The sequence below is a fragment of the Allocatenococcus thiocycli genome, from assembly GCF_921292965.1.
In the GTDB taxonomy this organism is placed as follows: Bacteria; Pseudomonadota; Gammaproteobacteria; order Enterobacterales; family Vibrionaceae; genus Vibrio; species Vibrio natriegens.
The window spans coordinates 1-115,343 of sequence record NZ_CAKLCK010000019.1 but is presented as its reverse complement, the minus strand read 5'-3'; the positions used below and the strand labels follow the sequence as shown (position 1 = coordinate 115,343).

Below are 115,343 nucleotides of genomic sequence, written 5' to 3'. Positions count from 1 at the left end.
CTAAAAGAGCGTGATGGCTTGCCATAATTTGTTCACATTTGCCTCAGAGTCGCTAAACCGACTAACTAAAACATTCCGGCAATTAAGACTAACGCAAAAATAACAGCCAACATAACCAGAAAAAATTTCATCATTAATCCAAGATCATTACTACCACCACGTGGTGGTTTATTGCAGCAGCTCATGGTTGGTCCTTTGTTACTGAGAAATGTCGATCTGATGATAATGGTTACCCTTGGGGGAAGGTAAAGGGGAGCTCTCAGGTAAGTCTACCTTTACAGAAATACTAGAGACTAATGAAGATCGACACTGATATCGCTCAGTAGACATTCCTGATGATGTGGCCCGCCGATAAACTCGGCTTGTCCCCGAATTTGGCTGCCGACCGTTAGCTCGTCGACGTTGTCAAAGGTGAAACAGTCTAAATGGGAGCCTAGCTCGGTAAAGCAAGGGCCAAACTGACGATCGACCTGCTCGATGAGTAAACGTACCCGATGCTTACCATTATCACTCTGGCTAATTGCCAGCACCTGGCCGGTTAGGGTGGATTGATTGGGGGCTGCCGAAACTCCGCTCATAGTTGGCTCCGTAAAAAATAACAAGATGCACACCAGCAGTGTAGAAGGTGTGCATCGGCTTGTTAAGTACCCGTTCAATTCTACTTCTTAGCTCGGGTGGATTTTTTCTTCTCAGCGACCGGTTGTTCTTTCGGTTCGGGGATGGCGTCACTGGTCAACTCCGCATCCATGAACTCGTCTGGCATGGGTACATGCTCACCAAGCTCATCGGAAAATGCCATTTCAACCATATCCGGTTGCGGAGCCACACTTAGGTCGCTTACTTCTTCGTGAAAGAAGTCTTCAGGACCTGGTGCGGGCACGTCGTCAAACGCAGCCGCTTCGTTGAACTCAGCAGAACCGTTGGGTGCCGGTGCACTCAGCTCATCGTGACTCTCTGCAACTTCTTCAACGCCTGTAGGGGGAGGACCGTCGTCTGTGACGAATGCCTGAGCCGATGTCTGAACATCAGGTTGTGACTCAGTAATATTGATATTAATAGTCTGTGCCATAGCAGCCCCCTAGAAATAAAGGATGGTGATTTGACTGGTACTGTCTTCAATGGTGCCGGATACAGTTTTACCGCTGCCTTTTGCGGCATTGAGCATCATAAACATATTAGTTGAGCTGTCGGTATTGCTAGGCTTAATTTTCCGCCAGCCGATGGTATCGATATACCCCCAGACATTTTTTGAGTGTGGAGTCGAATAGGTACGAAGAATTTTTTTGTTAGAAAAGTTCATGAGTATTTCTCCTAATTCATGTATGCGGCATAAATTTTACTACCGTCGATTTGTACCGAGACGGGTCTATCGAAGGCTCGCGCGTTTACCAATAGATTGAATACATTACTGACGCCATCATTGCTGATACCATCTATTTTCCGCCAGCCGATTCCTGCGAGGTAGGCCCAGCAATTGTTCGTATGAACGGTGGCATACGTGCGTGAAACCGCGACGTTGTGCTTCCATTCTTTCGCCGCTGCACCACCGACATTGACGTTAGCCGTGATATTGTTGCTCACGCGAGTAATATCGCTGACGGTTACCTTGGAGTCGGCACCGCTGTAGCTTTTGCTGTTGGGTGTCGAGGTATTGGAGAAGCGATTATTGCTGCCCGATGGATACGGGTCGTTACTGTCGCCTGAGTTAGCGTTGGTATTGAGATGGCGTTGCCCATCAGCTTGCTCAATATCGACCAGATAATGGCTTTCATCGGTGTTGTTGGTTTTGTTTTCATCGACATGCTCGATGATCATCCCCTCGCCGGGTAAGTATTGATCGTAACCGCTTTTTTGACGGTTGCTGAGCAGGAAGTACTCCTTGCTGTTGACGCTACCAATCGGAAGCTTGTAAACCTGTGCGTTGTCGCTGTAGGGGTTGAGGTTAATAGCCTGGGCACTGTTGAAGATCACCCCAGGTGTGACCCACCCAGCTTGTACCTTACACCAAGCGGTCGGGTGCGCTGGGGTATTACCGCCATTGTTCCAGCTGCCGCCCGCCATTAAATCCCAGCTACCAGTACCGCGACTTGAATAGTCGGTGTCGTATAGATCTGGCCATCCCATTAGCAGATGCCCTAATTCGTGCGACATGACGCCGACCCTGCCATTTTCTGGTGCCATAAAATAACGATCGACCACCACTCCATCTACGTTCTTGGCTGCGGCGCTCTATACCATCCGGCTGTTGGACCGCTGCCGGATACTTGGCCCTGTACATCTAACTTGTTGTAGGACACTTCGCGATAGTATTCACGCATACTGTTGCCACCGAGTGAAAACAGCAGGTTATTAAAGTGACTCTGTGGTTGCGTGGCGGTTTTATCTGAAAAGTCGACGAGCAACACCAGCGCTCGTCGCACTCCGGTTACCGGAGCCGACTCAAGAGTGTGGTTATGAGAGCGGGTTTTTGCCGGGCGTCCGGTGATAAGCGTATAAGTACGCATATCAAGCAAGTCGACCTGATCGACCTGGTCCAGTAGGCTACCGTGTAAGAAAGCATCCTTGGACTTGTCTATCTTGTTATGCAGATCCGGGTCCGGAGGCATAATACATAAGTCTCTACACATAATATAAATTCCTTTTGCCATTATATTACGTTCGATTTCTGGTTATCTTTTAACTGCTTGGCCAGAACGATAGCACGTGCTTACAAGGGCAAGCTCGTTACCAAATGAAGCAGCTGATTCAGTCTTAAATAAGAACATGTCTTGTAAGATTCACGTTACTACTCCACCTGTCCCTGCGTTGGCAGAGATGTCTCAAACTCTTCTTATTTATACTTTACTCAACTGCGCGCATAAAGCTTTGGTCAAGACAATCGGCAAGTCAAATACAGCAAGGGCTACAGCCTAGTTTGGCAAGACAGAAGGGGCTTTGAAAACGAGCTAAAATGAGCGGTTAAGAACGATAATATTGAGTAAGTGTGTAAATACTCACTAACAATGAGGCGACGTAAAAATAAAAGATATTTTTTAAGTAATTGCTAGTTGTTAAAAGGAGAGCTTTTAAATGCGCAAAGTTGCATGTTGGTGAATGTGTAGAGGTTTGTTTAACTTTTTGCGTGATTCCAGACTGCTCGCATCTAATATAAAAATAGTATCACTATCGTGATTAATTTTCTGTTTGCTCAGATTGTTATAATACGAAAAAATTTATCTGATTTTTTTGTTGAAAGCAGGTGATTATTCGAGTGTGTTTGGGGGAATGGATTCCTCAACTATACGCTATTTTCTAGCTAAGTAGAGGCAGTCCTGATTACACTGCCAGCGTCTAAGAATAGCGTTGTAAAAAGGTGGACCGATGCTCCACCTTATTCAAAATAGTCTGAACAGATCGAAACAAACTTAGTCTTGGGAGCTAAGTTTTGCATTGAGCTCAGCATAAGTGTGCAGGAGCTCTGTCAGCGTCTTAACCCACACAAATACATCCGTCGGGGTGTTTTCAAGCAACTTTTCTACTTGCTCACAATGGGTTTCAAGTGTGATGGCTTCTTCCAAACGAAATGAGATCGCATAGAAATGCCAAAGGATCAGGCGTGTCATTCTCTCGCTGTTTTGCTTCGCGTTCTCGGAGTCATCAAAAGCTTGTTGGACTTCACTTAGCGCAATAGCCGTCATACGCAGCATCGCATCGAGGCGGGCAGACAACATACGGTCTTCACTATCCACTTCTTCTTGATCAAAAGTAAACAGCTCATTCATCACGTCTTCTGGCACCATTTTGCTGATCATGCGAGCACTAAACTCTTCCAACTCATGACGAGGCATGGTTACAAGGCAATCGAAGGTGTAATCACGAAGCATAAAATCACTCTAGTTTGGTAATAAGTTTCAGTCCTTGCATTCTAAGTGCTGAGATTTCGATTACCACTGTTTATTCTCGTTTGGGAGTGACTTTTATTGTGAGTAAAAGAACGCAGAAGTGTACGAATTTAGAGCAAAGCGCACCATTAAAGTGCTTTTAGTAGCAATGAATTCGCTCCAGGTAAGTCTTTTCTTTTACTCTGTTTTGATACTCGAGCGGGGTAACATTCACTAGCTTCTTAAACTCTCGAAGGAAGTGGGGTTGGTCGCTGAAACCTAAATCTGTCGCTAGATTAGAAAACGTGAGATTGCTGCTGTGATTGATATCGTAAACGGCTGACTGGCAACGAATAGCGCGGCTAAATCCTTTCGGCGTCAGTCCAATATCATTTTTGAACATACGCTGCAAAGTTCGGCAGGTATATCCTGAAAACCTCTCCAGTTCCTGAACTTGGATATTCCCTTTGTGCTGGCAAATTTTGGCGACGATTTGTCGGGTCACGTTCGTCGAATCTCGTGGGCTTTTCCTAGTGAGAAACTGGCTTACTGCTTCAACTTGATTCGAAAAATCTTTTGCTGCTAAAACGTAGTCAATGAGTTCATTGGAGTGAGGCATAACATCTTGTAAACAATATTCTTTGTTCGTGAGTTCTCCTGCTGAGGCCTGTAAAAAATCGGGCTTAACTCCTGGATTAAAGCGGACACCGAAATAGCGATGGCCCCGTTCAAATAGTACTGACGAAGCCTCTAATCTCGTACCACAGACTAACGCACCGGAAGTGTCTGCATCGCAGTCAAAGACGATATCGATACACCCATCTGGAATAGCAGTCGTTGAGGATTCTGAACTTCCGGCTTTAAAGCTGTAGAAGTGAGACACTTCGGGGTTGCTGGTTGATAGACGCGTAAGAAACTGCTCTGAACTCAAAACAAACCAAGGCTGTTTTGAGTGAATCCCCGAAATATTGAACATCATTGATGAAGCCACCATTCACTTCTCCTCACTGCTCAGCGATAAGCCGCCAAAGTAAGCAAGTAAAGCAAGCAAGGTGCCATATTTTCGCCAGATGCCTCCTGTTCCCCAATGTCGCAAAAATTCAATACGCCAAGAACATTGCTCAATAGTATCGAAAGCAATGGCTCAAGAAGGAAACCGCCAGATTCACATATAACGGATTTCTTGAGCACATTGATGAATGCATGAAGCAGCAAACAAAAAACTATATGGATATAGGTGGCGTTATGTCAGACAGCACAAAAATTGATTTTATCTACCTTTCAGAGCAGGACATGATTAAAGCGGGTGTAACGGATATGCCTGCGTGTGTCGACACCATGGAAGAGATGTTCGCACTGCTCCAAAAAGGTGACTACCGAATGGCAGGTGCGAACAATGATTCGCACGGCGCAATGGTGACATTTCCTGATGAGTCCCCTTTCGCGAACATGCCTAAACCCACCGCTGACCGACGTTTGATGGCGATGCCTGCATACCTTGGCGGTGATTTCCAGACTTGCGGAGTGAAGTGGTATGGCTCGAACATCGCCAACCGAGAGAAAGGTCTGCCGCGTTCAATCCTGATGTTCATCCTCAACGATATTGAAACCAGTGCTCCACTTGCCTATATGTCGGCAAACTTGCTTTCTGCGTATCGCACAGGCGCAGTACCCGGAGTGGGCGCGCGCCACCTTGCGAGAAAAGATGCCAAAGTGATTGGTTTGCTTGGCCCTGGCGTAATGGGCAAAACCACCGTCGCCGCCTTTATCGCAGCCTGCCCGCAGGTCGATACCATCAAAATTAAAGGTCGTGGCAAAAAGAGCCTGGACAGCTTTATGACTTGGCTCGCCGCTTCTTACCCTCAAATCACCAATGTTCAGATTGTCGATACCGTAGAAGAGGCGGTTCGAGATTCCGATCTGGTGACTTATTGCAACTCAGGAGAGACCGGTGATCCGACTACTTATCCGGAAGTGAAGCGCGAGTGGGTAAAACCGGGGGCATTTCTTGCGATGCCAGCCAGCTGTCGTCTCGATGAAGGGATGGAAAAGTCTGATGTTCGCAAAGTAATGGATAACAGAGGGCTGTATGAGGCGTGGTTTGAAGAGGTACCCAAGCCGACTCACAACATCATCCCTCTGGTTGGAATGCGCTTTATGGACATGATCGACGCTGAAAAAATGTCTGCAAGTGAACTGGAAGATCTGGGTGAGATTGTCGCAGGTGTTACTCCGGGGCGCAAAAACGACGAAGAAATCATCGTGATGTCAGTGGGTGGCATGCCAGTCGAAGATGTGGCTTGGGCAACCAAAATTTACCGCAACGCTGTTGAGAAAGGCATTGGTGTTTCGCTGAATTTATGGGATGAGCCAGTACTTAGCTAAATCGAGTGGCATAACAGAACAAAGGAAATGTAGAGATGGCAAAAATAATCAAGGTAAAAACTGGCTCCCGATTCGAAGAGATTGCGAGTTACTCACGTGTCGTGACTGTCGATAACTGGATATTCGTCTCCAACACTGCGGGAAGAAACCCGGAAACCAACGAAATGCCAGACGATGTGTTCGAGCAAACTGATCAGGTGTTTCTCAACATTGAGCGGGCTCTTGCGGCTGTAGACGCGAGCTTGGGCGATGTCGTGACGTCAAAAGTGTTCATTCAAAATCCAGACGACGTCGGCGCTGTGATGGAACACATCGGCAGCAAGTTTAAAGGAATCGATCCTACGACCACAGTCACGTGTCCTCCTCTGGGCTCAAGTATTTACAAAGTTGAGTTGGAAGTGACGGCTTACCGAGGCGCTTCAAAGAGCGATACCGAACATCGGATTATCGGCTAACAAGGCAGATTCTTATCATTTTAACCTGAGCTTGGAACAAGCAAATCGCTGAGTTTTTGATGGCTCGAGTTCAGGTTACTAAAGGGATGTAGACATGATAAAAACACTCGAAATTGTAGAGACACCAAACGAGCTACCAGCATCGACCAGCGTCGTGATTATTGGTGGCGGCATTGTTGGTATTAATGCGGCACTGACATTAGCTGAGAGAAACATTCCAGTTGTTGTGATTGAAAAAGGCTTTGTTGGCGCGGAGCAATCTTCACGCAACCTAGGTTGGATACGTAAAACCAATCGTCATGCGGACGATGTTCCTTTGGCACTCGCTTCTGACCAGCTATGGGCGGGTATGTCAGAAAGAATCAACCGTGATGTGGATTACAAACAAAGCGGCATTATGTTCCTGGCTGATAACGAAAAGCAGATGGGCGCTTATGAGTCGTGGCTTGAATCGGTTAAGTCGCTTTCTCTGGACTCCAAGCTTCTGAGTGCGGAAGAAATCAAAGCGATGGTGCCAGGCGGTGAAGGCAAATGGCTGGGTGGAATCTATACCGCCTCGGACGGCAGAGCTGAACCTTCCATCGCCACCAGTGCGATGGCGAGAGCTGCGATTGAGAAAGGTGCGGTCATTATTCAGAACTGTGCGGTGCGCAATTTGTCTTTGTCAGGAGGGAAAGTCAGCGGGGTGGTTACAGAAAAGGGTGAGATTCGTTGTGAGCAAGTACTGCTGGCTGGCGGGGCGTGGTCTAAAGCTTTCTTGAGTCACCACGGTGTATCTTTGCCTTCGTTGCCTTTGATTTGTTCCGTGATGCGTTCTAAGCCGATGAACGGCCCGACGGACATCGCCGTTGCGGGACCAGATTTTTCATTTCGTAAACACTTGGATGGTGGCTTTGTCATCATGCAGCGCGGCGCGATAGAAGCACGCCTCACACTCGATCACTTCTTGATTGGACACCGTTATTTAGGACAGCTGAAACAGCAACGCGATGCGCTGAGAATTTCGGTCGGGCGACATTTCATCGAAGATCTTAAAGCTTCAAAACGCTGGTCACGCAACAAATCTTCCATGTTCGAACAGATTCGCGTAATGAATCCGGATCATAACTCTGGATTAAACCAAGAAGCACTGAGAAATCTGCGCAAAGCATGGCCTGACTTTGAGCAAGCTGAAATTGCTGAAGAGTGGGGAGGGCTGATTGATATTACACCAGATTCCAAACCCGTTATCGACACACTGGACGCGATACCTGGGTTGACTATTGCTACCGGGTTTTCGGGTCATGGGTTTGGTACAGGGCCAGCCGCAGGGATGCTCGCGGCCGACCTGATAAGTGGCACGACACCACTTATTAACCCTGAGCCATACCGGTTTGACCGATTGTAGTTGGTTATCTTGATTTAACTAATCTAAGGAATAGAAATATGAACGAAGTAGTCAACACTAACAACATTCATATAGCTGAAGGATCAGCGACTAAGAATCAAAAGTTAAAGATTGGACTTGGAACAATGATGGCGATTTGTATCGGCCTGGTTATTGTTCAGGGTGCCATGATCTCGGCGACTCAGGGCATTGGCCTCGGTGGTATGGCGTTTGTTGCCGCTATGTTCGCCGCCTTTATCCTCGCCCAGTTTAATGCGATGAGCTTTGCGGAACTGTCTTTGATGTTTCCGCAGGAGGGGTCGCTTGCGACCTACACACAAAAAGCCATCGGCCACTTTCCTGCTATTGTCGCGGTATTTGCTGGTTATGTCGTGGTGTCCGTGCTGGCACTGCCGGTTGAGTTGTTCTTAGTCGACGCCATGCTAAGTGAGCTATTACCGGGTGTATTACCTGAAAAAGTGGTGCCTTTAGGTATCCTTGTTTTGCTTAGTGCCACAAACATGGTGGGCGCAGATGTTTTTGCTCGAGTTCAAAACCTGCTGGCATTTATTCTGGTCGCAGCGCTTATTCTTGTCGGATTGTGTGCGATCACCGGATTAAGTGAGCCACATCCCGAGTTATCAGGTACGACGGTGGATTGGAGTTTTGGTGGTGTCATAGATGGCAGTTTTGTCGGCTTGATTGCACTCGCAATGTGGCTGATGGTCGGCGTCGAGTTTATTTGCCCGATGATCAAAGAGGTGAAAAATCCTGTTAAGAATATCCCCCGTTCTATGCACCTTTCTTTGTTGTTGATCTTCCTAATATTTCTCGCTTTTGCCTACGGAGCCAGCCTTTATCTCAACGTGGATACACTAGTGGGCTCACCAATCCCATATCTTGATTACATCAATGCTGTCTTCGGGCAAGCTGGTTTAGTGATTGCAACAGTGATGGCGCTGGCCGCAACCTGTAGTACCGTGAATACTATTTTGGCCTCTATCCCAAGAATGCTGCACGGAATGGCGATGCAAGATCAGGCATTCCCGCAGTTTAAAGCGCTTAATCGCTTTGATGTGCCTTGGGTAGGCATCGTGGTGATGGCTGGTTGTACCTCCATTCCGTTCTTGTTCCTCGATATCGATTCACTGATTGTGTTGGTGATTGCGGCAACCACAAGCTGGTTACTGGCTTACATGGTGGCTCATATCAATGTCATCGTATTGCGTAAACGTATGCCGGAACACAAGCGTCCGTACAAAACGCCTTTCTACCCGCTGCCGCAGATCTTAGGGATTATCGGGATGGGTTATGTCGCGCTGAATAACTCACCTTCACCGGAGATGACATCGTTGGTTTACACCATTACTGGAGGCATTTTGGCTTTAGTGATAGCGATAAGTGTTGTTTGGGTGAAGTTTTACATGAAACGTAAACTGTTTGAACCAGACATGAAGTAGCGAAACCTCGCGTTTAAACGTTAAGTGTATAAAAGTGAATTAAGAATAGAAGGACGCAAGTAATGCGTCCTTTTGGTTATATATAGACACTTTTACAAATTACGTAGAAATTTCATCTGAACTATATTTGATGAGACTAAACAACAATGATGATGGTTGACTAACCGACTGAGATTAGCTTTTCATCAACATAATTAAAAACATCAATCTTATTAAAACCATTAATGGATTAATTTCTCAGGAAAAGAAAAGGATTGTGAATTTTTATCAGATCTAACGTATAAAACTCACTGTTAAAATACATACGGATGAATAATAACCTTCGATTTGGCGGTTTTGTAATAACTATCTGAAAAACATGTAGTTACAAGTATGGAATTTATAATTCCAAAAATGAGGCATTCTCTTTCTATAGAGAGGTAATTTGTTAATTTAGTTTGATTTTTGAGCGAAATGGCATGCATTTATGCGTCTTGTGAATTAATGGTGTTGAAATTAATTAGCAAGTGTAATGTGGCTGGATTATATAAATGTCATTTATGACAGAGATAAATTTGAGTTGTTAATTAAAAACCTGCATTCATATAACATGTAATTTCATTCTTATTACTAGTTGTTCCTTGTTTTAATTAAATCACACATTATTGACTCAGTTAATTGATTATTTTATTTCGATAACTATCGATTTTAATTTTATATCGAATAATTGAATAAAGGCAGAAAAATATATGAAACTAAAAGTAGCAACGCTAGCAATTCTTGTGGCTGGTGGTATTTCGGCAGCAAATGCAGCGGACTTAGATCAAAATATCGATAAATCTGGATTTTGGCTGGGTGCAGCAGCTGGTATGGATCTATCTGATACTGATGCTGGAGAAAGCGAAGTACTGAGCCCTAAACTTGAAATGGGTTACGATTTCGGCAAGCATTTTGGTCTTTACGGCAGCTACGATTACATGCATAACCTAAGCGATGCAGAACTACACCTTGGCACATTAGGCGTGAAAGGAAATTTGTACTTCACTGACAACTTGTCGATGTTCGGTAAGCTTGGTGCAACGTACATCTTTGCTGATGGAAGCGAACTAAAAACTGACAGCTTTAGTGGTACTGCAGGTGTGGGTCTTGAATACCAACTGACTAATGCTGTAACGACAAAAATCGGTTACGACTACTACAACAACCTTGAAGCGAAAAATGGCCATGACCTTGACCTAAGCCAAGTGTACTGGGGCATGACGTACAAATTTGGTCAGCCTGAAACGCCTCTAGTCGTTGAAGAAAAAGTTGAAGTGCCAGTAGAAGTCGTAAAAGAAGTGACGCAGACTTCTCGCTCTACTTACACATTGCCTTACCAGGTGGGTCAGGTTGATGTAAATGACTACGGTCGTTACAACCTTGATGAAGTGATCACGACAATGCGCAGCAACCCTGAGTTGACTGCTGAAATCGTAGGCCGTACAGATGCGACTGGTTCTGCTGCTACCAATGAACGTGTTTCAACGCAGCGTGCAGAGCATGTTGCCCAATACATGATCGACCAAGGTATTGAAGCTGAACGCATTCACACTTCTGGTGTTGCAGATCAACAGCCTTTAACGAATGGTAGTAACGCACAACTTGAGCGTTCTGTTCAGATCACGTTGAACTAACACAAATTCCTACAGCTCTACGAGGCGAGTCGTGTACTCGCCTCTTTGTTATACAGGAAAGAGTAATCCGTCTTTTTTTGGGACGGTTTATACGTTCTGGGGCTGGGAGTTTTGTAAATTGATCTACCGTGTCGTCGGAGTCTTCCTGAAATAAAAAACTACCTTCGTCTGAAGGTAGTTTTCTAGAGACTCAAAAGCAGTCTTATTGCTTTACTTGAACTGCAATGATGTCTCGCTTTCTTTACCGTCGTTTTTGGCTGACAACAACGTTGATACAACAATCACGAGTGTGGACATCAGGAATCCTGGCACGACACCAAAGATATCAAAAATACCTCCGTCCAAAATTTCCCAAACTAATGCAATGGCTGCACCTGTTATCATTCCAAAAATAGCGGCCGCTTTGGTCATCGCTGGCCAGAACAAGCTCAGTAAGATGACAGGACCAAAGGCTGCACCAAATCCACCCCAAGCGAAGGCAACCATGCTTAATAGTGTTTGATCCGCTTTGTTGAATGCCAGCGCAAGGCCAATCAGTGCGACGGCAATGACACCAAGGCGTGCAACCAGTAACACTTCTTTGTCAGATGCATTTTTGCGCAAATAGGTTTTGTATAAGTCTTCAGAGATAGTGGTTGAACACACAAGCAGCTGCGAGTCTATGGTGCTCATAATTGCTGCCAGAACACCCGCAATAATCAGTCCAGCAACCAGTGGATGATAAAACGCCTGTGCCAATGCAATAAATACCGTTTCTGCATTATCAAGCTTTGGCTCAAAATAGTATGACCCGAGCACGCCAACAACGACTGCAGACATCATGGTTATGGTTGACCAGACCATGGCAATTCGGCGAGAAACTTTCACGTCTTCTACGCTGCGTACGCTCATAAAACGAACGAGCACGTGAGGTTGCCCTAAGTAACCAATACACCAGCCACTGAGAGATAAAAGACCCAAGAACCAGCCATTAGATGGTTTTAAGCTTTCCAGTGAAATCTCACTCATGATTTGGCTGTAGCTTACGCCTTGCTCTGGTGCACTATACAGGAAGAACAAACTTAAAGCGGTAATGAAGAGCGATAGCGCCATCATTAACCCTTGGAAAAAGTCCGTCCAGCATACTGCAAGGTAACCTCCCATGAAGGTGTAAGAGACGATAACAACTGAGCCAATAATTAGGGCTGATTCGTAACTTAAGCCGAACGTACTTTCAAAGAGTACCGCTCCACCACTGAGTCCCGCTGCTACGTAAAGGGTAAAAAATAGCAAAGTGACGAGCGAGGACGTAAGTTGAAGAACATTGGTATTGTCTTTAAAGCGGTTGTGTAAATATTCTGGAATCGTCTGAGCATCGTTTAGTTTTTCTGTCTCTAAACGCAGCCTAGGTGCGATTAGCTTCCAGTTGAGATAAACACCCATCAGGGTAAATACAATTATCCATACGGATCCGAGGCCGCCAGCATAAAGCGCCCCCGGTAAACCCATCAACGCCCAACCACTCAGATCAGAAGCCCCTGAGCTTAATGCCGCAACACTTGGTGGTAGATTACGAGAACCTAATATGTAATCGGATACCGTATTCGTTTTTCTGTAGAAGTAGTATCCAATGGCCAGCATTCCCAGTAGATAGAGAATGAAGGCTGTATATAGATAACCCATAGACATTCCTCCCTGAATGTAGTTGTTTGTTATTTAAGGGGCGCTGAGATTAGTAGCTTGATGAGCCATCTCCAGAAAGGTTGTGTCTTTCTGTGCCTTTTAGTGGTGGGTTAAACACAGAGACTAGAATCATGTCGTTTGTCTCTGAAGCTCGCAGGTAGTGCTTATCATGCTTATCCAAAACATAAATATCGCCTTGAGAGATTTTGTAGACATTGCCTTCCATGTCTTCAACTTCGCCATCGCCAGCAATGCAGTAACATGCTTCTAGATGGTTTTTGTATTCAAGGATTGACTCTGAACCTTGTGCAACAACGGTGTGGCAAACGGTAAAGCCCATGCCGTCTTGCTCAGTAAGCAGTCGGTGGCTCGTACCGTTACCCCAATCAACAAAGTAATCACTCGTCGCTACGTCTTTTAAACTTCTTACAAACATGTGTTTTCCTTATGAAATTAATTCACCAATCCTGTTGGCTTTGGCTGGTTTTTGTTACGAAAACAATGCTATCACTTGAGTTTTTTGTAAACAAATGATGAAATCTAGATTAAATGATGAGAAAAAGTTGACTATTGATGAGTAAAAATAAAGGGTTTTTGGTACCTCCTCTTAATGCTCTAAAAGCATTTAATTGTGCAGCAAAATATGAGAATTTTTCTAAAGCCGCCGAGGAGTTACACGTAACGAGTACGGCTATCAGCCATCAGATATCAAACCTCGAAGAGTGGTTTGGAGTTGAGTTATTCAAGAAAAAGGGCAGGAGCGTGATGCTGACCCAAACCGGACATGAGCTTAAGCATAGAACTGGGCGTGTTTTTGATGAGCTCGCGGATATAGCGACGGATTTTAAAGTCAGAGGCAGGAAAAGTTCGTTAGTCGTCGGGTGTATTCCTTCGATTGCAACTCGGTGGCTGGTTCCAAACCTGAAAAGTTTTACCAAGCTCTACCCAGACGTTGAAGTGCAGGTTCTATACGTGGATATGCGGGATCAACTGGCGGGAAGTACCTATGATGTACTCATCACCTACATCGAGCAGGAATCGGATGATGTGATTGAAATTCCATTCATCTCAAGGAACACCTATGCAGTCTGCAGCCCGAAGTTTTTGGAAGAATATGGCCCGTTTGATGAACCTAAAGACTTACTCCGTTCCGAGGTTATTCACGATGAAAACAAAGATGGTTGGACAGAGTGGTTCAAATTGGCGGGAGTCGATGTGGAGGGAGGGCTTCCAGGTAACACCTATGCCGATTTTAACTTACTCGTGATTTCCGCTATCGCAGGCCATGGCGTCGCACTTTGCCCTATTGATGCCTTCCGGGAAGAAATCAAAAGAGGCGATTTAGTTACTCTTTTTGATATCGCGAGTAATACCGATAAGTTTTACAACATCTGCAAAAGGAAAGATGCATCCAAAGACGTGATGTCTTTTGTCGAGTGGTTTGTCGATGTGTGTAAGTAAAATGCGCTAGGGTGATATCGGAGCGTTTAGATTTTGCTTGTGGCGAAGGATTAATTTGCTGTTTTCTCAAAGAAAAAAGCTCCCAGTGTTGGGAGCTTTTGTGTTCTATCTCTATTTGCTTTTAATCAACCAAACAGACGTTCGCTGCGCTCATCACGTTCGTTAATCACAATCGTTTGAGCACGTTTGAAGAAGTTAAAATCCGTTGCTGTAGCGCTGGTGTAAGCGCCCATCATACGGCCAATGATCAAGTCGCCGTTTTCTAGTTTTGGTAGCATTACGTTTTCTGCGATCACATCAATGCTGTCGCAAGTTGGGCCAGACAACACACTTGGTAAGTACTCGCCTTCGTGCTTCAACGTTACCAACGGGTATTGTGCGTCATCAAACATCAAACCGCTGAATGAGCCGTAGATACCATCATCCAGATAGTACCACATTTGGCCGTCACGCTCTGCTTGACCCATTACTGATGCCACACTGGTTACTGACTCTGCAACAATAAAGCGACCTGGTTCTGCAATAACCTGTACTGTTTCTGGCAGCTCGTTTAACGCTTCGTTAATCGGTACGCAGAATTCATCAATTGGCATCACTTTTTCTGAGTAAGAAACCGGGAAGCCACCACCAATATCCAGTGTGCTCAATGCAGGTAAACCGCGAGCCACAACTTCGTCCATCACTTGCTTACAAGTACGGATTGCATCAACGTATTTCTGTGGGTTCATCGTTTGTGAACCAACATGGAACGACAGTCCCTTAATACGAATATTCCACTCTTTCGCCGTTTCGATGATGTTGAGTGCCTGTTCTGGCGTACAACCGAATTTTTTCGACAAGTCGGCAAACACGTCTGAGTTACGGAAGCTCAAACGCACAAGTAGCTCTACTTTGTGGCTGTACGCTTTGAACTTTTCTAGCTCGTTTAGGTTATCAACAACAAACACATTGCAGCCATACGCTAACGCATCACGAATATCACGGTCACGTTTAATAGGGTGAGTGTGAATCGTACGATCTGCAGGCACACCTTGCTGTTTTACCAGGTCAACTTCGCCAGATGTTGCCAAATCGAAACTTGCGCCTTCTTCCAATAGGGTTTTAACCACTGTTGGATGAGGCAATGGCTTCAATGCAAAGTGCAGAGTGACATTCGGTAATGCTTGGCTTAGTGCTCTGTAATTTTTACGAATCATATCGCAGTCGAGCATTAACAATGGCGCGCCAAATTGTTCAACAGATGTTTGAATTAGATCGACTGTCTCCGCTGGTAAAGCCGGAGAAGAAAAAGATTGAAAACCGAGTACAGACGCAGAATGAGCCATCGCAAACCTCCAAAGTTAAGTAGACACTTTTCATGTGCATTGTGATGAAAAGTGGAGCGTCAATAAGAGCGGGGTTACCGCCGTCAAAGAAACTCTTGGATAGTTGCTCTATCGCCTTGCCACAAAACTGCTGTGATGTACTCGGATTGGCTATCATCAAGAAGCAGCGCGATATTAAGGTCATAAGTTTTCACGCGCAATAAAAAATACAGCAAATAAAGAACAAGTTTTTTATCGTCAGGATAACATTTATTAATTAATGTTTACTTTATGATTTCTAAGAATTTATCTAGTATTTGGTTGTGTTTTAACCCGCTTCTGGTCACCAAGGATATGTCTGAACTGAAGTGAAACGTATCGGGAAACAACGGTCGCATTTTCCCGGTATTACTCCAATAATCGGCGTAATGCTGCGGTAGAAACCCGATGTAAGTCCCTGTCAATATAAGGAAAGCAATGCCTTCGTGATCGGACGCTGTAGCCGAGCATTTTAGCTTTTGATACAACTCGGTAACGTCTTGAGACATTCGGTGTCTCGTGATGACCGAATTGGTCTGTTTGAGGCGTTCTATGTCCTGATCGCTTGCCATAAACAATGGGTGCTCATTGCTGCAGTAAAGGAAGTAACTTTCGTTATACAAAGTGTGGTAATCAAAGTTGTTACTTTTGTTATTGGCAGGGAATGCGCCGACATGAAACCGTCCGTCGATTAAGCCTTTTTCGATATCTGCTGGGGTCGACATCGTGATGTTGATATTAATTTTTTCACTCATCTTCCGAATATGCTTTAGCGCGCGGGTTATCTTCATGTGTGGCTGAGTGACTAAATTATTGACTAGCGCGATATTGAGCTCGCCGCGCAGTTCATTATTGATTTGGTTTACGTCATTGCGAAACTGCTCAATCGAAGCCAGCAGAATATCGGCGGATTCTAATACTGCTTCGCCTTCGTCAGTCAGGGTAATACCACCTCGTCCTCGATGACAAAGTTTCATATTTAACCGTTTTTCAAGATCACTCATTTGTAATGATATGGCTGATTTTGTAATGCCAAGAACGGGCTCAGCAGCGGTATAACTGCCGCACTCGACAACGGTTTTAAACAGGCGGATCAGTTTGATATCAAAGTCGGTGATCTGATTAATGATGCTTCGGTTTTTATTGTTGAGCTTTTTCATAACTAATGTAAAGTAAATTTATAATCTACTTAACATACTCATGTGCTAAAAATAAGTCTAGTTAACAAGGATGGTATAGCGATGAGTAACTACAAATTTGCACAAGACGGAATCGATACAGAGCTTTCTGCTCATTGGATGGCATTTACTTCCAATCGCAGCTTTCACCAAAATCCCCGCATCATCACTCAAGCTCAAGGCGCCTGGCTCAAAGATGCCAATGGTCGTGATATCTATGACTCGTTGTCTGGCCTCTGGACATGTGGTGCCGGGCATAGTCGCCAAGAGATTCAAAAAGCGGTAGCAGAGCAGTTAGGGACTCTCGATTACTCGCCTGCGTTTCAATTTGGTCACGAGCTCTCCTTTAAACTGGCAGATAAAATCGTCGAGAAGATGCCAGAAGGGCTCGATCATGTGCTGTTTACTGGCTCTGGTTCGGAATGTGCCGACACCTCACTTAAGTTGGCAAGAGCTTACTGGCGTGTTAAAGGCAAAGCGTCGAAAACTAAGCTGATTGGTCGCGCCCGTGGCTACCATGGCGTTAACGTTGGCGGCACAAGCCTGGGTGGCATTGGCGGCAATAGAAAGACATTCGGTCAGCTGTTTGATGCCGACCATATTCCTCACACCCTGCAACCTGATTTAGCCTTTACAAAAGGTTGCGCGGAAACGGGTGGTGTGGAACTTGCGAATGAGTTTTTGAAGCTCATTGAACTTCATGATGCATCCAATATTGCCGCAATTATTATAGAGCCAATGTCGGGCTCTGCGGGCGTGATTGTGCCGCCGAAAGGTTACCTACAGCGTCTGCGCGAAATCTGTGATCAGCATGACATCTTGCTGATCTTCGACGAAGTCATTACGGCATACGGACGTATGGGATGCTGGACTGGTGCTGAGTATTTTGGCGTGACGCCAGATATCATGAACACCGCGAAGCAGCTTACCAATGGTGCAATCCCAATGGGCGCAGTGATTACGTCTCATGGAATCTATCAGGCATTTATGGAGCAGGATTTACCTCCTCATATGATCGAGTTTGCTCACGGCTATACTTATTCCGCTCATCCCGTCGCGTGTGCCGCAGGGTTGGCAACATTAGATCTGTTGGAAAAAGATGCGTTAATCCAACAATCGAGCGAGCTGGCACCGATTTTTGAAAATAAACTGCATGCGATAAAAGGTGCAAACCACGTTCTCGACATCAGAAACTGCGGCTTAGCCGGAGCGATTCAGATCGCACCGAGAGACAATGATCCAACGATTAGGCCGTTCGAATGTACATTAGACCTGTGGGAAAAAGGATTCTATGTGCGCTCTGGTGGCGACACGATTCAATTCGGTCCAAATTTTAATGCCAAAGCTGAAGATCTAGAGCGCTTATTCGACGCGGTTTACGAGACATTGAATCAACTAAATTAAAAAATTAAGGAAGGAAGTCAGATCATGGAAGTTATTTCTCACTTTATTGACGGAGACAAGTTCTCACACTCAGGTTCGACGATTGATGTCTACAACCCGGCGACAGGTGAGCCGATTCGCCAAGTAGAAATGGGTACGTCTGAAACCGTGAATCAGGCAATAGAATCAGCGAAACGTGCCTATCCAGCCTGGAGTAAAACGCCTCCGCTAAAACGAGCGCGTATCATGTTTGCGTTCAAGGATCTTTTGGAAGCGAATCAAGATCAGATTGCGCGTTTGATCAGTGAAGAGCATGGTAAAACGATAGAAGATTCTCTCGGCGAACTGCAGCGTGGTATCGAGAATGTGGAATACGCTTGTGGTGCACCAGAGTTATTAAAAGGCGAATACACCCGAGGAACCGGACCGGGCATTAATGCATGGAGTGATCACAAACCTGTCGGCATCGTCGCTGGTATTACACCATTTAACTTCCCTGCTATGGTGCCGCTTTGGATGTATCCACTTGCGGTTGTTTGCGGTAACTGTTTTATCCTCAAGCCGTCAGAGAAGGTACCGGCTTCAACCTTATTTATTGTTGAGTTATTGCATAAGGCAGGTTTGCCAAATGGCATATTAAACGTGGTCAATGGCGGCAAAGAGGTTGTTGACGCGTTGATCGAAGCGCCAGAAGTGAAAGCGATGAGCTTCGTTGGCTCGACGCCTGTCGCGGAATATATTTATTCGGAAGGCACTAAGCGTGGTAAACGAGTACAGGCACTTGGTGGCGCGAAGAACCACGCGATCATTATGCCGGACGCCGAAGTTTCGAGCACCATCAACTCACTGATGGGTGCGGCATTTGGCTCTTGTGGTGAACGCTGTATGGCAATCTCTGTTGCGGTGTGTGTGGGTGATGAAGTTGCAGATAACTTGGTGAAAGAATTGACCCCGCTTATCCAAGAATTGCGAGTCGGAGCCTTTACTCAGAACTCGGTGGACATGGGACCAGTGATTGCGAAAGAGCATTTAGAGAAGATTTCCGGTTATATTGAAAGCGGTGTTGAGGCCGGTGCTGAATTAGTCGTGGATGGCCGTGGTCTTTCGGTTCCTGATTTCTCTGCGGGCTACTTTATTGGCGGCAGCTTGTTCGACAAAGTGACACCAGACATGAAGATTTACACTGATGAAATCTTTGGCCCTGTGTTGTGTGTGGTGCGAGTTAAGTCCCTTGAAGAGGGCATTCATCTCATTAATGAACATGAGTTTGGTAACGGGACTTGCATCTTTACACGCGATGGTGAAACGGCAGAGATATTCTGTGACGAAGTGGAAGCTGGCATGGTTGGTGTCAATGTACCGCTTCCTGTCCCAGTGGCTTACCATAGCTTTGGTGGCTGGAAACGTTCGTTGTTTGGCGATCTCCATGCGTATGGCCCTGACGGTGTGCGCTTCTACACTCGCCGTAAATCCATTACTCAGAAATGGCCAAAGCCACAAACCAACGAAGCGGCGCAATTTGCATTTCCAAGTAACAAGTAATAACTAGCGCTAATTATCTTCGTTAACTACCTATCCCCTGGCTTTTTAGCTGGGGGATAGGTGATAAGCAGGCTAGATCGGCTCACCCGCTTCATCTTCTTCGACGATGTCCGTTTCAAGGCTGGCTTCCGTTAGCCAACGCTGCATGGTGTCGCTATTCAAGACTTTCTGCTGATATTGGATTGCCTTTTCTGACAGTTTGATGCCGTAAGTAAGCGTGCGCAGTACCACAGGTGCATACATCGCGTCCGCAATTGACCATTCTCCAAATAGCCAACCATCCGGGTATTGTTCCATTTGCAGTGACCAGATTTGGTCAATACGCTCGATGTCTTTAAGTGCGTATTTGCTCAAAGATACCGTTCTCTTAGCACGGCAGTTCATTGGCATCTCGTTACGTAGTGCCATAAATCCTGAATGCATTTCAGCTGATATAGCTCTTGCTTTGGCTCGCTCAGTAAGAGATTGTGGCCACGCCTTACCGTCTAAGAAAGCTTCGTTTACGTACTCGAGAATCGCCAGCGAGTCCCACACGGTAACATCATTACAAACTAAAGTTGGTACCTTGGCGGTCGGTGTAATGTCCTCTAGTGTGTTGTAAAATTCGTCCGTAAACAGTTTGATTTTCTCGATCTCAACGTCGATGTCGTATTGCATGAAGATAAGCCATGCTCTGAGAGACCAGCTCGAGTAGTTTTGATTGCCGATATAAAGTTTCATCCATGCTTCCTTATTTCTGAGTGATGGTTTGGAACATTTACGGTAATAGATTGTTTTATCGAAAACTAACGGATAGTTTTGATGGGACACATTAATAAAACCGATAGATAAGCTTAGTATGGATATTGATGCTTTAAGAAGCCTTCTGGCATTTGCAGAAACAGGCAGTTTTACGCGAGCAGCGAAGCAGATTAATCGAACCCAGTCGGCATTCAGTGCTCAGATGCGTAAATTGGAAGATGAACTGAATATTCGCCTGTTTGAAAAAGAAGGACGTAATCTGGTGCTCAGCGAAGCTGGCCTTGCGTTACGAGCTCATGCTGAGCAACTGGTCGCTTTACACAACAAAGCGGTGACACAGGTACGCCGTTATCACGATAAGCTGCCACTAAGGTTAGGCTGTCCGGAAGACTACAACGATGCCATTTTGCCGAAAGTCATCGCGATTCTAAAAAAGGCGGAACCAACCTGTTCTATTCAAGTGTTTAGTCAACCCAGCGTCACACTGAGAGAATGGCTGGATGAAGGCAAATTAGACGCCGCTATACTCACGCGCTCCGCTGAAAGCGAAGAAGGACATTGGCTTGCTCACGATAAAGGGGTGTGGATTGCCAGTCAGGATTACCAAACGGATAAGACTAAGCCTTTACCATTGGCACTTTTCCAGCCGGATTGTAAATACCACGCTGCTGCAATCGATGGCCTAACCAAAAGAGGTATCTCTTACCAGCTGTTAGCGTGTTGTAATACCGCGTCAGCGCAAAGGGCGATAGTTCGAGAGGGGTTGGCTATTGGTGCAATGGGACGATTAAGTGTCACAAACGATCTACAGATTCTAGATGATATGCCACCGTTGCCTGCGGTCGACATTGTGTTAGTTTCTGGAGTAACGCCGCACCCACTGCTCAGCTCGTTCGACCTGACTATCGCTGACTTTTCTTTGATTGAGTAAAGAACTTTGGTTGAAGAAAGGACGCTATTTGATGTTTAGATAAGCATTAACGCTTGCGATATAAGGCTGCGTTAATGCTTTTTCTCATTAGTGACCAAGCTTCAACATGACCACGCCAGACAAAATCAGCATGATGCCGATGTAGCGAACCATGGAAGTCGGGTCTCCGTAGAAATAAACGCCGACAAGAAATGTTCCGGCTGCGCCAATGCCTGTCCAAACTGCGTATGCGGTACCCATCGGGATCGCTCGCTGCGCTGCAAATAGCAACGCGCCGCTTATCGCCATGAATACCACTGCCATTGTTATCCCTAACACCTTGTGCCCAGACTGAGCAACTTTCAATCCAACCGGCCATCCAATTTCCGTAAGACCAGCTAAAACTAAATATAACCAGCTCATAATTTCCACCTAATTAGATAAAGGAAAAACATTTGCAGGCTATGGTATCGATTATTATGATGGATAAAAGTTAATAACTATCGATTTTTTTCATATGTTGAGTTTGGAACAAGTTAGGATGTTGGTACTCTCTGCGGAGCTAGGGTCATTTTCTGCCTGTGCAAGGAAAATGGGCAAGGTTCAATCTGCGGTTAGCCATGGTATCAGTACCTTAGAGATTGATTTAGGCATCGAATTGTTTGATCGTTCGGCCAGAAGCCCCAAGTTAACCCCCGCTGGTGAACGTTTGATACGCAGTGCGAAAAACTTGTTGGCGCAGGCAGACGAATTCGAAAAAATTGCTCAATCCATTGAACGATCGGAAGAAAGCCAGTTGACGATAGCCATTGACGACGGCGTTTATAATCCAAAGTTCGCCGATTTGTTTAAGCGTTTGGATAATCAATTTCCTACGATTCAAATCGATGTGCTGAGTTTAGCGTCCGGCGATATTTCTGCTGAAGTTGCAAATGGTGATGTTGATATCGGAGTGATGTTCACCGAGTTTGAACAGTTAAAGCAAGTCGACTTCTGTTATGTTGGAAGCATTGATTACCTTCCTGTCTGTCATCCGAATTATCCGCTTGCAGAAATTGATGTCGAGCTGCAATCTGATCTGGCACCGTTTCGACAACTGGCAATCCGAGGAAAATCAAAAGTAGAATCGCAGGCTTTGATCAGCATCGCACCTAAAGTTTGGTGGAGTTCAAGCCATTACAGCGCGTTAGAGCTCGTTAAACAGCAGGTTGGCTGGGCTTATTTGCCATCATTTTTGGTCAACGACTCAATAAGGTCTGGTGAACTACATAAAATTAAAGTGGCATTCGACCACAAGCCCTGGAATGCACCTGTCGATTTAGTCTTTAAAAAGGGAAGAATGCATGGGCCGGTATTTCAGTGGTTATTTGACGAACTCAAACAGATATTCACACCGACTACTTAAGTCCTTCCCAACGACACGTTTTCATACCCCAATGTGCTGGTGGTCTAATTGATTTATGTCAATGATGTTGTTCGGAAAAATTGATGGAGTCAGTTAATCTTTTAAGCTGATAATCGCCTTTCGAGACCTCTATAGTGTTAATTATTAGACATAAAAAGGGCAGTGGTTATGGGTGAACTATTAAATTTTATCGATAGAATCTTGGCGAAACCCGATCTGGGTAAATTGGTGTTACGTGTCAGTTTTGCATTCCTATTTTTATTGCACGGCATCCATAAAGTGATTGGCGGAACCGAGTTTATACAAGGCTTGTTGGTCGACCATGGTCTGCCTGCATTTGTAGCCTACGGGGTTTACTTAGGTGAAGTGGTTGCCCCAATCCTAATGATTATTGGCTTATACACTCGCTTGGCTTCTGTTGTTGTCGCTGGCACTTGTTTAATGATTATCTATCTTTTAAACATGGGAGATTTGTTCGCTTTAAATAAGTTTGGCGCATGGGCGGTTGAAGGCATTGGTGTTTATTTGTTTGCTTTAATTGCAATTATGTTTCTTGGTTCAGGCAAGTACGCATTAAAGCCAGACGCACAGTAATTATTTACTCCTAATACTCTTGATAAAGCTGGGAAATATCCGGCTTTATTTTTATTAATCTGATCTGTTTAGTCTTTGGCATTATCCAATGACGGCGTAATTTGAGTCTGCCTCTTTCTTAGCTTCATACCTTTCACCGCGTATCTTTAGCTCAAAATATTTATCCCCCGTTTTAATCAGGCTACTACACTGTATAAAAGTAAATTCTTGTACTCCCGTTTAATAGTGTTTGAGGCAATATTATGGCGACTAAACGATCGAGAAGATTAAGAAAAAAGCTGTATGTCGACGAGTTTAAAGTGTTGGGGTTTTCATTTTTTTGTCATTTGAACATAACGAAAGAAGAGGAGTGCGATCTTCTTATCAATGATTTCTTGTCGTTTTTAGAGGGGCGAGGTTTAGTCATGGGTGGTGGTGCTGATCTCTCTAGCTTTGATGGTTTTGTGGTTCCTGAGCGTAGGTATGATTCAGCTTCAGAAGATGACCGTGTCGCCGTTGAACAATGGTTAACAGCACACAATGCATGCTCTGAAGTCGAGGTTAGCCTTTTAGTTGATGCCAATCAACCCGAGTAAACGAGCCGTGAGTAAAGCTTCATGAGTAATGACATCGTCTTAATTAGAGGGCTTTTTCGTGGCCAGTACCATTGGGGCGAGTTTTCACTGCTGCTGAGTGAACTCCTTCCAAACCAGAGAGTTATCGCTGTAGATATTCCCGGTACTGGTGCTCTGTCGGATCAGAAATCACCATGCTCAATAGAGGAAATGGTCGAGAGTATACGTTTTCAGCTGGCAACCAATGCTCAGGTTGATATCGTCGCGATTTCAATGGGAGGAATGATTGCGCTGAAGTGGGCAGAGCTGTACCCCAATCAGGTGAGGCGGGTTGTTTGTATTAATACCAGCAGCCGGGGATTTAGTCCTTTTTATCAGCGATTAAAGCCCGTGAACTATCTCAAAATCATGAAAGCGTTATTTTCGCGCCCAGAGCAAAAAGAGTCGATCATTTACTCCATGGTATCGAATAAGCCGATAAGCGAAACGGTAATCGATGATTGGGTTATGCTGAATAGACTCTACCCAACCACGGCGTCGAACTTTTTCCGGCAATTACTCGCGGCCATGACGTTCAGGGCGAATAAACCGGTAAACGAAATTTTATTTATCTCGTCTCTCGAAGATAATCTCGTCAGTCATACCGCGACAGAAGCCCCTGCTAAGGCTTGGAACATGCCTATTATCTACAACCATAGTGACGGGCACGATATTCCTTTGGATAATCCTGAATGGTTGGCTTACAAAGTGATTCGGTATTTAAAACTGGATGAAGAAGGACAAACGCCACCTTAGAATAGGTGGCGTTGAAATGTCTTGCTAAGTACTAACTAAGCATTTACAGACTATTGAGCGGCCGTCACGGACATTTCTACCAGAATAACATCTCTTGCCATGCGAGCTTCAACACATGCGCGCGCAGGTTTTTCTCCGTTCGCAACCCATGCATCCCACACTTTGTTCATCTCGGCGAAGTCTTTCATGTCGCGAAGGTAGATAGTAACGGATAGGAGCTTATCGCGATGGCTGCCTGCTGTTTCAAGTAAGGCATCAATCTTAGCGAGGCAGCGCTCTGTTTGCTCGGTAATACCCCACGCCGCATCACCAGCTGTCTGGCCACAAAGATAAATAGTACCGTTGTGTTTAACAATACGGCTCATACGCTCTGTGGATTCTATTCTTTCAATTGTCATTGTTTTCCTTTTTACTGCTTTTTTTAGGATTTAGTGATAGTTATGATTTACCAACCTAATATCGTGACTTAATAAGCCAATTTAATTAGGTTGGTGTAGTCGTCAGCTTCGACTCAACATGAATATTAACAAAATCAGCCTTTCGTAACAGTGATCGTTTCTTGTTGACCAATCATTTCGTACTTTTCTTATGTTTTAGCTGACTTTCCTGTAAGCATACCGTGATTGTCGAGCCGTAAGTCATGACATCTAGCCAGAATACGTCGGCAATATTCCCATCATGTTCATAAAATGGAAGGCGGCAGTCACGACACCAAAGAAGATGACGCCCATGAGCATTGGTTGCCCACCAGGAGCTCTAAACCCGTCTTTCGTGCCGGATGTTTTGCGCGCTTTTCTCACTAACAGTGCTGGAATGATGCAGGTCCATACGGTTGCAGCGGCTCCGGCATAACCAATGGCGCTAACAAATCCAAATGGAAACAGCACAGATAAAACCAGAGGTGGGACAAAAGTTACGGCCCATGTTTTCGCTCGACCTGTGCGGTTGTCTTCAAATTTAAATAGGTCAGCCAGAAAATCAAAAACGCCTAAACCCACACCAATAAAAGAAGAAAGAATCGCGGCCATTGAAAAGCTGTTAATCGCCTGGCTCACTTTTTCTGATTCAATCACAGAGCCAAGTGAACTTAGCAGCACATCTACGTTACCCCCTTGTTCAATGACCGGGCCAAAATCAACGCGAGGCAAATTACCAAAGATGCTTGTCAGCCATAATAAATACAGAACAGAAGCGATCACTGTACCGCCCAAAATTGCATTTTTAGCTTTGTTTTCTTCACCGTAGTAGGCACGCATAGAAGCCACGGAGTGGTGGTAACCAAATGACGTCAGAGCCACAGGTAAAATTGCCATTGCGTAGGGTGCGTACTGTGATTCCTGACTGATGGTGTCTAGCAAAATAGAGGTGTCTATATTGGCTGCCAGTCCCGAAACACCAAACACGAAGCTAAGTATCATGAACAGAATCAACAGAACTGAGATTCGGTCTACCGCTCTCGTTGAATGCCATACGAAAGCAGAAAAAACGGCCACAAAAATAACAGAAGCGCTTTTGCTATCGATATCGAGCAAGTTCTGAATAATTAACCCAGAAGACGTAATATAGGCGTAAAGTAAAATACCACCGACAAAATAGACGGTCAGGTTATTAATAAAGTTAACTTTTTTACCCAGTAGCTCTTTGGTTACGGTATTAAAAGAAACCTTTAAATCATATTCTTTAAACGCTTCTAACAACATCCAGCCCGATATTGTCATCACGACCATGGTTAATAAAATCGCGAGAATGGACCACACTGTCCAGGCACCTGCACTGGCACTTGGCAAACCAAGCATACCTGCACCAACACAGACACTGGCAATAATGCAGGAGCCACCGACTAAAGATGGGTTTTTATTCATGATGTTATTCCTTTATCAAAATAAATAAAAAGCGCAACCTTCCACGCTGCGCTTAAATTTTTAGTTTTTATACTGTTTCTGCTGTCGTGATGGATGTAGCTTGAGTCTCTGACTCAACCTCTTTTAGACGTGCGGTGAAGTGACGTAAAACTTCCGGCTCATAAGTAAAGTCCAGACCTTTTACATTGGCTGCATTTTCTTTTACCGCCTGGAATGCTTCGACAATGAAATCCATATGCGTTTGTGTGTAGGTAGCTCGAGGAATGGTAAGGCGAAGCAGTTCAGCCGGACACGGGTGTTGTTTACCTGTCGCAGGATCTCGGCCCAATAGGAGGGAGCCTATTTCTACCGCTCGAATACCGGCGACTTTATAAAGCTCACACGCCAGTCCATGTGCCGGGAATTGCTCTGCAGGAATGTGAGGCAGGAGTTTGCTTGCGTCAACGAAGGCAGCATGGCCACCCGCTTGCTGACAAACGATGCCAATCGCTTCAAGCTTATCAACCAGGTACTGAACCTGACCGATTCGGTATGCGAGCCAGTCCTGACGCATACCATCGTAAAGGCCTACGGCAAGACGCTCCATAGCGCCACCTTCTAGGCCACCATAGGTCGGGAAGCCTTCCTGAACAACACACAGCGTGCGGCATTCCGTGTACACGTCCATTAACGAGTCGTCTTTAAAGCAAAGTAAGCCGCCCATTTGAACCATGGCATCTTTCTTGGCCGACATCGCCAAACCATCCGCGTATTTGTAGCTTTCTTTGGTGATTGCTTCGATTGACCAGTCAGCGTAGCCAGGTTCGCGTTGTTGAATGAAGTAAGCATTCTCGGCAAAACGAGCCGAATCCATGATCACTGGAATATCGTATTTCTGGCCAATTTCATAAACCGCTTTTAGGTTAGCAAGCGATACTGGCTGGCCGCCTGCTGAGTTACAAGTGATGGTGCTAACGATATAAGGCACATTGGCAGCGCCGACTTCTAGGATCGCCTGTTCTAGTTTCTCCAGATCAAAGTTACCTTTAAAGTCTGCTTCGATTGAAGTGTCGAATGCTTCTTCGGTATAAACGTTTTTCGCAACACAGCAGTTTAACTGTGTATGGCCTTGTGTGGTGTCAAAAAAGTAATTCGACAACGCCACCATCTTGCTTCTGTCGAGGCCTTTTTCTTTTTCGCGTTTTTTAATCAGTACCGGAATGTAAATTTGCTCTGCACCACGTCCTTGGTGAGTTGGAATGGTGTATTGGTAGCCAAAGATATCCTCAACGGCCTGTTGAAGTGCATGGTAGCTTCGGCTGCCGCTGTATGCTTCATCGCCGCGCAACATGGCTGCTTGCATCTCTTGCGTAATAGCGCCTGTACCACTATCGGTAAGAAGGTCGATAAACACATCTTCGCTATCCAGAAGAAAAGGGTTCATACCCGCTTTTAGAATTGCTTCTTCTCTATATTCACGTGTAGTGCGTTTTACTGGTTCAATAACGCGAATACGAAACGGCTCTGGTAAGTGTTTAAAGTTTTCCATTTTATTTTCCCTAAAAGATCATTTTTTAAATATTTTTAAGGCATACAGATGGATTGAAATAAAACAGTGCCTTCCCAAATCTAAAATTCAGAAATAAACGCACTGCGGCAAATACATGACTTATTGCTTGATCAACACCAGAGGTGAGTTATCGAACAAAATAAGTCTCTGATTTACTGTTCTGTATGCTTGATATTTGGTTTGGGCTAATCGAGTGGTACTGCTTGTTTAAACGAATAGCAGTACAGAGCACATTGCTGTGCGCCCAATAAGAAGTGTTATTGCGCAGGGAAAAAGAAGGCGATTTTAAAATCGAGGGTTATCCAATTAGCGATATGGTTTGTAGACAACATACTAAGTCACCTTGATAGAACTAAGTAAACAAAACAATCTAACTAAGCAACCCAAAACAACGCGAACGTTTTTAAGTTGCTGATGGTTGATGCATCTATATCGAAGCATCGATTCGATATTCGTTTAGCAAAATACAGACCAACTTATATCTTATTGTTTTGTAATGAAATTACCTTTAGTTCCTTCTGGTGATGTAGAGGTGGTGCACCATTGTGAAACGTACTTGTTCTTTTTTGAGGCATTACAAACGAGGCATTACAAACAGTTTGATTGAAAAGAGTTGAGTTGCTGATACGGCCTCCAGTGTTCAAACCGCTTAAACTGGGACAGCCACACATTAATATCTACCCCAATTATCAACAAGCTGCGTGGCGCTCCAAATTTTCCCAGAAGATCGTTCAACTCATCTCCTTAGATCCTCACTTTTCAAAATGATCAAAAGTTACTTTACTAAAACTGTACCGTACAGTACAGTTTGTGCGAATCATTAGTTGAGGTGTTCAGTATGAAAAAGAAAGCCATCGCATTACTGCTTGTTTTTGGATCATTATTCGGCGTTGGTTACAGCTTGTATCAGCCGAACATAGTTAAGACAGACAACGCTTACGTCCACTCTGACGTGACAGCGGTTTCACCAGAAGTCGCAGGACAAGTTAGCCAGCTATTCGTCAAAGACAACCAATGGGTGAGCAAAGGTACGCCTTTGTTCTCAATTGACGACGAGGATTTCATCGCAAATTTGGAGATCGCAGAATCGGCGTTAGACGTCGCCAACGCAGCAATCACAGCGAACCAGACCAAAACGGAAATGCAATTAGTCAAAATTGAACAGGCGAAGCAAAGCATTACGAGCGCAAGAGCTAATTCCGATCATCAGGCTGCGGAGTTAGAGCGCTTGTCACGTCTGGTACAAAAGCAATCAGTCAGTAAGAACCAATTTGAAGCGCAAAGAACACGAGCCATTGAATCGCGTAGTCATTTAGAAACGGTCAAATTGGCGCTAAGTGCAGAGAAAAAGCAATATGAGGCATTAAAAACCGAGAAAAAACAGCTTATTGCACAACAGAAACGGGCTCAGGCAAATCTGAAGCTTGCTAAAATTGCGCTAGAGAGAACGGTGGTAAAAGCGCCATTGGATGGTTTTATTGCAGACAGACAAGTGCAGGTTGGTAAGTTTGTTCAGCCTGGTATGGGGCTCATTGTGATGGTTCCAGACTATGTTTGGGTAGAAGCCAATTTTAAAGAAACTCAGTTAGAAAACGTCATTGAAGGACAGAACGTTGAAGTCGTTTTGGACATGTTCCCTGACAAGCCACTGCATGGCAGAGTTGCCTCGATTACACCTGCAACGGGTGCGCAGTTCAGTTTACTCCCGCCACAAAATGCGACGGGTAACTTTGTCAAAGTCGTTCAGCGCGTGCCTGTGCGAATTGAGTTAGACATTCCCCAAGAGCTGAGACAGCGTATCTATCCAGGCCTTTCTGTCGAGGTAGCGATTAAAACCGAAAAACAAGGTTAAATTGCCATGAAGTTACGTATCCGTTTATTGACTTGGGTGTTATTCGCGCTTGCGGCATTTGGTATTAACTCCGTGATGTTTAGTGAGCTTTCGTATGAAATGGCGGCGACTATAGGTTTGTCTCTTGATGAAACAGAGCTGGTTAAAATCGGATTTATGATTGCCCAAGTGTTGGGCTTTATCTGGGCACCGAAGTTGGTTCGTCACTGGTGTGCTTACCGGATTTTGATCACTGCTCTGCTCATAGAGATAACGGCAAGTATGATCTTATACTGGCAACTGCCGAGCCCATGGTTATTCAAACTGACTTGGCTGTTCGTTGGCTTTTTCATGAGTGTATTGCTGGTGGTGGTTAATCTCTTTTTGCTCGATGTGTTTGAGCAACGTTGGTTGCCCGTAATCATTGCTTTGACTTTAGTCTTCTCGACGTTGGTGCCGATGGGTTTGTATCCTTGGTTAATGGCACATGTATTGGAGCGATTTGACTGGTCGCTATTTTGTGTTCTATCGGCATGGTTGTACTTTTCAGCGCTTATTCTTGTGAGTATTTACAAACCTGAACCAGTTAACATGGTCGAAAAGCATAAATCGCATGTTGGTGTTTATACTATTGCAGCGTTAGCCACAGGTTTGGTCGTTTATCTGTTAATGCGAGGCCGTTACTATAACTGGTTAGATTCAGAGGCGTTTATTCAACTTACGCTGGTCGCGACCGCATTAGGGCTAAGCCTGATTTACCTCTTAGTTAAAAGACGGCGTTTAAATACCGCGTCATCACAATTGCATAATACGCTGAAAACCAATGTCTTTATGTATAACGCCTTTTTGGCGGGTTTTGCTGTAATGGCGAGTTCTGCACTGTTTGGAAATTTCCTTAAAATGGCGTTGAACTACAATCATCTGAACGCTGGCTATGCGCAGTTGCCATTCTTCTATGCGATGATTGTGGGCATGCTGCTGAGTGTGATGGTGTTTTACCTAAGACGAACGCTGGTTGATGCGGTTGTTCCATTAGGTGTTTTAATGATCTTGCTCTCTGTATATCGATTCAGTCTGCTACCAAGTGAGGCCGGGCCAGAATCGTTGCTTTTACCTATGCTTTTGCGTGGCTTTGGGGTAGGGATGCTGAACGTGTCGGTAACTATTGCAGTGTTAACCTATTTTAAAAATCATGAGCGCCTTGAGGGGATTTGTAACTTCTACTTGTTCCGAACCATGGGCAGTGTTATCGGCGGTGGATTTTTTTCTGGCGTAATTCAGACTCATAGTGCACAAGCATCGGGTGAAATAGGGCGAACGTTAGAGCAATCGAGCCATGCCTTTTCTGCTTATGAACAGGCACTTACCAGTACGATTCTCACTCATGGACATTTGCCTAATTCCTCCATGGGGGCGGGCCAAGTTGTTGCTGTCGTCAAAGAGCAAGCCACGACTTTGGCATTAAGCAATTCATTGATTATGTTTATTTTCTCGATTTTGGCGCTGGCCCCAGTGCTCCTTATCGGCAAGAAACTGGTAGCAAAGCGAGAAGCGAGTCCGAACTAGGGTTCTTTTAAGTTGAGGCATAAGCCGACTTCCATGTTCGGAGGCGGCTTCTGCCTTTAATAAGGAGTTACACTGATTGTTTCTGGTAGAGTGAGAGAAAAGCGGTGACGGCTTTACGAGCATGAGTATCCAACTCTGCATCACCGGGTAACTCAAACCCTAATAGCGCCTTGGTCTGATAATCGAGTTTGATTAGAGCGAGGAGTTGCCCGCACGCGAGATCTGGATCGTCGATGTCTAATTGTTGGCTGACGACGTCTGTCTTTAAAAACTCAATTAAGTGTTGATGAATCCGCATCGGACTCGTTTGCCAAAACTGCTTTGGTATTGAGTCGTGCTGATAAAAATCGGCAGAAATAATTCGGTAAAGTGACAGAACAGGGTTGGAACAAATTCCGCGTAGATACTTCTTGGCGAAGTCTTCTAATGTTTGTTGTAGCGACTCATTTTGTTGAGCAGAAAGCTGGAAAGCCGACTCTAAACTGGTTTGAGTGTTGTGCGCCAACACTTCTGTAAATAGCCCTTCTTTATTGGAAAAATATCGGTATAAGGTTTGCTTTGAACCACCACAAATGGCGACTATTTGGTCCAATGACGTTTCTTTGTAACCTTGCGTAATAAAAAGCTCAGTGGCTACTTCGATGATGCGAATTCTTTTTTGTTGAGTGGACGCGCGCATAACAAAACCTAGCTTAAATCAGACTGTTCAGTACAGTATCACTATTGGCAAGGAGAGACACATCTTTTTGTCTTGCGGTACAAAAATGGCGACCTGATGTCGCCATTTCGTAAAGTGCTATTTTAACGTCGATAGTACAAAGAAATACGATTTCCATCGATTTCCTGAACGACAAAACGAATCTCATAAATATCGCTTAGTACCGCTTCATCAATGACTTCGTCTACAGTGCCCGCCTTAATGACTTCACCCAACTTCATTGCGACAATATGGTCAGAGTAACAAGAAGCAAAGTTTATATCGTGAATTACGATCACCACGGCTTTGTTCTTCAGTTTAGCTAACTTGTGCAGTGTACTCATGATATCGACGGAGTGCTTGATATCGAGGTTATTGAGTGGCTCATCAAGAAAAATGTAATCGGTGTCTTGTGCGACGACCATCGCAATAAACGCCATTTGTCTCTGACCACCAGACAGCTGGTCAATAAAGCGATCTTGCAAATGGTCGATTTCAAGGTGCTGCATAGACTCTTCAATGATGCGATGGTCTTGTTCTGTTAAGCGCCCCTGAGAGTATGGGAAGCGCCCGAACGCGACTAAATCACGCACAGTAAAACGCATATTGATATTGTTGGACTGACGCAGCACGGAAAGGCGCTTGGCCAAATCTTCCGTGTTCCACTGGTCGAGCGGTTTGTCACCGATCACGACGGTACCTGCATCGCTTTCTGTCAGGCGACTTGCCATGGAAAGCAGGGTACTTTTACCTGCGCCATTTGGGCCAATAATGCTGGTCACTTTGCCAAGTGGGAAAAGGGCATCAGCATTTTTTACCACGTATTTTTCATTATATTTTTTACTTAAACCTTGAATACGGATCATGTGATGCACCTTTAATCGAATTTATTTTTCATAAGTAGAACTAGGAAGTAACCGCCGCCAAAAAAGTTGATGATGACACTGATGGTGGTATCGAAATCGAATAGATTTTCAACTACCCACTGGCCACCAGACAGCAATACAACAGAGAGTACAGAGCTGGCAACGATCAACAGGCGATGCTGGTAACCAGTGAAAATTTGACGCGTCAGCGCGACAACAATTAATCCAAAGAACAGGATTGGACCAATCAACGCGGTGGAGATAGACACCATCAACGTGATGATGAACATCACTTGCATCGTCAGTTTGTGTGTGTCGATACCCAAACTCTTGGCGTTGTCCACACCCAGCCACATCACATCCAACTTATGTGAGATACGAATTAAATAAGCGCCGCAAAGCAACATCGGAGCGACACACCAGTAAACCAGTTCACCGTTGATGTTGTTAAAGCTGGCAAACATGGAACCCTGAATGAAGTTAAACTCATCTGGGTCCGTCACCATAGTGAAGAAGCCAGTAATACTGCTGAACAAGCTGCTAAGCACGATACCAATCAATAACAGGGTGAAGATGTTGCGCTGACGGCCTCTGAAGTAGAAGCTGAATAGGGTCATGGCACACACAATCATGATGCCTGTAGACAGGACGAAATTGAGTTTGCTGTTGATGACCCAAACACTCAGACCACCAAACATTACCACCAATACAACCTGAATCATCACGTACAGGGAGTCAAAACCGAGAATCGACGGGGTCAGAATTCGGTTATTAGTGATGGTCTGGAAAATCAATGACGATGAAGCAATGGCAATTGCTGCCAATACAATCGCCAGCACTTTAGGCACCCGACGAGACAAGAAAAATTGGTAGTTGTCCGGTGTTAAACCTTTGCCGATAAATACGGCGCATATCAGTACTGTGACAGCCGCGAGTACGATGACTTTAATGGAATCACGCATTCGCTTTGTCTCTCAATACCAGGTAAATGAAAACAGAACCGCCTAAGATGCTGATGATCATCGAAATAGGGATTTCATAAGGGAAGATAATCAAACGGCCTAAAATGTCACAGGTCAGTACCAGAATGACGCCTGCGTAAGCAGTCCAAGGTAAGTTGCGACGCATGTTATCGCCGATAAATATCGACACAAGGTTCGGCACGATAAGACCCAGGAACGGAATCATCCCCACGATCATCACGACAGACGATGACAATACCGCGACCAAGATAACGCCAATAAGTACGATACGTTGGTAATTTAAGCCGATGTTTTTTGCAAAGCTTTCACCGACACTGGCGGCACTAAAGCGGTTGGCATAAGCGTAAGCCAGCACCGATACAGGGAGCGCCAAATATAAAAACTCGTAGTTACCCTGTAAAACAGAAGCGAAGTTCGCGACCGTCCAGGAGCCAAGTGTCTGGACTAAATCATATTTATACGCGACAAAGGTCGTCATAGAAGAGACCACATTGCCATACATGATGCCTATCAGTGGTACTAAAACTGTGTTTTTGAACTTTAAACGCTGTAGAAAGCGAACAAAAATCACCGTACCAAGCACAGAAAAAGCGAAGATGGTAATGAGGTGAACCCAGCTGCTCATATCGGCAAAGAAGATTAAAGCGATGATGTAACCGAACATTGCCCAGTCCACAGTGCCAGTTGTTGACGGCGCAGCGAAGCGGTTCTGAACGATTTGTTGCATGATCAGTCCAGCAATACTCAAACCTGCGCCGGCTAAAACAATGGCAATTAATCGCGGCAGTCGACTGACTAACAAGATGTTCAAACTGTGACTGTCACCAGCCAAAATTTGCGAGAGAGATACGTTCGCTACCCCGACTAGCAATGAGATGCCAGCGAGGCTGATGAGCAAAGCAAACGCCAAAATATGATGTAATTTCATAGTGAAGATTTAGGTTTATAAATACGACAATGACCTTTCACGCCATAAGCGGAAAGGTCATTTTTATAGGGTGATTAACGTGCGCTTATTAGTTAACAACGACTTGGTTTAGCTCTTTAATCATGGTTTGAGTTGAGTGGTAACCGCCAGCAGTCAAGTACCAGGCCGCCGGGTCAATAAACATCACGCGACCATTTTTCGCTGCTGGTGTTGATTTGACGAGGTCGTTATCAAACAATGCTTTCGCTTTACCGTTGCTCTGGCCAATAGCCTGCTCACGATCTAAAACCAACAGAACTTCTGGTTGTGCATCGGCAATGTATTCAAATGAGATCAGGTTGCCGTGATTACCGGAGACGGATTCTACGTTTTGAGACGTTGATGGCGCGAAACCAGCTTCATCATATACAAACGAGAAACGGCTCTTTTCGCCAAACATAGCTAGGCTATTGCCGCTGTTCGAAACAGTTAAAGCGCGAGGAGGATGTTGTGCCACTTTACTGTGAAGCGTATCTATTTGACCTTGAACGTCTTTGATCAATTGATCCGCTCTATCGCTCTTTTCGAAGATTTCGCCTAGTGTACGCCAGTGTTTTTGTGTGGTTTTCCAGTAGTCTTTGGTATCAATCTCGAACATGTACGTTGGTGCGATGTCTTTTAGATCTTTATAGATGGTCGCCATGCGCGCTTCTGCAATGATCAGATCAGGTTTCAACGTAAACAAGGTTTCAAAATTCACTTCTTTCACGCTGCCTGTGTTTTCCACAGAGTCGCCTTTGTACTTTTCCAGTGTGGTTGGAAGTAGTGTCTTTGGTACGCCAATTGGTGTAACACCCAGAGCATCGACGTAATCAAGGCTGCCGTAGCCGAGAACGACTACGCGTTTCGGTACTTCATTAATTTCTACCGAGCCCATGCTGTGTTGGTAGGTTTTTGCGAATGCCCCGATAGGCGCTAATGCCAGTAGTAGCGCACTTGTTGCTACACGAAGAGAAGTTTTACCAAACATAATGATTCCCAAAAAGGTCTATAAGTCAGTCATCTAACTGGAAAGCGTTTAAAAAAGAAAACAGAGCAAAAGATGATCTGAAAGTACTGAAACTTAAGTTGATTAAAATCAAATAAGAATGATTATTGATTGCATACACGTTATCAGATAGGTTATAACCAGCAACTGAATTGTCAGAATAGTGAGTATTCAAAAAGTGAATTTAGCCCAGGTAGATTTGAATTTACTGTTTATTCTCAAGAGCTTACTTGAGGAGAAGCACGTATCCAATACCGCAGTTTTGCTGAATATGAGCCAACCTTCCGTCAGTCGGTCTTTACAAAAGCTGAGAAATTTGTTTAACGACGAGCTACTTGTGAGAACCGCTCATGGCTATGAGTTGACTCCCAAAGCCGAAGTCATCAAACAAGATCTAACCACTGTGCTAACGGGTTTAGAGAAGTTAATGCATGGTCAGTCTTTTGTTCCGGAGAAGAGTAAAGGTACGATACGCTTCTATGGTTTAGTCCCTCAAGTGACCATGTTGTTGCCTAGTGTAATTTCACGCATTCGCCAAGAAGCACCCAATATGATTGTCGATGTCGACTCTATTCCTAAAAGGCATTTTGATGGTTTGATCTCGGGGGATGTGCATTTTGTGCTTTCTACCGCTTCGCCCCCTAGTTCTGAGCAAAACTTGTATCGAATGAAAGTTGCAAGCCGCGACTATCGATTCTTGATGAGCGAGTCCCATCCGTTAGCGGATGTTGAAGATTTGACGATAGACATGTTACTTGAATGCAACTTTGGCCAGATTTCTCTTCAGGGCGGCAAAACGCTGTCTATTTACCATCGGTTTGCCGAACTTGGTGTAGTGGATAAGAGCCGAAGTTTGTCGATACCTATACAGCTTTCCAATTTTAATGCAGCGCCAGCCATTGCTGAAGAGACGGATGTGATATTCCATTTGCCCACCCCATTTGCGGAAGGGGCATGTGTTGGTCGTAAATTGATCACAAAAACGGTACCAGAGGAAATTCGTCTTGATAGTGAATCGGTTTATCTCTATTGGCATAAGCGCTACCACAATGATCCGATGTGTAACTGGGTTAAGTCCTTGTTTAAAGAAATATACGGGTCCATCGAAAGTGAATGATTAAATTTTTAGTTATTCATTTTCTGCATAGTGGTAATTTACTGTCTGTATACGGGGAGACTTGTTTTAGCAAAATAAAACCTATTTAATGCGAACCATTATCATTATAACTTTCAATAATAATAACAGGTTTTAATATGTCTAAAACTACTCTGGTAGCACCAAAACCATTAGCAGTGGCGATCGGTGCACTATGCGCCTCAATGTCAGTTTTTGCTGATACAACCCCAACCAAAGTCGATGAACAAATGGTTGTGACGGCAACACGTACGCAGATGGAGCTGAAAAGCGCACCTGCGTCTATGTCCGTGATTACGGCAGAAGACATCGAGAATGATCCGGGTATTACGTTAGCGGATATCGTTGCGAACCAAACCAGTGTGGAAGCCGATTACGACAATACGCGAGCTGGGCGTCAGCAGATTTCTATTCGTGGTATGGATTCAAAATACACACTCATTATGGTGAATGGGCGTCGTATGAGTTCTGCGAGTGCGATTGTCCGTGGTAACGATTTCGATCTCTCTGCGATTCCAATGGACTCAATCGAACGTGTTGAAATCATCCGTGGTCCTATGTCTGCGCTCTACGGTTCAGATGGCATGGGTGGTACGATCAACATCATCACTAAGTCGCCGGAAAATGACTGGAGTTCTCAGTTAAGTCTGGATAACGCGACACCAAATGACGGCAACGGCGGGCAGAAATATACGGTTGGTTTAACCACATCAGGTGCCTTAATTGATGACACATTGTTCGCGCGTTTTTCCGTTTCTCAAACCAGTCGTGATGCGTGGCAGCCCTATTCAGGCACTAAGACTGCGCGAGGCGTTGAATATGATCGTTCGGATATCACGGCTTTAGAAGGGCGCGATACGTTAGCGATGTTTGGTACATTGTCATGGCACTTATCCGACACTCAGTTTATTGATTTAGACTTAGGTTATAGCAATGACGAGCGTGACACGGTTGCTGAAAGCGCAACGACGGTACTGTCTTCAAACTCTCGAGTTCGACGTGATAGCCAAGCGATTTCACATACTGGCTTATGGTCTTGGGGTGACACACAAGTACGTTACTCACGCGAAAACGTAGAGAATATCGATGCGGCAAATGACGGTGTGGATTCCATCGAAGAACTGACACAAATTGTGGAAGCATCGGCAACAACGTATTTTGGCGATAGTCATACGTTCACGTTTGGTATGGACTACCAAAACAGTGAGCTGACTAACCCAGAAAACCTCGTGGGCAACAAAGCAGAAGCTTACCAAGGCGCTGTGTTTGCTCAGGATCAGTGGGAAATGACGGATACTTTAACCGCAACCATTGGTGGCCGTTTGGACAAGCATGAGCAATTCGGTGAAGAGTTCAGCCCGCGTGTTTACCTTGTACACCAAACCACAGATTCACTGGTTCTAAAAGGTGGTGTAGGTAAAGCATTTAAAGCGCCAACCATGACACAAAATAACCCAGACTTTAAGTTGATCAGCTGTAAAGGTAACTGTGACATTCAGGGTAATGAAGACCTGGAAGCAGAGACCAGCATCAACTATGAGCTTTCTGCACTGTACAGTGCTCGTAACTGGGATATTGAAACGGCGTTATTCCGTAACGAGGTTGAAAACCTGATTGAGCAAACCGATGTGTTCTGTGAAACAGGAACGTGGTCAAGCTCTGTTATGAGTTGTATCGACGAGAATGGTGACCCAATTGATCGTGAGCTTTCTAACCCATACAAGTCATTTAAAAACGTCTCAAAAGCCGTTATCCAAGGGGTTGAGCTGTCAGGTAATATCCAGTTTTCTGAGCAGTGGGCAATGTCGGGTAACTACACTTACCTGGATACAGAAGACAAGTCGACAGGTGAAGAGCTGAACGAGCGATACAAGCACTCGGCATTTGCTCGCCTGAACTGGTACCCAACCAAAGACTTGGATCTGTTTGCGAGCGCTCGTTACCGTGGTGAACGTAAGATTGACTCTGAGCTGACTCAAGACTCTTACACAACGTTAGATATGGGTACGGTATATCATGTGAACGATTCACTGCGCATTCGCGCGGGTATCACCAATCTAACTGATGAGAGTGTGTCGAAAGAGCTTGAAGACATTGGTTATGTTGAAGCACCACGTACTTACTATGTTGGTATGACAGCAGATTTCTAACCAGAAACTCAAACGATAAAGGGGCGTCACAGTTTGCACTGGGACGCCCCTTTTCTTTGCCTATTCAGATATTAACTAGCCTGAGTTACTTCATCGGCTATGTGCTCTGTAGGTAGGGATGAACTGAATCCACGCAGGATATTCATCAATGTAATAGCAGTAAACAGTGCGATGACCAGTGACAGGTGCCACGCCTCACTCAAACCGAACTGGACTAACGTCAAACTCACCAGAGAAGAAGCGATCATTTGGCCACCACCAGACATTGCTGCGGCCGTTCCTGCTTGTTCCTTATAAGGTTGCATGACCAAAGCCTGAGCACACGGCAAAGCAATACCGTTACCCAATATCATCAGTAGTTGCCCCAGCATCAAATACAACGGCTCTACCGGACAGAAGAACAACCATATCGCCGCACTGATATGCAACACCGGCGTACATAGCAGCATCTTTTTGTTGCCAATGATCGGGCGGGCGCGGTTACAAATGGTTGTTCCGCCCAGCATACCCAGAGCGGGAATGAGTGCCCACATCGCGTATTCATCGGAAGTCATACCGATTTGATCCTGCATAATAAATGGCATGACAGACACGGTTGTGATCATCAAACTGAAGTTAAGCCAACTTATGCTAGCAAAGCTCATGAAGTAACGTGAGGTGAGTAGATTTCGGTACTGACGTAACATCGTCTTAGGTGACGGAATGGAAGAACGCTTTGAAATTGTCTCGGTGAAGCGAAAAGCAATGATTACCCAGGCGATCGACACATAACCTAACAACGAAATAAACACCATACTCCAGCCGAAATGGAAGTTGATAAAACCACCAATAACGGGTGCCATTAGAGGTGTGATAGAAGCTGCCATCGCAATATAAGACATCGCGACCGGAAGTTCGCTACCGCTAAATCGATCACGGGTAGAAGCTCGGGCTAATACAGCGCAGCAGCCAGTACCTAATCCTTGCAGAAAACGCCCCATGACCATGCCAGTAAAAGTCTGGCTCATAAATATGATCATCAGTAGCCCTGACATGGCAATCAGCAGTCCGGTTAACAAGACTTTTTTTCTGCCTAAAGCATCGGATATGGGGCCATAGATAAACTGGGACGGGCCAAAACCAAGTAAGTAAATACTTACTAATAGCTGAGCTTGGTCGAGTGAAATCGAGAAGTCTTTTGCTATCCATGGCAAAGATGGCATCACCAATCCCATACTCAGCTGACCGACACTGATAATCAGGCAGGCGAGTAAAATGGAACGAAAGTTAATGGCATTCTTCATGATGATTCACCATTTGAAAGACCAGATCTTCCACGTGTTCTCATTCCGCCCTCATCGTCAAATTCATTCAATTTGGCTTTAACGCGTTTTACTGTCGATAAGCTGATATCACACTGCTGGGCAACACTGTGTAGCGTGTTACCTTCGAGCAGTAGTGTTGCGATTTGTTGATGCTTGGCTTTGTCTGCAGGGCGACCGCGAAATTTTTGTTTCCATCTATCGGGCTCACCTTTAATGGCTCGTCGACCTTGCTCTGCGGCAAACAAGCGATGCTGGGTTTGTACTTTTCCGTAACCAGACAGCAAGGTGGTCAAGGTCTTGGTTTCAACCGATCCTGGCTCGAAACAAAGTGGCTCGCACACCGTTTTCAGTGTCACGTTTTTATTTAGTAATAGCTCGATGGTATTGAGTGACTGACTGAAATCACGTCCAAAAGTCGTTAGCCACCAAATGATGATGGTATCGCCAGGTTTGATGATTTCGAGTAATTGTTGGAATGACTCACGCTCGGTCGGTGGTATGCAGCCACGCGCTTTGTCTTCAAAATGTTGCGCGTCAGGAGCCGCCGCTTTCAAAATTGATAGGTTCTCGCTGTAAGCACGATTTCGAGGCGAATAGCGAGAATAGAGGTAGGTTGTCATGATGGTTTGCCTCGTAAAGAAATTGGTTCATATAATGTAATGGTTCATAAATATACGCTGGTTCATTAATACTTACAACACCAAATGAACCAAAGATAAGGAAACCAGCAGAAATAAAAAAAGCCAGTCAAAAAATTTTTGACTGGCTTGGTATTAAAACCTAATGGCAGGGGGGCCGTATTTCATCTTATCTATCTCCTCATTTCTCTGGGGCGAGAAATGAGATAGGGCAGTGGTTAACTAAGAGACGAAACGTTTAAGCGGTTGCTTGCTTATTCTGTTTTGCCTTTTCACGCATGCCCAATACGACGGTCAGGGCAAATGCAGTGATGAAAGAGATAATCATGCCAATGATGTAGTAGCTTATTTTGTCTGGTGATATAGAGATAATGCCAGGTAAGCCTGCTGCACCAAGTGCTTGCGCTTTCACGTTAAATAGGGTGATAAACGCACTCGCAACGGCTGAGCCTACGATTGCTGCTAAGAACGGGTAGCGAAGCTTCAGGTTCACACCGAACATTGCTGGCTCGGTAATACCCAATAACCCAGTGATACCAGATGGGACAGCGATGCCTTTCATTTTCGTATCGCGCGTTGTGAAACCTACCGCTAATGCAGCTGCGCCTTGAGCGACATTCGACATGGCAGCAATAGGGAAAATAAATGTACCGCCGGTGGTTGCGATGTCTGCCAATAGCTGAGTTTCAATTGCGATGAAGCTGTGGTGCATACCGGTAATAACAAACGGAGCGTAGATAAAGCCAAACAGAGCGCCACCAACAAAACCAGCCGAATCGTATAGCCAGTTCAGACCATCACCCAGCATAAAGCCGAGGTCACGAGTAAACGGACCGACCAAAGTGAACGTTACAAAGCCAGTAATAAAGATAGCCAGCATTGGGGTTAGCAAGTTATCCAATACGGAAGGGATAATTTTACGTAGGCCAAGTTCGACTTTTGCCAGAATAAACGCAGACACCAAAACAGGGAGTACTGAGCCTTGGTAGCCGACTTTTTGGATCTCCAAGCCCAGAATGTTCCAAGTTGGGACCGTGCCCGAAACCGATGCACTGCCGAAGCCCCAGCCATTCAGTAAGTCTGGGTGAACCATCAGCATGCCAAGTGCAGCACCCAAGAATGGGTTACCACCAAATTTCTTCGAAGCAGAAAACGCCAATAAAACAGGTAAATAAACAAAAGGCGCGTTGGCGAATGTGTTGATCATGCTCGCTAGGTCTGCCAGGCCTGGGTACGCTTCGATGATCGACTGACCTTCAATAAACAAGCCTTGTGCGGTAAGCAGATTGAAAAGACCCATAAGCAGACCGCCAGCAACGATCGCTGGGATGATTGGAACAAAAATATCCGACAGTCCTTTCACTGCACGTTGAACGATATTTTGTTTCTGAGCACCTGCTGACGCGACGTCGTTGGTAGACATTTCGGCCAGGCCAGTCTGTTTCGCCATCTCGGCGTATACCTGATTTACAATGCCAGAGCCGAAAATAATTTGATACTGACCAGCAACTTTGAACTGACCTTTAACCCCGTCTAATTCGCCTATGGCTTCTTCATTGACTTTTTCTTCGTCTTTTAGCGCTAAGCGTAGACGCGTAGCACAGTGAGCAAGGGCTTGTAGGTTATCTTTACCGCCTAAGTGCTCTAGTAATTGTTTTGCTATGACTGGATAGTTCATTGCACACCCCGATTGGTATTACTGAAATTTAAAATGTATCCAAGTGCTATCGCCAATATTACAGATTGATCATTGTTACTGAATCACCTGTTTTACCGCTCATAATTGAGGGGATGTTTGACTTTATAATACTCAAGCCCGCTTAAATTTGTGGTCTGAGTACCTATCTGCACCTGATTTATCGTTTTTGTATTTTTGGGAACGTTTGCAAAATGGATTTTTGATGATTATTCATAAGTGGTCAAAGCATAAGACTGAAATGTGTGAGTGTGATCCCCATATTCGTCAACAAAATTCCGCTTAACGAGGGTAAAATCACGTTAATTGACTAGGGATACAGAGCGCTTTCTGCAAACAATCCCAATAAATAAGTGGAATAGGGGCAATATGGCAAGTTTGCACGACGTTGCGCGTTTGGCTGGTGTGTCGAAATCCACCGTATCTCGCGTGATAAACAACGAGTATGGGGTAAAAGAAGCCACCAAAGTGAAAGTACGTAAAGCGGTGGAAGAATGTGGTTACGTAGTGAATCAGGTTGCTAAGGATCTCAAATCTCAAAAGACAAACCTTATTGGTGTGATCGTACCGCGCGTGTCTTCTCACGCTATTTCTCAGGGTGTTGATGGGTTGACTGCTGTTATTGAACGGTCAGGAAAACACGTCTTGTTAGCCAATACACATCAGATTTATGAAAAAGAAGTTGAGTATATTCAGATCTTTAATCAAAAAAGGGTCGAAGGAATTATACTCTATGCAACGCACCTAGATGCGAAACTAGTGAAAGCCATTCAACAGTCTAATGTACCTGTTGTTCTGGTGGGGCAAGATGGCTCTCTGCATAATGTACCAAGTGTTGTCCATGACGATGTACGTGTAGGTTTTGAAGCGGGTAACCGCCTGATTGCAGCAGGTTGTCAGCATGTCGCTTTCATTGGTGTTCAGGGTGATGACATCGCGGTTGATGCACAGCGTTCTCAGGGACTTGAGCAGGCTTTAGCCTTTCATCAACAATCATTGCTCGTCCATGCCAGAGGCGACTTCACCATAGAGTCAGGCTATCAGCAAGCGCAAGAGTTGATCAGAACCTATCCAGAAGTCGATGGACTGTTTTGTGCGACTGACCGTATCGCCGTTGGCGCTGTTAAGGCACTGCGTGAAATGGGTATAAAGGTCGGTGAACAAGTACGTGTACTGGGTGTTGGTAATGATGAACTTTCGAGCATCAGTATTCCGAGTTTATCTACTTTCAATTATGCCTTTGATAAAGCTGGGGAAAATGCCGCGAAAATGTTGCTTGAACGCATTGAAGGCCGTGGTGAAGAGATGAGCAAAGTGGTGCTGACGTTCCAAAACATCGAACGTGAAACGTGCTAGATGGAAACACCCTTTTAGGGAACGTTCCCCTAAGCTAAAAATAAAAAACCGATGCGAATTAAAGCATCGGTTTTTTTTATTGTTATTTCATCCAAACAAACGCTTATTCTGCTGAAGGTTTAGCTTTCGAGTTCGGCTGGTAATGTAAAATCACCATCGACGTCGGTGAAAGCAGTACTTCGCCTTCAGCGTGGCCTGGATTTAAGTTGCGTACATTGGTATCACAAATCGTTATCCAATTTTGCTTGCGATCATTTGGCAACTTAAAGCGCGCAGTCGCATTGGTTTGGTTGATTAAGTACACCAACTCTTGCCCGTCTTTGCCGATCCCAAGGTGAAGTGCCACAGAGCTAAGACGGTTCCAGTCATCATGCTCCATTAAGTGGCCATCAGTTCTTCGCCAGAAAATACGATTGTTATTGCGGCTGTCACCACTGAACGAACGAATAAATGGCACCATGTATTTCTTACGATTGGCAACCATTTGCGACATCCAGACTTTGAAATGTTGTTTACGCTCTGTTTGGCTCCAGTTTAACCAACTGGTTTCGTTGTCCTGACAGTAGGCATTGTTATTACCTCCCTGTGTATGAGACAGCACATCAGCGGTTAGGATGTGAGGAATGCCGAATGAAAACAACAAGCTCGCGATCAGATTACGTTTCTGCTTTTCGCGAGTCGCAATGATCATCAAGTTTTCCGTCTCACCTTCTACACCGTAGTTTTCTGAGCGGTTATCACCGTGTCCATCGCGGTTCTCTTCGCCGTTGGCTTCATTGTGTTTGTGTTTGTAGGACACTAAGTCTTGCAGAGTGAAGCCGTCATGATAAGTGATGTAGTTGACGGTCAGTTTGTAAGGCCAGTTTGCAGCGCTATAGATATCTCGCGAACCCATCAGGCGAGTCGCAAACTCTTTTAAGTAGCCTTGATCGCCGCGCCAGAAGCTACGAGAGATGTCACGAAGCTTATCGTTACATTCATTCCAGCCAAAGGGGAAGTTACCCACTTGGTAGCCGTTAGGGCCGATATCCCAAGGCTCTGCGATTAACTTGGTTTCACGAAGAATAGGATCCTGTGCCACCGCTTTGAAAAATGCCGCTTCAGGGTTGTAATTGTCTCCCTGACGGCCAAGTGTGGCGGCCAAATCGAAGCGGAAACCATCCACTTTGAACTCACTAACCCAGTAACGAAGCGTATCCATCACTAAGTTTAGGGCAGGTTGATAAGTGAGATCGACGGTATTGCCACACCCGGTATAGTTAGCAAAGTGGGTGCCATGCTTAATGTAAAAACGTGAATCCAAGGCTTTAAGGTTAAAAATTGTTGGACCTTCTCCGCCTTCAGCCGTGTGGTTATAGACCACATCAAGAATGACTTCGATCCCGTTTTTATGAAGCTCACGAATGGTTGTTTTTAGCTCTGTCACCGCGTCCTTTTTCGCATAGCGGGGATCGGGGGTCATGAACAGGTAGGGATTATAGCCCCAGTAGTTCGCTTTCTTCATTTCGAGTAAATGGGGCTCGTGCATACACGCGGCGATAGGTAGCAACTGCAACGTGTTAATGTTCTGCTGCTTATAAAAAGCCAACATCTCTGGTGTAGACAAACCGAGATAATGTCCTTTCTTGGCGGCATCAACTTTGGGGTGAAGTTGAGTGAGACCTTTTACGTGGGTCTCGAATAGCACCATTCCTTCTCGTGGGATTCGCGGGTGCTCCGTTTTCTGCCAGTCAAAATCATCTTTGATAACCACACACTTTGGCATATCGAAGCTTTTCTTTGCAGAGTAAGGAGGTTGGTAATGGAGCGCCTTATCGATTGACTTCGCGTAAGGGTCCGAGATGAGCAGCGGTTCATCATTATGGGAGACGATGTAGCCGTACTTCTGACCAGCCTTAACTTTTGGAATAAAGGTGTGCCGTATACCAGCGTATTCACCTGGTAGATCGTGCAGCGTGTACTTGTCGTCGTCGGAAAACAACGCCAGCTTTATGTCTTTATTCTCGGGCGAATGAATAGAGAAGTTACAGCCTTCTTTATTCAGTGTTGCACCCAAGGGGTATGGGCGAGATCGAAATTGCGTCATCTGAGATTCTTTATTTAATAATTATTGCTACCTATAGGAAACTATAAGTTAAAAACTTTGTCTTACTAAGGTCAACAGCCTTAATTACAAAACAAGATAAAATATTCATGTAATTTAATTACTTTAAATATTCACTTTTGTGTTTAAAATTTGATCTTCCTATCATTTTGTACGAGTCCATAAATAAAAATACTTACGGACTACGCCCTATATCCGTGATATAGCTAGATGAAACGCCATACGGTATATTTTCTACGCCTTTCTCATCCCCCTTAATTTAGTTTAGGGCGGAGGAAGTCATCCTTGTACGCCTCGGGTAATCTCGATTCTGTTGAAACAAACGGGGACTTGTTCCCATCTTACCTCTCTTTCTCTAGGTGAAGTTAAACTGCCTTTTATTCATCTTTAGAGCGAGCAGGGAAGACAGAATTATAAATACCCTTAATGGAGTTAAGAATGAAAAAAGTAAGTGTAATTGCTGCAGCAGTGGCTGCCTCTTTAGCTGCTGGCTCTGCATTCGCAGTGGATTTTCATGGTTACATGCGTGCTGGTGTTGGCGTGAGTGGTGACGGTGGCCAACAAGTAACATTTGAAAAGAACAAAATTGGTCGTCTTGGTAACGAAGGCGATATCTACGGTGAAGTACAACTAGGCCAAGAAGTTTACAACAACAACGGTAAAACGTTCTACGTAGACTCTATGGTTGCAATGACTTCTAACGGCTCTAATGACTGGGAAAGTACTTCTACTAACTGTGGTTTAAACGACGCTGGCGACGCAGTTGAGTGTGTTGATGATGCACAGTTCGCTCTACGTCAGTTCAACGTACAAGCGAAAGGCCTGCTAAACTTCGCTCCTGAAGCAACACTTTGGGCAGGTAAGCGCTTCTACCAACGTCACGACGTTCATATCTCTGACTTCTACTACTGGAACATCTCTGGTGCTGGCGCGGGTATCGAAGGTATCGAAGCTGGTCCTGGTAAACTATCTTTCGCATGGGTTCGTAACGACCGTTCAGACATCACTGATGAAGGTAACGACGGCGATGCAGCAAACGTTAACACACTAGACCTTCGCTACGCAGGCCTTTCTCTATGGTCAAATGCGTCTCTAGAAATGGGTCTGGATTACGCCATCGTAAACGAAACTGAAGATGCGTCTAACAGCACTAAAGATGCGAAAAACGGCGTTATGGTTACTGCTGAGTTGACTCAAGGTCTAGACTCTGGCTTTAACAAAACAGTATTCCAATACGGTACTGAAGGTTACTCTAAAGCATTCGCATTCTACGGCGATGGTAGCTGGTACGGTGCAGAAGCTAACGACGGTGCAGACGGCTACCGTATTATCAACTGGGGTGTAATTGGCCTAGGCGACAACTGGGAACTTGGTCACCAGTTAGTGTACGGTGTTGGTAACGACATGTGGGATGGTCAAGACAAGTGGGAAACATTCTCTGTAGTTGCTCGCCCAATGTTCAAATGGGATGAAAACAACAAGACTATCTTCGAAGCGGGTTACGCAATCGACGATAACGATGGTTTCGAAAGCACTTACGGTAAGATGACTGTTGCTCAAGCTTGGTCTGCTGGCTCTAGCTTCTGGGCTCGTCCAGAAATCCGTCTATACGCGACTTACCTAACAGCTGACGACGACAACGATACGCAAAAATTTGACGGCGGTCGTTCAGACGATACGTTCCAATTTGGTGTACAAGCTGAAGCTTGGTGGTAATCATCTAGCCACTAAGTCCTAAATTGTCCTAGAATGATACAGCCAGAACCTATCTGGCTGTATTTATTTCAAAAACAATAAAAAAGTCGAGGTAGACAGTAATGAGAAAATGGCTTGCTCCCGTACTGCTGGGCATGTTGGCGTCTGGCTGTGCGTCTGTAGAACAAGTAGAGATGACTTCTAATGACCAGCAACAGGTGATCACCCAGTCTGGTGATATTCAATGGGTACCGCTTGATGTACCTGTGGTTACTGATTTTGCTTTGACTGATAAAAGCCAAATGCTACTGGATGGTAACAGTGCAGGCGCTATCGCCGCATTTGCACTTCCGGGAAACCGTGGCAGTCTCGATTTACAACTAGAGACATTCGTTAGCACTGACCTTCAATTTTACGCACCAAATGTAATCGTGGTTAATGCGGACGGAAAAACCGTTTATTCAGCAGATTTTTCAAAGTTTGAGTACGTACCTGCAAAAATGTTGGATAACGACAAATTCGTACTCGATCTCAATGTTATTCCTGACATGAGTGGTAATGACCTTCATGTGTTGATTTACACCACTTCCGAAGATTTGAAAGGAAGTACTCAGATTCTGCATCCGGCGAAAGCCTATGCTAAAGCGCGTCATACTCAGCCGCCAGATATTGCGGATCCATTTGCAAAGCACAGCCCTCTTGGCCAGTTCCGTCTATCGGTAACTGCAAATGATATCGTTACGACTAAGATTGTTGCGAAAAACGATAATATTCCAGAAGGTGCGGAATTAACCGGTTACTACCATCGTGCAATTGAAAGAGCAGTAGCCGAAGACAATATTCCTAAAGCCTTAACCTTGCTCGATGAAGCGAAAGAGTTAGGTATAGAAGGCGCGCAAGATGTATTTGTTAAAGCGGTAAATAGCAAATAATCGAATAAAAAAGGCCAGTGCAAGGCTGGCCTTTTAAATAATAAATTAACGTTTTAATATTTACCCCCACATACAGTTACCTCATTCACATATTTATTTTTATCCTTTTGTTTTTAATACTAATTAGAGTAATAATTAAACAATATTCCTAACCTGACTTTATGCTCGGGGGAATATACCTATCCAAGTAAATAAGCTCAGCAGGATAAAGTTTTATTACCTCATGCATGAGGAAATCTCAATATTAAACTTTCTCTGATCTAACGAGCTTTACTAATTAAAAAGGAATGACGTGAATATGAAGATGATGAAGACTTCTCTTGCTGCTGCCTTACTTGTTGCTTTAGTTGGTTGTCAATCTACCTCTGAGTCTGAAACGGCTGCGCAGCCTGTTATGAATATGTCTGATGCTGAAGCGATTGCATTCATGCAGGCTTGTGATAACCCAGATAGTGCAGACAAAGGACCAATTAAGAAACCGTTATTTGTCGTTGGTACATTTTCAGATTCTGACTGGAAACATGTGCCTCAGCGCCAATATAATTACAAAGGAAATAATATCTACCAAGCTGTGACTCAAGAAAAATCAGGTTCATTTAAAATGCAGTATGCAACAGAGTTATGGTTCCCTCAGTTTACAGCTAAAGGCAATCGAATGAATGTTGGTGAATTAACGCCATTAACATTTGGTGGTTACGGTACAGATACTTCAGTTGATATTAAAGAAGACGGGAAATATGTCTGGAGCCTTCAGTTTGAAGGGGAAGGTAAACCTCTTCATGTCATGGTAAATAAGTGCCAGTAATATTCTATTAAGTTAGTTTAATTTTGATTTTTATTTAATTGGCCCCGGCATGTGAAAAATGCTGGGGCTAATTTTTTGGGAGATTATACGTGAATAAACGACTATATCGATCTTTACTGGCCTTAGCCGTAACAGGCGCTCTTTCGGGCTGTAATTCATCTGATGGTGATAACGGAGCAACTTTACCCGAAGTCAGTAACTATGCTTGCCAGACAAATGTATTGGAGCAAAGTAATCAGCTTCGGACTTATCAGATCATGGTTGAAAGCTTTGTCGATGGTGATACGAGTATTGGTTATTCCACGGGATATGGCACTAGTCATCACAATGGTGATCTGCAAGGTATTATTGATTCACTGGACTACATCCAAAGCTTGGGGATGAATGCAATTTGGCTAACGCCTATTTTTGAGTCTGAGGTCATTGATGGGCAAGATGACTGGGCTGATCGTTTGGATGCTACGGGTTACTATGCGACGGATTATTTTACGATAGATCCGAACTTTGGTGATTTAGAAACCGCGAGAACGCTGGTGGACGAAGCACACAGACGAGGCTTGTACGTCTTTTTTGATGGTGTGTTTGGTCACCACAAAGCGGGGTTAATTAAACCTTCTCCATCCGGATTGCTACCATCAGGATCAAATAACCCTGTTGATTATCCACAGAGCCTTGAATTTTACAAAGAAGTGGCGACCTATTGGATCAACGAGCTCAAGATAGACGGATGGCGTTTAGATCAGGCGTATCAGGTCCCAACCGACGCCTGGACACAACTGCGTAAAGCGGTGGATCAAGCCTCGCAAAATGTGACTTACACCAACAGTGACGGTGAACAGGTGAACCCTCTTGGCTACATGGTGGCGGAAGTCTGGAAAGGGGAGTCAGACATAGCTGATGAAGCCTATGGCACAGAAAGTGATCCTGCCTTGTGTTCTGCTTTTGATTTTCCGATGCGTTACCGCATTGTCGAAACGTTAGCCGTAAACGAAAGTGGTGTGGGCGGCAGAGGCGTCGACTGGCTGGATAATGGTTACCTTACTCATCAACAGTACCCAAGTCATGCACAACCTAACTTAATGATAGGCAATCACGATTTAGTGCGTTTTGGTGATCTATTGCAACGGGGTGGGATTGCGGATGTAAACGATGCAGAATATTGGTTACGCCATAAAGCGGCATTTGCTTTCCAGGCGGCTTACTCGGGACCGATCACCTTGTATTATGGAGACGAAATTGGCGACCAAGTTGAGGGTTTTGCGGCGAAAGAGGACATCAATACTTGTGCTCTCGCGGGACTATGTGATGATCACGTTGCCAGAAGCAGCGCGAAAATTGAAGGGATTACGGCAACTTTAGATGCTAATCAGGCTGACCTTAAAAGTTATGTTCAATCTCTGATGACAATGCGCGCTGCACACCCTGCGTTATATGAAGGTTCACGTACTAACCTGTTGTCGAGCAACGGCAGTTATGTCGACCTCAAGACATCTGATACCGATCAGGTATTGTTTGCGTTAAATACACGGGAGAGTGCCAGAACGGTAATACTCAGTGAGGACGCGGTCGGCAGTGATAAAGGTCTAGTAGATCTATTGACGAATGAGACCGTATCGTCAAGTAACGGGCAGTATCAAATCCCGATGTCGCCTTTACAAGCGCGCTTTTTTGCAATAAGCAAATAAGCCTGTAGAAGTTAAAAAGGGGGAAGCGATAGCTTCCCCCTTTGGTATCGTTGAATCAATTAGTTTTGAGTGACCGTTACGATTGGTGCTGCTGTATCAGCGGCATTGAAGTGGAAGTTGTAGCTTGCGTCTGCTGGTACCGTAATACTAATGTTACCGCTTGCTCCGCCCGCTTCCATAGTAAATGGAGTACCGAATTCAATTGCTCCCTGGCCTCCGAAGTTAGTGGCGTCAGCCCAATCTGAGCTGGCAACCTTCATGTCGAATGTCCCTGCAGTCAGGTCAATATCTAATGAGTACACATCGTTTGCAACATAGCTGAACTTCGCGCTTTCAATCGCTGCCCAGTTAGCGTCTGTTACATCACCGCGTAGGTAAAGTGCAGTTTCGCCAAACGTTGGTGCGTCTGCTGATTTTGTTACCGAAACAACTGGTTTTTCTACGCTGTCATCTTGAACGTTAAGTGCATTAAGGATGAAGGTGTATTTACCTGTTTCAGCTACCGTCAGTGTACAGTTCTCATCAGTTCCCAGATCAAGAGAATCACCCGCCTGATCCGCTGCGCTACAACCAATATTTGGGTTCGACCAACCAGTGTCTGCAAATTTGAACTCATGGTCACCAGCTTCCAATACACCTGTTACAGAGTACATACCGTTACCAATGAAGGTCATTGCCCAGTCTGAGCTATCTGCCCAACCGTTCATTGTTCCTTTCACGTAAACAACCGTTTCACCGTAAGGAGGGATGCTTGATACGTCTTTGTTTGACGTATTCACAGGCAGACCCGCACCTTGCGCGCCAGCTTGAGGCTGTACAAAGACTGCCGTCGTCAGGGCTGGTACAGTGAAGGTTTCTCCAGAGAAACTTGCTCCTTGAACAACAGTATCCGCAGAGTTTTGCTGCACGGTATGAAGTTCGAAACCGCTCGCGCCAGCTATAGTAAACGATTGTGCCTCAGATGATGAGTTAACTACTGCGACAATTGCGTCGTTGTTTGGATCCAGATCCTGACCTGCAGAGACACCGTCATCAATAGACATAACAATCAGACCAGCAACTTGATCTTGACCAACGTTGCGGAAGTCGACACGATTCATTACTTCTTGAGCGGTATCCAGACGGAACAGTTCACTTGAACTACGGATTTTTAGTAGCTCGAGGAATTGCTGCTTGGTTAGCTCAATGTCAGTTGTATCAGGTTTCGCTGTGCTGTCACTGATGATCGTTTTGATCAGATCCCAGTTATCGCCATCTTTATCTTCACGAGGTAGACCTACGTTCCAGTTGTTGTCGCTACCGTCAAAGAATACACGGTTGAACCAGTCGCCAGAATCGTAAGAGTCGCGCTGCATTGATTTTGAACGAAGGAGTTCAGAGCCCATGTGAATGAACGGAATACCTTGTCCTAGCATCACGGTTGAAAGTGATACGCTTTGCATACGAGCACGATTAGCCGAGCTGATGCCTGTCGCAATCTTGTACGCGTTGTTATCCCAAAGTGTTTGGTTATCGTGCTTAGAAACGTAAGAAATGTTCTCTGAAGGCATCCTAGTATAGCCAGCAGGCGCACCGTTGTAGTCTACGTTCTTACCAAGCTTGGTCTCACCGGTGTAATCGACAAGGATGTAATCTGCCAAGTTACCTGCCATACCCAGACGAACGATATCTTGGTTGTGCAGACGACCATTTACTGCGTCAGTATCTGTTTTGGTTTCTTCGTTAGCGTATGCCGCGTTACCAAAACCCTGATTGTAACGAAGTGAGTGTTTACCATCTGAATCGACACCACCATCGAATGGACCACCACCACGAACTGCATCACGTAGGCGATCTGAGAAGGTACCGATCTCTGTACCAGCCATGTTTAGCTGAGTCGCTTGATCGAAGCGTGCGTCGTTAGCCACCTCACCAAAGTCCCAACCTTCGCCGTAGAATAGTGTGTTCGGGTCAATCTCACGGATTTGCTCTAAAGCGTAAACCATTACATCTTTTGGCTGGTGACCCATCAAGTCAAAACGGAAGCCGTCAACTTTGTAGTCTTTCGCCCAAACCTTCAGTGAGTCAACCATCAGTTTACCCATCATCAGGTTTTCAGTTGCGGTGTTGTCACAACAGGTAGAGTTTTCTACGCCACCAGTATTCACGTTTAGACGGTGGTAGTATCCCGGAACGATCTTATCCAGAACAGATTTGTCATTGATGCCAGATGCGTTGGTATGGTTGTAAACCACGTCCATCACCAACTTAAGTTCCATTTTATGCGTTGCCTGAACCATTTCACGGAATTCAAGAATACGCTGTGTGCCATTCGGGTTCGTTGCGTAGCTGCCTTCCGGTACAGTGTAATGGAATGGGTCGTAACCCCAGTTGAAACTGTCTAGCATACGCAGATCGTTCATCAGTTTCTGTGCAGACCCAGATGCAGGATCGTAACCGTTCAGAACATCTTCAATGATTTTCGCATCATCTTCTGATTCACAGACAGAAGCGTCAGGTTTAATGCCACATAGTTTGCCAACGGTATCGTTGATGTCGACGCGGTTGTCTACGTTCTCATCGACGGTAGCGATATCAAATGCAGGTAGAATGTGTAGCGTTGTTAAACCTGCATCTTTCAGCGCTTGTAGGTGAGAAACAGACTCACGTTCAGGCTCTGTTAGCGCTAAGTATTTGCCGTTATATGCTGGTGTGCCTTGGCTGTCATTGAAACTGAAATCACGCAAATGTGATTCGTACAATACGTGATCTTCGTCTTTTTCAACGGTTGGACGGTCGTAATTGTTCCAGTCTTGTGGCATTAAGCTAGCGTCGTTCAGGTCGACAACTTGTGAGTAAAGAGAGTTTAGCGACAAGCTTAATGAGTATGGGTCAGTGACCATACGCGTTTCCACAACGCCAGTTGTTGGGTGGTAAACCTTCACCTGATAGCGGTAGAACTTGTTTACTACGTTACTTTGTGGCTCGGAAACCCAAATACCCGTTACGCTGTCTTCCGTCATTGTAACGGTTGATTCTTCTTGTAGATTCTCATCGTAGATAATCAGAGAAACGTCTTGAGCCGTTGGAGCCCATAACTTGAAGGTTGCAGCGCCGCCTTCAACAATCGCGCCCAGTTCCTGACCGATCGCGTTACCCGCATCGGCATCAGCGAATACCGCATCCAGTACGCCTGGTTTTTGCACTTCAGTTGCAGAAATGACATCACCTTCAGCGTTGTAAGCCACCATTACGATTTGTGATTTTAGAATCGTACGCAGTGTAGCGTCATCCACATCGATACCAGCAGCTTGCAGGCTAGATAGGTGACGGAAGCGAGATTTCAGATCATCAGACAAATCACCTGCTTTGCTTAGCTCTACCGCTGTGCCACCAGTGATCTGTTTGTCTTCATCCATTTGGATGTCGTTAGTCAGGCTGTAGTAAAGCTTCATTGAGTCAGCATTTGCTGCCGCTTCCCAAGCAATAGTGTTTGCATCTAACCAATGTGCTTTCTGGCCATCAACGTCAACTGGTCGCTCTTCGATTGGTTCGTAGAACAGTTCGCTACTGCCGTGGAAGCCAAATACCCCTTTAGATTCGCCTATCTTCGTCAGCTCGACTTTCGAGTTTGCACTGCCGAAGGCTTTGTCATCACCATTGTGTAAGATGAAGTTCATACATTCGTATGGGTCAGCGGCGTCAGGATCGACTTTAAGTACGTAGTACGCACCGTAGGTTTCGCTGATACCGTCATATTCGCGAGGCGATGCCCAATCAGTACCGCCGCTTGTAATGCCCATGGCATCTAAATCTGTACTGGTACAGCCTTCGCCGTTCCATAGGTGCAAACCCCAGCCCTCGTAGCCGCTTGCTGAAGATGCTGAGGCAACATCACGTTTATAGTAAACAACAACTTCATTCTCTCCCGCAGGGTACAGTCCTGCACTCGGGCTGGTGGTATTGTCGTCGGTGCTGTCACTACCACAACCGCTGATCACCGCGACGGAGATCAAAGGCAGTACGGTTTTGGCAATTATTGATAATTTAAATGTTTTTTTGTCCACGTTTACAAATCCATTTTTATTGAATTGATATAAAGAACGCGTCAGTTCTTCGGCTCAAAGAACGGAAGAACCATACGTCCTATCTGGTGCAAATGCCGAAAGGAAATGTTCAAAGAAATGCTAATACACTGACTCATCAGCAAAATGTGAGAACGGACTGTTTAGTTTTTTACAAATGAAAATTTTCTTACACAGTGGATTTGGTTCACAAATTAACTAATAAAACGGACGCATAGTGAGAGGAGTGACACACACTCAAAATGTTAATTTTGATAGGAGTAGGAAGGGGGGATGACAAGGGAGGAGAATGTCTCAGCCCCAAAAGCGTGACTACCTTCTATAAAAAACCAATCAATAATTTTCGATAAAAAATAAGTTAAGGCGTCTGAGTTTCAATCACGTCATTCTTTACTTCTCAACTTCAGATTTTCATCGGGTAGCCGATATAAAGTCCAAGTGCTGAAACTATTCAGACAAAAGCAATTTAAGGGTTTCCCTATGGGGGAACGTCAATTTATATCATGGAGAACAAGAGGCGGTTTATGAGTAGCATGGGTATTGCCATTGCGGCAACTGGCCTTTCACTTGTCCTGATATTTGTATGGATGATCTCGCTGTCGATGCGAAAACAACGTCTGGAAGTAGAGCGGCAGGCTCGTGAGGCGGCATATCGCAAGGCAATGAAAAAAGCTCGTGAGCAAGAGCTTAAAGAGCGGGAATTTAAGGCTGAAACCGGGCACATACCGACGATTTTATTTCTGGCGAAAGAAGCGGAAAGAAACAATATCAAGCAGGCTTTGTATTGGTACGATAAAGCGGCGAAGCTAGACAACATCAGTGGCATGTACGGCATTGTTCGCATGAGTGAGCGTATGCGTGAAGATGTGGTTCTAAAAGAGCAGGCAAACTTTTGGCGCACTGCGATCGCTGGCGTAGAAGGTGATCTGGAAGCGAAATTTATCACCGGAAAAGCGCTGGTTTTTGGCCGAGGTGTGGAACAAAACGTCGCCAAAGGACATGAACTGATCGAAGAAGCGGCCGACGAGGGTTGTGTCGATGCGATGCTGTATATGGGTGAGTGGCAGTTATCCCCGGAAAATACGTCGGGTCACAGTGCCGACGCACTCTATTGGTTTATGAAGGCTGCAGAGAAAGACAGTATCGCTGGAAAAATTCAGGTAGGACTGTGTTACACCAAAGGTATTGGTACTGAAAAAAGCATGCTGAAAGGCCGTTATTGGCTGGAAAGTGCTGCAGAGCTCGGCAGTGCAGAAGCCATGTATTATGCAGGAGAAGCCTGGAAAGATTCGAGCAAAACTGGCAACGCTATTGCCTACATTTGGCTGTTTCTCTCTGCAAGCATGGGGTTCGAAGCAGCTCGAATATTACGGGATAAAGTCGCGGGTAATATCGGCGTTGATGTGGTGGTAGGCTTACAGGTGATTGCCAAACCGCTGCAAAGAATGATGGCATCCGGCGTGGTAAAAAAGCACTCTATCATTCGTGCGTTAAACAAGGTTTATAAACGTGAGGCGTACTTCCCTAATGAAGATGAATTAAAAGATGTCATCGCTGATGAGCCTAATCCAGAGCAAGACCAGTCAATCGAAGGATACACGACCAACTCTCGTCATGCGTCAATAACAGATGAGGTAGATACAACACCAAAATCATCGTTCTCCTCTCAGCCTTCCAAAGCTGCGCTCGATTTTACCCAGAACTTCCTCCAGCCGTAATGATTGAATAAGCCTCACACTTGAGGCTTTTACTTTAACAGCCTGAAAACTCTTATTGATACAACACGGTTAAGCCGGCACAAGGTTCTGAAGGTCAAATACGGGCATCGGTAAGGGATGGTTAAGAATTGAGTTAAACAATCTTTGCTAGTCGGATACACTAGCGGCTTCGCAAAACTGGCGCTTGCCGCAGTCTTTGAACTATCGATAACAAAAATAAAAGGACAGGTACAATGCAGGGTATCCTCTCTATACAATCACACGTTTCTTTTGGTCATGCTGGTAACAGCAGCGCTGTCTTTCCGATGCAGCGTATGGGTTTTGAAGTGTGGCCTATTCATACCGTGCAGTTTTCCAATCACACCCAATATGCAGAGGGTTGGACAGGTCGAGCGTTTTCAGCCGATGACATCAGTGAGCTTGTTCGTGGTTTAGGTAACATTGGCGCTCTGGAAAAATGTCAGGCGGTATTAACTGGTTACCAAGGAAGTGCAGAACAGTGCCTCGCCGTGGAACAGACGGTCACTCAAGTTAAGAGTAAGAACCCAGACGCACTTTATGTATGTGACCCAGTGATGGGCGCGCCTGATAAAGGCTGTATCGTTGCTCCGGGGATTGCTGAAAACCTGTTAACGCGTCTGATGCCAATGGCAGATGTGATCGTGCCAAATCAGTTCGAACTCAGCCAGTTTGCAGAAATGGAAATTCATACGTTGGAAGAGGCTATTACCGCCTGTCAGCGAGCGCTAGCGAAAGGCCCGAAAGTAGTATTGGTCAAACACCTTTACTGTCTGGATAACGGCAGCTTCAACATGCTACTGGCTACCCAAGATAGTATTTATCTGGCAAAACGCCCGCATTTTGAATTTGCCAAACAACCTGTTGGCGTGGGTGATCTTATCTCAGCGATTTTTACTGCTGGGCTACTCAAGGGTTGGAGCCCGAAACAGGCTTTCCAGCACTGTCATGATGCTTGTTATGGCGTACTTAGCGCAACTTTCCATGCTGGCGAGTGGGAATTACAAACTATCGCCGCTCAGCAAGAGTTTGTCGAGCCGGGTAAACATTTCCCAATTGAAGAAGTGGCCTTAACCACTGTGTAATCAAAGTTGATATAAAAAATGGGGAGCCAATCGGCTCCCCATTTTATTTGTCTATTGAATCGTAATTCGATTATTGCTGTTCTTTTTGGTGCTCTGAACGGCAAACTGCGGCAGTGAAGACAACGTCTGTAGAACTGTTTAGAGCAGTCTCTGCTGAGTCTTGAATAACGCCGATGATAAAGCCGACCGCTACCACCTGCATTGCTACGTCATTCGAGATACCGAATAGGCCACAAGCAAGAGGGATAAGCAGTAGAGAACCACCTGCAACACCAGAAGCACCACATGCAGATACCGCTGCAACGATACTCAGAAGCAATGCCGTCAATAGGTCAATTTCAATACCCATAGTGTGAACTGCAGCCAACGTTAGTGTTGTGATAGTGATAGCAGCACCCGCCATGTTGATGGTTGCGCCTAGAGGGATAGAAACTGAGTAAGTGTCTTCATCCAGTTTTAGCTTCTCACACAACGCCATGTTCACAGGGATGTTTGCCGCACTTGAACGAGTGAAGAATGCTGTTACACCACTTTCACGCAGACATTGGAAAACCAATGGGTATGGGTTTTGTTTGGTTTTGAAGTAAACGATCGCAGGGTTTACTACCAATGCGATGATAAACATTGCACCTAACAGTACTGCTAGCAGGTGAGCGTAGCTCGCTAGCGCGCTGAAACCTGTTGTTGCGAACGTTGAAGCTACCAAGCCGAAGATACCAAATGGTGCTAGACGAATAATAAAGCGTACGATGTGAGACACACTGTGGCTTAGATCTTCGAAAACCGCTTTAGTAGTAGCTGAAGCGTGATGCAGCGCCAGACCAAGACCAACACCCCAAGCAAGAATACCGATGTAGTTTGCTTCTACTAGAGCGTTTACTGGGTTATCTACCACTTTAAATAGTAGTGTGTGTAGAACTTCTGCAATACCTTGTGGTGGGGTAGCACCCTCAGCGCCGGTTACAAGCGTTAAAGTGGTTGGGAAAAGGAAGCTTAGAACCACGGCAGATAGCGCTGCGAAGAATGTGCCCAATAGGTAAAGCACAACGATCGGACGCATATAAGTGTGTTGGTTTTTCTTTTGGTTTGCGATAGACGCAGCAACCAAAATAAATACTAGGATTGGAGCAATCGCTTTAAGCGCTCCAACAAAAAGGCTACCAATCATTCCAGCGCTTTGAGCGTGACTTGGTGAAACTGTTGCAAGTAAAACACCAAAGACAATACCGACAAGGATCTGGAGAACGAGGTTACCACGAGCATATCGGGCAACGAGGCTGTTATGTTGCATACATCATTCCTGCAATGTTATGCCTAAGTGATTGAATAATAACTACACATTACACGGCGATAATGCCCTTATTAAATAAGGGATGAGCATTACTTCTGGTCACTAAGACACATGATTATCAATTATCCTGTTTTTATATAGTCAGTCATTCTCTGACTGAACCGCCCATATCTTAACTTGGTAATATTTTGTGTCTAGTTTTAGTTTGTTTTTGGATTAAATGTTTGCTGAATGTTATTAAATTAAGTTGTTTGTGTTGCAATAATTTGGTGGTTATGAATGATGCTTTTTAACAAAGTTATTAAAAAGGAGACAAATGTCTCCTTTAATTGAATTGACCGACGAAAGTCAAAGCGTTAGTAATCTTGATAGCGTTTACGCTTCTCACTCATCGTATTGCGAACCAGTTTTCCAAACTGTCTGTTTCTAGCTCTTTGCTCGGCTAGAGTCGCTCCGTTATTTCTTTGTTCCCTCAATAGCTTTTGGTAGTTTTTTAAGCGACGTTGTTCCAGTGTCCCATTTTCGATGGCGGCTTGAACGGCGCAGCCCGGTTCTGAATCGTGGTGACAATCGCCAAAGCGACAATGTTCAGCTAGCTGGGTGATGTCAGAAAATGTTTCACTGACCCCTGCTTCGCAATCTGCCAACTGAAGTTCACGCATTCCAGGGGTATCAATTAAAATACCACCAGACGATAAAAGGTGTATTGAGCGAGACGTTGTGGTGTGTCGGCCTTTACTGTCATCTTCACGGATATGACTGGTCGCTTGCTCCTGCTGCCCAAGTAATGTATTAACGAGCGTCGATTTGCCAACGCCAGACGATCCAATAAACGCGACTGTTTGCCCTTCATGACACCAGTTCATTAGCTTAGCAACACTGTCTGTGTCTAAACCGTTTACGGCCTCGATAGATAAAAGGTGATCCAATTTTTGTACTTGGCTTGCTATCTCATCAAGGTTATCGCATAGGTCCTTTTTAGTCAGAACGATGACCGGTTCTACCATGGCTTCATGTGCTAGCGCCAAATACCTTTCAATACGGCTTAAGTTGAAGTCGTCATTCAGTGAACAAACAATAAATACCGTATCAACGTTCGCGGCGATAAGTTGCTCTGCCACTTTGTCACCTGCCGCTTTACGACTGAACAGGCTGCGTCGTTCAAGTAAGCGAACAAACTGTTGGTTCTGATCTAAGACGACCCAGTCACCAACCGTCATACTGGGTAACGATGAGTGAGCATTGAGATGGATGTTACCGTCCTCGCTGGCCAATAAGTAGCCACTGCGATGATGTGCAATCACTCGCGCAAATTGCGTGTTTTCATAATCGTCTAAAGTCAGCTGCTGCTGAAAGAACGGTTTCCAACCTAAACGCTTGAGTGGGTTGCTGGTTGAAGTCAGTGTTGCAAAAAAAGAGTGTGTTTTATTCATTGTTGAATTATCCCAGACGCAACAAAGCGCCTTAATACAAATTGCATTAGGGTCTAATTCGGATAGATTTGACCCCGGAGAAAACCGGGCAGAGAAGGGAGGTTGTGGCTAAGCCACCAATTGAAATTTTGGACGTTTACCCTTGCGATGCCCAGTGTGTGTTTTGCATTACAATCATTTTGTGTCCTCTTTAGTTGGTTGATAATTGGGTTCGTTAATAAGACGGGGAGAGTATAGCCGCTCTCATTCGTTTGCGGTAGAGAAACTCATGCTGCCAGAGCTAACTTTGGCTGCTCATTCGCTCTTCCATTATCTGTGAATAGCTATTTGCCTTCAGCCCGTAGATGATTTGGATATGTTTATCATCTAAAACCACTACGCCGTGAGCGCCATGTTGTTTCAACGCTTTTTGATCAACGACTGCCGTTGATTTAAGAGTTAATCTCAAACGTGTGGCGCAAGCGCCTGTTTCAACGACATTCTCGATACCACCAATCGCGGCAATAATCGTGTCGACATCCTGATCCATGTTTGGATTTACCTGAGTCAGGAACTTTAAAATACGTTTGAAACCTTTAAGCATGTGTTGTCTACCTCTGGAACTTGGAGACTAATGTATAGCGTAAATGCACCTATACATTTGAGGGGTATAGCACAGAATTATATTTTGAAACAAATAGCCAGTAAGAATAGAGCGAGATAAATGAGGCTCCTATTGAGGAGCCTCTATCGCTTAATCGTTGCAGTGCTGCGTCGTTACCAGGAGTTCTGTGACTTGACTAGCTTTTCGTCGACGTATCGTTTGATGTGAGTTGTGAGATTGCCTCGACGATCGGTGCAGGCGTCAGCGTGTGAGGAACTTTGGTGATCAAGGTTCCGTCAGGTTTCAAGAAGTAGAAGTAGGAGCTGTGGTCCAGTGTGTATTTCAGCTCAGAGCCTTCTAATTCTGTTTTGCGGAAAATAACGCCATAGCTGTGTGCCAGCGGAGTCGTGATTTCTAGCGGCGCAGATAGCCCCTCAATCATAGGATGAAAGTAGTGTGCGTATTTTGCCGATGCATCCGCTTCATCGCGCTCAGGATCGAGAGAGATAAACATTGGGCGTAGTTGGGCCTTTTGTGTTTCGTCAATTTGGTTGAGTGCGCCTGCTAGCATGGCCAGCGAGGTTGGACAAACGTCAGGACAGCGTGTGAAACCGAAGTAAACAATACGAATACGAGGGTCATTAACGTCGAAAATGTTAACTGGCTGGTCATTTTCGCCAAATAACACTGTCTGCTCTGACTTAGCTGGCTCAGTTTGTTCGGTTGGGATCGCTTCTTGGCTGTCCAAATAGCTTTTAGCGCCAAATCCGAGTACGAAAGCGACCACGAGAAATAGGGACCAGTTGCGGCTCATATTGATTCCTTATCTTTGCATTTTGATGGCGGGATAAATGGTGTCTTGTCCGTCGGTGAGCTCTCCGACCCAAGTCATTGACTCTTGAGTACAGACCGGCAAGACCACTTCACCCATGTATTTTCCTGGAGACACTTTGTTTAATAAAAACTTAGGCTCACCCATTTCCATTTCTCGTCCTGACAAGCTCAATACGAGTTGTTCCGCTTCGCTGTCAGACCATTCTACGGTCAGCAGTGCAGGGACTAAGGGCTGAGTGTTATCTACATTGAGTGTCATGGTTACGTCTTGTTGGACGCAAGCCGCCGTAGATAGAAAACAATATTCATCAAGCGGTTTGAGCTCAGAGGACGTCGACAAACTTTTTAGTAGCGTCGGGGCGTAAAACCCCGCGACCAGTGCCACTGCGACACCAGTGATATTTAACAGTTTCATTAAGGTTCAGCAGTTATGACTTAATAAGAACTGCATCGTAGCACACCTGGGCGATGCTCAACGAGACAAGTTCCGAGAAAATGTATTTACCTTAGTAGATTAGAAAAAAAAACGGAGCCATCGGCTCCGTAATGAAATTAAGACATTTATTTACTTGAATCTGCGAACTTTTCCAAGCTAAGTACCAGCGCTATCGCGGCCAGCATCATGACAATGGCGATAACCAGTTGTGATGGCTGAGAAGTTATGTGTTCATACTCAAACGGCGTCAAGTTGTGCTGAAGTAACGGAACTTGTTCACCTTTTGAGTTTGTGCGCCAGGTTAATGTTTCTTTCCATGGCCAAATTTTAGGCAGTGTGCCAATCATCAACCCGGTGAGGAACATCAATGTTGCGTCTCTAAAGTGGCGCAATAACCAAGAAAGCAAATGTGAGAACGTCAGTAAGCCGATAACACAACCTGCTAAAAACAGCGCCAAAATGTCTACTTGGAAGCCATTTAATGCCGCTAATACGGGAGTGTACATGCCGATGAGCAGCAAAATGAAGCTGCCTGAAATGCCCGGCAGAATCATGGCACAAATAGCGATAGAGCCAGCTATCAGCGTATTCACCATTGTCGGTTCCATATGCAGTGGCTTAAGCACCGTAATGCTGTAAGCGAATGCAACGCCAACCAATAAGGTAATGAAGCGAATCGCGTCGCGTTTTTCTACCTGACGCACGATGTGGTAAACCGAAACCAAAATCAGCCCAAAAAAGAATGACCAGATTGGAATAGGGTGCGTGTTCAAAAGCCAGGTGATCAGTTTCGCGAGGGTTGCAATGCTAACGGCAATACCGGAAAACAGCGTGATAAGGAAAAAACCATTGATATGGTTAAACGCCGCTTTCGTTCCTTCTCTTTTCCAGATGGATAAAAGCCTTGGGTTGATGCGTCGAATGCTCTCTAGCAAGGTATCGTAAATGCCTGTAATAAAAGCGATAGTGCCGCCAGAGACGCCGGGAACCACATCGGCTGCACCCATTGCCATTCCTTTAAAGAAAGTAATTAGATAGTTCATTTTCGTACTATTGATTTCTGATGATGGGGCAGAGTATACAAACATTACCGGTAAAAAAGTATGAAATAGTATTGTTATTACGAGATAAATCCCTCTCTAACCGGTTGATTATTGTTCTAAGTTTAGATGTTTTGTTTAGGTATTAAGGTATCACTCAATAATTGTGTTTGGAGTGTGTTATTTGCAAATTGCATTTGCTAAATGCAACGACGTTTTTCGTTTTGCTACAGATAATGTTTTAGAACGCTTACATATGAGATATTGAGTCAAAAATAAAGCTTTCAATTATGGCATGGTTTATGCATAATACGCCGCGACCCTTCTTAAGCCGAGGGTCACCTAGCCAACTGACGTTGTTAGTGAATACAGATTGTTCACATTAAATATCAGCCAATCGCGATTATTGCGATTGGCTATTTTTTTGTCTGAATAAAAGGCTATTTCTGCTCAACCACAGCTCAGGCTACTAAGTGCAATGCTGAAAGCTCAAGCTAAATAAAAAGGGCTGACGCTTTCACGCCAACCCTTCGTTTTAAGCTACTGAGTGGTTTATCTCTTCTAGTAACCCATCAATTGCAGTAGGTTTTCTGCCGTGATAATCGCTTCCTTACGGTTCGCAATGTTCAGTTTCTGATACAGGTTACGGATGTGGGTTTTAATGGTTGTTCCGGCGACATCAAGCTCCTGAGCAATTTGTTCATTACTGAAGCCCGAGTAAATCAATCCAAGCACCTGCCACTCACGTTGAGTGAGCGGGCTAGTGCGTACTAACTCTGGTACGTTCGGGTGGTTCACCAAGTTCTCAATGAAGTCTTCATCGAAGTGAATTGAACGGCTGCGCTGATTTGATGAAATGTCTTTCATCAGTTGTTGTGCGCGGTGACGTTCTAAATCGCCCAACTCGTGACGCAGGCTAAGCTTTTCTAACAAACCGCCAATGGTTGCGCCATCAATCAAGAAGTTTCCAACCATACCTGTCTGGTTGGTCATTACTAATGCTTCTTTAAGTAAGGCTTTCGCTTGTTCTTCATCTTTCTGACGCGCAGCTAATACCGCTTCAACAACTAAGTTGCGGTTCGTGTCAGTGACTAAGTTACTGCGATGCGCTTCGCTTTGTAGAAAATTCAACGCTTGGCGAGCTTCGTCATATTGACCAAGATTAATGTGCGCACGAACGATATTACGCCACTGCAATTGACAGAAGTGGTTACACGCAGATTCTGGACGAACTGCACTGTTGAGCCACTCTTGTATTGCATCCATATTGCCGCGAGCTTGCCAAAATAAGATGAGGGACAATGATGCGTTCGCCGTCCAGTCGACGTGGTAGGTCGATTGTTTCATCAAGTGTTGAATATGCTCTATAAACTTACCTGCTTTGTCGAGCTCTCCACGTCCAACAGCTATACGTGCAAGCATAGAATAGCTATGTAAGTGCTTGCTTGGCGAATGGCTTTCTAAGATCTGTAACCCCTTATAAGCACACTCTTCGGCTTCATCCAGACGATTCCAGCACCAAAGCACTTGCGCACGAATACGAAGTAAAAACTCATGCAGCGGCACGTGCTGAAGCTGATGCTCTTCTATCAGACGGAAGCCCGAATCTTGCAATTCAAAGGCAGCCTGAACATAGCCTTGGGCAATCAATATTTCACTTTGTTGTAGAATCGCCCATAACGCCTGATGGTAAACTTGATACTGGCGAGCCAGTTTTTCGGTTTGCTGCATCATCGGTAATGCACGATCGAGCTTACCCAGTACGTGATTGACTTCACCAACGACTGAGGTCGCCACGATTCGGCTCCGATAGATAGTGTGGTCTAACTCACTGAGTGCGAGTTCTGCCAACTCAAGTGCTTTTTCTGGCTGGTTACTGTTAATCGCAACCTGAGCAAGTAGTGCATTGGCCTGCCCTTGATAGTGGACATCCAGCTCAATATCTCGCTTTTGGTGCTCCGCTTCTGCTTCTTCAAGCAACTGACCAACCTGATTGTAACGGTGCTGACTTTGAGCCAGCCATGCGCGTAACATCGTCAGTTTTGGATGACTAAATAGCAGTTCTGAGTCAAGTTGATGAATGGCATTTTCCAAGGTGCTTAGCTCGCCTTGGTTAAACATTTTCCAGCCAAATTCGTTAAGAATTTCAACCACTAAATCTTTATCGTCAGATTTCTGAGCGTGGTGAATTGCTTGGTGAGGCGATTTTTGTTGTAACCAAGCTAATGCAGCATTGCGATGTAGATCTTTTTCTTGCTGAGGAATGCGAGCCTGGCGCTCATGAGACAAAAACTCACCGAACAGGTTGTGGAATCGGAACCAGTTATGTTCACCCTCGAGAGGGTAAATAAACAACCCGTAGCGATTCAGGGATTCAATCATACCGAGTGCATCTTCACGCTGAGTTAACGCGAATACCAACTCGTCGTTGAAATGATCCAGAACCGAAACCTGCATCAGGAATTGGCGAGTTTCATGATCGAGCAGATCAAATACTTCCTCTACCAGGTAATCCCAAAGATGTGCGTGGTTGAACTGAGAAACAGACTCTACCGTCTGCGCCAAGGTACGGTTTTGATGCTGCGCCTGAAGAGCGATAAGTTGTAATGCAGAGGGCCAGCCTTCAACATAAGTTCTCAGACTGTTTGCCATGTCTTCATCAATACCGTCAGCGATGCGCTGGTTAAAGAAGCGGGTCGTTTCTTCCGTATCGAAGGCTAACATGTCGTTGCCGATTTCGATCATCAAGTCACGCACACGCAGGTTTGCAGTACCTAATGGCGGTGTCGCACGGCTTGTGACGACGACGGTTAAGTTGTCAGGCATGTGCTTTAAAAAGAAGCGCATTGATTCATGAATTTCATCATTGGTGATTAAGTGATAGTCATCGAGTACTACGTAACATTCCTGATGAAAGTCAGCCATTTCGGCAAACAGCTCGCTATACAATGAGCGTAAAGAGGATATTTGGCGTTTTTCCGCCAGTTTCTGTGCATTAGAACAACTGAAGTTTGTTGCTTTGTTTAATGCCTGCAACAGGTAATTGACAAAACGGAAGCCGTCATTATCGCTGTCATCAATACTGTACCAACCAACATTAGGCTTATCCGACAGCCACTGCGCTGCCATTGTTGTTTTACCGTAACCGGCAGGTGAGCGAAACAAAACCAATTTGTAATAAGGCGCTTGTTGCAGTAAGTCCAGCACTCTTGGACGCACAATGGCGTTATGTAACCGGCCTGGGCGAGTGAGCTTAGATGGAATCCACATTATTCGTTATGTCCTTAATTTATGTAAGCTAGCGAAATCTGAAAACGGTTTTCGTCACCAAATTTTAATCTGTTTAAAAAGTAAACAAAAATATAAATCGAGTGGGATGTTACGACATCGCTATTACACCTTACTTTGATCCACTTCCTAATTCTCACGAGATGAGGGAAATGGCACCAACTACGCCCTGTATTTGTGAGTTTAATCACTTTTTTAGGCTGGTTTGTTATGCCTTGTAGGAATTCTTGCACGATGGATATGTAATTTTTGTGTTTGTGAACAAGGGGAGTGTGATCGCTAATACAAAATTTACATCATGCTTCGACAGTGTCTTAAAAACTTCATGAGTAAATTTTAGCCTTTTCTCATATTCGCCTGTGATCGAAATCACTAAGAAGCGGAGCGTAAAAAGCTTTGTTGCGATTCAGATCACTAACTGATCGGTTGTACCCCCCTCTACGCCCTCATTCCTCCTCCTTCAAAGGAGGAGAAACAGGAGGATGTTTATTCACACCGGTAAATGCACGATATATGGCAGATGAATTACTAAAAGACGTGAGAATTTCTTAATGAAACCTACACAACAGAAAAAATTTGATAAAAAGTCGTTCCAAGACAGCGTAAAGAAACACCTATCAGTGACTTACGCACATACTGTTGAAAACGCAGATAGCCGCGCATGGTACCTAGCAATGGGTCGTGCACTAGCGGAGATCACTACTTTTGATTTGCTTGCTACTGAAGAAGATCCTCGAATCAAAGGTGCTAAGAGCGTTAACTACCTTTCTCTAGAATTCCTAATTGGCCGTTTAACGGGCAATAACTTAATCAGCATGGGTCTGTACGAGCAAGTAACAGAAGCAATGGCTGAATTGGGTCATAGCGTAACTGACCTTCTTGAAGAAGAACGCGACCCTTCATTGGGTAACGGCGGTCTTGGCCGTCTGGCAGCTTGTTTCATGGATTCATGTGCCGCGCAAGAATACCCAACAGTGGGTTACGGCCTACACTACGAATACGGTCTATTTAAGCAATCTTTCAAAGATGGCCGTCAACAAGAAGCGCCAGATGCATGGTGTGGCGTAGAAGGTTACCCTTGGGAAGTGGCTCGTCCAGAGCTTGCTCAAGAAATCGGCTTCTACGGTCATGTTGAAGTGGTCAACGAGAACGGTAAAGAAGTTCGTAAATGGGTTCCAGGCATGACAGTAAAAGCGATGCCTTGGGATCTACCAATCGTAGGTTACGAATCAGAAACAGTTTACCCACTGCGCCTTTGGGAATGTCAGGCAATTGCACCATTCTCACTTGCAAGCTTTAACAATGGTAACTACTTCGAAGCTCAGCATGCGCTGATCGACGCTGGCAACATAACTAAAGTGCTTTACCCGAATGACAACCACGAGAAAGGTAAAACACTTCGTCTAATGCAACAGTACTTCCACTCTGCAGCGTCAGTACGCGATATTCTTCGCCGCCACGAAGCAGCAGGCTACTCATTAGAAGAACTGCCTAAGCAAGAGACTATCCAGCTTAATGATACGCACCCAACTATCGCTATTCCTGAGCTAATGCGCATCCTTGTTGATGAGAAAGGTCTGTCTTGGGAAGCGGCGTGGGAAATCTGTTCGCACACATTCGCGTACACAAACCACACATTACTTCCAGAAGCACTAGAGACATGGCCAGAGTCGCTAATTCAGCACTTGCTTCCACGTCACATGGAAATCATTTACGAAATCAACCACCGCTTCCTGCAAGAAGTTCGTGCTAAGTGGCCTGGTGATGTTGCGAAACAGCAAAAACTTTCGATCATCGAAGACGGTTTCCACCGCATGGTACGTATGGCTAACCTGAGTGTAATCGGTTCATACGCGGTTAATGGTGTAGCAGCACTTCACTCTGAATTGGTTAAGAAAGACCTGTTCCCTGAGTTCCATGAGCTGTACCCGACTCGTCTACACAATGTAACGAACGGTATTACTCCGCGTCGTTGGTTGAAGTTCTGTAACCCAGGCCTGTCTCAGCTAATTACTGACAAGATCGGTGGCGAATGGCCAGCGAAACTGGAGTTGTTGGAAGGCATCGCGAAATACGCCACTGACGAGAAATTCCAAAAAGAATTCATGGCAGTGAAGAAAGAGAACAAAGAACGCCTGGCTCACTGGGTGAAAGAGAACATGGGTATCGAGCTGGATACCAATGCGATCTTCGATGTTCAAATCAAGCGTCTACACGAGTACAAGCGTCAGCACCTAGATTTGCTACACGTGTTGTCTCTGTACCATCGCATCCTTAACGAGCCTGGGTTTGATTGTGTACCACGAGTTGTATTCTTCGCAGCGAAAGCAGCGCCGGGTTACCACCTGGCGAAAGAAATCATCTTCGCAATCAACAAAATTGCAGAGAAGATCAACAGCGACCCTCGCATCGGTAACAAGCTTAAAGTGGTATTCATTCCTGACTACCGCGTGAGCATGGCAGAAATCATCATTCCTGCGGCGGACGTATCACAACAAATCTCGCTAGCAGGTAAAGAAGCGTCAGGTACTGGTAACATGAAGATGGCGCTAAACGGTGCTCTTACTATCGGTACAATGGATGGTGCGAACGTTGAGATTCGTGAAGAAGTGGGTGACGAGAACATCTACATCTTCGGTCTGGATGTTGAAGGTGTGAAAGCGCTGAAAGCTCAAGGCTACAACCCGTTTGATTACTACAATGCGGACCATCTACTAAAAGCGTCAATGGATCTTCTTGTCGGTGAAGAGTTCACACCAGGTCAGCCGGGTCTATTGCGTGCTACGTACGACAGCCTGCTTGATGGCGGTGACCCATACCTATGTCTTGCAGACTTCGCGTCTTACGTGAAAGCGCATGAAGATATGGGCGAGCAATACAAAGACCAGGCTGGTTGGGCTAAGAAAGCCATCCTTAATACCGCCCTCGTTGGCAAGTTCACGTCAGACCGCTCAATTCGAGACTATGTGAACAACATCTGGAAACTAGAACCGGTTCACCGTTAATAAGACAAGTAAAAACCAAGGTAGCCCTGCGCTACCTTTGGTTATTTTCAAATATAAGTTATTGATAACAATAAAACCCTACATGGAAGGTGTTTGCATTACCTTCGGAGAAAGCGATGAAAGAACTAACAGCATTAAAGAAAGTCGCGGAAATGGCGAGATTGGCTGACAGTTACGTCAGTGCATGGGGAGATGAGGCTAAAGTGTCTGATGAGACTCTGCGCCGTTTGCTCGCTTCACTTGGCTACGATACTAGCAGCGATGAAAAACTATTGGCTTCTGCTGAGAAGAAGCATAAGAAAGACGTACTAGCCCCTGTTCTTGTTTTACGCGACGGTGAGCCTGTCGAAGTGGAACTAAACCTAGGTACGAGTGCTCGTGAGAGTGAATTCAGCTGGCGTTTAGAAACAGAGCAAGGAGAGGTACTTGAAGGCTATCTTCAGTCTCAAATTGTTCGTGATGAACGTGCTGAGGGTGGCCCTCTAGTGTTTGCATTGCCAAAGAACTTGGCATGGGGTTATCACAAACTGATCATCAGTCGTAAGCGTCGTAAAACGCCTTATGAAATGTCGCTGATCATCACTCCAAAAGCTTGTTACAAACAAGATGCGCTTAACGAACACAAAAAGCTTTGGGGCCCGAGTATTCAGCTTTACACATTGCGTACTCAGCATAACTGGGGTATCGGTGATTTCGGAGACCTTAAGCAACTGGTTAGTGACATTGCTTCGCGTGGCGGAGACTTCATTGGCCTGAACCCAATTCACTCGTTGTTCCCGGCAAACCCAGAAGGTGCGAGCCCATACAGCCCGTCTTCTCGCCGCTGGTTGAACATCATGTATATTGATGTGGTATCCGTACCGGAATTCGCTCTGAGTGCAGAAGCGCAGCAACAAGTTGGCAGTGCTGAATTCCAGCAGCGCCTACAAAAAGCTCGTGATTCTCATTGGGTTAATTACACCGAAGTCTCAGCTCTTAAAATGAGCGTACTGCCTTTACTGTTTAGCGAGTTCAAAGCGCGTCATCTGGACAAGAATACTGACCGCGCACGTGCATTCTTAGAATTCGTAGAGAAAGGCGGCGACAGCTTGTTACATCAAGCTGCCTTTGACGCACTTCATGCCGATCTGCACGCAGAAGATGCCAACGTGTGGGGTTGGCCAGCGTTCCCTGAAAAATACCGTACATTCGAGTCGGCTGGAACGCAGAAATACATCAAAGATCAAAAAGACCGCGTTCACCTGTACATGTACTTACAGTGGATCGCTGATGATCAAATCAAAGAAGCGCAAGCGCTTGCAGAAGAAAAAGGTATGTCTGTAGGTCTGTACCGTGACCTTGCAGTAGGCGTAGCGGATTCTGGCAGTGAAACTTGGGCTGACGAAGGTAACCTTGTTCTGGACGCAAGTATTGGTGCGCCACCAGATGTACTGGGCCCACTAGGTCAAAACTGGGGTCTGCCTCCACTAAACCCACAAGTGCTTGAAGCAACGGGTTACGACGCTTACATCCAACTGCTGCGTGCCAACATGAAGCATTGTGGTTCGCTACGTATTGACCATGTACTTGGCTTGCTGCGTCTGTGGTGGATTCCAAAAGGCGAAAAGGCAACAGAAGGGGCTTACCTGTACTACCCAGTAGAAGACATGCTGGCAATCTTAGCGCTTGAGTCACATCGTCATCAATGTTCAGTTATTGGTGAAGACTTAGGTACGGTGCCAGACGAAATCGTTGATATTCTTCGCGATGCTGGTGTGCACTCATACAAAGTATTTTTCTTTGAAACCTCAAAAGACGACGGCGGCTTCATTTCTCCTAAGCATTATGCTGAGCAATCTATGGCGGCACTGTGTACGCACGATATGCCAACGCTACGCGGTTTCTGGCACTGTGATGACTTAAAAATGGGTCGTGAGATTGGTCTGTACCCAGACGAAGAGCAACTAGAAGGTCTGTTTGCTGATCGTCTGAAGTGCAAGCAAGGCATTCTGGATAGCGTTCGCTGGCATGGTTATCTGCCTGAAGGCATTGGCCATGATGCGCAGTTTGTTCCAATGGATTCGTACTTAAGCGAAGCGCTTCAACTGCATGTTGCAGCGGGTGATTCTGCACTGCTTAGTGTTCAGCTGGAAGACTGGCTAGAGATGGATCAACCGGTCAATATTCCTGGTACTGTTGATGAGTATCCAAACTGGCGTCGTAAGCTGTCGATGAACCTTGATGAAATTTTCAGTCGTGAAGATGTGAATCGAATTGCAAAACGTTTAACGGAAGTTCGCGCTCAAGCAAGCAAGTAAGGACGAATAGAATGAGTGAGAAAGCGAGCTGATTATAAATTTGTTTGCTCTTAGGTAAGAAATTTCCATCTACGTCACTCATTCTATAAAAACAATCCGTTAGGATGGAGTACTGTTATTATGCCCGCAATAATAGCGGGCATTTTCGTTTTTTGATGCTGCTTGCAAACATTGACGTTCGAAGCAGTGCTTTTTAGTAAGTTTACAATGTTGGCTGTGCAAGCCAATATTTTCTTAAACTCGGTGTGTTTAAGGTGGATATTGGTTTTAGGGAGAAAGGTTTGAAAAACACGAAAACAAATAAAATAAAGAGAACAAAGAAAAAGTATGAACGTGCCTATGAACTGCTAGCTCAGGCTTCTTACTCGGATCCCTTTGCGACGCTGGGGCCATTTATTGATGATGGTGAAGGTTCCCTAAGAGTCTGGATGCCAGGTGCTGATAAAGTTGAATTATTGGTTGAAGGGGAGCCAAGAGTTGCCCTTGAACGCGAAGGTGAAAGCGGATTTATTCTCAAAGAAAAACGCGATTTACACCTCACACATTACCGCTTAGCTGTAGATTGGAATGGCGTTGAACAAATCATTGACGACCCGTACCAATACCACAATATTTACCAAGAGTACGAACACCTGCACACACCGAAAGACATGTATCACTACATGGGTTCGCACTTTGTCACTCTAGAACGTGGAGGTAAACATATCTCTGGCGTTCGTTTCCTAGTTTATGCACCGCATGCGTCAGCCGTGAGTTTGATCGGCGGATTTAACCAGTGGGATGGCCGTCGTCAGCCAATGCAACGCCTCGATTACGGTATTTGGGGCTTGTTCGTTCCTGGCTTAGAAGAAGGCGTACAATACAAATACGAACTAAAAGGTCCACATGGAGAAGGGTTGCCTCATAAGCAAGACCCATGGGGCTTTTATTCAGAGCAGTACCCGTCATTCGCATCCATCACTTACGACCACAACCGTTACCAATGGCAGGATACGCAATGGCAAAGTCGTCCAGTAACGGAAAAGCGCAGTGAAGCGTTGTCTTTCTATGAGCTACACGCTGGCTCCTGGAAACGCAATGAGCAGGGTGAGTTTCTTAACTACCGTGAACTGGCTGAACATTTAGTGCCATATTTGGTCGACATGGAGTACACCCACGTTGAACTGATGCCAGTTTCTGAACATCCATTCTACGGTTCTTGGGGTTACCAGCCAGTGGGGCTGTTTGCTCCAACCAGTCGTTATGGATCGCCAGATGACTTCAAATACTTTGTTGATGCTTGTCACCAAGCGGGTATTGGCGTGGTTCTCGATTGGGTACCAGCGCACTTCCCATCCGATGACCATGGTTTGGCAAACTTCGATGGCACACCTCTGTTCCACGATCCAGACCCACGTCGCGGCTGGCACCAAGACTGGAACTCGTATATCTATGATGTCGGCCGCGAGCACGTCCGTCGCTTCCTAGTCGCGAATGCCTTGTACTGGTTCGAACAATTCCATATTGATGGTATTCGAGTCGATGCCGTTGCGTCCATGATCTACCTTGACTACTCACGCAGTCATGATCAGTGGATTCCAAATGTCGATGGTGGCAACGAAAACTATGAAGCGATTGCGACACTAAAATGGATGAACGAGGAGGTGTACAAACACTTCCCGAATGCTATGACGATTGCTGAAGAGTCGACGGCATTCCCCGGTGTGTCTGCGCCAACATTCATGGGCGGATTGGGCTTCGGATTTAAGTGGAATATGGGTTGGATGCACGACAGTCTTTCTTACATGAAAGAAGATCCTGTTCATCGCAAATACCACCACAATACCATCACGTTCCCGCTTATTTATGCACACAGTGAGAACTATGTATTGTCGTTGTCGCACGATGAAGTGGTGTATGGCAAAGCCTCTATCCACAACAAAATGCCTGGTGATGAATGGCAACAAACCGCTAACTTGCGTGCTTACTACGGCCATATGTACGGCCAGCCAGGTAAAAAGCTTAACTTTATGGGCGCAGAATTAGGTCAGACAGCGGAATGGAACCATGATGATCAACTGCAGTGGTTCTTATTGGAGTTTGAACGTCACAAAGGGGTTCAAGATCTGACTCGTGACTTAAACCATCTATACCGAACTGAACCAGCTATGCACGATCAGGATTGTATTCCTGCTGGTTTCGAATGGCGTCTTCAAGATGAAGCGGATGCGAGTATTCTGGCTCATGAGCGTATTAGTGAGGACGGTGAGCGTATTTTGGTTATCACCAACTTTACGCCAGTACCACATGAGAAGTTCCGCTTAGGCGTTCCGAATGAAGGCCGATACGATCTTCTGCTTAACACCGATGACAGCAAATACGGTGGCAGTGGCTTCAAGGTTCACAAGAGTGTTGAAACTGAAGAGATCGAAAGCGAGTCGCTCCCACAATCTCTTGGATTGCGTATCCCACCTTTATCAACGGTGTTCTACAAGCTTGCTAAATAAGCGCCACTTAAAACATCAAGCCCGCTTTACAATGTAAATCGGGCTTTTTTTGACCAAACTTTAACCTCAGAAACTTGTTGTTCTTTGCAGAATACGGCAATCTTGCTCGCTTGCTTTTAAAGCGGAGCGTTGTCGGGATACTGAGAATGATCAAAAGGCTCAAGTCATTTCTAATTAAAGTCGTGTTGGTACTGTTGCTTGCCCCTATTGTTATGGTCGGGGCGGTAAAGTTTATCGATCCTCCAATTTGGGGCTGGAAACTCAGTCGCCTTGTCTCACCTCCAACAAACTATCCTGATCACAGTCAGCATGAATGGGTGCCTTTGTCGCAAATCTCCAAAAACATGCAGCTTGCTGTGATTGCAACAGAAGACCAAAAATTCCCGACGCACTATGGCGTCGATTTTGAGTCTCTGTTTAATGTGATAGCGAATGCGGACGAAAATGGCCCATCCCGCGGAGCAAGCACGATTACCCAACAAACCGCCAAGAATGTGTTTTTGTTTCCTGCCCATTCTTATGTGCGTAAGGCCTATGAGCTTTACTTTGCACTGCTGATGGAAGCGATGTGGAGCAAAGAGCGCATTCTGGAAGTCTACCTGAATGTGGTTGAGTTTGGTCCGGGTATCTATGGTACAGAAGCGGCTGCTCAGAACTACTTTGGCGTAAGCTCAGATAGATTGTCGAAGTGGCAAGCGGCGCAATTAGCCGTGGTGTTGCCTAATCCTTATCGTATAAAAGTTTACCCACAAAGCGACTATACTCAGCGCCGCACCAGATGGGCGATGAATCAAATGCGAAATCTAGGCAGCGTTCATTTGTAGAAATTTCAAACTACGCCCTGATAAAGCAAAAATGTGAGTTAATCCAAGCTTTAGGGCGTAGTCTATTAGAATGATGTGCTCAAATTTTCATCCATTTACTATTAGTGTGAATAAAACTAATAAATTTGCGTAGGTTACATACGCAATCAATGGATAGAACGATGAAACTGAATCTGATCACGACGACATTATTACTCGCCTCGGCAAGTGCTATTTCTGAACCCAATATCACCATATCTACCACAACGAACAGCCGCGATTTTCCACTCAGTGCCGAGCAACCTTTAGTCGTGCCGCTTACCAAAGACGGCTACACACTAAAAATAACCGGTATTGAGGGAAATTGTACCGCGCCCGACGGACAAAACGTAAAGTTCAATACACCCATTTCACTGAACTGTGGAGAGCCGACAGAACTTGCGCTGAAAATACGTTTTACCGGGGACTACTCGTTTGCCTATGATGAGCAGGCAAAAACGCTTCTGTTTAAGCGAGAACCAAAGAAAGCGGCGAAGACTGAGTTCAAACGCCCGATCCCACAAGTCCAGTGTGAAGTTTATCAAGGTGGCGAAGTGTCCATTGCATTGGGTGATAGTTTCCCCGATGGAACCAAATTGCGGGATGCTTACTCAGGGCAGGTAGTCGAAGTGAAAAATCAACAAGTCTCTTTGGTGCCAGACCAAGCGTCAGGTGGAATCGTACTTCTTGAGCCGATGAAGAAAACCAAGCAAGCAATTCCGTTTGACTACCGAAATGCCAATATCTACTTTGTGATGGTTGATAGATTCAACAACGCAGATAGCAGCAATGATGCCAGCTATGGGCGTAAAAAGGACGGGAAAGAAGAAATCGGTACCTTCCATGGTGGCGACCTTAAAGGAGTGATTGATAAGCTGGACTACATCAAAAGCTTGGGGACAGATGCCATTTGGTTATCGCCGATTGTTGAGCAGGTACACGGTTTTGTTGGCGGTGGCGACAGTGGCTCGTTCCCATTTTATGCTTATCACGGTTACTGGACGCGTGATTTTACTAAGATCGACGAAAACTTCGGCAGTGAAGCTGACTTAAAGACGCTGGTGGAAGAAGCGCACAAACGCGGGCTAAAAGTGCTGATGGATGCCGTCATCAACCACACCGGTTACTCCACACTTGCCGATTTAAAGTTTGATGGTATCGAAGTGCTCAACCCGGGCGCTGATTTGCCAGAGAAATGGGCGAACTGGCAACCAAAGAGTGGTGAAAACTGGCACAGCTATCACCAATATATTTATTACCAAAGTCCGAACTGGGCTAACTGGTGGGGTGGTGATTGGGTAAGAGCAGGTTTACCGGGCTATCCTGAGCCGGGCAGCAGCGATATCACTATGTCGCTCGCTGGGTTGCCGGACTTTGTCACCGAATCTGATAAAGCGGTAACACCACCTAAGTGGCTGCTAGACAATCCGGGTACGCGTGTTAAGGCGCGAGACAATTTCACCGTGTCGGATTATTTAATTGAATGGCAAACGGATTGGGTGAAGCGCTTTGGCATTGATGGATATCGCGTCGACACCGTAAAACACGTTGAAGGTGACGTGTGGAAACGCCTGAAGCAAGAAGCCTCTCAAAGCTTAGAACAGTGGCGTAAAGAAAACGGTAAATCCGGTCAACCGTTTTGGATGATGGGCGAAGTATGGGGACACACCGCATATCGCAGCCCTTACTTTGACGATGGCTTCGATGCGCTGATCAACTTTGATATGCAGAAGAAACTTGATAAAGGCGCAGCCTGTTTTAGTCAGATGGCTGACACCTACCAAAGCTATGCCGATACCATCGCCAACGAGAAAGACTTTAACCCGGTCAGCTATATGTCCTCTCACGACACCGAGCTATTCTTCTCACGCTTTAAAGACTACGCTATGCAGCGTAACGCAGCGAATGCGCTGTTGTTAAGCCCTGGCGCTGTACAGGTCTATTATGGCGATGAAGTGGGGCGTAACATTGGCCCATATGCAGACGACTTCCACCAAGGCACTCGCTCTGACATGGTATGGGAGCTGACTGACGATAAACAATCGTTGCTGAAACATTGGCAGACTCTAGGGCAGTTCCGTAAAGCACACCCTGCGATTGGAGCGGGTAAGCATCACGTAATCGCTCAGGAAGGAGCGTACGTCTTCTCTCGTACTCTTGCTGGTGACAAGGTAGTGGTTGCGTTTGTCGGCCGAGATAGGTAATTCACAAGCGATCAATAAATAGTTAAAAGCCCTTCTTTGCAAAGAAGGGCTTTTTATTTCAAATTCTGGATCTAATTTACCAATAAGTTAATGCCAAATTAAAAACTGCAAAACTCATCATCATGTATTTTAAAGTTTAAATTGTAATCAAATATTAAAATAAAATATGGTTAATTAATATTTAATCAGCCTGCCGCTCTTATTGATATTAATCATATTTATTGCTCATTGTTCAGGTAAACATATGTATCAAATTCCACATGTTTAGGTAACGTTATGAAAACCCCTGTTCAAACTGAGCGAAAGGTGACGCTTGGGTGCTATCTTGCACTCGCGTTTGCTATCGTATTTTTCTCTGGTATGTTGAAATCAAACCAATGGTATGGCGTGTTTGACTTCACCACATTAAATGGCTCTTTCGGTAAGGTGGCGTCTGGTGTCACTGAAACGGCCGACGGTGTAAAAGTTGCAACAACAACGCTTCGCGGTTCAGGCGGTAGCGGTGCTCGAGATGGCTTTATTTTTGCGCTTACTCTTATCCCAACTGTGATGTTTGCTTTAGGCATGATCAATGTTCTTGAGCATTGCGGTGCACTAGATGCGGCGCGCAAACTGCTGACTCCTCTACTACGCCCAATGGTAGGCATTCCGGGCAACTCTGGTCTAGCCCTTATTGCTTCACTTCAAAGTACCGATGCTGGCGCAGCGATGACGCGTCAACTTAAAGATGAAGGTCATCTTACCAAACGTGAAACCGATGTCTTTACTATGTTCCAGTTCACTGCAGGTGCAACCATCGTTAACTTCTTCTCATCAGGTGCCGTGCTATTTACTTTGACCATGGCCGATGGCTCTTTGGCTGTAACGTCTTCTATCGGCTTGGCGGTTGTGGTCATGTTTGCGTTTAAGATTATTGGCGCAAACTTATTCCGCATCTACTTAAACATCACAGAAGGTAAAGAAGACAAACAAGAGCAAAACAAAACTGAGAACTTGAAAGAGGAGATCGCGTAATGGGTGACGTAAAAGCAAGCAAGCCTATGGTGACAGATATTTTCGTTGAAGGTGCAAAGAAAGGTTGGGTGATCGCGACGACTTCGACGGTACCAAACGTTCTTATGGCATTTGTAATTATCAAAGCACTTCAGATCACCGGCGCACTGGATCTCATGGGTACTGTCTTCTCTCCGGTGATGGCGATATTTGGTTTGCCAGGTGAAGCGGCTGCCGTACTTATTGGCGCTTGGATGTCAATGGGTGGCGCTGTGGGTGTGGTTATCACGCTGTTTGACCAAGGGATTCTTAATGGCACCCACATCGCGATTCTTGCGCCTGCAATCTACCTGATGGGCTCGCAGGTTCAATACATGGGACGGATTATGGGTCCTATTGGCACTGAAGGTCGCTACATTCCAATCATGATTGCTATCTCAGTGATGAACGCATTTGGCGCAATGTTGGTCATGAACTTGTTTGTTTAGGAGTAAAACATGCAGTTTTCTCTCAATGAATACCTTGAAGAGTTACGCCCATTAATTAACGTCGATTGCGGAACTTACACTACCGATGGTATTGAATTTGTTGCTTCTCAGTTTGCAGCAAAGTTTCATGCGATGTTAGGTTGGAGTGTTAAGCGAGTTGATTGCGGCAGAGCAGGGATAGGGTTAGAAATTCGTAACATGCCTGAGGCAGAACAGATCGATGTGATGCTGATTGGCCATTTAGATACGGTTTTTCCTGTAGGGACGGCAGAGCAGCGTCCGATGTCTGTGGATGAAGATAAAGCGTACGGTCCGGGTGTGTCGGACATGAAGTCTGGTTTGCTAAACATCGTTTATGCGATGCGAAATCTGGATACAGCAGTATTAGAAAAGCTGTCGATTTGTATTTGCATGAATCCGGATGAAGAGACGGGCTCACTTTATTCAGTCGATTGGATTCAGTCAGTAGCAAAAAGTGCCAAGAATGTGCTGGTCGCAGAAGCTGCACGTGCAGACGGTGGTTTGGTGAAAGCACGCAAAGGTATGGCGCGTTACAAAATATCCTTCAATGGTGTAGCTGCTCACGCGGGTAACGAGCCAGAGAGTGGCCGTAGTGCGATTGCCGAAATGGCCAACTGGATTCTTGCAGTTAACGGCATGACCAACTTTATCTCGGGCACGACGTTAAATGTGGGTATTGTGTCGGGTGGTAACGGGGCAAATATAGTACCTGCTCAGGCTGAAGCGATCGTCGATGTACGCTTCTGGAGCAACGTAGAGTACGATGATGTCGATACCAAGCTGCTCTGTTTAGCTAAAACTCCGTTTGTTGATGGGGTGAGCATTCAGTTAGATCGAGAAGCGTATAAACCGTCGATGTTACCGAATGTACAAACCGAAGGTTTAATGGCATTGGTTGAAGAGGCTGCCAGTGAGCTTGCAATTGATATCAATTGGAAAGAAGTAGGTGGTGGCTCTGATGCGAACAATACCGCTATTCTGGGCGTTCCGACATTAGATGGTCTTGGCCCCGTCGGAGCTGGCTTCCACGGAGAGCAGGAATATTTACTTCTAGAGTCTGTCGAGCCACGCATCAAGATGCTGATGCGTGTACTAGAGAAGATAGCTAAATAAAACGTTCGTTCTCGGCCAAATAGCTTTCAATCCCCAAACCAAAGTTTGGGGATTTTTTATTTTCCTTTAAACCGGTTACTTACGATGATCTCTGTTGTTAATCCTGTGTTCAGGTTCTGGCTCTTAGTATTAGCGCCAGAGTCACAACTACCGGAGGCAACGATGACTACAGCCATGTCTTTAAAGTCGGCGCCTAATAATGCCGTTGAAGAAACACTAAAAGCGCCAGATGAGAAAACGTTTTGGCGCAAGATGAAAAACTCGGTCAGAAAAGCGGGTGAAGAACTTGCTGTGATGGGGATTAAATCCTGGCTCGCGATGACAGACGCCAATACCTCTGTTCGCCATAAAGCGATTCTTGGTGGGGCATTAGCGTATTTCGTTCTCCCAACGGATATGGTGCCCGATGTGCTGGCTGGCGTTGGATTCACTGATGATATGGCAGCGCTTACATTGGCTGCGAACACGGTTGGCAACGCTATTACGTCCGAGCATGAAGAACAAGCCAGAGCGAAACTGAATTTAATGGCTAATGACTAAAAGTCTTTAAGATTGCTTAATCAATCTTTCTCAATGAACAAAGCCCCGATGTTTCCATCGGGGCTTTGTTTTAGACAGGATAACCGTAAACGGTTTAAGCGTCAGCGCGTTTAAGATGCACTTCTTCTTCGGTTGCGCCGGCCATTGGATCGTTGAAGCGAGCTTCATCCAATGCACCTTCTGATTTAGCAACAATAACCGTTACTGCGCTATCACCAGTAATGTTTACTGCGGTACGAATCATATCCAGTAGACGGTCAACACCCATAATCAGAGCGATACCTTCCAGAGGCAAGCCTACTTGGTTTAGTACCATCGCTAGCATGACAAGGCCAACACCAGGAACACCAGCAGTACCGATAGATGCCAGAGTCGCCGTCATGATAACCATCAGGTAGTCACCCATGGTTAAATCAATGTTGAATGCCTGTGCGATAAACGCGGTAGCGACACCTTGCATGATCGCCGTTCCGTCCATGTTCACGGTTGCACCAAGTGGTACAGTGAACGAAGACACACGGTTTTCTACGCCCATGCGGTGTTTTGCTGTTTCCATAGTAACCGGAATGGTTGCGTTTGATGATGCAGTAGAGAACGCAAACATCACAGCATCTTCCATTTTACGCAGGAAGGTCATTGGGCTAAGGCCAGTAAATCCTTTCAACATTAGGCTGTACGTTACCAGACCGTGTAGCAGCAGTGTGCCAGCTAGAACGATAAAGTACTCGGCAAGGTTTAGGATTGCACCCAAGCCCAGACCAGTAAACAGCTTCGCCATCAGGAAGAACACACCAAATGGTGCAAGGTTCATCAAAATAGCAACCAGCTTCATGATCACTTCATTCAAGTCTGAGAAGAATGCAGCGATACGCTCGCCTGGTTTACCAGCAGCACTGATCGCAATACCAAATAAAACGGCAAACACGATAACTTGAAGTGTTTTACCTTCAGCCATTGCACTGATTGGGTTAGTCGGGAACATATCAATGATCACCTGACCCAAAGACGGTGCTTCTGCTGACTTAAACGAGCTTACCGCAGTAAGATCAGCGCCTGCACCTGGCTGGAACACGGTGCCCATAGTCAGAGCAAGTGTGATAGCGACAGCCGTTGTTGCAATGTATAAAGCTAGGGTTTTACCACCCATGCGACCTAAAGTAGATAGGTCTTTAAGAGAGCTAGTACCACAAACGAGTGATACAAATACCAAAGGTACTACTAGCATCTTCAAGCTGGCGACAAAGATCTGTCCACCAACTTCAAATAGTCCATTAACAATGTATGCGTCGACAAATCCGTTGTCAGCAAAAAGTGTGCGAATTGCAAATCCTGTCAAGATACCCGCCACCATACCGAAAATAACACGGCTGGTAAGCGACATCGGTTTCTTGGTATTCATGAGAACACTCCTTATAGTTATGCACTCTGAGTTCACTTCAAAGTGGCGTGCAGGTTAGCAGCGGAGTGAAAAAACACGAAAGAAAAAACCTAATCTTGGTCGGTAGATGTGACCACGGTCACCATAAAAAATATTATTTTAACAGTTATTTAACTTTAAGGCTGGTTGTAATGGCTGTTTTTTAACACTTTTATCGAGTATAAAACTAATGTTCACCTATTGTTACACTTTGGTGTTCTATGTTTTGGTTGCATATTGAACTCGTGATTATTCACCCCTGATTAATGTGGGACTAAATATGCAACTGAAACTTGTTTATATAATGCGCATTAGTAGTCGATAATTAGAGCAATACATTCATCTCACTATTCGCATCGCTCTGTTATCTTTAGCCACTAAGTTGGTAAATTCAGCGCCGTATCAACATTGAACATGGGACAGGCTAGATAGCTGCAGATGATCCCACTCCCAACGGCTTTTGTTGTTGTTTGGAATTCCACCAACCCAATATTGTTGCTCAAATTTAACATTACCGTTTAAGCACTGTATTCCATGCTCGGTTATACACACTTGTTGCTCCCACCAGTTTTTTTCTAATGAATCTACTCTTATCAGTGGTTTCTCATTGGTCGCTAAAGGAAGGACCAGTGCGTAAAACATTACATCACCAAGGTAGGGCAAAGGTTCGCTCTGCTGATAAAGCTGAAACCACTTACTCACTGAAATCTCGTTGCTTTGCTCCTTTAGCGCATCGAGTGCGAGACGCTTAGTGAAGCTCAACCCTGATATTGAATGGGGGAGCTCGCGCAAATGCCGCATAAGAACCGCACTCATATTTGGCAAGCAATCCAACTCATGTTGATCTAATAGAGAGACATGAGAATCTGGCGTTTCTTCTGTGAGAGCTTGCCAACACCGACTGGCCTGGCTCATTAATCTTGCGTTTATCGGCTTGCGATCATGCCAGCATGAACGAATCGCCTCTGCGGGTAGTTGTCCAAAACCGATAAAACGTTCTGTACCGGGGAATTGGTTCAATTCAATGATCTCAATGACTTTAGCTTTTACGTTCTCAAGATAAGTCAGGCAACGGATCAACATGAGTTGATCATAGCTATCATGCTCCACCCAAAATACGATGCGCTCAAACTTATCGTCTAGCAGAGTCTCTACGTTACGCTGCTCTTGCTGAGCGATGTTTTGAACAGATTCTTTATGCCCCATAACGGGCAGCAGCGTATCAACAACGAACTGAGCGCGTATGGCTAAAAATGATTGCTCAGCTTTAGGAATAGGGCCCATGCATAGTGGATCAATCATCGGGAGAAACTGGCCTTCAAAGCCGCTCTCTTTAAGTTTTTCCTGAATATCATGCCCACAACGAACATGGAGCGTACTCAGACCACTGTCTAACGCTTTTTCTCGTTTAGCGATAGCGTTCTTATGCGATTCTAAACGTTCCACGTGAGCTTTTAGTTTGTTCCAACTCGGTAAGCCGAGCTCTCTTGCTAAAGCATGTTGAACATCAGCAAGCTGAATAGATTCAAAAGATAGAGTGTCGGGTTGGGAGTGAAACTGTTTAACGAGACCCAGCGTATTGAAGTCACGTTGACGAATTGCCTTTAAACGCTTTTTAGCAATGATTTTTTGCTGATTGAGATTAATTGAGAAGCTGTTGTGAGGTTGCATTTTTCACCTTTCTTATTCTCTTCCACACTCGCCTGAACAGAAGCTTTAAGAAGGTAAAAACAGAGTGTACCTGCTGGAAATGCAGGGAAGCCAAATTGCCGTGAACCGAGTTCTTTCCGCGAGTGTTGGGTGCTTTAGGCGTGAGCTCGTTTATCATAGGCGACGGCTGAATGACTGGCAACCGAAAATCAGGGTTCAGAGAAGGAATAGTTAATAAAAACAAAGCCCCACCTAACCTGGCAGGGCTATCCAAGGTTATCGTTCAATACAATCTAGCGCTTTGCTAATCCTTTGCCATGTAAATAAGGCAGAATATGCGGGCGAGACTCTCCTGCCAATTTCGTCGTCACTTCCTCAGACCAGGTGCTTTGCTTTTGATTACTTGAACGTGTGGCGTAGTAATCGTGCATGGTTTGGTCGTAAGCTTTTATGTCTTCAATATTTACAGCTTGGTACTGATTTTCGTGTACGATCACTTTTGCTGGTAAGCGAGGTTTAACTTCTGGGTCTTGCTCTGGATGGCCAAGACACATACCAAACAAAATGGCAGTATTGGCAGGTAAGCCGAGTAACTCATCAACACCTTGGGCATTATTTCTCAAGCCACCAATGTATACGCCACCCAATCCCATCGATTCTGCTGCCAACAGACAGTTTTGCGCCATGATGCCGGAATCAACGGCACCAATGAGTGTTAATTCGGTAAAGTCTGCTTGTACTTGAGGGTTGATAGCCGAGTGACGCTGATAATCAATGCAGAACACTAAAAATTCTGCCGCACTCGCAACGTAAGCTTGGTTACCTGCGTATTGCGCCAGTTGTGTGCGTTTCTCTGGATCAGTGACTCGGATGATGGAAACGACTTGCAGCATACTGGAAGAAGATGCGGCTAGGCCAGCTTGAATAATCGTGTCCAGTTGAGTTTTATCTATTGGTTGCGGGCTGAATTTTCTAATCGAGCGGTGGCTCATTATAGTTTCAATCGTACTGTTCATGATGCTTTAACATCCTTTGTTATTGTTTTCATATTTCGTGGAACTCACCTTATCGGCATTTGATGGCTGGGTAAACTTTCTCCAAAGAAAAAAGCTAAAAAGAAAAGCTCAAACGAAAAAAGTGTGCCTTAAACCATAAGTTTTACTAGAGAAAGCCAGTAATCAGGCACGCTCTAAGATATGAGTATATACTGTCTTAAAATCAATGAATTACATGCGGTAAAAAGATGAAAGAACTGATCGTTCACACAGTAACGGTATTTATGGGTTTCTTCGCCATCATGAACCCTATCGCGAATATTCCCATATTCTTGAGCTTAACTGCGGATGAAGATAAAGAGACGGTTCGATCCATAGCACTGCGTTCGGTGTTTATTGCTTTTATCATCGTTGCGGTGTTTTCAATTGCGGGAAAACTGATTTTCGATTTATTTGGGATTACGCTTTATGCGCTGCGTATTACTGGCGGAATTCTGGTCTTTTTGATTGGTTACAACATGCTACAAGGTGATACTACCCATCAAAAAACCAAGGAAAAGGCTTACTCACCTGCCCAGCAACAAGCGGCGTTAAGTATCGCGGTTTCCCCTCTCGCGATGCCAATATTGGCTGGTCCTGGCACTATCGCAACGGCGATGAATTTTGCGACCGCTGGTGGGTTTGATCAAACAATCATTACCATCGTTTCTTTTGCTGTGCTCTGTATTATCACGTACATCTTGTTTTTATTTGGCGATAGATTAGTGAAAGCCGTTGGTCCTAGTGCGCTCAATGTTGTGACCAAAATGATGGGGCTGATATTGGCGGTCATCGGCACTCAAATGCTCATTGATGGGGCTGCTGAAGCGTATAAGAACGTTTTCTCTTAATCCTACTAGGCTTATGTAAGGTGTAGGCATGGTTACAGGTTGTACTTTGTAGCGAAATCTTACTTGAGTATAGGAATCACCTATCTAAATAATAAGAATAACCAATTGTTTCTATTGCCTTACTTTCAATACTATTTTTAAACACAGTATTGGGGAGGAAACATGGTTAAAAAAGCAATTGTGGTTGAAGGTGGTGCGATGCGAGGCGTCTTCGCTAGTGGCGTGCTAGACGCATTCATGGAGCAAAATTACAAGCCGTTTGATTTTGCAATTGGTGTATCAGCAGGTGCATCGAATCTGATTGGTTACTTAACTGATTACCCACATCGCAGCATTAATATCATCACCAAGCTTGCAACCTGTAAACGTTTCTTCGATCCAACCCGCTTTATAAAGGGCGGTGACCTTATTGACGTTAAATGGTTATTTGAAGAATCTAACCGTTTATATCCAGTCGATGAAAAGAAGTTGTTTGATGGTATTCCATTTTTTGCGACCACAACCAATGTTGATACAGGTAAGGCAGACTATTATCGAGTCAATCGCGATAACTTCCATCACGCGCTAGAAGCGACGACTGCTTTGCCTATCGCATACAAACATACCCCTTGCTTTTCTGGTGGCTGTTACACCGACGGAGGCGTGGCGGATTCAATTCCGGTTCGCGAAGCTTACCGAAGAGGCGCGAGAGACATTACTGTGGTGTTATCCCACCCGCTGAATTACTCGAAGAAGCCAGCCAAAACAACCTGGCTCACTAAGAAGCTGTTTGCCGAGCATCCTAAAATGGTCGAAGCAATGTTGCACCGAACAGAGAACTATAACGAATCGTTGGCGTTTATTCGTAACCCGCCGGAAGACGCGCGTATCCGCGTTATTGCTCCGCCTGATAATTTTCATGTACAGCGTTTATCAATGCGTCAGTCTGTGTTGCTTGAAGGTTATGAGATGGGGCTTGCAGAGGGCAGAGCGCACCTGAAAAATCTTGCTGGTGCTCATGGTCTGGATCGAGAGAACTGTCACTTCTGTATTTAGCGCAGCGACGCTTAACTTTTCGTCACTCGTAAACATGTAAATTGGCGAACCATAGTATATGGTTCGCCAATAAGCGTTAGGCTTGTTTACGCTGTGCTTCTTTTTGAGCAATCTTAGCCGCACGTCGCTCTTCACGTTGCTTCGCGCTTTCACCGCCAACGTGCTGTTCACCACGTTGATCCGCCAAAGAAATCTGTTTTTCACGCTCACGGAATCGAGCAATCTGCTCTTCTGAATGCGTACCGTGACATTTAGGGCAGCTTACGCCTTGCTCGTAAAGGTCTGACTGTTTGTCTTCTTCTGTGATTGGCAGGCGACAAGCGTTACATAAGTCGTAGTCTGCTTTCTCTAGCTGGTGGTTTACAGCAACACGACCATCGAATACGTAGCAATCACCTTCCCACATGCTCTCTTCTTGTGGCACTTCTTCCAGATACTTTAGAATGCCGCCTTCAAGGTGATAGACTTCGTCAAAGCCTTGCTCTTTCATGTAAGCCGTTGATTTCTCACAACGGATACCACCAGTACAGAACATCGCCACTTTCTTATGCTTGGTCGGGTCCATGTTTTCTTTCACGTAGTCTGGAAATTCACGGAAAGTTTCAGTGTTCGGGTTTACCGCACCTTTAAAAGTACCGATTTCGATTTCGTAATCATTACGCGTATCAACAACAAACACTTCTGGATCCGCGATAAGATCGTTCCAGTCTTTTGGTTTCACATAAGTGCCAACCACATGACGAGGATCGATACCTTCAACACCTAAAGTTACGATCTCTTTCTTGAGTTTTACTTTAGTGCGGTTAAAAGGCTGTGTTTCAGCAAGCGACTCTTTATAAACAGTGCCCGCAAGACGTGGCTCTGCATTTAGCCATTCAAGCAGGGTATCAATACCCGCGCGGTCCGCAGCAACGGTACCGTTGATACCTTCACTTGCCAGCAGAAGGGTGCCACGAATCTGGTTCTTTTCCATCAGTGCAAGCAATGGTTCGCGTAGCTCTTGATAGTTACCCAGTTCCACAAACTTGTACAGCGCACAGACAACATACTGACTCATGAGATTTCCTTTAAAAAAACAGGCTTTAATAAAACAAGTGGTCGACGACCATTAAATTATAACGGCCCGGAGTATACCCGACTAAAACGGTCAGGTATACAGGTAAACCCATCGGACAGGAAACATGCATGTTGATTGGTTAGTGACAAAATGAGGATGAAGAACGGATAGCTGCTTCCCCGCAAACCTTGTAGGTCTTCAAATTATCAACAAAAATCTAAGTGAATTGACGAGGTTAACCTCGACAGGTTTGTGTGAAATTTGTACGTTTAATTGGTTGAGTCCTCGTTACTCGTAAATGCACTCAGCTCAGTACAGCAAGGTAAAAAACAAAAATTAATTCAACGGAATGGTTAGTAAGACATGCAGCAGTTTCATATCAGGCGACTCAGAGAAGAGGATATACCGCTTCTCAAACTTCTTTTAGTTGAGCTCGATACTTCTCACTATCAAGCTGAGCCCGACTTTTATCGCTCACCACAAGAAATGGCTGAGATTAGGGATAGCCGTAATATCTTTGAAAAATACTTCGATGGCAGTATCACTGCATTTGTAGCTTGTTCAAATCGAAACATTGTGGGGTTTATTTCGGGAACCACTCGTGAAGTTAACTCCATCATTTCACCAGAGAAATACGTTGGCTTTATCAATGAACTCGTTGTTGCGGAAAGCCATCGAAACTTGGGCATAGGCTTATCGTTGATGGATAGAATTGAAAGTGCGCTTTGCAGCTTGGGCGTAGAGGAAATCGGATTGTCCGTTGGTTCTTTTAACCACGAAGGCGAAGATTTTTATCACAAGATGGGTTATCGAGTGATAACTAAGTCCATGATAAAAAGGATCAAAGATTAATCGACTGGCGTGATACTCGGTATTGGATAGCAAAACGCCTTTTCATGGTGAAAAGGCGTCGGTATGCAGAAGTGGTGTCTTATTAAACCAAAGTCGCCGCAGTCTGGTTACCCATCGCAATTAATGTATCCAGAATGCGTTCGCCGTCAGCACGCAGACCATTGTGTTCATATTCGTTGGTGATCCACGCTTTTGAGTTCGGCATAGAAGCTAATGTTTCTCGGCTGATGTCCATTTCCACAAACATATCGTCGGCGTAAACCGCGCAGCTTACCGGAACTTTGTTCATTGCCAGTTGGTTTTGGTCATAAAGGGGTGACCAGTCCTCTTTGCTTGCCAGTATTTCAGCAGCTTCTTTTAGTGGCTTTAGGTTGGTGTATTGGTCAAACATCCATGGGAAAACCATTTCCCCGGTAAAGTAGAAAGGCTGGCCTTTTTCATAGTTAAACGCCGGGTTTGACTGACGTACTCGGTGTGCACTCCAATTTGAAGCAAAGCCCTGGCAGTATATAGACTCGTGCAAAATGGCGTAAATAGGGTTGGTTTGGAAGTTTTGCTGAGCCAGCATGTCACTTAAAAACTCGTAACGCAGCTGCGTTTTTCCGTTTACTTCTATGAGTGCGCTTTCCAGCCAGTAATACGTTGGCAAGAAGGTATCGCTGACCCCAAAATTAATCCCAATCTGTTGGAATTGCTCAACGGTAAAGCGTTGCCCGTTTGGCAGAAACTCTTCATTTTCTAACAGGTGATCGGCAATGGTCTGGCAAAGTTGCTGCGCTTTAGGAAATTGCTGGAAGAACGCCTGATTCTTATCCATTGTACGTTTAAACGTTGCTTTATACACATCGTCGGGATGACGTGAAACAGACGGCACACCACCAGTAATGTAGCTTCGGGTCAGGCTTTCAGGGAACAACGACAAATACGTCAGAGAGCAAAAACCACCGAAGCTTTGGCCTAAAATCGCCCACTTTTCTACACCAAATTGCTGACGTATAAATTCAGCATCGCGAACAATATTGTCTGCTCGGAAATGGCTCAGGTATTCTGCCTGTTGGAGTGGCGTCAGGTGCGCCAGCGTTTGGTGGTTGATCACCGAACTGTTTCCGGTGCCTCGCTGGTCGAGCAGTAATACTCGGTACTCTTGAAGTGCTCGTTTTATCCAGCCGTTATGGCCATTTTGACGTGGAGAAGGGAAGCCAGGACCACCTTGAAAGTACACAAGCCATGGTTTGGTTGAGTCTTCGTCTCCCACTAAACATACCGAACGGGCGAATACTTCAATAGTGCCTTTGCTCTCTTCCTGGTAATTCAAAGGGACATTAAATGTGTGGGGAGTGTAGTGCAATCCTGCGTCGATAAATGATAGAGCATTCATTGTTTTATTTATATCCTTGTTGGGTTCAGCATCTAGTAGACCTTACGCTCGCTACTTTACTTCGAAATCAGGGTTTAACCAAGAATCCGAAGTAGAGCAAGTCACATCTAAGCCGTTTAATCTCTTTTGTAAAATCAACGTAAGTTCAAGAAAATGAAACGATTAGCGACTGGTGCAACTGGTTGAATGAGCTATGCTCATTAGAGCGACGACAAAGTGAGTGTGAATTGTGGAGGATGTTGAATGAAAGTGTCACTGGCTCAATGGATTATCGTGACTTGTTTAGTTAGCGTGCCCGCTTTTGCGGTGGTCACGCCAAGCCCACCTGAGTTACAGGCGAAAGGGTACGTGTTAATGGACTTTCAGTCGGGAGCCATTATCGCAGAACAGAACGGGAGAGCCGGATTAGCCCCTGCCAGTTTAACCAAACTCATGACGGCTTATGTCGTGGGTCAGGAAATCAAAGCAGGTCGATTAAATTGGGATGATTTAGTGACTGTCAGCGAAAATGCGTGGTCAGAAAAATTCCCCGGTTCCTCCAAAATGTTCATCAAACCGAAAGATGAAATCAGCGTTGCAAACTTGATGCGCGGTGTCATTATCCAATCGGGAAATGACGCATGTGTCGCTTTGGCGGAACATGTGGCAGGCAGTGAACATGGATTTGTGGCTTTGATGAATGGCTGGGCCGAAAAGCTCGGGCTTCAAGACACTTACTTTGTGAACTCTCATGGGCTGGATAGTGAAGGCATCCAAACTTCTCCTTTGGATATGGCGACGTTGATGAAATCGATCATCAATGACGTACCTGATGTGTATGCGCTGTACAACGAAAAGGTGTTTAAGTGGAACGATATTACCCAATACAACCGTAATAAGTTGTTGTGGGATAAGTCTATTAAAGTAGACGGTGGCAAAACAGGTTACACCAGCAATGCGGGATATAGTCTCGTCAGTTCAGCGACTGAAGGTAAAATGCGTTTGATATCTGTCGTGATGGGAACGCCTAGCGCGCAAGCACGCATCAGTCAGTCTAAAAACTTGCTCAGCTATGGTTTCCGTTTTTATGACACTAAGAAGGTGGCTACACAGGGACAGGTGGAATCAAAGGTTAAGGTCTGGAAAGGCAAGGTGAGTGAAATAGAAGCGAGCTTTCCGCAAGATGCTTATTTGACCCTACCTCGCAGTATGACAGCTGGTTTAGATAAGAGTGTCGAAATGAAAGAACCTTTAATGGCACCGATTGAACAAGGGGAAGTGATTGGTAAAGTCGTGTGGAAAAATAACGATGAAACCGTCGCCAGCTACCCACTGGTCAGCAACCAAACGGTTGAACCTGCCTCGTGGATTGGTCAAATCTGGGACAGCATTGTTTTATGGGTGAAATCGTTTTTTTAATTAACCCCAGTTGAGGTTAATTCATTAAGCGATGAATCGAGTAACAGCCCGTTTTCCATCGGGCTGTTTTTATTCTGATGTAAATAACAGTTGGGAATCAGGTTTGTTTCAGTTAGATTAGCCCGCCACATCGCCCTATAAATTGTTGGATTGAAATCATGAGCAACGAACAACCGAATAACCCTCTGCACGGGTTGAGTTTAGAAAAAATCGTCACCCGTTTGGTTGAGCACTTTGGGTGGAATGGTATGTATGAACGTGTTCGTGTTAACTGTTTTAAAAAAGACCCGTCTATTAAGTCGTCGTTAAAGTTTCTTCGTAAGACGCAATGGGCACGAGATAAAGTTGAAGCGCTGTACATCGAAACTTTCTGTTAAGCTGTTGAAAAAGCGATTATTCCCGAAAGCACGAGTGTGTGCCGCCGGGAATTTAAACTCGACAATTATTCTAGGTGGTGAGTGCTGCCCACAGTCGCTTCCAGTTCCAGAATCGACTTGCGGACGTTGTCTGGAATCTCAGTCTTAGTGTTATTTTTAAAATCAAACATCACACCTGTTGCCGTCGCGACGGTGACCACTTTTCCCCACTTTTTGCTAAATACCTGATATTCCATTGTCATGCGATCGCCTTGCATGTCGATCACTCGAGCGCCAATCATAAGCGTGTCCGGGTATGTCACTGGCAATTTATAACGACACTGAGTCTCACTCAGAACAGGGCTAATTTGCGAGGTTTGCAGGTCGACGAGCAAATTAATCGCTTCAAAATAGTCCAGACGTGCGGTTTCGAAGTAACGAAAGTAGACGACGTTGTTGACGTGTTGCAAGGCATCCATTTCTCCCCAAGCTACTCTGATCTCAGTCACGACGGGGAAGTCTTTTAGTAGTGTGTCCATTTTCTTTGTTCCTTTTTCATCAACGTTGCCACAAATTGTGAAGCCACTTATTAATCTGAGTATTTATTCTAGATGTAATTATTTAGGATGTAATAGAATTGTTCCTGAAGTGTGAAATAAACTGGTTGTTTATGTAAAGTTTAATCTTTACATAGTAACGTTGTAAGCGTAAGTTTATTTGAGAGTGGCTAAAAGGGAGATGTCTCATGGCAGAACTGAAAAATTTCAATCTCGCCAGAGTTGAGAAGCGAATAGACTGGACAGGCGAGCTGTTCAGCTTAAGAGTATCTGGCGCTCCACTTTCCTTTAAAGCTGGTCAATTTACCAAACTCGCGTTGGTAGACGAAAATGGCAACCCAATCAGCCGCGCCTATTCCGTGGTGAATGCTCCGAGCGAACAGTTTGACTGGCTGGAGTTTTTGATTGTTGCGGACCCTCAGGGACAATTGTCGCCAAAACTGCAAAAGTTAAAGACTGGGGACAGTATCTATGTTGGTGAAACGGCACACGGAGATTTGATCCATGATTCGATTCCCAAACAAGCACATGACCTTTGGTTGCTTTCAACTGGTACCGGTATCGGGCCATTTTTGTCATTGTTAGATGACATTAACCTGCTTCCTCATAACGAAAAGATTGTTTTGGTTCATGGTGTTCGCTATGAAAAAGACCTGGTATATAAATACTTAATTGAGCACTTAGAGCAGCGCTATGAAGGCCGATTAAAGTACGTGCCTATTGTTAGCCGAGAAGCAGTGGAAGGTAAGTTACAAGGCCGCATTCCCGACTTTATTGCCTCAGGAGAGCTGTCTAATCGAGCGGATGTGCAGTTCTCACCGTGCAGTAGTTTTGTGATGTTGTGTGGCAATCCAGCAATGATTAAAGACACGTTGCCAGTATTGCAAGAACGCGGTTTAGAGAAGTTTCGAGTCAATACTGGTGGTAACATCATTTACGAGCGTTACTGGTAAATCGGGACCATTAAAGCTCAGCAGTTGTTGAGGTTGTTAAGGTACGAAAAAAGCCACATTAGATGTGGCTTTTAAACTCAGAAAGACCAAACTTATTGTTGGTTGATGTACGCTTTAAAGCGAGCTTTGGTTTCAGCATCCGCTTTTTGGTACCAGAAGTGCAGCATTTCTTCTGCGGTTGAATCTGCTTTTACCGCCGCACGTGCTTGCTTCATATCTTCAGGGATTTCAGCGGGTAACGTCATTGGCTGAACCATCGCTCCTGCAACAGCAATTGCTGCCACGCCGCCAGTTCGATTGTAATCTTCTACTTCGCGAACATAGTCACGGCCAATCTGCATACCTTCTTTGATAAGCTTGTCTTGCTTAACGGCAATCGCGTTGCCAGATGCATCAACCAGTTTCCAGTCTAAGTCTTTGATATTGTCTTCTGCATCATTCAAGTTACGGTACTCTGGAAGCTGAAGCGCCAGTTTAGAATCTGAAGACGTAAAGCTGGTGACAATCACGTCGCTTTCAACACTGACACGGTCATTGCCTTTGTTGAAAAACGGAGTAAATCGGAATACGACCTGGTTAACGCCATCAGGTAACGTTAGTGTTCTTTCTGAGGCAAAGAAGCCGCCATCCAGCTTCACTTTTTCACCGTTTGCTGCGAGTACCGATACGTCGTCAGGAACACTAACCGTTACGTCAGCGAATGCCATGTTACTCATTGCCAGAGCGAGCGCGCAAGTTAAAGGCTTGATCAATTTCATTGTTTTTATCCTAAGCACTATTTATTAGTGAGCATCGAGAGTGCATCGTTATGCGTTTGATTGCAACAATCAAGTGTCATTAGTTTGAAAATTTAACATTAGTTTCATTTTTCATCGTTATTGAGATGAAAATGTGACACCAATAAAAACAAACCGCTGCAATGCAACGGTTTGAAAGATTGTGAGTATCGGATTAAGGCTTGGTGAGCTTAAATACCTGCTCCGTTGCCAGATTCACTTTGGTCTTTTGCTTCCTCCAGCAAGTCGCCCAATTCCTCTTGCTGTTGGGCTTTCTCAATGCTTAGCCACCAAACGAATAGCTCATACCAAATTGAAAGAATAACCGCGCCAAGGAAGAGGCCTACGATACCGTAGACAAGCATACCGCCGATGGCACCAATCAGGATAATTGGCATCGGAGTGTCCACGCCTCGACCCATCAGCATTGGTTTGAGCAAGTTTTCAGAAAGCGCACCAACGACCGCCCATACAGTAAACAAGGTTGCAGTCGTGCTGTCTTGAGTCATGTACATGTAGCCAATCACAGGTAGCACTGCAAGAAGAGCCGGTAACTGAGCGATACACAAAATCATCAGTATTAGAGTAAGCAAGCCAGCGGCAGGCACGCCAAATACGAAGAAACCCGCACCAATCAGCAACGCTTGAATCGCAGCGACACCGACAACGCCAAGTAAAACGCTTTTAATGGTTGCTGCAATGAGCGTCGCCCAGCTTTTTGCATTGTCACCTGCGGTACGAATGGCAATGGTGGTTAGGCCAGATGCCAATGATTCTGAGTAAGTCATAAAACCAGCGGCAATCGCCAAAGACAGAATAGAAAGCAATACACTACCCAGAGCGCCACCCATCATGCCAAGCAGGGAAGTCAATGCTGACTTTATCTGAGGCATAAAGGTTTGAATTGCTTGTTCTAAATTCGTCGAGAAAAGTGTCCAGGTGTCGTAGAGCTTACCACCGACAAGTGGCCAGTCTGCAACCGATGGCTTCGGCCCAGGTATTTTGACATCACCGCTCTGGAGTACTTGCAGTGCGTGGGTTGCACCGTCGTAAATGGAACCAGAAACCATCACAAGCGGTGTCACTAACAGCGCGATACCAAGCAAAGCGATGGTGGTTGCTGCCAAACCACGCCTGCCACCATAGGCTCGCTGAAGCCTTTTAGTGACGGGTAAAAGTGCCACTGCAATGATCGCCCCCCAAATAACGGGAAGGATGAAAGGCCTGATGATGTCGTAAGTAAACATAAACAATACGAAGATCAAGCCAATTCGTATTGACGATTCCACCATATTACTGATGAAAATCTTACTTTCATTTCTTTCCGATGATTTATCCATTTTTATTTACCTGATGATCAATGTTGGAACTGACGAGGCTAGAAACCACAATAGCCATATAAAACACACCTGTAATGGCCTCTAAATAAACGATGACTTGAGCCAACGGAGTCAGAGGACTGATATCGCCATAACCAAGAGTGGTCAGGGTGACGAAACTGAAATATGCCGCATTGGAGAAGTTTTGCCCCCAGGATATCGCCTCCATACCGGTGAAAGCCTGTGGTGAAAACTCCAGTAAAATGAGGTAGGCGATGGCCCACATCAAACCCAGCAACAGGAATAAAGCGACAGACCCAATGACTTTGTTACTGTTGACGTGACCAGTAAACAGGATTTGTCTTGCAATAGATTTAAAGGTGCCAAAGAAAAACGCAAAGGTTAACGCGAGCATCACGACGTTCATTTCTTTGATATGAAAAATCGTTTTTATCACGATGACAAACACCCATACTGCGAAAAGGGTATAAAGGAACCGAGACCAGGTTTTATCGAATCGTAGACTAGCAAAACACACGATGAACGTGATTATCGTAAACGCCTGTAAAATATGCTCGATTGCCCCTTCATCCACCACCTGAGCAGATGCTCCGCCAATCAACAAAACGATGAGTGACAGTGTGAGATAGAAGAAGTTATTTTCTTCATTAATGTTTTTGAGTTTTTTTCCAATGACCATAGTTGTTCTCTCACTTAGTAACTATTCATTGTTTTCTGATGAGTCTTTCATCACCATGATGGAAGCAGAAAGGCCAAATCGAAGCTCGATATCTTCTGGCAGTTCTTTAATGGCAATACGCACAGGAATGCGCTGTGCCAGACGAATCCACTGGAAGACAGGGTTAACATTTGGCAGCAGGTTATAACCGACGGTACCGTCTCGTGGCGCGATACCCCAGCCGATAGAATCGACGGTTGCGTCAATAGGTGTCTCTGGATGAGACATCAGCGTCACTTGTGCTTTGCTGCCAGGCTCGATTTGCTGTAACTGGTTCTCACGGAAGAAACCAAATACCCAAAAGCTGTGTTTGTCGATAAGCGCAAGCAGAGGCTGGTTGGCAACCGCTTGAGTACCGTTGCGGATATCCAGGTTAGAAACAAAACCGTCGACGGTCGCATAAACCTTGGTATAGCTAAGATTCAATTTCGCAGACTTTAACTGCTCTTCTGCCGCCTTGATTTGTAGTAGAGATTCTTCATAGGCAATCTCACGGCGAATAAGATCTTTGTGGGATACTGCGCCGCGATCTTTCGCTCGGATATCCGTTAAACGGTCGTACTCGATTTTCTTACCGCGAGAGCTGACGATGGACTTTTCCAGTCCCACTTCTGCTTGCGATAATGCAACCTCGTAGGTGGTTGGGTCGATCTCAAACAATAAATCGCCAGTTTTGACTTCTTGGTTGTCTTGTATCGCAACGTTCACAATCGGACCGGATACGCGAGGCGCAACTTTGATGACATTGGCACGTACCTGACCATCTCGCGTCCAGGGATTGTTGAAATATTCTTCATACTTTTGATAGCCGAGCCAAGCTGCGCCACCAAGAATGACAAGATTGAGTGCAATTACGAATAGTTTTTTCATCTTGTTTGGCACCTAAAATTGAATATAAAAGCTGTCTATCGCCACCACATAACAGACCATGATGGCGATGAAAGTCAGCGACGGAAAAGCGATAAAACGAGATAAGCGAGTCTTGTTTAACAGGATGACGGTTATCCACGTTGCGGTGACCGCAAGAAACAGCACCAGCAGTAACGGGGAAAAGTAGACATCACCCCAAGAGAGTTCATAAGGCATTATGGCTCCTCCCCTTTAGGCGGTCTGTCACCAGCCCGTTCAATAGGAAGTGGCGGTAGAACTCGGTTTTCTTGGTCCAAATACCCGTCCCAGTCGGTGCGTTCCACCATCTGCTTCGCAATCTCGTCAGATAAGAACGGCTTACCGGTTTGTGCTTGCCAACCCCCACCAAGGGACTTGTAAAGAGCGACGACCTGGTTGGCGACATTGCCTTTGATAGAGGCGTAGTTATCTTCTGCTCGTGTCATTTTCTCTACGGAGTTCAGTAGACGCTCAAAGGAGATTTGACCGTTTTCGTATTGAGTCATCGAAATGTTGAAGGCACGAATAGAAGAGTTTACCGACTGCAAACGTAGCGATTTTTGTTCTAAATACAGGTCGTAAGCTTCTAACGCGTTGGTGACTTCATTGACGGCCTGCAGTACTTTTTTGTTGTAGTTGGTTAAGGTTTCCTGAAAGCTGGCATCTTCGTATCGAATGTTATTTTTCACACGTCCATACTGGAAAATGTTCCAACTAAACGCAGGGCCTGCGACCATCGTGAGTGAGTCACTGAAACTAAAGCTACTGCCATCCGGTACTGTACTGTCGATACCAATCGAACCAAACAGAGAAAAACTTGGATATAAGGCCGCTTCGGCGACACCAATTTGGGCACTTTGCGCGCGAGCTTGCATCTCAGACACTTGCAAGTCTGGTCGGCGCATGACCAAGTTGGCGTCGATTTGTGTCTGTAAAAGTGGTGGACGCGGGACAATCGAGTTTTCGTCATTGCCAGATAACGCCGTTTTTCTGCCTGTTGATTTGAATTGTGCTTCGTATTCGGCGATACGTTAGGATAGACCATCTGATGCCAGAATGGTGTCGACTTCTTCTGGCAACACGCCTAACAGAAGCGCAATCGCGGAACGTGACTGCTTCATCGCAATTTCAAGGCTGGGCTGGGCGGCTCTTGTGGTGTACAACTGGTTTTGTGCTTGTTGAACGTCGAGCTCGGTCACGTTACCTGAGTCGAATTGGACTTGAGTAATATTGACCACGCGCTCTTGGATCTCGATGTTTCGTTTAGAGAGCAGAATACGCTCTTGGTAGGTTCGATAGTTTATGTAATTGCGCACCACTTCTGACGTGATGGTTACCATAATATCGTGGTAAGACGCGATCGTTGCATAGTAACCCGCTTCTACCGATTCAATCCCGCGAGCATATTTACCCCAAATATCCATCTCCCAAGCTGCATCAAATGAGAGCGCAGCATTGTTGAACCCTTGATCGTTGACGTAAGCACGTGCCAAATTACCGGATACGGTTTGTACCTGTGGATACTGCAAGCCTGACGCAACGCCAACTAAGGCACGGGCTTGGACAATACGTAGCCCAGCGGCTTCTAAATCAAGGTTTTGCTGGCTCGCCAACTCAACCAGTTGATTCAGTGTTGGGTCATTAAATTGTTGCCACCACTGCTGTACCTTTTGCTCAGATTGCTCGGTATCCTGTACTGCGTTTTGCAATGACCAAGCACTTGGTAAAGCAGATCGCTGGGGATGGACATAGTCTGGCCCCACAGTTGTACACGCACTGAGCCCAATCAGAGTCATTATGGCGAGGCTTGGTTTCGTTAATTTTTGAAGCATCATACCCCTACCTTTAAAACCGCTTATGTTGTAAGTTCACCCAATCGATATCCTCGTAGGTTTGCTTGCAATGTTTAATTGCTTCGAACACGTTCCGTTTTAAATTCAGCAAGATATAAAAACCAGCTATCTCTGAATAAGCGTAGTCAGATAAATCCAATTCATTAAAAAAATCTTCCAGCTTATCTTCGAAGGATTGGTAATCCTGACTGTATTGATTAAATACGGAGTCGAGTTCTTCTGTTACCTGGTGGCTGGCTAATGCACCCGCCATCAAAGGAATGATGGAGTCACGATGTTGTTGACGGAGCTTGTTTATCAAAGGGTTAGACAACAATTTTTTCTCTGCAACCATGAGCACGTTTATGTGGCTGCATAGCACGTCACAAGCTTTGCTGAATGCACCGATCGCCTCTGGTGTCGTTTGGTCAAAATGTTTGTGATTGATTTTGGAACCCCACACTTTGAGTTTTTTCGCAGACACGTTCAATGTGACTATGTGCAAAGCACGCTTAAGTGGAGTGAAAAAGGATTCAGACTGTTTTTGATAGGTGACAAACAAAGCTCGTGTATGCCGGAAATAGCGTTCTTTTATGGTTAAGAATAGGTGCTCGGGTCTTGAACTGAACGGAAAGTAATGAGCAAAAATAATCATGAATACGACCAAGTAAAACAGTGTCATGATCGTCATTAAGATCCCGAAGTGGTAGAACATATTATTGTCCAGCCCAAGTACAAACAGGCCGACCATGTAGAAAATTGTTATCGGTCCGTTGAACAGGTAAAAACCAATAAATGTGTAGATAAAGATAAACAGGCCTAGCTCCAGCCCGAGATCCAGTTGCGGCAAAATGAATAGATAAGATGGCACCGCAAACAGGAAACCAAAGGTGAATAACACCAATAGTAAAATTGGATGCACAGGAACAAAGGACAACAAAGACATGAACATGGTCGAGAAAATCACAAATGAGTAGCCACCCGGAGGGTTAAAATAGATCCAGATGAGCCCTGCAACCCAGTAGGTTACGAAGGTTTTGACTGCTGTTTTGAAGTTTTCTGCATCCCACCACAAGAACTTGCCTTTCGATTCTGGCAGTTCAATGTCGAACGAGACATTGTTCGTCACCGAGTCAATACAGCTAATGCTTTCAGCCAGGCGTGAGAGGTTCTGATGCATGGATTCCAGCAGAAACCCTAAAGTGATTGCCGAGCCTTTAGTCAGGTGTGGTAAAGAATCTAGCAATTCTTGATTGTATTCAACCTTAAATTCTTTAGTGCGGTAAACGTGTTCGTTGTCTTCCCAAACCTGCTGACAGGTATGGAATAACTGTTCTATTTCCGCGATCGTTTCGTCAAAGTTAGTGATGCACTGACGATCTTCTTCAAGGCTAAAATGGCTATGCACGGCAACCGATAATTGCTGAGTAATTTGTTTGCTCAGGTGAACCGCCAAGCGCCACTCTTTTAAATACGCGGAGACGTCACTGCACTCAACACTCACAGTTGCAAATCGTTGATCCAGACTATTTTGCGCAGCAAACATTTCTTCGGTGAGCTTGTCGATATTGAGTTGAGAGGCTCTGTGTTCTGATTCCTCTGGTGATTCTGAACCATCGACAGACTCAGGGTGTGATTCATGACTTTGCTCAAAACTATGCACAATCGTAGCGAATAACGCTTGCTGAGTTTGATTTAACTGCTCAATAAGCTGACGCAGATTTTGTTCGGTTTTGACTGGGAATAGAAAAGTACCGACCAATGTATAGATAACCACGCCAAAAACAGTCATGTAGGCGCGATCAACACCGTATAGAAAAGCGCCGTCCGCATCACCACCGTTGGACATCATTAACGTCATCACCCCAGTAAGCATCAGCAGCGTAGGGTCTTTTTGGTAAGCGTTACGAAAATAAAAGATGAATGAAACGACGAGCGACACGCTCAGCATATACAGCAGGCGATCTTGTGCGAATAGTCCAACCAGCAACAAGCCGACAACTGCCCCGACTAGGGTACCGAGAACGCGCAATGTGCCTTTTGCGAGAGACTCTCGACGACTGCCTGTTGTGGCAATCAGCATCACCGTTGTCGCTGCGGTAGACGCCTGCGGCCACCCCATAGCAAAGGGGATCAGATAAGCCAGGGTGAGGCTAAGCGATACTTTTATAGCAAATTTAATTTTGTCGTTCATAGTCAAAGTTTGCTCAGGCTTATCGTTTCAAGTTGATGAGTTTGTTAATAAAAAGTTGGTTTAGGGTTGCAGTTCCAACTGTATTTTGGTTGGCGGAATATAGCGAGCAAAAAGGAGCAGATTGTAAATCTTGTGTCAAAACTAAATGCATATAAAGCGATCAATTTACCTGTATCCCTTGTCATTACTAGGGGTATTGGGTAAATGCTCAAAACCACTACTTTTACGTGGTCTTATTTATGAAACAGATTTACTGGTTTTTCCTAGCCAAGATTTCTTTAAATCTATAAATCGCCTGATACTAAATAGGGGGCATTTGTCTGGTGTCATCTATGCCACACCTTTAAAAAGCATAGATGATGAATGGGATTCTGAGAGGAAAAGTTTTATTTTTTATTAAGTTGTAGAGTTTTTACTATTCTTTATTTGCATTTTGGGAGCGAGATAAAAAAACCAGCGCGATGCCACCTAAAATGATGGTGCTAGTGAGGACGGAATGAATTGAAAGGGATTCACCAAGCAGAATAGACCCAAGTACTAGGGCAATTACGGGTACCGAAAGCTGGCTTACCGCAGCTTGAAGCAGGGTAAGTTTTTGTATTACGTGATACCACAGCAAATAACCAATCCCTGATGCAAGCACACCGGAGGTGATCGCGAGTGAGATGCCTTCAATGGTGAGATTGACCGAAGAGAGAAGAAAAGGGGAGGCCAGTAAACTGATTACCGAGGCTGCAATAAAACCCCATGCGATCCCGCTACTTGGTGAAGGAGCATGCTTACCAAGTGCAGTAAAGAGCGCCCAGCAAACGCCAGATATCACGATAAGAAGTGTCGACCATATATCAGGACGAGTCGCTGATGGAAGCATCAACCAAGCGAAACCCAGAATGGAGACGGCGATACCAATCACTTCTAAAGTTTTAAATCGTTCGCCTTGCCACCAATGTAAAGTCAGAAGCGTCAACTGTACTGCCCCAAATAAGAGTAGGGCGCCTGTTCCTGCATCCATATTCAAATACGCGTAAGAAATCAGTACCGCATAGCCAAACAATGTCACACCTGCGAGAACTTTAAAGCGACTTGTTGGTTTTTCAGAGTGCCAAGTTCTGGTGATAAGGAGAAAAAACACCAGGGTCGCCGCCCCGGAGAGCAACCTGATTATCGTGAAGCTTCCCGCATCGCTCAGTCCATCTACCAACGCTGCACGACATAACAGTGAGTTGGCGGCAAAGGCGAGCATCACAACAACGGTCAGCAAAAAAGTAAACATCTTAAATCCTTAAATTGGGTGCATAGAATGAGTGTAGCGGCAAAGTGATTTATTCAATTAGTTGATTAATTGATTAGTTATACCAGTTGTCTTTTGCTGCCTGAGGAGCTAGCTGATGACCATTCAACTAATGATAAAATCATCACTCAATAATTTAATTTTACAAATTGTAGGGCTTTTGTTAAATATTTGAATAGAAAGGAATAGTCCGTAATTTCTTTCACTCTGTTAGGATTTTTCCTACACCTATCTAGTGATACTTCTTGCTATCTTTTCCGAAGGCTGGAACACAATCAATATAAACACGTGTTCTTAACGTCAGGCTATAACGAAAAAGAAAGACGACAATGAATGAATTTGTTTTGCGATTAATGAAATGCGCGCGTGCTTATGAAAGTTTCATCGGTAATAAACTGCTGAGTAAACAAAGCATTAATACTGAAGAATTGAAAAATATACGAAAAGAAGCACTAATGCGATTCCCGGAGTTAAAAACGCAGCACCTCAACCAAGTCAAAGAAACGGTGGAGTTCGAGTTATTTAACAAAGTACTGCACAATACCATGTTAAAAGTGGGCTTTCGTATTCCTGAAGGCAAAGCCGCCGGTACAACCGCGATTTACATTCGTCGTTAGAAGAAAAACAGCCGTCCAATGACGTATTGAGTGTCTTGGAGGCTGTTTTCATATCGTAAGACACAGCGGGTGAGCCGCTATAGCCTGAGCTGTTTCTTACTCAACTCACATTTGTCGTTAGAATGGCGTCTGCGTATCCAACCTAAGCATCCCACTATCATCAACAAGCCAGTCCCAACAGCGCCACCACTACCACCACTGTCACCACTGCTTCCATCATCACTGCTGTCTTCAAAGATCCGAGAGTCACCTTCACTATGGTAATCTTCCGTTGCGGCTAACTCAGCGTCATAAGTGGTTTTTGTGCCAGAGCTGGTTTGCAGTTCAATCCAAGTGGTGTAGTTCAGAACTTCGGTAAACACACTCGGTATGGCGGCAGATTCACAAATAGATGAACCATAACTGACAATACCAATCTGTTGATACATGCCGTTGCTGTCTACGTAGGTGAGCGGGCCGCCGGAATCGCCACGGCATATACCCGTATAATCTCTGCCCTCAAAGCCATTTGCACATAAACTTTCTTCAGAGTTGAAGCCTGTCACTAACGAAGCACACTCTGCGTCGGTCAGCGGTTCAATTTCTGCCCAGCGCAAATAGTTTGCGCCCGACGTATCCGTTGTCGAGGTCTGTCCCAAGCCAAAGATTTGGTAAACAGCAGCGTCACTGTAATCGCCGAAATCTTGTGGCAGAGTGATGGATTGCACGTTGTCGGTTATTGGTCGCGAGAGTTCCAGCAGTGCCAGATCGTTAATCCACAAGGCGTTCGCATCATAGTCGGGATGAATGGTAATTCGACGCACGTCTTTAAATTCGGAGACATAAACATCGTCCATGGTCGGATTTTTCACTAAAACACGCAAATCGTCAGTGCTCCAGCCATCGGTGAACACATCTGACTCCACACAATGTGCCGCGGTTAGAATGTAGCGATCATTCACAATAGAACCGCCACAGATATTAGAGAATGCGCTAGCTCCTGTCTTATGGAGTATCAAACGAGCGAAAAATGGCAGTTGATTCAACGTGGTTGGTTCTCCGCCAATGATAGCAGCAGAGATGTCTTGTTCAGAGGTGGTGATATCGGCATCCGCAACAGTCGTCATAGGCAAAATGAGGAAAGCCCCGCTTATCAAAACATGATTTAACCTCATAACCTGATCCTTATCGTTAGAGTTATTGAATTCACATTGGTCAAGACCTAAACAAGCACAACGTAGATCATACTTGCTCTTTATTCATACTTGTATGAGCTCTTTATTAGAGTAGATCAATTGATGCTTGTTCATAGAGGGTACGTTGAGTTTAGGCTCGATAACCTGCATCCTAACAACGTTTGGGTATACAATAGCTGAAACCTGCAAACCAAAGAGAGTAAATGATGGAATTTAAGGTTGATACCCACACACATACGTATGCCAGCGGTCACGCTTACAGTACGTTGATTGAAAACGCTCAGTCGGCAAAAGAGAACGGGCTCGAAATGTTCTGCACCACCGATCACGCAGAGTCAATGCCGGGTGCGCCTCATTATTGGTTTTTCTCCAACCAAAAGATTCTGCCTCGTTACCTCAACGGTGTTGCCATCATTCGTGGCGTTGAAGCCAACATTCTTAATATCGAGGGCGATATTGATATCCCTTTGAGCGTTGACCGGAACCTTGATTGGGTCATTGCCAGTTTTCATGAGCCAGTCTTTGTTCCATCGAATAAAGAAGCCCATACCGAAGCACTACTTAATGTGATCCAAAGTGGTCGTGTTGATGCACTCGGGCATCTGGGTAACCCTAATTATGACTTTGATTTCGAGACGGTTTTAAAATGTGCGCAACAACATAACGTTGCCATTGAGATAAACAATACAACCCTGAAAGGCAATAGCCGAGTGGGTAGTGTTGAACGTTGTCATGACATCGCTCAAATAGGTAAAGAAGTGGGCGTTTTCTTTACCACTGGCAGTGATGCTCATTTTTGCCATGATGTTGGGAATCTCGAACTGGTGGGTGAACTGATGGACAGAGTCGGTATTAAGAGTGAGAACGTCATTACTCACTCGGCTGAGCAGTTTTTGTCGTTCCGTGCGCTTCGTGGACGAGAGCCAATTGCAGAATATGACGAAATGCTTAACGCATAAACTTGATTACATTTTGGGAATGCACCCTTAGCGCGTTTCCTTTACACTGCGAAGCTCAACTATCCGAATCATCCTTAATGAGGGGTGATCGTGATAAACAAAGCCGACAAAGAATTCGGCACTAAAAATGGAGAAGTGAAGATGTTACGTCCTTTAGTTTTAGGGTGTGCGATTGCGTTGGGCTCAAGCTACGCAATGGCAGAAGCTGTCGATCTAAAACAGAACATGAAACAAATGAAGATGGATTTCAAACAAGCGGCCGAAGCGTCGGATGTTGAAACCATGAAAACGGCCATTGATAGCTTACAAGCTATCGTGGAGCAATCTAAGCGTGGTAACTACCCGCCAGAAAAGTTTGATACGTTTCTTGAAGGCTTCAACAAGTTGTCGGTGACACTAGACAGCATCGAAGCAGACTTAGATGCGGGTAATCTTACCGAAGCGAAAGCGCAGCTGCGCGAAATCGATAGTCTTCGTGAAGAATACCACGACAAACGTAACCCAAGCATCTGGAGCAAGCTGTTTGGCTGATTTGGGATGGGTATGAACAATCCCCAACGATTTCAAGACCCGCAACTCTGCGGGTCTTTTGTTTCTGATGGAAAATAGAACTACGCCTGAAATCCTTTATTGAGCTTGTACTTAGAATTGGTTACGCTGTATGAAATTTGTTAAGTCACCGTTATGCGTAGATTAATTCCTTTTTATCGCTCCATGCTGCTTGTTAGTGCCCTAAGTTGGGCGCTGGTAACACTGATGCCTGTTATTAATGCTCATGGTAACAGCATGGGCGTGTGGGCAGCGCTTTGTACGCTTAATGGTTTTGAACTGGTACAGGTTGAAGAGGGAGACAATGCGGTAACACATAAGGGGAAACCCTGCCCATTCAGTTACTTTTCACCCTTTCATCACGACTCACTTCCAACTACACCTTTACTTTTACGACTGAGCTCGGTTCTTTCTGACAGCTACACTTTTTTGGCTCTAAGTGTGCGATTTGAAACACCAGTTCCAAGGGCGCCGCCAGCCATAGCCTAATCAAGCACTTAACGTTTTCTGAATCCCTTTACCTTCCAACCGAGCACCTCAAATACCCTCACGTTTTCCATCTTCACGTTTACTTTTGATATAACTCCAAAGGCAGCCGATCCGGATCCTGAAAGAAAGTGAACGCTTTACCAGTGAATTCATCAATTCGAATAGGTTCAACTGCGATGCTTTTCGATTCAAGGTAGGTTTTTACTTCCTCAATATCATCAACTTGAAACGCCAGGTGTCGTAAGCCCTGGGCTTCCGGAAAGCTTGGGCGCTCAGGTACATCTGGAAAACTGAATAATTCGATCTGGCTACCATCAGGAAGCGCAAGGTCGAGCTTATAAGAATCACGCGCTGCACGGTAATTTTCTGCAATAACGGACAGGCCTAATATTTCTGTATAAAAATGCTTTGACGTTGGGTAATCACTACAAATGATGGCGACGTGATGAATCGCATTAAACATGATTAGGTTCCTTTGAGATCAAGTGTTCATTGACGAAATCGATAAACACACGCAAGCGCGCGGGCATGTACTTCGTTTGAGGGTACTGCATGGCTATTGCACCATGGTAGTTACTCTTGATCATCCAATCTGCAAGTACTTCAACGACTTCCCCTGTTTCTAGCGCTTCTTTGACGACAAAGTCGTGAAAGATTCCAATACCTAGCCCTGCTTTAACGCCATTTAAGCGCATTTGTGAGTGGTTTACCGCGTAGCGACCATTTACGGCAACAGAGTGAAAGGCTTCTTCTTTAAAAAATGACCAAATGTTGTCTTTATCGTTTTCTGCCAGATAAATACAGTCATGCTGTTCAAGCTGAGTTGGGTGGTCTGGCGTGCCCTGCTTAGCGAGGTAGTCCGGTGACGCACACAACACCAGGTTGGTTTTACTTATCTCTTTTAATACCAAATTCTCGTCGGGCTTGTCAGTCAATTTGAAAGCGACGTCTATGTCTTGACGAAACAAATCGATTTCTCCATCTGCAGCGCGCAGCTTTAACTGAATCTTTGGGTAGCGCTGTAAGAAGGGTAAAACAAAAGGCTGAAGTACCGAGTTTAAAAACGCCTCTGGTGCTGCAACGGTAAGCGCACCTTTTGGCTCAGTATGATCTTCTGCTGAGAGTTCGACAGCTTGCTGCGCAGCGTTAACCATCGCAATGCTTTGGTCATATACCTTTTGACCAGCTTGAGTGATGAGCAGCTTACGAGTGGTGCGTTCGAATAATTTTACCGAAAGCGCATGCTCCAATCTCGTGATCAGCTTGCTCAAAGCCGAAGGTGTAACCCCGAGTTTTTTCGCTGCGGCAGTAAAACTCCCTTCATTTACTACCAAGATAAACGAGGCAAGATCAGGAAGGAGGGCGATAAGTTTAGTATTAACCATAGGTTTTGGTTCTGTAGCGCGTAATGACGGTATTCTCTGGCACGACATGGCTGAGTTCAAGTGTATCAGTCTCGCTTTCACGATATTTTCGTCAGAAAGCTTGTATCGCTTGTTTTGTTCAGTAATCAGAGTGCGCTCAACCGATTAGAAAAGGGCCAATTCTACGTGTCATGAACTGAACCAGAAGTTGTGAGAATTTTATGAGAATTTGATGAAGTTGCCGATAGATCTACTCGCCATGCTTAGAAGCAGAACGGAAGGCGTTCGATCGTAACTTTACCCAGGCAGCCGTAAGACGATGAGTTAACGGGCTTGGATACCACTCTCATTAAAGGATGGACTCACAATGAAAAAACGTACCCAACTTAGTCTCGCCATAGCTTCTGTCGCTCTGACGTTTGGCGGAGCATCGGTGAGCGCAGCAGAATTAGAAATTACCGTAACCAACGCTACCAAAGGCATCTATTTTACTCCGCTCATTGTGGCCGCACATGGCGCTAATTTGCATATGTTCAGAGTGGGTGAAGCCGCGACGTCGGAGTTAGAAGCGATGGCTGAACAAGGCGACATTTCCGGTTTATCCAGCGTGATTGGTAACGCCGGAGGCACTGTAGTAGAAAATCCGGCAGGTGGCTTCCTTAATCCGGGTAGTGCAACCACGTTTACCTTTGACAGCGGCGATCACGGTTATCTTTCTCTCAGCGCAATGCTGTTGCCGACCAATGATGGATTTGTTGGTTTAGATAGCTGGGAAATTCCTACGGCAGCAGGTACTTATAAAGCAGCATTGAACAGCTACGATGCAGGCACCGAAGCCAATGACGAGTTAGTGGCAAGCATACCCAATCCGCCTTTTATTACTTTCGGAACTGGCGGGACGGGTGTTGAAACTGTGGTATCAAATGACAAAGTTCATGTACATCCGGGGAATTTGGGTGACAGCGATTCGCTCGGTGGTATGAGCGACCTAGACAGTAGCAGTCACCGTTGGTTAAACCCCGTAGCTACCATCACCATCGTAGTGAAGTAAGGGGGACGTATGAAATACAGAATCTTACTAGTGGCTGCGTCAGTCGCTCTACTCGCAGGTTGTAATAGTGATGACAACGACGAGGTAACGTCATTCCGATATACGGTAAATGTGGTGAACCTAACTGCAAATCAGCCTATGTCTCCACTGGCGGTACTTACTCATAATAGTGATTTCCGCTTATTTGAAATTGGTCTAAGTGCTTCGGTCGCCTTAGAGCACTTAGCTGAAGGTGGCAGTAATGCCGAGTTGCTTGAGATGATGAACAGCGACAGCAATGTTTATCAGGGGGTATCGGGGAATGGATTGTTACTTCCGGGGGCTTCTGACGAAGTGACGATTACCCTTAACCCACATCGCTATGGTTACTTGTCGGTGGCCTCTATGTTAGTAAACACTAACGATGCCTTTGTTGGCGAGACCGGCTTGTCACTTAAATCGCTCGCGGTTGGTGACAGCTACGAAATGAACATGAACGTGTGGGATTCCGGAACCGAGCTCAATGATGAACTCGCTGCGACGATTCCAGGCCCGGCTGGTGGCGGAGAAGGTTTCAATGCAGAGCGTAATGATAACGCCGACATGGTCGCTTTCCATGCTGGCGTTATTAGCCATGATGATGGGCTGACGAATTCTACCCTGGCTGCGAATCACCGATTTCTAAACCCTGGCGCGAAGGTGACGATCACACGAATCGAGTAAACAGAGCTTCCGGCGGCTAAGCTTAATTCTCTTTCTTTCTGCCGCCGGAGCCTTTTATTGAAAGAAAGCATGCTTTGATCCGGTCATGTGCAGAATGAGGCTATCTCAAGATAGGGAAAGTCATTCGCAGGGAAAGGATCATGGCGCAGCAATCTATTAACCCAGCAGTTAACCCAGCAATCAATTTAGCAGCGAACATTTTGCTGATAGAAGACGATAATGATTTAGCCGAGCTGGTTCAAATGCACCTTAAGTTTCAAGGGCATCATGTCACGCGAGTCGTTAGCATCGAAAAGGGCAAAGCTGAGTATCAGCGACAGACTTTTGAACTGGTGATCCTCGACAGGGGGCTACCAGATGGTGATGGTTTAGAACTTTGCCATTACTTGCGTCAGCAGCAAGATTGGACGCCAGTTCTGGTGCTGACTGCGAGAGACAGTGAAATGGACAAAGTCGATGGCTTAGAGGCAGATGTTGACGACTACATAACGAAACCTTTTAGTGTGCTGGAGTTTCAAGCTCGAGTGAGGAATGTATTACGCCGAGCAAATCAAACGACAGATAACAAAGTCAGAGAGACAGAGACCGAAGACGCTTTGAATTTTGGCGCGTTAAAGATTGTTCCGGCGTTGCATCAGGTTTCGCTCAACGATAAAGATGTTTCGCTGACGGCGATGGAATTCTCGTTGTTACAGTTTCTCGCGACTCGCCCCGGCAGGGTCTATAGCAAAGATGAACTGCTCGATCATGTCTGGAATACCAATCACGCCGGATATCATCACACGGTTTGTAGTACTATTAATCGCTTGCGCTCTAAGTTGATGATCTCGGATTCTGAGCATCATTTTATCCAGACAGTTTGGGGTGTGGGTTACAAATTTCAGTCGCACCAATGAGCCAATTAGGAGGCGAAAGGATGAGCTTCAAATCGCGTTTGGTCGTGTTTACCACGGTATGGTTTTGTTTGGCTGCCACTGCCATTGCGCTGACTTATAACTGGCAGAAAGAGACCATCGAACTTCGCACTCAGCAGAGTTTACACAAAGAACTCGCCAGTCATATGCGCGATGATAATCCGTTGATGATAGGGACAGATTACAACCCGAAAGCACTGAAATCGATCTTTCATACTTTAATGTTGATTGGGCCCGACTTCGAGATCTATTTTCTTGATAGTCAGGGGAATATCACCACACATGCCGCTCCGGAAGGGGCAAAGCTGTTGAAGTCGGTGGATCTTGCTCCGATCAAACAGTTTTTACGCGGTGATACTTTTCCGATTTTAGGCGACGATCCGCGAAATAGTGAGCAACATAAAGTATTTTCCGTCGCGGCGATTGAAGAGCTTGGCTCAACGGTAGGTTATCTTTATGTGGTGATCGGCAGCTCACGTCACACAGCGATTGCTAACGCGCAAGTTGATACGCCTTACCTCGCACTCGCTGGGCTGGTATTACTCTCCATATTAGGCTTCGCTTTCGGTGCTTATATGTTGGTGAAGCGCAGTCTTCTTAATCCTATAGAGCGAGTGACCGATCAATTGCAACAGCAGGCGGAACATGATTTTCGTCTGCATCCAGAGTTTACTCGTCAGGTTCCAGAGTTAATACCCGTGTCTCATTCTTACCAATTGATGGCAAAGCACATCCAGCAGCAATTCTTACACCTCGAATATCAATCTTCTCAGCGTCGTCAAAGTCTTGTGCAATTAAGTCACGATTTAAAGACGCCGCTTTCAAGTGTATTGGGGTATTTAGAAACGTGGCGATTACAACATCCTGAATCGGACCCTCTTATTGATGTGGCTTTTCGAAATGGAGAAAAACTTTCCAGACAACTGCATGCATTACTCGAAGAGGCTAAAAAAGAAGCCACACTACCGAGTTACGAATATCTTCCCGTAGATTTAGCTGAGTTGGTGACAGAGTGTGCTGAAACGATGCAAGGTCAATTTCAGAACAAGGAAGTGACGCTGAGTGTAGAGATGGAAGAGCAAATACAGACCATTGGCGATAAAGGGCTGCTGGAAAGGATGCTGCTTAACTTGTTGGAAAACGCGTTACGCCATAGTCCGTCAGGGTCGACCGTCGTTTGTCGAATTAATCTCAGTGATGACAAAACAAGTGCACACTTTACGCTTTCCAACCACATTGCGTCAGAGTCTCACCAAGGTTCATTAGGTATCGGAACGAAAATTGTGCAGTCCATTTTAATGTTGCATCACAGTTACTTAGAAACTGCTATGACAGCGTCACGATTTACCCAACGATTCACACTTCCCGCAGTATGAGAGAAGTGTGAATGAGTCAAGGGTTTGACTCGTTACTCAATTACGCCACAAACAATGCGGGCCCCACCACCACCGAGTTTCGCTGGTTGATCGGAATGGTTATCCCCACCTGCATGTATCATCAGGGCTCGGCCTTTCAAATCGGACAGCTTTAGGCGTGGTGCAACGACGGGTGAAACGGCATTTCCTTCCATATCCGCATACAAGGGAGGAAGATCGCCAAGGTGGTTATCGTCTGTCCACGGATACCCATGTTTTCCGGTATTTTGTGGATCATAATGGCCGCCAGCTGCACCGCCTAAGACGGTTTTTCCGTCTTTTTCTGCACTTTCACAAGATGGGTTTACATGCACGTGAAAGCCATGCAGCCCTGCAGGGATACTGGTCAATTGAGGCGCAAATACAACGCCGTATTGACTTTCTGATAGCTCAACCGTACCAACGCTTTTGTTGGTATTGAGATCAGTCATGGTGATGGATTGAGCGATAGCGGCAGGTGCGATCATTCCAATCAATGTTACGGGTGCAGAAATCCGCAGTAATCCTTTTAACATGGTTTGCCCTTCCATATAACTATTCGGATGGTAGTAAGTTCAATGTGCGAGTGTCGGAAAGAGACACGCGTAGCGTCATGCTCTTCAAACAACTTTTGACGTGAACTGGGGAAAGTTCTAAAGCCAGAACCGTATATTCTGACCCTAATAAAACGTAGCACATCAGACATATTTGACATAAGAATCACCGTGATAAGCGGAGAGTCAACGGCAAACTTGTTCGAAACCATGAAGAAAAACAGATGTGTAGAACTAAAAGAGAATGAACGAATCGGTTTTACTCGAGCGAATAAATTAAATTTTCCCTACTAAATCGCTCTAATTTAACTACTATTTTAATATGAGTTTAGGTGAATATAAATGATAGTTTGGGTGTCTAATATGTCATCATTTTGTTAGAAAAATGGAATAAAGATCACTTAACAACGTTGAAAAAAATTCAAGTTTGGTTTGAATAAGTAATAATGTTTTAGTAACAAATAGTTACGTGTATTTAATTAACAATAAGATGGCTAATTTCGACAAGGAATGAAAAAGATGAGCAACAAGGAATCTACTCAGACTGATCGCAGCCGCCGTAATTTTCTGAAAGGAGCAACGGGTGCCGTTGTTGCTGGTGTGAGTGCATCTGCCTTCTCAGGCCTTGCACAAGCAGGTGAGCAGAAAATTAACTGGGGCAGCCAAGGTCTAGGTAGTAAAAACGATAGACAATTTTGGCGTAAAGTTCAAAAGCAGTTTGTTCTAGACAAAAAAACGACGTACATGAACATTGGCACGACAGGTTCTATGCCTAAGCATGTACTGGAAAACTACGCAGACAATAACAAGCTAGTAGCAACATACCCATGGGATATGCAAGGCAAGTTTGGTTCTTGGCCACAAGTTACCAATATGGCCGCGGAAATTGCTGCGGGCTTTGGTGCAGATGCGGAAGAGATCATTCTTAGTCGTAACACCACTGATGGCTTATGTACAATCATCAACGGACTGGATTTCGAAGAGGGTGACGTTATCCTCACAACGCACCATGAACATGCAGCAGCTCTTTCGCCTCTTCATGTGGCAGCAGAGCGTTTTAAAGCTGAGGTGATTCAAATTCAACTTCCGGTGTTTACTGGTACCGAAGAGGTCTCTGAAGAAGCTTACGTCGACGTGTTCAGTAAGGCGATTGAAGATAATCTTAACGCTGGTAAGAATGTCCGACTGATCGTTTTCTCTCATATCACTTACAAAACAGGTACGGCACTTCCAGCCAAGGCGATTTGTAAACTTGCGAATGAGAACAGCATGCCTACGATGATCGACGGTGCTCACACCATTGGTATGTTAAATCTCGACTTCCATGACATAGACTGTGACTTTTATGCAGGTTCTGGTCATAAATGGCAGTGTGGTGCTGGCGCGACTGGTATTTTATACGTAAGGAAGGGTGATCGTTTAAGCGAGTACTGGGAGCGGGAACTTGAAAACCCACTTTGGTTGATTAACTCATCACTTGCTCATACTGGTATGTCCCAACAGACTCAGTTTCAGTACATTGGTAACGATAACTTCCCAGCGAAACAAGCGTTAACTGACAGTTGTAAAATGTGGGATGAGATTGGCCGAGATCGAATTGAAGAGCGTGTTCTTGGCTTAGGTAGTCTGTGTAAAGAGTTGCTTGCTGAAGCTTTACCACAAGCAAAGATCTTCTCACCAAACGTAGAGGGTTTAACCAGTGGTATCACGACGTTTAACCCACTTGCAGATGAGACGGACGGTGAAGCTCTCACGTTGTTCCGGGATCGCTTGCGCGAGGAGTATGGCTATATCATCCGTACAACGGATTTCAAGTTGAATAAAGATGATTCATACAATACGTATGCGTTGCGTATCTCTACACACTTGTTCCACGATGAGCAAGATGTAGAAGGGTTAGTTCAAGCAATTACAGACTTGTACTACTCATTCTAAGATTGTTATTAATCACGTAAGCGTCCAATTTTGGGCGCTTTGTGAAAAAGGTTAAGCACTATGCCAGTCAAGATACTTAAACGAACCATAGCCGCGATGGGGATAATAACGGCAACCGTTATGTCTTCTTCAGTTTGGTCAAGTGATCTCCACGAGATCCGCGAGCGTGGAGTCCTGCGCCATATCGGTGTTCCTTATGCCAATTTTGTTTCTTATATCGAACAAGGTGAAATGGAAACACTCACCGGGTTTGATGTCGACATAGTGAGAGGATTTGCTCAGTCTTTGGGCGTGCGTTATGAATACGTGCCTGCTCAGTGGAGCAATATGATCGGCAAGCTCATTGGTCAATATGTTCATTACCAAGATAGACGAGCCGTTTTGGGTGAAACAACACCTATTGAAGGCGACTTGATTGCAAATGGTGTGACCATCCTAGACTGGAGAACAGAGGTTGTTGATTTTTCGAAGGACTACTTTCCTTCTGGTGTTTGGTTAGTCTCCAGAACGGATTCGTCGCTGTCTCCAATTAAGCCAACTGGCTCAATTGATGACGACATCAGCATCGTGAAAGATCTCATAGATGGTCGAGAGGTATTAGCCTTGGAACACTCATGCCTTGACCCCAATCTTTATGACTTGTATGACACCGGAGCAAAAGTGATTCTTCCTGATGGTCACCGCCTTCTCAACGAGATGGTGCCAGCAATTATGAGAATGATGCGGAAA

At 45.1% G+C, this 115,343-nt stretch carries 100 protein-coding genes and 1 pseudogene; 49 read left to right on the top strand and 52 right to left on the bottom strand.

The genetic code is table 11. The features are described 5' to 3' along the window. Window positions 1-293: 293 nt before the first annotated feature. The 7 genes from L9Q40_RS07375 to L9Q40_RS07345 all read right to left on the bottom strand — a co-directional run bounded on the left by L9Q40_RS07375 (window position 294) and on the right by L9Q40_RS07345 (window position 4,854). A complete protein-coding gene (locus L9Q40_RS07375; protein ID WP_498792930.1) occupies window positions 294-578 on the bottom strand; it encodes a hypothetical protein in 285 nt (94 codons plus the stop codon). 80 nt (window positions 579-658) lie between these two features. Continuing rightward, on the bottom strand, window positions 659-1,069 hold the full coding sequence (locus L9Q40_RS07370) for a hypothetical protein (RefSeq protein ID WP_498792929.1): 411 nt from the start codon (window positions 1,067-1,069) through the stop codon (window positions 659-661). 9 nt (window positions 1,070-1,078) lie between these two features. Then, on the bottom strand, window positions 1,079-1,300 hold the full coding sequence (locus L9Q40_RS07365) for a hypothetical protein (protein ID WP_014235041.1): 222 nt from the start codon (window positions 1,298-1,300) through the stop codon (window positions 1,079-1,081). 11 nt (window positions 1,301-1,311) lie between these two features. Further along, entirely contained in the window at window positions 1,312-2,151 is an 840-nt protein-coding gene (locus tag L9Q40_RS07360; RefSeq protein ID WP_498792928.1) for a M6 family metalloprotease domain-containing protein, read from the bottom strand. A gap of 56 nt (window positions 2,152-2,207) precedes the next feature. Further along, the gene (locus L9Q40_RS07355) at window positions 2,208-2,627 is read right to left on the bottom strand and encodes a hypothetical protein (RefSeq protein ID WP_498792927.1); all 420 of its coding nucleotides are present in this window, start codon (window positions 2,625-2,627) and stop codon (window positions 2,208-2,210) included. Between the two features lie 777 nt (window positions 2,628-3,404). Then, complete coding sequence (locus L9Q40_RS07350) at window positions 3,405-3,863, bottom strand: exoribonuclease R (protein ID WP_118120848.1); 459 nt, start codon at window positions 3,861-3,863, stop codon at window positions 3,405-3,407. Between the two features lie 157 nt (window positions 3,864-4,020). Beyond that, the gene (locus L9Q40_RS07345) at window positions 4,021-4,854 is read right to left on the bottom strand and encodes a helix-turn-helix domain-containing protein (protein WP_498792926.1); all 834 of its coding nucleotides are present in this window, start codon (window positions 4,852-4,854) and stop codon (window positions 4,021-4,023) included. A gap of 251 nt (window positions 4,855-5,105) precedes the next feature. Here L9Q40_RS07345 and L9Q40_RS07340 point away from each other — a divergent pair, with 251 nt between their 5' ends. The 5 genes from L9Q40_RS07340 (at window position 5,106) to L9Q40_RS07320 (ending at window position 11,178) form a co-directional block, all read left to right on the top strand. Further along, window positions 5,106-6,245, top strand: a complete 1,140-nt coding sequence (locus tag L9Q40_RS07340) for an ornithine cyclodeaminase family protein (RefSeq protein ID WP_498792925.1) — start codon at window positions 5,106-5,108, stop codon at window positions 6,243-6,245. 35 nt (window positions 6,246-6,280) lie between these two features. Further along, on the top strand, window positions 6,281-6,700 hold the full coding sequence (locus tag L9Q40_RS07335) for a RidA family protein (protein ID WP_014235036.1): 420 nt from the start codon (window positions 6,281-6,283) through the stop codon (window positions 6,698-6,700). A gap of 94 nt (window positions 6,701-6,794) precedes the next feature. Then, window positions 6,795-8,087, top strand: a complete 1,293-nt coding sequence (locus L9Q40_RS07330; protein ID WP_118120850.1) for an NAD(P)/FAD-dependent oxidoreductase — start codon at window positions 6,795-6,797, stop codon at window positions 8,085-8,087. Between the two features lie 38 nt (window positions 8,088-8,125). After that, complete coding sequence (locus tag L9Q40_RS07325; protein ID WP_498792924.1) at window positions 8,126-9,526, top strand: APC family permease; 1,401 nt, start codon at window positions 8,126-8,128, stop codon at window positions 9,524-9,526. Window positions 9,527-10,254: 728 nt separating this feature from the next. Further along, the gene (locus L9Q40_RS07320) at window positions 10,255-11,178 is read left to right on the top strand and encodes an OmpA family protein (protein ID WP_498792923.1); all 924 of its coding nucleotides are present in this window, start codon (window positions 10,255-10,257) and stop codon (window positions 11,176-11,178) included. A gap of 210 nt (window positions 11,179-11,388) precedes the next feature. Here L9Q40_RS07320 and putP read toward each other — a convergent pair whose 3' ends face one another. Together putP and L9Q40_RS07310 are read right to left on the bottom strand one after the other, a co-directional pair. Next, window positions 11,389-12,840 carry a sodium/proline symporter PutP gene (gene putP, locus L9Q40_RS07315; protein WP_498792922.1) on the bottom strand — a complete coding sequence of 484 codons (1,452 nt, stop codon included), beginning with the start codon at window positions 12,838-12,840 and terminating at the stop codon, window positions 11,389-11,391. A gap of 49 nt (window positions 12,841-12,889) precedes the next feature. Next, the gene (locus L9Q40_RS07310) at window positions 12,890-13,276 is read right to left on the bottom strand and encodes an ectoine synthase (RefSeq protein WP_498792921.1); all 387 of its coding nucleotides are present in this window, start codon (window positions 13,274-13,276) and stop codon (window positions 12,890-12,892) included. Window positions 13,277-13,413: 137 nt separating this feature from the next. On the opposite strand from L9Q40_RS07310, the gene L9Q40_RS07305 reads away from it, so the two are divergent. Beyond that, window positions 13,414-14,301: a LysR substrate-binding domain-containing protein gene (locus tag L9Q40_RS07305; protein ID WP_020333509.1), complete on the top strand. Its 888-nt coding sequence runs from the start codon at window positions 13,414-13,416 to the stop codon at window positions 14,299-14,301. Window positions 14,302-14,426: 125 nt separating this feature from the next. Here L9Q40_RS07305 and L9Q40_RS07300 read toward each other — a convergent pair whose 3' ends face one another. Further along, window positions 14,427-15,626 carry a type III PLP-dependent enzyme gene (locus tag L9Q40_RS07300; RefSeq protein ID WP_020333507.1) on the bottom strand — a complete coding sequence of 400 codons (1,200 nt, stop codon included), beginning with the start codon at window positions 15,624-15,626 and terminating at the stop codon, window positions 14,427-14,429. A 263-nt stretch (window positions 15,627-15,889) separates the two neighbouring features. Continuing rightward, a complete protein-coding gene (locus tag L9Q40_RS07295) occupies window positions 15,890-16,804 on the bottom strand; it encodes a LysR family transcriptional regulator (RefSeq protein ID WP_498792920.1) in 915 nt (304 codons plus the stop codon). An 81-nt stretch (window positions 16,805-16,885) separates the two neighbouring features. Between L9Q40_RS07295 and aptA the strand changes: the two genes are divergently transcribed. Together aptA and L9Q40_RS07285 are read left to right on the top strand one after the other, a co-directional pair. Further along, window positions 16,886-18,226, top strand: coding sequence for an omega-aminotransferase AptA (gene aptA / locus L9Q40_RS07290; protein WP_498792919.1), 1,341 nt, complete (start codon window positions 16,886-16,888; stop codon window positions 18,224-18,226). A 24-nt stretch (window positions 18,227-18,250) separates the two neighbouring features. Next, entirely contained in the window at window positions 18,251-19,747 is a 1,497-nt protein-coding gene (locus tag L9Q40_RS07285) for a CoA-acylating methylmalonate-semialdehyde dehydrogenase (RefSeq protein ID WP_498792918.1), read from the top strand. Window positions 19,748-19,819: 72 nt separating this feature from the next. Here the strand turns inward: L9Q40_RS07285 and L9Q40_RS07280 are convergent, their stop codons facing one another. Next, window positions 19,820-20,467, bottom strand: coding sequence for a glutathione S-transferase family protein (locus L9Q40_RS07280; RefSeq protein ID WP_498792917.1), 648 nt, complete (start codon window positions 20,465-20,467; stop codon window positions 19,820-19,822). 118 nt (window positions 20,468-20,585) lie between these two features. On the opposite strand from L9Q40_RS07280, the gene L9Q40_RS07275 reads away from it, so the two are divergent. Next, window positions 20,586-21,419, top strand: a complete 834-nt coding sequence (locus L9Q40_RS07275) for a LysR family transcriptional regulator (protein ID WP_409389171.1) — start codon at window positions 20,586-20,588, stop codon at window positions 21,417-21,419. A gap of 87 nt (window positions 21,420-21,506) precedes the next feature. Here L9Q40_RS07275 and L9Q40_RS07270 read toward each other — a convergent pair whose 3' ends face one another. Further along, window positions 21,507-21,821: a DMT family transporter gene (locus tag L9Q40_RS07270; protein WP_014235023.1), complete on the bottom strand. Its 315-nt coding sequence runs from the start codon at window positions 21,819-21,821 to the stop codon at window positions 21,507-21,509. 94 nt (window positions 21,822-21,915) lie between these two features. Here L9Q40_RS07270 and L9Q40_RS07265 point away from each other — a divergent pair, with 94 nt between their 5' ends. The 4 genes from L9Q40_RS07265 (at window position 21,916) to L9Q40_RS07250 (ending at window position 24,746) form a co-directional block, all read left to right on the top strand. Beyond that, entirely contained in the window at window positions 21,916-22,803 is an 888-nt protein-coding gene (locus tag L9Q40_RS07265) for a LysR family transcriptional regulator (RefSeq protein WP_498792916.1), read from the top strand. A 168-nt stretch (window positions 22,804-22,971) separates the two neighbouring features. After that, complete coding sequence (locus tag L9Q40_RS07260; protein ID WP_498792915.1) at window positions 22,972-23,397, top strand: DoxX family protein; 426 nt, start codon at window positions 22,972-22,974, stop codon at window positions 23,395-23,397. A 242-nt stretch (window positions 23,398-23,639) separates the two neighbouring features. After that, on the top strand, window positions 23,640-23,972 hold the full coding sequence (locus L9Q40_RS07255) for a YggL 50S ribosome-binding family protein (RefSeq protein ID WP_498792914.1): 333 nt from the start codon (window positions 23,640-23,642) through the stop codon (window positions 23,970-23,972). A gap of 21 nt (window positions 23,973-23,993) precedes the next feature. Then, window positions 23,994-24,746, top strand: a complete 753-nt coding sequence (locus tag L9Q40_RS07250; RefSeq protein ID WP_372379706.1) for an alpha/beta fold hydrolase — start codon at window positions 23,994-23,996, stop codon at window positions 24,744-24,746. A gap of 50 nt (window positions 24,747-24,796) precedes the next feature. On the opposite strand, the gene L9Q40_RS07245 is transcribed toward L9Q40_RS07250, so the two are convergent. From L9Q40_RS07245 to tnaC, 4 genes are all read right to left on the bottom strand, one after another. Then, on the bottom strand, window positions 24,797-25,144 hold the full coding sequence (locus L9Q40_RS07245) for a RidA family protein (RefSeq protein WP_498792913.1): 348 nt from the start codon (window positions 25,142-25,144) through the stop codon (window positions 24,797-24,799). A 249-nt stretch (window positions 25,145-25,393) separates the two neighbouring features. Continuing rightward, window positions 25,394-26,608, bottom strand: coding sequence for an aromatic amino acid transporter (locus L9Q40_RS07240; RefSeq protein ID WP_065300547.1), 1,215 nt, complete (start codon window positions 26,606-26,608; stop codon window positions 25,394-25,396). A 67-nt stretch (window positions 26,609-26,675) separates the two neighbouring features. After that, window positions 26,676-28,136, bottom strand: a complete 1,461-nt coding sequence (gene tnaA, locus L9Q40_RS07235) for a tryptophanase (RefSeq protein ID WP_498792912.1) — start codon at window positions 28,134-28,136, stop codon at window positions 26,676-26,678. 278 nt (window positions 28,137-28,414) lie between these two features. Beyond that, window positions 28,415-28,489 carry a tryptophanase leader peptide gene (tnaC, locus tag L9Q40_RS07230; protein ID WP_076633468.1) on the bottom strand — a complete coding sequence of 25 codons (75 nt, stop codon included), beginning with the start codon at window positions 28,487-28,489 and terminating at the stop codon, window positions 28,415-28,417. Window positions 28,490-28,995: 506 nt separating this feature from the next. Between tnaC and L9Q40_RS07225 the strand changes: the two genes are divergently transcribed. Then, on the top strand, window positions 28,996-30,009 hold the full coding sequence (locus tag L9Q40_RS07225) for an HlyD family secretion protein (RefSeq protein WP_498792911.1): 1,014 nt from the start codon (window positions 28,996-28,998) through the stop codon (window positions 30,007-30,009). A 6-nt stretch (window positions 30,010-30,015) separates the two neighbouring features. After that, complete coding sequence (locus L9Q40_RS07220; protein ID WP_498792910.1) at window positions 30,016-31,554, top strand: MFS transporter; 1,539 nt, start codon at window positions 30,016-30,018, stop codon at window positions 31,552-31,554. Window positions 31,555-31,621: 67 nt separating this feature from the next. On the opposite strand, the gene L9Q40_RS07215 is transcribed toward L9Q40_RS07220, so the two are convergent. From L9Q40_RS07215 to L9Q40_RS07195, 5 genes are all read right to left on the bottom strand, one after another. Continuing rightward, window positions 31,622-32,233, bottom strand: a complete 612-nt coding sequence (locus L9Q40_RS07215) for a TetR/AcrR family transcriptional regulator (RefSeq protein ID WP_498792909.1) — start codon at window positions 32,231-32,233, stop codon at window positions 31,622-31,624. Between the two features lie 122 nt (window positions 32,234-32,355). Then, complete coding sequence (locus L9Q40_RS07210; RefSeq protein WP_014235012.1) at window positions 32,356-33,117, bottom strand: iron ABC transporter ATP-binding protein; 762 nt, start codon at window positions 33,115-33,117, stop codon at window positions 32,356-32,358. Between the two features lie 11 nt (window positions 33,118-33,128). Beyond that, window positions 33,129-34,079, bottom strand: a complete 951-nt coding sequence (locus tag L9Q40_RS07205; RefSeq protein WP_498792908.1) for an iron chelate uptake ABC transporter family permease subunit — start codon at window positions 34,077-34,079, stop codon at window positions 33,129-33,131. After that, the gene (locus L9Q40_RS07200) at window positions 34,072-35,028 is read right to left on the bottom strand and encodes an ABC transporter permease (RefSeq protein ID WP_014235010.1); all 957 of its coding nucleotides are present in this window, start codon (window positions 35,026-35,028) and stop codon (window positions 34,072-34,074) included. Before L9Q40_RS07200 ends, L9Q40_RS07205 begins: the two co-directional genes overlap by 8 nt. Window positions 35,029-35,116: 88 nt before the next feature. Further along, a complete protein-coding gene (locus L9Q40_RS07195; RefSeq protein ID WP_014235009.1) occupies window positions 35,117-36,037 on the bottom strand; it encodes a siderophore ABC transporter substrate-binding protein in 921 nt (306 codons plus the stop codon). Window positions 36,038-36,233: 196 nt separating this feature from the next. Between L9Q40_RS07195 and L9Q40_RS07190 the strand changes: the two genes are divergently transcribed. Beyond that, window positions 36,234-37,172, top strand: a complete 939-nt coding sequence (locus tag L9Q40_RS07190; RefSeq protein ID WP_498792937.1) for a LysR family transcriptional regulator — start codon at window positions 36,234-36,236, stop codon at window positions 37,170-37,172. 137 nt (window positions 37,173-37,309) lie between these two features. Further along, window positions 37,310-39,340 carry a TonB-dependent receptor domain-containing protein gene (locus tag L9Q40_RS07185; protein ID WP_498792907.1) on the top strand — a complete coding sequence of 677 codons (2,031 nt, stop codon included), beginning with the start codon at window positions 37,310-37,312 and terminating at the stop codon, window positions 39,338-39,340. Between the two features lie 71 nt (window positions 39,341-39,411). Here the strand turns inward: L9Q40_RS07185 and L9Q40_RS07180 are convergent, their stop codons facing one another. From L9Q40_RS07180 to L9Q40_RS07170, 3 genes are all read right to left on the bottom strand, one after another. Further along, window positions 39,412-40,623, bottom strand: a complete 1,212-nt coding sequence (locus tag L9Q40_RS07180) for a multidrug effflux MFS transporter (RefSeq protein ID WP_020333488.1) — start codon at window positions 40,621-40,623, stop codon at window positions 39,412-39,414. Then, window positions 40,620-41,264 (bottom strand): recombinase family protein, encoded by a 645-nt coding sequence (locus L9Q40_RS07175; protein WP_498792906.1) that lies wholly within the window; start codon window positions 41,262-41,264, stop codon window positions 40,620-40,622. The genes L9Q40_RS07180 and L9Q40_RS07175 overlap by 4 nt, the downstream gene beginning before the upstream one ends. A gap of 256 nt (window positions 41,265-41,520) precedes the next feature. Beyond that, entirely contained in the window at window positions 41,521-42,960 is a 1,440-nt protein-coding gene (locus tag L9Q40_RS07170; RefSeq protein WP_014235004.1) for a sucrose-specific PTS transporter subunit IIBC, read from the bottom strand. Window positions 42,961-43,347: 387 nt separating this feature from the next. Between L9Q40_RS07170 and L9Q40_RS07165 the strand changes: the two genes are divergently transcribed. Next, a complete protein-coding gene (locus L9Q40_RS07165) occupies window positions 43,348-44,334 on the top strand; it encodes a LacI family DNA-binding transcriptional regulator (protein WP_020333486.1) in 987 nt (328 codons plus the stop codon). A 103-nt stretch (window positions 44,335-44,437) separates the two neighbouring features. Here L9Q40_RS07165 and glgX read toward each other — a convergent pair whose 3' ends face one another. Next, entirely contained in the window at window positions 44,438-46,420 is a 1,983-nt protein-coding gene (glgX, locus tag L9Q40_RS07160; protein ID WP_498792905.1) for a glycogen debranching protein GlgX, read from the bottom strand. 456 nt (window positions 46,421-46,876) lie between these two features. On the opposite strand from glgX, the gene L9Q40_RS07155 reads away from it, so the two are divergent. The 4 genes from L9Q40_RS07155 (at window position 46,877) to L9Q40_RS07140 (ending at window position 51,555) form a co-directional block, all read left to right on the top strand. Continuing rightward, window positions 46,877-48,154, top strand: coding sequence for a maltoporin (locus L9Q40_RS07155; RefSeq protein WP_014235001.1), 1,278 nt, complete (start codon window positions 46,877-46,879; stop codon window positions 48,152-48,154). Between the two features lie 101 nt (window positions 48,155-48,255). Next, the gene (locus L9Q40_RS07150) at window positions 48,256-49,065 is read left to right on the top strand and encodes a MalM family protein (protein ID WP_014235000.1); all 810 of its coding nucleotides are present in this window, start codon (window positions 48,256-48,258) and stop codon (window positions 49,063-49,065) included. Between the two features lie 298 nt (window positions 49,066-49,363). Further along, the gene (locus tag L9Q40_RS07145; protein WP_065300538.1) at window positions 49,364-49,870 is read left to right on the top strand and encodes a glycosidase; all 507 of its coding nucleotides are present in this window, start codon (window positions 49,364-49,366) and stop codon (window positions 49,868-49,870) included. 89 nt (window positions 49,871-49,959) lie between these two features. Then, complete coding sequence (locus L9Q40_RS07140) at window positions 49,960-51,555, top strand: alpha-amylase family glycosyl hydrolase (RefSeq protein WP_498792904.1); 1,596 nt, start codon at window positions 49,960-49,962, stop codon at window positions 51,553-51,555. Between the two features lie 59 nt (window positions 51,556-51,614). On the opposite strand, the gene pulA is transcribed toward L9Q40_RS07140, so the two are convergent. Next, window positions 51,615-55,601 carry a pullulanase-type alpha-1,6-glucosidase gene (gene pulA, locus L9Q40_RS07135; protein ID WP_498792903.1) on the bottom strand — a complete coding sequence of 1,329 codons (3,987 nt, stop codon included), beginning with the start codon at window positions 55,599-55,601 and terminating at the stop codon, window positions 51,615-51,617. 542 nt (window positions 55,602-56,143) lie between these two features. Between pulA and L9Q40_RS07130 the strand changes: the two genes are divergently transcribed. Both L9Q40_RS07130 and pdxY read left to right on the top strand, forming a co-directional pair. Next, window positions 56,144-57,337 carry a tetratricopeptide repeat protein gene (locus L9Q40_RS07130; protein WP_498792902.1) on the top strand — a complete coding sequence of 398 codons (1,194 nt, stop codon included), beginning with the start codon at window positions 56,144-56,146 and terminating at the stop codon, window positions 57,335-57,337. A gap of 233 nt (window positions 57,338-57,570) precedes the next feature. Beyond that, window positions 57,571-58,440, top strand: coding sequence for a pyridoxal kinase PdxY (gene pdxY / locus L9Q40_RS07125; protein ID WP_498792901.1), 870 nt, complete (start codon window positions 57,571-57,573; stop codon window positions 58,438-58,440). A 70-nt stretch (window positions 58,441-58,510) separates the two neighbouring features. Here the strand turns inward: pdxY and sstT are convergent, their stop codons facing one another. From sstT to malT, 7 genes are all read right to left on the bottom strand, one after another. After that, window positions 58,511-59,731 (bottom strand): serine/threonine transporter SstT, encoded by a 1,221-nt coding sequence (gene sstT / locus L9Q40_RS07120; protein ID WP_014234994.1) that lies wholly within the window; start codon window positions 59,729-59,731, stop codon window positions 58,511-58,513. Between the two features lie 356 nt (window positions 59,732-60,087). Further along, the gene (rsgA, locus tag L9Q40_RS07115; protein WP_498792900.1) at window positions 60,088-61,164 is read right to left on the bottom strand and encodes a ribosome small subunit-dependent GTPase A; all 1,077 of its coding nucleotides are present in this window, start codon (window positions 61,162-61,164) and stop codon (window positions 60,088-60,090) included. Between the two features lie 280 nt (window positions 61,165-61,444). Beyond that, on the bottom strand, window positions 61,445-61,747 hold the full coding sequence (locus L9Q40_RS07110; protein WP_020333479.1) for a PTS sugar transporter subunit IIB: 303 nt from the start codon (window positions 61,745-61,747) through the stop codon (window positions 61,445-61,447). A 196-nt stretch (window positions 61,748-61,943) separates the two neighbouring features. After that, window positions 61,944-62,561, bottom strand: coding sequence for an SCO family protein (locus L9Q40_RS07105; protein ID WP_498792899.1), 618 nt, complete (start codon window positions 62,559-62,561; stop codon window positions 61,944-61,946). A gap of 9 nt (window positions 62,562-62,570) precedes the next feature. Further along, window positions 62,571-62,996, bottom strand: a complete 426-nt coding sequence (locus tag L9Q40_RS07100; RefSeq protein ID WP_014234990.1) for a hypothetical protein — start codon at window positions 62,994-62,996, stop codon at window positions 62,571-62,573. A 146-nt stretch (window positions 62,997-63,142) separates the two neighbouring features. Beyond that, window positions 63,143-64,060: a polyprenyl-phosphate transporter gene (locus L9Q40_RS07095; RefSeq protein WP_498792898.1), complete on the bottom strand. Its 918-nt coding sequence runs from the start codon at window positions 64,058-64,060 to the stop codon at window positions 63,143-63,145. A gap of 558 nt (window positions 64,061-64,618) precedes the next feature. Then, window positions 64,619-67,327 (bottom strand): HTH-type transcriptional regulator MalT, encoded by a 2,709-nt coding sequence (gene malT / locus L9Q40_RS07090; protein ID WP_014234988.1) that lies wholly within the window; start codon window positions 67,325-67,327, stop codon window positions 64,619-64,621. A 569-nt stretch (window positions 67,328-67,896) separates the two neighbouring features. Here malT and L9Q40_RS07085 point away from each other — a divergent pair. The 9 genes from L9Q40_RS07085 to L9Q40_RS07045 all read left to right on the top strand — a co-directional run bounded on the left by L9Q40_RS07085 (window position 67,897) and on the right by L9Q40_RS07045 (window position 81,334). Beyond that, window positions 67,897-70,350, top strand: coding sequence for a glycogen/starch/alpha-glucan phosphorylase (locus tag L9Q40_RS07085; RefSeq protein ID WP_065300531.1), 2,454 nt, complete (start codon window positions 67,897-67,899; stop codon window positions 70,348-70,350). Between the two features lie 116 nt (window positions 70,351-70,466). Further along, a complete protein-coding gene (gene malQ, locus L9Q40_RS07080) occupies window positions 70,467-72,647 on the top strand; it encodes a 4-alpha-glucanotransferase (protein ID WP_498792897.1) in 2,181 nt (726 codons plus the stop codon). Window positions 72,648-72,928: 281 nt separating this feature from the next. Beyond that, window positions 72,929-75,133: a 1,4-alpha-glucan branching protein GlgB gene (gene glgB / locus L9Q40_RS07075; protein WP_498792896.1), complete on the top strand. Its 2,205-nt coding sequence runs from the start codon at window positions 72,929-72,931 to the stop codon at window positions 75,131-75,133. A gap of 146 nt (window positions 75,134-75,279) precedes the next feature. Further along, window positions 75,280-75,957, top strand: a complete 678-nt coding sequence (mtgA, locus tag L9Q40_RS07070) for a monofunctional biosynthetic peptidoglycan transglycosylase (RefSeq protein WP_014234984.1) — start codon at window positions 75,280-75,282, stop codon at window positions 75,955-75,957. 161 nt (window positions 75,958-76,118) lie between these two features. Then, a complete protein-coding gene (locus L9Q40_RS07065) occupies window positions 76,119-78,179 on the top strand; it encodes an alpha-amylase (protein WP_498792895.1) in 2,061 nt (686 codons plus the stop codon). Between the two features lie 276 nt (window positions 78,180-78,455). After that, the gene (locus L9Q40_RS07060) at window positions 78,456-79,193 is read left to right on the top strand and encodes a nucleoside recognition domain-containing protein (protein ID WP_065298078.1); all 738 of its coding nucleotides are present in this window, start codon (window positions 78,456-78,458) and stop codon (window positions 79,191-79,193) included. Then, window positions 79,193-79,660, top strand: a complete 468-nt coding sequence (locus tag L9Q40_RS07055; RefSeq protein WP_020333469.1) for a YjiG family protein — start codon at window positions 79,193-79,195, stop codon at window positions 79,658-79,660. Before L9Q40_RS07060 ends, L9Q40_RS07055 begins: the two co-directional genes overlap by 1 nt. A gap of 9 nt (window positions 79,661-79,669) precedes the next feature. Then, the gene (locus L9Q40_RS07050) at window positions 79,670-80,794 is read left to right on the top strand and encodes a M20 family metallopeptidase (protein ID WP_498792894.1); all 1,125 of its coding nucleotides are present in this window, start codon (window positions 79,670-79,672) and stop codon (window positions 80,792-80,794) included. 162 nt (window positions 80,795-80,956) lie between these two features. Continuing rightward, on the top strand, window positions 80,957-81,334 hold the full coding sequence (locus L9Q40_RS07045) for a YkvA family protein (protein ID WP_498792893.1): 378 nt from the start codon (window positions 80,957-80,959) through the stop codon (window positions 81,332-81,334). 94 nt (window positions 81,335-81,428) lie between these two features. Here L9Q40_RS07045 and L9Q40_RS07040 read toward each other — a convergent pair whose 3' ends face one another. From L9Q40_RS07040 to nfsA, 3 genes are all read right to left on the bottom strand, one after another. Continuing rightward, window positions 81,429-82,733, bottom strand: coding sequence for a dicarboxylate/amino acid:cation symporter (locus L9Q40_RS07040; RefSeq protein WP_498792892.1), 1,305 nt, complete (start codon window positions 82,731-82,733; stop codon window positions 81,429-81,431). A 420-nt stretch (window positions 82,734-83,153) separates the two neighbouring features. Next, complete coding sequence (locus tag L9Q40_RS07035) at window positions 83,154-84,422, bottom strand: DUF1835 domain-containing protein (RefSeq protein WP_498792891.1); 1,269 nt, start codon at window positions 84,420-84,422, stop codon at window positions 83,154-83,156. 272 nt (window positions 84,423-84,694) lie between these two features. Then, entirely contained in the window at window positions 84,695-85,417 is a 723-nt protein-coding gene (nfsA, locus tag L9Q40_RS07030; protein WP_498792890.1) for an oxygen-insensitive NADPH nitroreductase, read from the bottom strand. 227 nt (window positions 85,418-85,644) lie between these two features. Between nfsA and L9Q40_RS07025 the strand changes: the two genes are divergently transcribed. Beyond that, window positions 85,645-86,286, top strand: a complete 642-nt coding sequence (locus tag L9Q40_RS07025; RefSeq protein WP_014234978.1) for a MarC family protein — start codon at window positions 85,645-85,647, stop codon at window positions 86,284-86,286. A 162-nt stretch (window positions 86,287-86,448) separates the two neighbouring features. Next, window positions 86,449-87,321 carry a patatin-like phospholipase family protein gene (locus L9Q40_RS07020; RefSeq protein WP_014234977.1) on the top strand — a complete coding sequence of 291 codons (873 nt, stop codon included), beginning with the start codon at window positions 86,449-86,451 and terminating at the stop codon, window positions 87,319-87,321. Between the two features lie 76 nt (window positions 87,322-87,397). Here the strand turns inward: L9Q40_RS07020 and trhO are convergent, their stop codons facing one another. Further along, the gene (gene trhO / locus L9Q40_RS07015) at window positions 87,398-88,378 is read right to left on the bottom strand and encodes an oxygen-dependent tRNA uridine(34) hydroxylase TrhO (RefSeq protein WP_422835137.1); all 981 of its coding nucleotides are present in this window, start codon (window positions 88,376-88,378) and stop codon (window positions 87,398-87,400) included. A gap of 363 nt (window positions 88,379-88,741) precedes the next feature. On the opposite strand from trhO, the gene L9Q40_RS07010 reads away from it, so the two are divergent. Continuing rightward, a complete protein-coding gene (locus tag L9Q40_RS07010) occupies window positions 88,742-89,230 on the top strand; it encodes a GNAT family N-acetyltransferase (RefSeq protein WP_065300522.1) in 489 nt (162 codons plus the stop codon). Between the two features lie 82 nt (window positions 89,231-89,312). Here L9Q40_RS07010 and L9Q40_RS07005 read toward each other — a convergent pair whose 3' ends face one another. After that, window positions 89,313-90,608: an alpha/beta fold hydrolase gene (locus L9Q40_RS07005; protein WP_065300521.1), complete on the bottom strand. Its 1,296-nt coding sequence runs from the start codon at window positions 90,606-90,608 to the stop codon at window positions 89,313-89,315. A gap of 243 nt (window positions 90,609-90,851) precedes the next feature. On the opposite strand from L9Q40_RS07005, the gene L9Q40_RS07000 reads away from it, so the two are divergent. Beyond that, window positions 90,852-92,006 carry a D-alanyl-D-alanine carboxypeptidase family protein gene (locus L9Q40_RS07000; protein WP_498792889.1) on the top strand — a complete coding sequence of 385 codons (1,155 nt, stop codon included), beginning with the start codon at window positions 90,852-90,854 and terminating at the stop codon, window positions 92,004-92,006. 158 nt (window positions 92,007-92,164) lie between these two features. Beyond that, on the top strand, window positions 92,165-92,383 hold the full coding sequence (locus tag L9Q40_RS06995; RefSeq protein WP_014234972.1) for a VF530 family protein: 219 nt from the start codon (window positions 92,165-92,167) through the stop codon (window positions 92,381-92,383). 65 nt (window positions 92,384-92,448) lie between these two features. On the opposite strand, the gene L9Q40_RS06990 is transcribed toward L9Q40_RS06995, so the two are convergent. Next, entirely contained in the window at window positions 92,449-92,901 is a 453-nt protein-coding gene (locus tag L9Q40_RS06990; protein ID WP_065303979.1) for an acyl-CoA thioesterase, read from the bottom strand. A 206-nt stretch (window positions 92,902-93,107) separates the two neighbouring features. Here L9Q40_RS06990 and L9Q40_RS06985 point away from each other — a divergent pair, with 206 nt between their 5' ends. Then, window positions 93,108-93,872, top strand: coding sequence for a ferredoxin--NADP reductase (locus tag L9Q40_RS06985; RefSeq protein WP_498792888.1), 765 nt, complete (start codon window positions 93,108-93,110; stop codon window positions 93,870-93,872). 92 nt (window positions 93,873-93,964) lie between these two features. Here L9Q40_RS06985 and L9Q40_RS06980 read toward each other — a convergent pair whose 3' ends face one another. The 8 genes and pseudogenes from L9Q40_RS06980 to L9Q40_RS06945 form a co-directional block, all read right to left on the bottom strand. Then, window positions 93,965-94,630: a DUF2057 domain-containing protein gene (locus tag L9Q40_RS06980; protein WP_498792887.1), complete on the bottom strand. Its 666-nt coding sequence runs from the start codon at window positions 94,628-94,630 to the stop codon at window positions 93,965-93,967. A 209-nt stretch (window positions 94,631-94,839) separates the two neighbouring features. Then, window positions 94,840-95,988: an AI-2E family transporter gene (locus L9Q40_RS06975; RefSeq protein WP_014234968.1), complete on the bottom strand. Its 1,149-nt coding sequence runs from the start codon at window positions 95,986-95,988 to the stop codon at window positions 94,840-94,842. Next, window positions 95,981-96,667: a potassium channel family protein gene (locus L9Q40_RS06970; RefSeq protein ID WP_498792886.1), complete on the bottom strand. Its 687-nt coding sequence runs from the start codon at window positions 96,665-96,667 to the stop codon at window positions 95,981-95,983. Before L9Q40_RS06970 ends, L9Q40_RS06975 begins: the two co-directional genes overlap by 8 nt. Before the next feature lie 21 nt (window positions 96,668-96,688). Next, window positions 96,689-97,576, bottom strand: coding sequence for an efflux RND transporter periplasmic adaptor subunit (locus L9Q40_RS06965; RefSeq protein ID WP_014234966.1), 888 nt, complete (start codon window positions 97,574-97,576; stop codon window positions 96,689-96,691). Between the two features lie 12 nt (window positions 97,577-97,588). Continuing rightward, entirely contained in the window at window positions 97,589-97,792 is a 204-nt protein-coding gene (locus L9Q40_RS06960; RefSeq protein WP_014234965.1) for a DUF1656 domain-containing protein, read from the bottom strand. Next, window positions 97,792-99,429 (bottom strand): annotated as a pseudogene (locus L9Q40_RS06955) (TolC family protein). The gene L9Q40_RS06960 and the pseudogene L9Q40_RS06955 overlap by 1 nt, the downstream one beginning before the upstream one ends. A gap of 10 nt (window positions 99,430-99,439) precedes the next feature. Continuing rightward, the gene (locus L9Q40_RS06950) at window positions 99,440-101,620 is read right to left on the bottom strand and encodes an FUSC family protein (RefSeq protein WP_498792885.1); all 2,181 of its coding nucleotides are present in this window, start codon (window positions 101,618-101,620) and stop codon (window positions 99,440-99,442) included. 415 nt (window positions 101,621-102,035) lie between these two features. Continuing rightward, the gene (locus tag L9Q40_RS06945; protein ID WP_498792884.1) at window positions 102,036-102,893 is read right to left on the bottom strand and encodes a DMT family transporter; all 858 of its coding nucleotides are present in this window, start codon (window positions 102,891-102,893) and stop codon (window positions 102,036-102,038) included. Window positions 102,894-103,240: 347 nt separating this feature from the next. Between L9Q40_RS06945 and L9Q40_RS06940 the strand changes: the two genes are divergently transcribed. Next, on the top strand, window positions 103,241-103,528 hold the full coding sequence (locus L9Q40_RS06940; protein WP_014234961.1) for a hypothetical protein: 288 nt from the start codon (window positions 103,241-103,243) through the stop codon (window positions 103,526-103,528). A gap of 77 nt (window positions 103,529-103,605) precedes the next feature. On the opposite strand, the gene L9Q40_RS06935 is transcribed toward L9Q40_RS06940, so the two are convergent. Continuing rightward, window positions 103,606-104,682 carry a S1 family peptidase gene (locus L9Q40_RS06935; protein WP_498792883.1) on the bottom strand — a complete coding sequence of 359 codons (1,077 nt, stop codon included), beginning with the start codon at window positions 104,680-104,682 and terminating at the stop codon, window positions 103,606-103,608. A gap of 227 nt (window positions 104,683-104,909) precedes the next feature. On the opposite strand from L9Q40_RS06935, the gene L9Q40_RS06930 reads away from it, so the two are divergent. The 3 genes from L9Q40_RS06930 to L9Q40_RS06920 all read left to right on the top strand — a co-directional run bounded on the left by L9Q40_RS06930 (window position 104,910) and on the right by L9Q40_RS06920 (window position 106,700). Continuing rightward, window positions 104,910-105,662: a phosphatase gene (locus L9Q40_RS06930; protein ID WP_498792936.1), complete on the top strand. Its 753-nt coding sequence runs from the start codon at window positions 104,910-104,912 to the stop codon at window positions 105,660-105,662. A gap of 141 nt (window positions 105,663-105,803) precedes the next feature. After that, window positions 105,804-106,193, top strand: coding sequence for a cytochrome b562 (locus L9Q40_RS06925; RefSeq protein ID WP_024372646.1), 390 nt, complete (start codon window positions 105,804-105,806; stop codon window positions 106,191-106,193). Window positions 106,194-106,346: 153 nt separating this feature from the next. Continuing rightward, a complete protein-coding gene (locus L9Q40_RS06920) occupies window positions 106,347-106,700 on the top strand; it encodes a hypothetical protein (RefSeq protein WP_498792882.1) in 354 nt (117 codons plus the stop codon). A 79-nt stretch (window positions 106,701-106,779) separates the two neighbouring features. Here L9Q40_RS06920 and gloA2 read toward each other — a convergent pair whose 3' ends face one another. Both gloA2 and L9Q40_RS06910 read right to left on the bottom strand, forming a co-directional pair. Next, the gene (gene gloA2 / locus L9Q40_RS06915) at window positions 106,780-107,163 is read right to left on the bottom strand and encodes an SMU1112c/YaeR family gloxylase I-like metalloprotein (protein ID WP_498792881.1); all 384 of its coding nucleotides are present in this window, start codon (window positions 107,161-107,163) and stop codon (window positions 106,780-106,782) included. Continuing rightward, window positions 107,156-108,085: a LysR family transcriptional regulator gene (locus L9Q40_RS06910; protein WP_498792880.1), complete on the bottom strand. Its 930-nt coding sequence runs from the start codon at window positions 108,083-108,085 to the stop codon at window positions 107,156-107,158. The genes gloA2 and L9Q40_RS06910 overlap by 8 nt, the downstream gene beginning before the upstream one ends. A gap of 346 nt (window positions 108,086-108,431) precedes the next feature. On the opposite strand from L9Q40_RS06910, the gene L9Q40_RS06905 reads away from it, so the two are divergent. From L9Q40_RS06905 to L9Q40_RS06890, 4 genes are all read left to right on the top strand, one after another. Continuing rightward, complete coding sequence (locus L9Q40_RS06905; RefSeq protein WP_498792879.1) at window positions 108,432-109,115, top strand: spondin domain-containing protein; 684 nt, start codon at window positions 108,432-108,434, stop codon at window positions 109,113-109,115. Between the two features lie 9 nt (window positions 109,116-109,124). After that, the gene (locus tag L9Q40_RS06900) at window positions 109,125-109,817 is read left to right on the top strand and encodes a spondin domain-containing protein (RefSeq protein WP_498792878.1); all 693 of its coding nucleotides are present in this window, start codon (window positions 109,125-109,127) and stop codon (window positions 109,815-109,817) included. A 140-nt stretch (window positions 109,818-109,957) separates the two neighbouring features. Continuing rightward, on the top strand, window positions 109,958-110,713 hold the full coding sequence (locus L9Q40_RS06895) for a response regulator transcription factor (protein ID WP_498792877.1): 756 nt from the start codon (window positions 109,958-109,960) through the stop codon (window positions 110,711-110,713). Window positions 110,714-110,733: 20 nt separating this feature from the next. Beyond that, window positions 110,734-112,107 carry a sensor histidine kinase gene (locus L9Q40_RS06890; RefSeq protein WP_498792876.1) on the top strand — a complete coding sequence of 458 codons (1,374 nt, stop codon included), beginning with the start codon at window positions 110,734-110,736 and terminating at the stop codon, window positions 112,105-112,107. A gap of 32 nt (window positions 112,108-112,139) precedes the next feature. Here L9Q40_RS06890 and sodC read toward each other — a convergent pair whose 3' ends face one another. Next, window positions 112,140-112,613 (bottom strand): superoxide dismutase [Cu-Zn] SodC, encoded by a 474-nt coding sequence (sodC, locus tag L9Q40_RS06885; protein ID WP_372379872.1) that lies wholly within the window; start codon window positions 112,611-112,613, stop codon window positions 112,140-112,142. Window positions 112,614-113,198: 585 nt separating this feature from the next. Between sodC and L9Q40_RS06880 the strand changes: the two genes are divergently transcribed. Together L9Q40_RS06880 and L9Q40_RS06875 are read left to right on the top strand one after the other, a co-directional pair. After that, window positions 113,199-114,614, top strand: a complete 1,416-nt coding sequence (locus L9Q40_RS06880) for an aminotransferase class V-fold PLP-dependent enzyme (protein ID WP_498792875.1) — start codon at window positions 113,199-113,201, stop codon at window positions 114,612-114,614. A 60-nt stretch (window positions 114,615-114,674) separates the two neighbouring features. Beyond that, window positions 114,675-115,343 (top strand): transporter substrate-binding domain-containing protein (locus tag L9Q40_RS06875; RefSeq protein WP_498792874.1); only part of this gene is annotated, 669 nt, incomplete at its 3' end.

What these genes read in the sequence shown, in the direction of transcription:
- L9Q40_RS07310 (WP_498792921.1), bottom strand. Translation starts at nt 13,276, where the DNA reads ATGTTTGTAAGAAGTTTAAAAGACGTAGCGACGAGTGATTACTTTGTT.
- L9Q40_RS07050 (WP_498792894.1), top strand. Translation starts at nt 79,670, where the DNA reads ATGCAGTTTTCTCTCAATGAATACCTTGAAGAGTTACGCCCATTAATT.
- L9Q40_RS07000 (WP_498792889.1), top strand. Translation starts at nt 90,852, where the DNA reads ATGAAAGTGTCACTGGCTCAATGGATTATCGTGACTTGTTTAGTTAGC.
- L9Q40_RS06895 (WP_498792877.1), top strand. Translation starts at nt 109,958, where the DNA reads ATGGCGCAGCAATCTATTAACCCAGCAGTTAACCCAGCAATCAATTTA.
- L9Q40_RS07155 (WP_014235001.1), top strand. Translation starts at nt 46,877, where the DNA reads ATGAAAAAAGTAAGTGTAATTGCTGCAGCAGTGGCTGCCTCTTTAGCT.
- L9Q40_RS07240 (WP_065300547.1), bottom strand. Translation starts at nt 26,608, where the DNA reads ATGAATAAAAACCCATCTTTAGTCGGTGGCTCCTGCATTATTGCCAGT.
- L9Q40_RS07220 (WP_498792910.1), top strand. Translation starts at nt 30,016, where the DNA reads ATGAAGTTACGTATCCGTTTATTGACTTGGGTGTTATTCGCGCTTGCG.
- L9Q40_RS07170 (WP_014235004.1), bottom strand. Translation starts at nt 42,960, where the DNA reads ATGAACTATCCAGTCATAGCAAAACAATTACTAGAGCACTTAGGCGGT.
- gloA2 (WP_498792881.1), bottom strand. Translation starts at nt 107,163, where the DNA reads ATGTTTAATGCGATTCATCACGTCGCCATCATTTGTAGTGATTACCCA.
- L9Q40_RS06930 (WP_498792936.1), top strand. Translation starts at nt 104,910, where the DNA reads ATGGAATTTAAGGTTGATACCCACACACATACGTATGCCAGCGGTCAC.
- L9Q40_RS07320 (WP_498792923.1), top strand. Translation starts at nt 10,255, where the DNA reads ATGAAACTAAAAGTAGCAACGCTAGCAATTCTTGTGGCTGGTGGTATT.
- L9Q40_RS07180 (WP_020333488.1), bottom strand. Translation starts at nt 40,623, where the DNA reads ATGAAGAATGCCATTAACTTTCGTTCCATTTTACTCGCCTGCCTGATT.
- rsgA (WP_498792900.1), bottom strand. Translation starts at nt 61,164, where the DNA reads ATGAATAAAACACACTCTTTTTTTGCAACACTGACTTCAACCAGCAAC.
- L9Q40_RS07100 (WP_014234990.1), bottom strand. Translation starts at nt 62,996, where the DNA reads ATGAAACTGTTAAATATCACTGGTGTCGCAGTGGCACTGGTCGCGGGG.
- trhO (WP_422835137.1), bottom strand. Translation starts at nt 88,378, where the DNA reads ATGAGTCAGTATGTTGTCTGTGCGCTGTACAAGTTTGTGGAACTGGGT.
- L9Q40_RS07255 (WP_498792914.1), top strand. Translation starts at nt 23,640, where the DNA reads ATGGCGACTAAACGATCGAGAAGATTAAGAAAAAAGCTGTATGTCGAC.
- L9Q40_RS06935 (WP_498792883.1), bottom strand. Translation starts at nt 104,682, where the DNA reads ATGAGGTTAAATCATGTTTTGATAAGCGGGGCTTTCCTCATTTTGCCT.
- mtgA (WP_014234984.1), top strand. Translation starts at nt 75,280, where the DNA reads ATGATCAAAAGGCTCAAGTCATTTCTAATTAAAGTCGTGTTGGTACTG.
- L9Q40_RS06950 (WP_498792885.1), bottom strand. Translation starts at nt 101,620, where the DNA reads ATGAACGACAAAATTAAATTTGCTATAAAAGTATCGCTTAGCCTCACC.
- L9Q40_RS06925 (WP_024372646.1), top strand. Translation starts at nt 105,804, where the DNA reads ATGTTACGTCCTTTAGTTTTAGGGTGTGCGATTGCGTTGGGCTCAAGC.
- L9Q40_RS07360 (WP_498792928.1), bottom strand. Translation starts at nt 2,151, where the DNA reads ATGTCGCACGAATTAGGGCATCTGCTAATGGGATGGCCAGATCTATAC.
- L9Q40_RS07165 (WP_020333486.1), top strand. Translation starts at nt 43,348, where the DNA reads ATGGCAAGTTTGCACGACGTTGCGCGTTTGGCTGGTGTGTCGAAATCC.
- L9Q40_RS07185 (WP_498792907.1), top strand. Translation starts at nt 37,310, where the DNA reads ATGTCTAAAACTACTCTGGTAGCACCAAAACCATTAGCAGTGGCGATC.
- L9Q40_RS06970 (WP_498792886.1), bottom strand. Translation starts at nt 96,667, where the DNA reads ATGGTCATTGGAAAAAAACTCAAAAACATTAATGAAGAAAATAACTTC.
- L9Q40_RS06890 (WP_498792876.1), top strand. Translation starts at nt 110,734, where the DNA reads ATGAGCTTCAAATCGCGTTTGGTCGTGTTTACCACGGTATGGTTTTGT.
- L9Q40_RS07305 (WP_020333509.1), top strand. Translation starts at nt 13,414, where the DNA reads ATGAGTAAAAATAAAGGGTTTTTGGTACCTCCTCTTAATGCTCTAAAA.
- L9Q40_RS07265 (WP_498792916.1), top strand. Translation starts at nt 21,916, where the DNA reads ATGTTGAGTTTGGAACAAGTTAGGATGTTGGTACTCTCTGCGGAGCTA.
- glgX (WP_498792905.1), bottom strand. Translation starts at nt 46,420, where the DNA reads ATGACGCAATTTCGATCTCGCCCATACCCCTTGGGTGCAACACTGAAT.
- L9Q40_RS07175 (WP_498792906.1), bottom strand. Translation starts at nt 41,264, where the DNA reads ATGACAACCTACCTCTATTCTCGCTATTCGCCTCGAAATCGTGCTTAC.
- L9Q40_RS07335 (WP_014235036.1), top strand. Translation starts at nt 6,281, where the DNA reads ATGGCAAAAATAATCAAGGTAAAAACTGGCTCCCGATTCGAAGAGATT.
- L9Q40_RS07060 (WP_065298078.1), top strand. Translation starts at nt 78,456, where the DNA reads ATGAAAACCCCTGTTCAAACTGAGCGAAAGGTGACGCTTGGGTGCTAT.
- L9Q40_RS06975 (WP_014234968.1), bottom strand. Translation starts at nt 95,988, where the DNA reads ATGGATAAATCATCGGAAAGAAATGAAAGTAAGATTTTCATCAGTAAT.
- L9Q40_RS07210 (WP_014235012.1), bottom strand. Translation starts at nt 33,117, where the DNA reads ATGATCCGTATTCAAGGTTTAAGTAAAAAATATAATGAAAAATACGTG.
- L9Q40_RS07020 (WP_014234977.1), top strand. Translation starts at nt 86,449, where the DNA reads ATGGTTAAAAAAGCAATTGTGGTTGAAGGTGGTGCGATGCGAGGCGTC.
- L9Q40_RS07250 (WP_372379706.1), top strand. Translation starts at nt 23,994, where the DNA reads ATGAGTAATGACATCGTCTTAATTAGAGGGCTTTTTCGTGGCCAGTAC.
- L9Q40_RS07365 (WP_014235041.1), bottom strand. Translation starts at nt 1,300, where the DNA reads ATGAACTTTTCTAACAAAAAAATTCTTCGTACCTATTCGACTCCACAC.
- L9Q40_RS07085 (WP_065300531.1), top strand. Translation starts at nt 67,897, where the DNA reads ATGAAACCTACACAACAGAAAAAATTTGATAAAAAGTCGTTCCAAGAC.
- L9Q40_RS07110 (WP_020333479.1), bottom strand. Translation starts at nt 61,747, where the DNA reads ATGCTTAAAGGTTTCAAACGTATTTTAAAGTTCCTGACTCAGGTAAAT.
- L9Q40_RS07340 (WP_498792925.1), top strand. Translation starts at nt 5,106, where the DNA reads ATGTCAGACAGCACAAAAATTGATTTTATCTACCTTTCAGAGCAGGAC.
- malT (WP_014234988.1), bottom strand. Translation starts at nt 67,327, where the DNA reads ATGTGGATTCCATCTAAGCTCACTCGCCCAGGCCGGTTACATAACGCC.
- L9Q40_RS07350 (WP_118120848.1), bottom strand. Translation starts at nt 3,863, where the DNA reads ATGCTTCGTGATTACACCTTCGATTGCCTTGTAACCATGCCTCGTCAT.
- L9Q40_RS07005 (WP_065300521.1), bottom strand. Translation starts at nt 90,608, where the DNA reads ATGAATGCTCTATCATTTATCGACGCAGGATTGCACTACACTCCCCAC.
- L9Q40_RS07195 (WP_014235009.1), bottom strand. Translation starts at nt 36,037, where the DNA reads ATGTTTGGTAAAACTTCTCTTCGTGTAGCAACAAGTGCGCTACTACTG.
- L9Q40_RS06880 (WP_498792875.1), top strand. Translation starts at nt 113,199, where the DNA reads ATGAGCAACAAGGAATCTACTCAGACTGATCGCAGCCGCCGTAATTTT.
- L9Q40_RS07205 (WP_498792908.1), bottom strand. Translation starts at nt 34,079, where the DNA reads ATGCGTGATTCCATTAAAGTCATCGTACTCGCGGCTGTCACAGTACTG.
- sodC (WP_372379872.1), bottom strand. Translation starts at nt 112,613, where the DNA reads ATGATCGCACCTGCCGCTATCGCTCAATCCATCACCATGACTGATCTC.
- L9Q40_RS07280 (WP_498792917.1), bottom strand. Translation starts at nt 20,467, where the DNA reads ATGAAACTTTATATCGGCAATCAAAACTACTCGAGCTGGTCTCTCAGA.
- L9Q40_RS06965 (WP_014234966.1), bottom strand. Translation starts at nt 97,576, where the DNA reads ATGAAAAAACTATTCGTAATTGCACTCAATCTTGTCATTCTTGGTGGC.
- L9Q40_RS07105 (WP_498792899.1), bottom strand. Translation starts at nt 62,561, where the DNA reads ATGAGCCGCAACTGGTCCCTATTTCTCGTGGTCGCTTTCGTACTCGGA.
- L9Q40_RS07295 (WP_498792920.1), bottom strand. Translation starts at nt 16,804, where the DNA reads ATGAAAAAGCTCAACAATAAAAACCGAAGCATCATTAATCAGATCACC.
- nfsA (WP_498792890.1), bottom strand. Translation starts at nt 85,417, where the DNA reads ATGAACAGTACGATTGAAACTATAATGAGCCACCGCTCGATTAGAAAA.
- L9Q40_RS07355 (WP_498792927.1), bottom strand. Translation starts at nt 2,627, where the DNA reads ATGTGTAGAGACTTATGTATTATGCCTCCGGACCCGGATCTGCATAAC.
- L9Q40_RS07010 (WP_065300522.1), top strand. Translation starts at nt 88,742, where the DNA reads ATGCAGCAGTTTCATATCAGGCGACTCAGAGAAGAGGATATACCGCTT.
- L9Q40_RS07285 (WP_498792918.1), top strand. Translation starts at nt 18,251, where the DNA reads ATGGAAGTTATTTCTCACTTTATTGACGGAGACAAGTTCTCACACTCA.
- L9Q40_RS06905 (WP_498792879.1), top strand. Translation starts at nt 108,432, where the DNA reads ATGAAAAAACGTACCCAACTTAGTCTCGCCATAGCTTCTGTCGCTCTG.
- L9Q40_RS06910 (WP_498792880.1), bottom strand. Translation starts at nt 108,085, where the DNA reads ATGGTTAATACTAAACTTATCGCCCTCCTTCCTGATCTTGCCTCGTTT.
- L9Q40_RS06900 (WP_498792878.1), top strand. Translation starts at nt 109,125, where the DNA reads ATGAAATACAGAATCTTACTAGTGGCTGCGTCAGTCGCTCTACTCGCA.
- L9Q40_RS07375 (WP_498792930.1), bottom strand. Translation starts at nt 578, where the DNA reads ATGAGCGGAGTTTCGGCAGCCCCCAATCAATCCACCCTAACCGGCCAG.
- L9Q40_RS07055 (WP_020333469.1), top strand. Translation starts at nt 79,193, where the DNA reads ATGGGTGACGTAAAAGCAAGCAAGCCTATGGTGACAGATATTTTCGTT.
- L9Q40_RS06990 (WP_065303979.1), bottom strand. Translation starts at nt 92,901, where the DNA reads ATGGACACACTACTAAAAGACTTCCCCGTCGTGACTGAGATCAGAGTA.
- L9Q40_RS07045 (WP_498792893.1), top strand. Translation starts at nt 80,957, where the DNA reads ATGACTACAGCCATGTCTTTAAAGTCGGCGCCTAATAATGCCGTTGAA.
- putP (WP_498792922.1), bottom strand. Translation starts at nt 12,840, where the DNA reads ATGGGTTATCTATATACAGCCTTCATTCTCTATCTACTGGGAATGCTG.
- sstT (WP_014234994.1), bottom strand. Translation starts at nt 59,731, where the DNA reads ATGCAACATAACAGCCTCGTTGCCCGATATGCTCGTGGTAACCTCGTT.
- L9Q40_RS07150 (WP_014235000.1), top strand. Translation starts at nt 48,256, where the DNA reads ATGAGAAAATGGCTTGCTCCCGTACTGCTGGGCATGTTGGCGTCTGGC.
- L9Q40_RS07245 (WP_498792913.1), bottom strand. Translation starts at nt 25,144, where the DNA reads ATGACAATTGAAAGAATAGAATCCACAGAGCGTATGAGCCGTATTGTT.
- L9Q40_RS07035 (WP_498792891.1), bottom strand. Translation starts at nt 84,422, where the DNA reads ATGCAACCTCACAACAGCTTCTCAATTAATCTCAATCAGCAAAAAATC.
- L9Q40_RS06995 (WP_014234972.1), top strand. Translation starts at nt 92,165, where the DNA reads ATGAGCAACGAACAACCGAATAACCCTCTGCACGGGTTGAGTTTAGAA.
- L9Q40_RS07300 (WP_020333507.1), bottom strand. Translation starts at nt 15,626, where the DNA reads ATGGCTCATTCTGCGTCTGTACTCGGTTTTCAATCTTTTTCTTCTCCG.
- L9Q40_RS07095 (WP_498792898.1), bottom strand. Translation starts at nt 64,060, where the DNA reads ATGAACTATCTAATTACTTTCTTTAAAGGAATGGCAATGGGTGCAGCC.
- L9Q40_RS06980 (WP_498792887.1), bottom strand. Translation starts at nt 94,630, where the DNA reads ATGAAATTGATCAAGCCTTTAACTTGCGCGCTCGCTCTGGCAATGAGT.
- aptA (WP_498792919.1), top strand. Translation starts at nt 16,886, where the DNA reads ATGAGTAACTACAAATTTGCACAAGACGGAATCGATACAGAGCTTTCT.
- L9Q40_RS07270 (WP_014235023.1), bottom strand. Translation starts at nt 21,821, where the DNA reads ATGAGCTGGTTATATTTAGTTTTAGCTGGTCTTACGGAAATTGGATGG.
- L9Q40_RS07040 (WP_498792892.1), bottom strand. Translation starts at nt 82,733, where the DNA reads ATGAATACCAAGAAACCGATGTCGCTTACCAGCCGTGTTATTTTCGGT.
- L9Q40_RS07065 (WP_498792895.1), top strand. Translation starts at nt 76,119, where the DNA reads ATGAAACTGAATCTGATCACGACGACATTATTACTCGCCTCGGCAAGT.
- malQ (WP_498792897.1), top strand. Translation starts at nt 70,467, where the DNA reads ATGAAAGAACTAACAGCATTAAAGAAAGTCGCGGAAATGGCGAGATTG.
- pdxY (WP_498792901.1), top strand. Translation starts at nt 57,571, where the DNA reads ATGCAGGGTATCCTCTCTATACAATCACACGTTTCTTTTGGTCATGCT.
- L9Q40_RS07215 (WP_498792909.1), bottom strand. Translation starts at nt 32,233, where the DNA reads ATGCGCGCGTCCACTCAACAAAAAAGAATTCGCATCATCGAAGTAGCC.
- L9Q40_RS07325 (WP_498792924.1), top strand. Translation starts at nt 8,126, where the DNA reads ATGAACGAAGTAGTCAACACTAACAACATTCATATAGCTGAAGGATCA.
- L9Q40_RS07130 (WP_498792902.1), top strand. Translation starts at nt 56,144, where the DNA reads ATGAGTAGCATGGGTATTGCCATTGCGGCAACTGGCCTTTCACTTGTC.
- L9Q40_RS06945 (WP_498792884.1), bottom strand. Translation starts at nt 102,893, where the DNA reads ATGTTTACTTTTTTGCTGACCGTTGTTGTGATGCTCGCCTTTGCCGCC.
- L9Q40_RS06985 (WP_498792888.1), top strand. Translation starts at nt 93,108, where the DNA reads ATGGCAGAACTGAAAAATTTCAATCTCGCCAGAGTTGAGAAGCGAATA.
- L9Q40_RS07200 (WP_014235010.1), bottom strand. Translation starts at nt 35,028, where the DNA reads ATGAAATTACATCATATTTTGGCGTTTGCTTTGCTCATCAGCCTCGCT.
- L9Q40_RS06940 (WP_014234961.1), top strand. Translation starts at nt 103,241, where the DNA reads ATGAATGAATTTGTTTTGCGATTAATGAAATGCGCGCGTGCTTATGAA.
- L9Q40_RS07370 (WP_498792929.1), bottom strand. Translation starts at nt 1,069, where the DNA reads ATGGCACAGACTATTAATATCAATATTACTGAGTCACAACCTGATGTT.
- L9Q40_RS07260 (WP_498792915.1), top strand. Translation starts at nt 22,972, where the DNA reads ATGGGTGAACTATTAAATTTTATCGATAGAATCTTGGCGAAACCCGAT.
- L9Q40_RS07275 (WP_409389171.1), top strand. Translation starts at nt 20,586, where the DNA reads ATGGATATTGATGCTTTAAGAAGCCTTCTGGCATTTGCAGAAACAGGC.
- L9Q40_RS07025 (WP_014234978.1), top strand. Translation starts at nt 85,645, where the DNA reads ATGAAAGAACTGATCGTTCACACAGTAACGGTATTTATGGGTTTCTTC.
- L9Q40_RS07225 (WP_498792911.1), top strand. Translation starts at nt 28,996, where the DNA reads ATGAAAAAGAAAGCCATCGCATTACTGCTTGTTTTTGGATCATTATTC.
- L9Q40_RS06920 (WP_498792882.1), top strand. Translation starts at nt 106,347, where the DNA reads ATGCGTAGATTAATTCCTTTTTATCGCTCCATGCTGCTTGTTAGTGCC.
- L9Q40_RS07330 (WP_118120850.1), top strand. Translation starts at nt 6,795, where the DNA reads ATGATAAAAACACTCGAAATTGTAGAGACACCAAACGAGCTACCAGCA.
- L9Q40_RS06960 (WP_014234965.1), bottom strand. Translation starts at nt 97,792, where the DNA reads ATGCCTTATGAACTCTCTTGGGGTGATGTCTACTTTTCCCCGTTACTG.
- L9Q40_RS07145 (WP_065300538.1), top strand. Translation starts at nt 49,364, where the DNA reads ATGAAGATGATGAAGACTTCTCTTGCTGCTGCCTTACTTGTTGCTTTA.
- L9Q40_RS07345 (WP_498792926.1), bottom strand. Translation starts at nt 4,854, where the DNA reads ATGGTGGCTTCATCAATGATGTTCAATATTTCGGGGATTCACTCAAAA.
- tnaA (WP_498792912.1), bottom strand. Translation starts at nt 28,136, where the DNA reads ATGGAAAACTTTAAACACTTACCAGAGCCGTTTCGTATTCGCGTTATT.